Annotated in this window: 90 protein-coding genes and 1 tRNA gene; 35 read left to right on the top strand and 56 right to left on the bottom strand. The window is 49.2% G+C overall.

The window, feature by feature from the left end; all coding sequences use genetic code 11:
- Window positions 1-200: 200 nt before the first annotated feature.
- Window positions 201-1,253 carry an OmpA family protein gene (locus tag GC178_12045; GenBank protein ID MBI1288296.1) on the bottom strand — a complete coding sequence of 351 codons (1,053 nt, stop codon included), beginning with the start codon at window positions 1,251-1,253 and terminating at the stop codon, window positions 201-203.
- 152 nt (window positions 1,254-1,405) lie between these two features.
- Between GC178_12045 and GC178_12040 the strand changes: the two genes are divergently transcribed.
- On the top strand, window positions 1,406-2,116 hold the full coding sequence (locus tag GC178_12040; GenBank protein MBI1288295.1) for a hypothetical protein: 711 nt from the start codon (window positions 1,406-1,408) through the stop codon (window positions 2,114-2,116).
- A gap of 157 nt (window positions 2,117-2,273) precedes the next feature.
- Here the strand turns inward: GC178_12040 and GC178_12035 are convergent, their stop codons facing one another.
- From GC178_12035 to porU, 7 genes are all read right to left on the bottom strand, one after another.
- A complete protein-coding gene (locus GC178_12035; protein MBI1288294.1) occupies window positions 2,274-2,735 on the bottom strand; it encodes a hypothetical protein in 462 nt (153 codons plus the stop codon).
- Window positions 2,736-2,800: 65 nt separating this feature from the next.
- Window positions 2,801-4,072, bottom strand: a complete 1,272-nt coding sequence (locus GC178_12030; GenBank protein MBI1288293.1) for a pyruvate dehydrogenase complex dihydrolipoamide acetyltransferase — start codon at window positions 4,070-4,072, stop codon at window positions 2,801-2,803.
- Between the two features lie 4 nt (window positions 4,073-4,076).
- Window positions 4,077-5,072 (bottom strand): pyruvate dehydrogenase (acetyl-transferring) E1 component subunit alpha, encoded by a 996-nt coding sequence (gene pdhA, locus GC178_12025; GenBank protein MBI1288292.1) that lies wholly within the window; start codon window positions 5,070-5,072, stop codon window positions 4,077-4,079.
- A gap of 93 nt (window positions 5,073-5,165) precedes the next feature.
- Entirely contained in the window at window positions 5,166-5,654 is a 489-nt protein-coding gene (locus GC178_12020) for a cytidine deaminase (protein ID MBI1288291.1), read from the bottom strand.
- 21 nt (window positions 5,655-5,675) lie between these two features.
- Window positions 5,676-6,152, bottom strand: coding sequence for a 2-C-methyl-D-erythritol 2,4-cyclodiphosphate synthase (locus tag GC178_12015; protein MBI1288290.1), 477 nt, complete (start codon window positions 6,150-6,152; stop codon window positions 5,676-5,678).
- Window positions 6,152-7,447: a type IX secretion system outer membrane channel protein PorV gene (porV, locus tag GC178_12010; protein MBI1288289.1), complete on the bottom strand. Its 1,296-nt coding sequence runs from the start codon at window positions 7,445-7,447 to the stop codon at window positions 6,152-6,154. The genes GC178_12015 and porV overlap by 1 nt, the downstream gene beginning before the upstream one ends.
- A 49-nt stretch (window positions 7,448-7,496) precedes the next feature.
- Window positions 7,497-11,462, bottom strand: a complete 3,966-nt coding sequence (gene porU / locus GC178_12005) for a type IX secretion system sortase PorU (GenBank protein MBI1288288.1) — start codon at window positions 11,460-11,462, stop codon at window positions 7,497-7,499.
- Between the two features lie 179 nt (window positions 11,463-11,641).
- Here porU and GC178_12000 point away from each other — a divergent pair, with 179 nt between their 5' ends.
- The 3 genes from GC178_12000 (at window position 11,642) to murF (ending at window position 15,540) form a co-directional block, all read left to right on the top strand.
- Window positions 11,642-12,622 (top strand): type IX secretion system membrane protein PorP/SprF, encoded by a 981-nt coding sequence (locus GC178_12000; GenBank protein ID MBI1288287.1) that lies wholly within the window; start codon window positions 11,642-11,644, stop codon window positions 12,620-12,622.
- A 61-nt stretch (window positions 12,623-12,683) separates the two neighbouring features.
- Window positions 12,684-14,162, top strand: coding sequence for an SUMF1/EgtB/PvdO family nonheme iron enzyme (locus GC178_11995; GenBank protein MBI1288286.1), 1,479 nt, complete (start codon window positions 12,684-12,686; stop codon window positions 14,160-14,162).
- A gap of 64 nt (window positions 14,163-14,226) precedes the next feature.
- On the top strand, window positions 14,227-15,540 hold the full coding sequence (gene murF, locus GC178_11990) for a UDP-N-acetylmuramoyl-tripeptide--D-alanyl-D-alanine ligase (GenBank protein MBI1288285.1): 1,314 nt from the start codon (window positions 14,227-14,229) through the stop codon (window positions 15,538-15,540).
- Here the strand turns inward: murF and GC178_11985 are convergent.
- Window positions 15,537-16,679 (bottom strand): acyl-CoA dehydrogenase, encoded by a 1,143-nt coding sequence (locus tag GC178_11985; GenBank protein ID MBI1288284.1) that lies wholly within the window; start codon window positions 16,677-16,679, stop codon window positions 15,537-15,539. The genes murF and GC178_11985 overlap by 4 nt on opposite strands.
- 106 nt (window positions 16,680-16,785) lie before the next feature.
- Here GC178_11985 and GC178_11980 point away from each other — a divergent pair, with 106 nt between their 5' ends.
- The 8 genes from GC178_11980 to GC178_11945 all read left to right on the top strand — a co-directional run bounded on the left by GC178_11980 (window position 16,786) and on the right by GC178_11945 (window position 25,907).
- Window positions 16,786-17,859 carry an anhydro-N-acetylmuramic acid kinase gene (locus tag GC178_11980; GenBank protein MBI1288283.1) on the top strand — a complete coding sequence of 358 codons (1,074 nt, stop codon included), beginning with the start codon at window positions 16,786-16,788 and terminating at the stop codon, window positions 17,857-17,859.
- A 75-nt stretch (window positions 17,860-17,934) separates the two neighbouring features.
- The gene (locus GC178_11975; GenBank protein ID MBI1288282.1) at window positions 17,935-19,197 is read left to right on the top strand and encodes an amino acid dehydrogenase; all 1,263 of its coding nucleotides are present in this window, start codon (window positions 17,935-17,937) and stop codon (window positions 19,195-19,197) included.
- Between the two features lie 3 nt (window positions 19,198-19,200).
- On the top strand, window positions 19,201-20,499 hold the full coding sequence (locus GC178_11970; protein ID MBI1288281.1) for a sodium:proton antiporter: 1,299 nt from the start codon (window positions 19,201-19,203) through the stop codon (window positions 20,497-20,499).
- Between the two features lie 160 nt (window positions 20,500-20,659).
- Entirely contained in the window at window positions 20,660-21,895 is a 1,236-nt protein-coding gene (gene dcm, locus GC178_11965; GenBank protein MBI1288280.1) for a DNA (cytosine-5-)-methyltransferase, read from the top strand.
- A gap of 460 nt (window positions 21,896-22,355) precedes the next feature.
- On the top strand, window positions 22,356-23,033 hold the full coding sequence (locus tag GC178_11960; GenBank protein MBI1288279.1) for a MotA/TolQ/ExbB proton channel family protein: 678 nt from the start codon (window positions 22,356-22,358) through the stop codon (window positions 23,031-23,033).
- Between the two features lie 207 nt (window positions 23,034-23,240).
- Window positions 23,241-23,651, top strand: a complete 411-nt coding sequence (locus GC178_11955; protein MBI1288278.1) for a biopolymer transporter ExbD — start codon at window positions 23,241-23,243, stop codon at window positions 23,649-23,651.
- Window positions 23,651-24,496 carry an energy transducer TonB gene (locus tag GC178_11950; GenBank protein MBI1288277.1) on the top strand — a complete coding sequence of 282 codons (846 nt, stop codon included), beginning with the start codon at window positions 23,651-23,653 and terminating at the stop codon, window positions 24,494-24,496. The genes GC178_11955 and GC178_11950 overlap by 1 nt, the downstream gene beginning before the upstream one ends.
- Before the next feature lie 124 nt (window positions 24,497-24,620).
- Window positions 24,621-25,907, top strand: coding sequence for a bifunctional folylpolyglutamate synthase/dihydrofolate synthase (locus GC178_11945; protein ID MBI1288276.1), 1,287 nt, complete (start codon window positions 24,621-24,623; stop codon window positions 25,905-25,907).
- Between the two features lie 34 nt (window positions 25,908-25,941).
- On the opposite strand, the gene GC178_11940 is transcribed toward GC178_11945, so the two are convergent.
- The 8 genes from GC178_11940 to GC178_11905 form a co-directional block, all read right to left on the bottom strand.
- Window positions 25,942-26,019 (bottom strand) — tRNA-Val (locus GC178_11940).
- A gap of 57 nt (window positions 26,020-26,076) precedes the next feature.
- A complete protein-coding gene (locus GC178_11935; GenBank protein ID MBI1288275.1) occupies window positions 26,077-27,195 on the bottom strand; it encodes an ABC transporter permease subunit in 1,119 nt (372 codons plus the stop codon).
- Window positions 27,192-28,301, bottom strand: coding sequence for an ABC transporter permease subunit (locus GC178_11930; protein ID MBI1288274.1), 1,110 nt, complete (start codon window positions 28,299-28,301; stop codon window positions 27,192-27,194). Before GC178_11930 ends, GC178_11935 begins: the two co-directional genes overlap by 4 nt.
- Before the next feature lie 309 nt (window positions 28,302-28,610).
- Complete coding sequence (locus tag GC178_11925; protein ID MBI1288273.1) at window positions 28,611-29,348, bottom strand: ATP-binding cassette domain-containing protein; 738 nt, start codon at window positions 29,346-29,348, stop codon at window positions 28,611-28,613.
- Complete coding sequence (locus GC178_11920) at window positions 29,345-30,265, bottom strand: ATP-binding cassette domain-containing protein (GenBank protein MBI1288272.1); 921 nt, start codon at window positions 30,263-30,265, stop codon at window positions 29,345-29,347. The genes GC178_11925 and GC178_11920 overlap by 4 nt, the downstream gene beginning before the upstream one ends.
- A 121-nt stretch (window positions 30,266-30,386) precedes the next feature.
- The gene (locus tag GC178_11915; GenBank protein ID MBI1288271.1) at window positions 30,387-31,283 is read right to left on the bottom strand and encodes an HlyD family efflux transporter periplasmic adaptor subunit; all 897 of its coding nucleotides are present in this window, start codon (window positions 31,281-31,283) and stop codon (window positions 30,387-30,389) included.
- A 20-nt stretch (window positions 31,284-31,303) separates the two neighbouring features.
- Entirely contained in the window at window positions 31,304-32,581 is a 1,278-nt protein-coding gene (locus GC178_11910) for a hypothetical protein (protein ID MBI1288270.1), read from the bottom strand.
- Window positions 32,578-33,186 carry a TetR family transcriptional regulator gene (locus tag GC178_11905; protein MBI1288269.1) on the bottom strand — a complete coding sequence of 203 codons (609 nt, stop codon included), beginning with the start codon at window positions 33,184-33,186 and terminating at the stop codon, window positions 32,578-32,580. Before GC178_11905 ends, GC178_11910 begins: the two co-directional genes overlap by 4 nt.
- A 99-nt stretch (window positions 33,187-33,285) precedes the next feature.
- On the opposite strand from GC178_11905, the gene GC178_11900 reads away from it, so the two are divergent.
- From GC178_11900 to GC178_11850, 11 genes are all read left to right on the top strand, one after another.
- Window positions 33,286-34,104 (top strand): mechanosensitive ion channel, encoded by an 819-nt coding sequence (locus GC178_11900; GenBank protein ID MBI1288268.1) that lies wholly within the window; start codon window positions 33,286-33,288, stop codon window positions 34,102-34,104.
- 12 nt (window positions 34,105-34,116) lie between these two features.
- Window positions 34,117-34,938: a mechanosensitive ion channel gene (locus GC178_11895; protein MBI1288267.1), complete on the top strand. Its 822-nt coding sequence runs from the start codon at window positions 34,117-34,119 to the stop codon at window positions 34,936-34,938.
- 81 nt (window positions 34,939-35,019) lie between these two features.
- On the top strand, window positions 35,020-35,802 hold the full coding sequence (locus GC178_11890) for an SAM-dependent methyltransferase (GenBank protein ID MBI1288266.1): 783 nt from the start codon (window positions 35,020-35,022) through the stop codon (window positions 35,800-35,802).
- 17 nt (window positions 35,803-35,819) lie between these two features.
- Window positions 35,820-36,533 carry an ATP-binding cassette domain-containing protein gene (locus GC178_11885; GenBank protein ID MBI1288265.1) on the top strand — a complete coding sequence of 238 codons (714 nt, stop codon included), beginning with the start codon at window positions 35,820-35,822 and terminating at the stop codon, window positions 36,531-36,533.
- On the top strand, window positions 36,530-37,078 hold the full coding sequence (locus tag GC178_11880) for a cob(I)yrinic acid a,c-diamide adenosyltransferase (GenBank protein ID MBI1288264.1): 549 nt from the start codon (window positions 36,530-36,532) through the stop codon (window positions 37,076-37,078). Before GC178_11885 ends, GC178_11880 begins: the two co-directional genes overlap by 4 nt.
- 105 nt (window positions 37,079-37,183) lie before the next feature.
- Window positions 37,184-37,405, top strand: coding sequence for a DUF2795 domain-containing protein (locus GC178_11875; protein ID MBI1288263.1), 222 nt, complete (start codon window positions 37,184-37,186; stop codon window positions 37,403-37,405).
- 195 nt (window positions 37,406-37,600) lie between these two features.
- Complete coding sequence (gene secA / locus GC178_11870) at window positions 37,601-40,933, top strand: preprotein translocase subunit SecA (protein ID MBI1288262.1); 3,333 nt, start codon at window positions 37,601-37,603, stop codon at window positions 40,931-40,933.
- Window positions 40,934-40,976: 43 nt separating this feature from the next.
- Window positions 40,977-41,516, top strand: coding sequence for a DUF664 domain-containing protein (locus tag GC178_11865; protein ID MBI1288261.1), 540 nt, complete (start codon window positions 40,977-40,979; stop codon window positions 41,514-41,516).
- Between the two features lie 91 nt (window positions 41,517-41,607).
- Window positions 41,608-43,695 (top strand): peptidylprolyl isomerase, encoded by a 2,088-nt coding sequence (locus tag GC178_11860; GenBank protein MBI1288260.1) that lies wholly within the window; start codon window positions 41,608-41,610, stop codon window positions 43,693-43,695.
- 108 nt (window positions 43,696-43,803) lie between these two features.
- Entirely contained in the window at window positions 43,804-44,040 is a 237-nt protein-coding gene (locus tag GC178_11855; GenBank protein ID MBI1288259.1) for a hypothetical protein, read from the top strand.
- Window positions 44,037-44,324 (top strand): type II toxin-antitoxin system RelE/ParE family toxin, encoded by a 288-nt coding sequence (locus GC178_11850; protein ID MBI1288258.1) that lies wholly within the window; start codon window positions 44,037-44,039, stop codon window positions 44,322-44,324. The genes GC178_11855 and GC178_11850 overlap by 4 nt, the downstream gene beginning before the upstream one ends.
- Window position 44,325: 1 nt before the next feature.
- Here GC178_11850 and rodA read toward each other — a convergent pair whose 3' ends face one another.
- Genes rodA through purH form a run of 6 tightly spaced genes read right to left on the bottom strand, consistent with a single transcriptional unit; the run spans window position 44,326 to window position 51,385 of the window.
- Entirely contained in the window at window positions 44,326-45,591 is a 1,266-nt protein-coding gene (rodA, locus tag GC178_11845) for a rod shape-determining protein RodA (GenBank protein MBI1288257.1), read from the bottom strand.
- A complete protein-coding gene (gene mrdA / locus GC178_11840; GenBank protein ID MBI1288256.1) occupies window positions 45,588-47,420 on the bottom strand; it encodes a penicillin-binding protein 2 in 1,833 nt (610 codons plus the stop codon). Before mrdA ends, rodA begins: the two co-directional genes overlap by 4 nt.
- The gene (gene mreD, locus GC178_11835; protein ID MBI1288255.1) at window positions 47,420-47,938 is read right to left on the bottom strand and encodes a rod shape-determining protein MreD; all 519 of its coding nucleotides are present in this window, start codon (window positions 47,936-47,938) and stop codon (window positions 47,420-47,422) included. Before mreD ends, mrdA begins: the two co-directional genes overlap by 1 nt.
- Window positions 47,928-48,764, bottom strand: coding sequence for a rod shape-determining protein MreC (gene mreC, locus GC178_11830; GenBank protein MBI1288254.1), 837 nt, complete (start codon window positions 48,762-48,764; stop codon window positions 47,928-47,930). Before mreC ends, mreD begins: the two co-directional genes overlap by 11 nt.
- Before the next feature lie 25 nt (window positions 48,765-48,789).
- Window positions 48,790-49,815 carry an MreB/Mrl family cell shape determining protein gene (locus tag GC178_11825; protein ID MBI1288253.1) on the bottom strand — a complete coding sequence of 342 codons (1,026 nt, stop codon included), beginning with the start codon at window positions 49,813-49,815 and terminating at the stop codon, window positions 48,790-48,792.
- A 4-nt stretch (window positions 49,816-49,819) separates the two neighbouring features.
- Entirely contained in the window at window positions 49,820-51,385 is a 1,566-nt protein-coding gene (gene purH, locus GC178_11820; protein MBI1288252.1) for a bifunctional phosphoribosylaminoimidazolecarboxamide formyltransferase/IMP cyclohydrolase, read from the bottom strand.
- Between the two features lie 190 nt (window positions 51,386-51,575).
- Here purH and GC178_11815 point away from each other — a divergent pair, with 190 nt between their 5' ends.
- The 3 genes from GC178_11815 to GC178_11805 all read left to right on the top strand — a co-directional run bounded on the left by GC178_11815 (window position 51,576) and on the right by GC178_11805 (window position 54,565).
- Entirely contained in the window at window positions 51,576-52,820 is a 1,245-nt protein-coding gene (locus GC178_11815) for an FtsX-like permease family protein (GenBank protein ID MBI1288251.1), read from the top strand.
- A gap of 25 nt (window positions 52,821-52,845) precedes the next feature.
- Window positions 52,846-53,529 carry a methyltransferase domain-containing protein gene (locus GC178_11810; GenBank protein MBI1288250.1) on the top strand — a complete coding sequence of 228 codons (684 nt, stop codon included), beginning with the start codon at window positions 52,846-52,848 and terminating at the stop codon, window positions 53,527-53,529.
- Window positions 53,530-53,611: 82 nt separating this feature from the next.
- Entirely contained in the window at window positions 53,612-54,565 is a 954-nt protein-coding gene (locus GC178_11805) for an alpha/beta fold hydrolase (GenBank protein MBI1288249.1), read from the top strand.
- On the opposite strand, the gene mfd is transcribed toward GC178_11805, so the two are convergent.
- The 3 genes from mfd to GC178_11790 form a co-directional block, all read right to left on the bottom strand.
- Window positions 54,477-57,872, bottom strand: a complete 3,396-nt coding sequence (mfd, locus tag GC178_11800; GenBank protein ID MBI1288248.1) for a transcription-repair coupling factor — start codon at window positions 57,870-57,872, stop codon at window positions 54,477-54,479. The two genes, GC178_11805 and mfd, sit on opposite strands and share 89 nt — an antisense overlap.
- Window positions 57,873-57,889: 17 nt before the next feature.
- On the bottom strand, window positions 57,890-58,903 hold the full coding sequence (locus GC178_11795) for a class 1 fructose-bisphosphatase (protein ID MBI1288247.1): 1,014 nt from the start codon (window positions 58,901-58,903) through the stop codon (window positions 57,890-57,892).
- Window positions 58,904-58,976: 73 nt separating this feature from the next.
- Entirely contained in the window at window positions 58,977-59,591 is a 615-nt protein-coding gene (locus tag GC178_11790; GenBank protein MBI1288246.1) for a hypothetical protein, read from the bottom strand.
- A 139-nt stretch (window positions 59,592-59,730) separates the two neighbouring features.
- Here GC178_11790 and GC178_11785 point away from each other — a divergent pair, with 139 nt between their 5' ends.
- A complete protein-coding gene (locus GC178_11785) occupies window positions 59,731-60,213 on the top strand; it encodes a GNAT family N-acetyltransferase (GenBank protein MBI1288245.1) in 483 nt (160 codons plus the stop codon).
- Window positions 60,214-60,215: 2 nt separating this feature from the next.
- Window positions 60,216-61,472 carry an aspartate kinase gene (locus GC178_11780; GenBank protein ID MBI1288244.1) on the top strand — a complete coding sequence of 419 codons (1,257 nt, stop codon included), beginning with the start codon at window positions 60,216-60,218 and terminating at the stop codon, window positions 61,470-61,472.
- Here the strand turns inward: GC178_11780 and GC178_11775 are convergent, their stop codons facing one another.
- The 12 genes from GC178_11775 to GC178_11720 all read right to left on the bottom strand — a co-directional run bounded on the left by GC178_11775 (window position 61,473) and on the right by GC178_11720 (window position 73,032).
- Window positions 61,473-62,420 carry a hypothetical protein gene (locus GC178_11775; protein MBI1288243.1) on the bottom strand — a complete coding sequence of 316 codons (948 nt, stop codon included), beginning with the start codon at window positions 62,418-62,420 and terminating at the stop codon, window positions 61,473-61,475.
- Window positions 62,421-62,449: 29 nt separating this feature from the next.
- Window positions 62,450-63,811, bottom strand: a complete 1,362-nt coding sequence (gene mgtE, locus GC178_11770; protein ID MBI1288242.1) for a magnesium transporter — start codon at window positions 63,809-63,811, stop codon at window positions 62,450-62,452.
- Between the two features lie 41 nt (window positions 63,812-63,852).
- Window positions 63,853-64,614, bottom strand: coding sequence for a 16S rRNA (adenine(1518)-N(6)/adenine(1519)-N(6))-dimethyltransferase RsmA (gene rsmA, locus GC178_11765; protein ID MBI1288241.1), 762 nt, complete (start codon window positions 64,612-64,614; stop codon window positions 63,853-63,855).
- A 146-nt stretch (window positions 64,615-64,760) separates the two neighbouring features.
- Window positions 64,761-65,069 carry a DUF4286 family protein gene (locus GC178_11760; protein ID MBI1288240.1) on the bottom strand — a complete coding sequence of 103 codons (309 nt, stop codon included), beginning with the start codon at window positions 65,067-65,069 and terminating at the stop codon, window positions 64,761-64,763.
- Between the two features lie 44 nt (window positions 65,070-65,113).
- Window positions 65,114-65,494 (bottom strand): hypothetical protein, encoded by a 381-nt coding sequence (locus GC178_11755; protein ID MBI1288239.1) that lies wholly within the window; start codon window positions 65,492-65,494, stop codon window positions 65,114-65,116.
- A 148-nt stretch (window positions 65,495-65,642) separates the two neighbouring features.
- On the bottom strand, window positions 65,643-67,529 hold the full coding sequence (locus tag GC178_11750; GenBank protein MBI1288238.1) for a tetratricopeptide repeat protein: 1,887 nt from the start codon (window positions 67,527-67,529) through the stop codon (window positions 65,643-65,645).
- Window positions 67,510-68,145: a hypothetical protein gene (locus GC178_11745; protein ID MBI1288237.1), complete on the bottom strand. Its 636-nt coding sequence runs from the start codon at window positions 68,143-68,145 to the stop codon at window positions 67,510-67,512. Before GC178_11745 ends, GC178_11750 begins: the two co-directional genes overlap by 20 nt.
- Complete coding sequence (serS, locus tag GC178_11740) at window positions 68,142-69,413, bottom strand: serine--tRNA ligase (GenBank protein MBI1288236.1); 1,272 nt, start codon at window positions 69,411-69,413, stop codon at window positions 68,142-68,144. The genes GC178_11745 and serS overlap by 4 nt, the downstream gene beginning before the upstream one ends.
- Window positions 69,414-69,617: 204 nt before the next feature.
- Complete coding sequence (locus GC178_11735; GenBank protein MBI1288235.1) at window positions 69,618-69,875, bottom strand: 50S ribosomal protein L27; 258 nt, start codon at window positions 69,873-69,875, stop codon at window positions 69,618-69,620.
- Window positions 69,876-69,906: 31 nt separating this feature from the next.
- Window positions 69,907-70,308: a 50S ribosomal protein L21 gene (gene rplU / locus GC178_11730; protein MBI1288234.1), complete on the bottom strand. Its 402-nt coding sequence runs from the start codon at window positions 70,306-70,308 to the stop codon at window positions 69,907-69,909.
- A gap of 90 nt (window positions 70,309-70,398) precedes the next feature.
- Window positions 70,399-72,099, bottom strand: coding sequence for a T9SS type A sorting domain-containing protein (locus GC178_11725; protein ID MBI1288233.1), 1,701 nt, complete (start codon window positions 72,097-72,099; stop codon window positions 70,399-70,401).
- Window positions 72,100-72,162: 63 nt separating this feature from the next.
- Complete coding sequence (locus GC178_11720) at window positions 72,163-73,032, bottom strand: EamA family transporter (protein MBI1288232.1); 870 nt, start codon at window positions 73,030-73,032, stop codon at window positions 72,163-72,165.
- Between the two features lie 82 nt (window positions 73,033-73,114).
- Between GC178_11720 and GC178_11715 the strand changes: the two genes are divergently transcribed.
- The 4 genes from GC178_11715 to GC178_11700 all read left to right on the top strand — a co-directional run bounded on the left by GC178_11715 (window position 73,115) and on the right by GC178_11700 (window position 75,931).
- Window positions 73,115-73,333, top strand: coding sequence for a hypothetical protein (locus GC178_11715; protein ID MBI1288231.1), 219 nt, complete (start codon window positions 73,115-73,117; stop codon window positions 73,331-73,333).
- Window positions 73,334-73,359: 26 nt separating this feature from the next.
- Entirely contained in the window at window positions 73,360-73,785 is a 426-nt protein-coding gene (locus GC178_11710; protein ID MBI1288230.1) for a hypothetical protein, read from the top strand.
- Window positions 73,786-73,843: 58 nt separating this feature from the next.
- Window positions 73,844-75,274: an aldehyde dehydrogenase family protein gene (locus GC178_11705; GenBank protein ID MBI1288229.1), complete on the top strand. Its 1,431-nt coding sequence runs from the start codon at window positions 73,844-73,846 to the stop codon at window positions 75,272-75,274.
- Between the two features lie 234 nt (window positions 75,275-75,508).
- The gene (locus tag GC178_11700) at window positions 75,509-75,931 is read left to right on the top strand and encodes a hypothetical protein (GenBank protein MBI1288228.1); all 423 of its coding nucleotides are present in this window, start codon (window positions 75,509-75,511) and stop codon (window positions 75,929-75,931) included.
- A gap of 7 nt (window positions 75,932-75,938) precedes the next feature.
- Here GC178_11700 and GC178_11695 read toward each other — a convergent pair whose 3' ends face one another.
- From GC178_11695 to rbfA, 4 genes are all read right to left on the bottom strand, one after another.
- Window positions 75,939-76,241: a hypothetical protein gene (locus GC178_11695; protein MBI1288227.1), complete on the bottom strand. Its 303-nt coding sequence runs from the start codon at window positions 76,239-76,241 to the stop codon at window positions 75,939-75,941.
- The gene (locus GC178_11690; GenBank protein ID MBI1288226.1) at window positions 76,238-76,450 is read right to left on the bottom strand and encodes a hypothetical protein; all 213 of its coding nucleotides are present in this window, start codon (window positions 76,448-76,450) and stop codon (window positions 76,238-76,240) included. Before GC178_11690 ends, GC178_11695 begins: the two co-directional genes overlap by 4 nt.
- Window positions 76,451-76,566: 116 nt before the next feature.
- Window positions 76,567-77,802, bottom strand: coding sequence for an FtsX-like permease family protein (locus tag GC178_11685; protein MBI1288225.1), 1,236 nt, complete (start codon window positions 77,800-77,802; stop codon window positions 76,567-76,569).
- A 114-nt stretch (window positions 77,803-77,916) separates the two neighbouring features.
- A complete protein-coding gene (gene rbfA, locus GC178_11680) occupies window positions 77,917-78,255 on the bottom strand; it encodes a 30S ribosome-binding factor RbfA (GenBank protein ID MBI1288224.1) in 339 nt (112 codons plus the stop codon).
- 110 nt (window positions 78,256-78,365) lie between these two features.
- Between rbfA and GC178_11675 the strand changes: the two genes are divergently transcribed.
- Window positions 78,366-80,207 (top strand): ATP-binding cassette domain-containing protein, encoded by a 1,842-nt coding sequence (locus tag GC178_11675; protein ID MBI1288223.1) that lies wholly within the window; start codon window positions 78,366-78,368, stop codon window positions 80,205-80,207.
- Here GC178_11675 and GC178_11670 read toward each other — a convergent pair.
- From GC178_11670 to erpA, 10 genes are all read right to left on the bottom strand, one after another.
- The gene (locus GC178_11670; protein ID MBI1288222.1) at window positions 80,204-80,704 is read right to left on the bottom strand and encodes a DUF2480 family protein; all 501 of its coding nucleotides are present in this window, start codon (window positions 80,702-80,704) and stop codon (window positions 80,204-80,206) included. The two genes, GC178_11675 and GC178_11670, sit on opposite strands and share 4 nt — an antisense overlap.
- A 340-nt stretch (window positions 80,705-81,044) precedes the next feature.
- Window positions 81,045-81,371: a DUF59 domain-containing protein gene (locus GC178_11665; GenBank protein ID MBI1288221.1), complete on the bottom strand. Its 327-nt coding sequence runs from the start codon at window positions 81,369-81,371 to the stop codon at window positions 81,045-81,047.
- On the bottom strand, window positions 81,368-81,811 hold the full coding sequence (locus GC178_11660; protein MBI1288220.1) for a SufE family protein: 444 nt from the start codon (window positions 81,809-81,811) through the stop codon (window positions 81,368-81,370). The genes GC178_11665 and GC178_11660 overlap by 4 nt, the downstream gene beginning before the upstream one ends.
- A 9-nt stretch (window positions 81,812-81,820) precedes the next feature.
- Window positions 81,821-82,117: a type II toxin-antitoxin system RelE/ParE family toxin gene (locus GC178_11655; GenBank protein ID MBI1288219.1), complete on the bottom strand. Its 297-nt coding sequence runs from the start codon at window positions 82,115-82,117 to the stop codon at window positions 81,821-81,823.
- Window positions 82,099-82,332, bottom strand: a complete 234-nt coding sequence (locus GC178_11650; protein MBI1288218.1) for a hypothetical protein — start codon at window positions 82,330-82,332, stop codon at window positions 82,099-82,101. The genes GC178_11655 and GC178_11650 overlap by 19 nt, the downstream gene beginning before the upstream one ends.
- A gap of 38 nt (window positions 82,333-82,370) precedes the next feature.
- Window positions 82,371-83,597, bottom strand: a complete 1,227-nt coding sequence (gene sufS, locus GC178_11645) for a SufS family cysteine desulfurase (protein MBI1288217.1) — start codon at window positions 83,595-83,597, stop codon at window positions 82,371-82,373.
- A complete protein-coding gene (gene sufD, locus GC178_11640; protein MBI1288216.1) occupies window positions 83,594-84,811 on the bottom strand; it encodes a Fe-S cluster assembly protein SufD in 1,218 nt (405 codons plus the stop codon). Before sufD ends, sufS begins: the two co-directional genes overlap by 4 nt.
- Entirely contained in the window at window positions 84,778-85,542 is a 765-nt protein-coding gene (gene sufC, locus GC178_11635; GenBank protein ID MBI1288215.1) for a Fe-S cluster assembly ATPase SufC, read from the bottom strand. The genes sufD and sufC overlap by 34 nt, the downstream gene beginning before the upstream one ends.
- A gap of 108 nt (window positions 85,543-85,650) precedes the next feature.
- On the bottom strand, window positions 85,651-87,111 hold the full coding sequence (gene sufB, locus GC178_11630; GenBank protein MBI1288214.1) for a Fe-S cluster assembly protein SufB: 1,461 nt from the start codon (window positions 87,109-87,111) through the stop codon (window positions 85,651-85,653).
- Window positions 87,112-87,146: 35 nt separating this feature from the next.
- Window positions 87,147-87,476 carry an iron-sulfur cluster insertion protein ErpA gene (erpA, locus tag GC178_11625; GenBank protein MBI1288213.1) on the bottom strand — a complete coding sequence of 110 codons (330 nt, stop codon included), beginning with the start codon at window positions 87,474-87,476 and terminating at the stop codon, window positions 87,147-87,149.
- Window positions 87,477-87,606: 130 nt separating this feature from the next.
- Between erpA and GC178_11620 the strand changes: the two genes are divergently transcribed.
- Window positions 87,607-89,673 carry a T9SS type A sorting domain-containing protein gene (locus GC178_11620; protein MBI1288212.1) on the top strand — a complete coding sequence of 689 codons (2,067 nt, stop codon included), beginning with the start codon at window positions 87,607-87,609 and terminating at the stop codon, window positions 89,671-89,673.
- A 76-nt stretch (window positions 89,674-89,749) separates the two neighbouring features.
- Here the strand turns inward: GC178_11620 and GC178_11615 are convergent, their stop codons facing one another.
- The 3 genes from GC178_11615 to GC178_11605 form a co-directional block, all read right to left on the bottom strand.
- Window positions 89,750-90,649, bottom strand: a complete 900-nt coding sequence (locus tag GC178_11615; GenBank protein MBI1288211.1) for an SUMF1/EgtB/PvdO family nonheme iron enzyme — start codon at window positions 90,647-90,649, stop codon at window positions 89,750-89,752.
- Window positions 90,646-91,860, bottom strand: a complete 1,215-nt coding sequence (locus tag GC178_11610; protein MBI1288210.1) for a hypothetical protein — start codon at window positions 91,858-91,860, stop codon at window positions 90,646-90,648. The genes GC178_11615 and GC178_11610 overlap by 4 nt, the downstream gene beginning before the upstream one ends.
- A 92-nt stretch (window positions 91,861-91,952) precedes the next feature.
- Complete coding sequence (locus GC178_11605; GenBank protein ID MBI1288209.1) at window positions 91,953-92,825, bottom strand: YicC family protein; 873 nt, start codon at window positions 92,823-92,825, stop codon at window positions 91,953-91,955.
- A 91-nt stretch (window positions 92,826-92,916) separates the two neighbouring features.
- On the opposite strand from GC178_11605, the gene rnhA reads away from it, so the two are divergent.
- Complete coding sequence (gene rnhA / locus GC178_11600; GenBank protein ID MBI1288208.1) at window positions 92,917-93,402, top strand: ribonuclease HI; 486 nt, start codon at window positions 92,917-92,919, stop codon at window positions 93,400-93,402.
- Window positions 93,403-93,457: 55 nt separating this feature from the next.
- Here the strand turns inward: rnhA and GC178_11595 are convergent.
- Window positions 93,458-109,859 (bottom strand): HYR domain-containing protein (locus GC178_11595; GenBank protein ID MBI1288207.1); only part of this gene is annotated, 16,402 nt, incomplete at its 5' end.

The following is a 109,859-nucleotide window of genomic DNA, read 5'->3' as shown; positions in this document are numbered from 1 at the left end:
TATAACAGGAAGAGACCACACCTGAGCCTGAATATGAAAACACCTAACTTCATACACCAAAGAACCCTGCCCGATATCGGGCAGGTTCTTCCAAAAATCAACAGTAAAAACCTGTCAACTTATTTTAGGACGACTCAAAACAGCAAATTCTCAGGTGCCCTGTTTCAGGTTTTTGTAGGTTACGCCTTTCGCAAGCTTCGCTAATTCTGCTCCAAAATCTGGAACAGTTCGTTCAGTTTAGGCGTGATGATGATTTCCGTCCTGCGGTTCTTGGCGCGAGCCTCTTTTGTGTCAGCAGGGTCAAGCGGCATGTATTCTGAACGGCCTGCGGCTGTGAGTTGCTGCGGATCGATCTCGCTATTCTCGGTAAGGATCTTCACAATGGACGTGGCTCGTTTTACCGAAAGATCCCAGTTATCGGTCACGTTTCCGTTACCGCCATACGGAACGTTATCTGTGTGGCCTTCTACGAGAATGCCCACATCGGGCTGTGTCTGAAGCACTTTCCCAAGTTTCATCAGCGCCTCTTTTCCTTTGGCATCCACCACCCAACTGCCCGATTTGAATAACAACTGCTCTTCAAGCGAAACGTAAACTTTACCGTTCTTCTGCTCCACGGTCAAACCTTGATCCTGAAAGCCCAAAAGCGCATTGGTGATCTTGTTTTTGAGAGCCGTTACTGCGCTGTCTTTTCGCGCAAGCACACTTTCCAACTCATTGATGCGCTGACCGCGTGCCATGAGTTGTACACGTTTGTCCTCCAATTCTTGGCGCGATCGATCCAACTCCTGACGTATGTTGTCCAGATTTCCTTCCTTTTTCATCAGCGTGAGTTCCAACTCGCGAAGCTCATCCTCGCGTGCGAGAATGTCGTTTCGGGCATCCTGCAACTCACGCGTCAGCTTCTTTACATCGGCCGCGTTTCCTTCGCGAAGCTTGCCCATCTGCTCCAGCAGGTCGTTGTAATTGGCGTTGATCTTTTTGTTTTCGGCCTTTGCCTTTTTCAGTTCGGCCGCAAGCGAAGTGGTGTCTTCCTTCAGTTGCTTCAGCTGCGTTTCGTACTTGGCAACCTTGTCATTCAGGTCGGTCTCAATGGCTTTCAGGTCGATGTTCTCTGCCTTAAGGCGTGCTCGCTCTTCTTCGGCCATGGCGCGTGCCGCCACTTCTTCCTTGTACCGCTTTTCGGCCACGCACGAGGAAAGGACGATGGCCAAGATCAGAAAATGGAAAATGCTTTTTGCAGAACAGTACATGGTCGGTTGTTTGAACTTCAAAATTACCCGCGCAAGAGCCGAATTGAGTTGGAATGGTGGCGTATCATCAACACGAACATGTTAATTTCGGGAGGCAACATTCGTCAACGAATTGTCGTTTTATCGTTAAACTGGTTCTAAATTTTGGTGAGATGGCGAAGCTGAGCAAAGACTGGCTGTTTGAGAAGCACATCAACCTGGAATACAAGTCGTATGTGCTGCTGGCATATCTGCAAGATGTGTGCAATGCATTTGAGGTGAACCGACTTTACCCGCATTTGGCGGAACTGGTGGCGCACTACAATGCGCTGGTGAACATCAAGGCAGAACACGAACGTTTGGAACATCATTTCCCGAAGGAGTTGAAATCCATCCGACCCAATTTCCAATTGGAGTATGAGAAGATGGGAAGACCCGAAACGCTGGATGAGATCGTGGAGATTATCGACTATGCCATTCCGTTGTTGGAAAAGCACGTGAAGAACGGACAGGCCATTTATGAGGAGATCGAAAAAACCGTTCATGTCCGCTCGGTCGGGTTGTTGCCGCTGCACACAGATGAGGGTTATCTGCTGGTGATGAACGGCAACGAACCTCAAACGCAGATCTACAACTTCAGCATTACCATTTTCGAGAACCCGCGTGGGAAGTACCGTGCCATTCACACTTCGTTCTTTGCCGATTACCGGAGAACGCTTTCCAACACTCCTGAACAGATAAAACTGGAACTGATCCGAAGCAATCGCAAACTGCCCAACCCTGTAACGCTGACCGTTGAAAGCGAACAGGTGCTTCCTTTTGCCGAAACACTTCTGCCGATCGCCAAGCGTTCGGTTGTGAGGTATTTGGGTAGCACTTCATAGGTTCTGTCTAAAAATACTGCGGCCCCGCTTTCGCAGAGCCGCAGCCAAACCAAATGAAAAATCCACTACCAGAACCGTAGTTCCGAAAGCTTATACCGAAAGTAGTCCGTTATGTTTCAGGCAATTGCCAATTTGATCTAAAATCTCTTAACGGTTCTCACCAAGAAACGTCAAAAAATCCTTCTGTAACAGACCGTGTTTCGGTTTGGCTGTCGTTGGAAGCGGTGAGCTCGAACGTGCCCGTTATGCGCTTGCCTGTCAGATCCAAGGAAGTGACATTCAGTGTTCCTGGATTATTTCCATTTGAACGGAACTGATCGCCTCCGTTATTGCTCCATCGCCACGTATTCGAAGCATTCAAAGGAATGGTGCCAAGGCTATCAACCACGATGTCCAGTTTCATCTCGCCATAAAGGTCATTGTTCAACGGATTGGCCACCCGTGTTGCCTGTATGTAAAAGTTGTTTCCGCCCGAAACGGTTACTTCGATGAGTTCTTTTGTGGCGATAAACTCCTTGCCATCAATCTTACAGTGAAACGGAGAATCGTCAAATTTTTCCTTCTTGCAGCCAGAGAAGGTCAAAGCTGCCATCAGAAATACAGATAGAGTTGCTTTCATGATAAATGAATTGGTTGAAGTACAAACCAACTCAATCACGAAAACGTAGGCTTACGTTGATCTACCTAAATTGAGTACGAACCCAAAAGCAGTACGGGATTTTCCATCAGCTTTTTGAACGTCTGAAGGAATCTGGAACCTGTCGCTCCATCAACCACGCGGTGATCGCACGAAAGTGTCACTTTCATCACGTTTCCAGGCACGATCTGGCCATTCTTCACAACGGGAACTTCCTCAATGCCGCCAACGGCCATAATACAACTATCAGGCGGATTGATAATAGCCGTGAATTCATCAATACCGAACATGCCCAGATTGGAAACGGTGAACGTGTTTCCTTCCCAATCTTTCGGTTGAAGTTTTTTATCGTTGGCACGAAGGACAAAATCCTTCACTTCGCTGGAGATCTCGGTCAATCGTTTGGTATCTGCAAAACGCACCACGGGAACCAGTAATCCTTCTGGAACCGCCACGGCCACACCAACATGCACATGGCTGTTGTAGCGAATGAAATCGCCCATCCAGGCCGCATTTACCTGCGGATGCTGCTTGAGCGCCACCGCACAGGCTTTGATCACAAGGTCGTTGAAAGAAATTTTGGAAGACGAAACGCTATTGATGGAATCGCGCGCATCGATCATCGCGTCCATATCAATCTTCATGGTGAGGTAGAAGTGAGGCGCGGTGAACTTGCTTTCGGCCAGTCTGCGGGCAATGGTCTTGCGCATTTGCGAAATTTCCACATCGCGATGGCTTTCCACGGCATTGGCCGCAAATGGTCCGTGGTTGGTAAATGCCTCCACATCGCGTTTCACAATTCTTCCACCATCTCCCGAACCCGGGATCCGATTGATATCGTAACCTTTTTCCTCGGCAAGCCTTTTTGCCAACGGAGAAGCTTTCAATCGGCCATTTGCAGAAGGCTGTGAAACGGCAACCGTTGAAGCGACTGCTGCAACCGCTGGTTTCGGTTCCGGTTTTTCCTCCACTTTGGTTTCGGCTGGTTGAGGTTCTGGTTTCTTGTCCTCCGCTGGTTCTTCTTTTTTAGCCTCCGTCTTTTTCGCTCCTTCTTCTTTCAGAATGGCTTTGATGTCCTCGCCTTCTTCGCCAATAATGGCCAGAATGGAATCAACAGGTGCTGCCTTTCCTTTCTCCACACCAATGTGAAGCAATACGCCATCGTAAAACGATTCGAATTCCATCGTGGCCTTATCCGATTCGATCTCTGCCAGAATCTCACCCGAACTCACTTTATCTCCCACTTTCTTATGCCACTCGGCCACCACGCCTTCGGTCATGGTGTCGCTCAACTTGGGCATTCTGATCACTTCTGCCATCGCTCTAATCTTTTATGAAAGGATAATCGGCCTGCGTATAAACGTCTTCGTATAACTCGTTTGCATCAGGAAATGGCGATTCCTCGCTGAACTTGACGCACTCGTCCACTTCCGCTTTTACCCGTTCTTGAATCGCTTCCAGTTCCTCGTCCGAAGCGTATTTGTTCTTGATGATGATGTCAAGCACCTGCTGGATCGGATCCTGTTTCTTGTATTCCTCCACTTCTTCCTTGGTACGATACTTTGCTGGATCGGACATGGAGTGACCCTTGTAGCGGTAGGTCTTCATTTCCAGCAGCGTTGGCCCTTCGCCTTTACGGGCGCGGTCGGCCGCTTTTTTCACGGCTTCGTAAACTGCTTCTACGTCCATACCGTTCACATGCTCGCTGGGCATTTCGTAGCCATGGCCGAGGATGTAAAGGTCTTTCACGTTCGAAGTACGCTCTACCGAGGTTCCCATCGCGTAGTTGTTGTTCTCGATAATAAAAATGACGGGAAGTTTCCACGTCATGGCCATGTTCAGGGCTTCATGAAACGCACCTTGTCGCACCGCACCATCGCCCATGAATGTGAGGGTAACGTTCTTATTTCCACGATACTTGTCTGCGAACGCGATTCCCGCACCGAGCGGAATCTGGCCTCCCACAATTCCATGGCCTCCGAAGAAATTATTCTCCTTGCTGAACATGTGCATGGAGCCGCCTTTGCCTTTCACAATGCCCGTTTTCTTTCCAAAGAGTTCTGCCATTACTTCTTTGGCAGGAACGCCCAAAGCAATAGGATGTACGTGATCGCGGTAGGCTGTGATCACTTTATCGCCTTTTTCCATGGCCTCGCGGCTTCCCGCAAGCACGGCCTCTTGGCCAATGTAGAGGTGGCAGAATCCGCGGATCTTCTGCTGGATGTAAAGCTGCCCCGCCTTTTCCTCAAACTTGCGCCAAAGCAGCATTTCCTCGTACCAGTTCAGGTACATTTCCTTACCAAATTTCTTCTTTGCCATGAACTACCCTTTATCCAAATGTAGAAGTCGGAGTTAAAGGTAAGCGGGCATTTTCGACATTCCAATCGGTAACCGAAATGATGCGGAAGTTGTTCAGGAATTCTTCAAGTAGTCGGCCTCGAACCCGAACGGAAGCAGTGATGCCGCATCTTCAAAGATCCAAACCTTATCTGACTGACTTGCAAGGATAAGTCGGATGGGTGACTGCTGTTTGTGCTGATATTCCATGATTACTTGACGGCAGTTTCCGCATGGGGAAAGAGGATTGACAATCGCACTTTTAGCAGTGTTCACTGTGATTGCCATTGTTTCTATCCGCTCATTCGGGTAGTTGGTTGATGCCGAGAAAATGGCAACCCGCTCAGCACACAGACCCGATGGATAGGCCACATTTTCCTGATTGGTGCCAAGAACGGTTGTGCCGCTTTCCAATCGGAGCGCAGCGCCCACATAAAATTGCGAATAAGGCGCGTAGGCGTTCTTTGACGCGTCCTCCGCCAGCTTCAGAAGCTCTGCATCAGCAGCATTCAGCTCCGACCTTGTAAGTGAGATTCCTTTTATGACCAGTTTGAACTCTTCCATCTCTGTTTAAGAAGCAAGGTATTACTTCTGAATGAGAACCGTGGCAAAGGCGGCAACGCCTTCCTGTCTGCCAACAAAACCGATCTTTTCAGATGTGGTGGCTTTGATGGAAACTGCGTCTTCGTCCACCTTCAAGATCTTTGCAAGAATCGCTTTCATGTCATCAATATGCGGATTGACCTTCGGTTTTTCGAGTACCACCGTTGAGTCCACATTTCCTACCGAGTAGCCTTTTTCTTCCAGCAGTTTCACTACATCGCGGAGCAGAATTTTGCTGTCGATGTTCTTGTAATCAGAAGATGTGTCTGGGAAATGAAAACCGATGTCGCGTAGATTGGCGGCACCGAGCAGTGCATCACAGATTACATGAATCAGCACATCAGCATCTGAATGACCGACTGCACCAAGTTCAGATGGAATCAACTTTCCTCCCAGCCAAAGTTCTTCGCCTTTGGCCAATTGGTGCACATCGTAGCCGAAACCGACTCTAATGGTCATTATTCTGGCTTTTCGTCCCGCTCCTTGTTCTGTTTCCGGAAGGCCTCGAAGTCGAATGTGAGTGTGAAACGCAATGTATTCTGAAGAGGGTTCTGCTGCTTGGTCGGAATCAAGTAGGCAAAATCCAACCCGAATACATTGTATCGGATTCCGGCTCCCACGGTAAAGAACTGCCTGTTTCCTTTGGTCCAGTTCTCGTAGAAATATCCGGCACGGATGGCGAACAATTTATTGTACCAATACTCCATACCTACCGCCATATTGATCTCACGAAGCTCTTCTGCGCTTCCTCCAGGTGCATCGGCAAACGACTGGAACATGCCTGCTGGCACGCTTACATTCGGGTTTTTTCCCGCTATGATGTTTCCATAATTCGGATTGGCGTTTGCCGGATTCCCGATCTGCCCGATGGAGTCTCCCGGAGGCAGCGAGCCATCGATGTATGGGTTATTGTCGATTTTCGGTGGTGTTGGCACCATCAGTTTGTTGATGTCGTAGAACACACCGATCGTGTTTCGGTCATCGATCCAATACTTGAATCCGACACCGAAACGGAAGTTGATGGGAAGGAAATCTTCCTGTGCCGTCTGCGTGTAACGCATTTTCGATCCGATATTGGAGATGTTCAAACCAGCGGTGATCTGCGTTTTCTTGCCAGCGATCTTCACTCGCTCTGTTTTGTAGGTGAACGAAATATCCGCAGCACCTGCCATTCCGGGACGCGTGTTGGCACCGCCAACGTTGATGCCTCCTGTAAGGTTTGAGTAGATATAACGCAGGGAGATTCCTCCTGAGAATTCCTTCGAAAGTTTTCTGGCGTAACTCAGGTCAATGGCAAACTCGTTCGGGTTGAAGTTTCCGATGGTATTCCCATTATTATCGGTGAATGTGATATTGCCGAGAGAGAAATAGCGCAACGAACCGGAAAGCGTCTGCATGCCTTTCTTACCGATCTTGCCATATCCTGAAAGGTATGCCAAGTTGATATCCGGCACCAAGGCACGCAACCAAGGCGTATAAGACAGGGAAAATCCCATCTTGTTGTCAATGAATGCCATTTTGGACGGGTTCCAATGAATAGAAGCACCATCTGGATCTGTGGCTGCACCAACTTCGCCCATGGCACCAGAACGGGCATCCGGGGCGATCATTAGAAATGGCACTGCCGTGGTGATCGTATTGAGCTGCAGGTCTCCGTTCTTACCGCTACCCGACTGAAATGTCTGGGCTTTTGCGTTTACTGCAAACAGCGCGAAGAGGGAAAAAATCGCGGCTGCTGTTCGGAATTTCAACATCCTTTCTTTTTTGAGGGCTGCAAATATAGCCATGTTGTGTTTTAATCAATCAATTGAGGATGACCAACCGCTCGATCTGCTCGGCATGCTGTCCATCTGGTGTTGTTACTTTTAAATTATACAGGTACACGCCACGACCGATCTTCTGACCGTAATCGTCCAAGCCGTCCCATTCAATCGGGTCGTTTCTAAATCCACTTGAAAGCACAGTTTCACTTATCGTTTTCACCAGTTTGCCCGAAACCGTGAAGATCTGCACTTGCACGTCCAAACTGTTGCAAGGCTGATTGTGCTCAAACATGAACGAGGTTCTCGTTGTAAACGGATTCGGATAGTTGAGCACGTGTTCCAGAGCAAGATCGGCCGATTTGGCCACCACGAATTCCGTGTAGGCATCCGAACTGTTGTTGTAAACGTCCCACACCTTCAGTTTCAGATTGTGCGTTCCTTCGCTCAGGTTGCTGAACGGATAAACCACTTTTCCGCTTTGATAACTATCCAGATCGGATTGGTAAAAATCATTCAGGTTCAGGGTCGAAGTAGTATTGTCATCCAGCACAGCTGTGATGTCATGTCCGATTCCGTTTCCTACCGTGTTGATCCCGTTCGTGTCAGATACAACCGCATAAAGTGACGGGTTCTCATCGGTTGTTCCGCCATAGGCGAAGCTTTCGTTGTTCATATATAAACGCACCGTTGGGCCAACGCCATCAACAACAGCACTATCGTTCGAACCACCGATAACGAATTCTTCATAATAACCGTTGGCGTTGGTATTGTTGCCTTCTGCGTAATAGCTGATGCGGCCAAAATCGTAGTTGTACGAAATGTCTCGCGGCACCACGAAGGAGAAGGAGAAATTACCATCTGTAACGCTTGCTTTACCTTTATATATAAGGTTCTTCTGTACCGTAAACTGTCGAACGTTGGAAGCCGGGTCGTTGGCCAATGTGCTTACCACGGAGGCCTTGTCGAACACGGTCGGATAGACCACTCCGTTGAACTCTGGCATCGGTTGTCCGTTTCTGTTTTGCATTGTACCGGTCACAGTAACGAGCTGAAGCGCATTTATTGTATCGGTCACAGAATTTATATCATCTCCGTTAATGGTCAGGGTTTCCACCTTATGCAATGGAAAGGAAAGCCGCTGCGCAGGATCGCCCATCAGCGAGAAGTTCCGGTTGTTGACCGAGCCACCGCTGGCCACCTTCGTCATCCGGATCACATCGCCCATGGTCGGTGGTCCCCATTGCTGTTCCACCAAAAGGTTGAGGTAGAAATTCTTGTTCAACGTAAAATTGGGAGCCGAATACACCAAGCGCGATGTAGTGAAAAGCGCAATTCCGCCTCCATTCGGATTCAGGAGAACCCACTCACCTGCGGATATCCGTTCCGGATCGTCATAGCGTGTGAACTCGCAAGTGGCCGTTACAAAAACGGGAAGGTTATCGATGTTCGTCCATCCGGTAATGTCCGAAACGCCAAGTACCCGCTCGTGTGCCCAACCGAGTTCTCCACCATGTCCGGTATAATTAAGGATGAGCGCTCCGCGCTGAACTGCCGTGTTGATGGCCGTTGTCACCTCAGGATAACGTTGGCCACCTGGTGTCGATTCCTCCACGTAAGCATCAAAATAGATCTTGGTGAGATTATACTCAGGATACATCGTATCGACCATGGTTGCCAGCTGATCTGCCTGATTGATGTGCATGTTGCTGTCTTCATCATCCGCAATGAAAACGATGCGATTGCGCCAATCTGGCGTGTTGGTGGTACCGTTGGTTCCGTCACAGCAGTTCGCGTTTGTGTTGACCGATGCAATTAATAGTTCATCATACCTATATATCTTATCTACAATGGCGCGCGCATCATCCAGCGTTCTGGCCACAAACCGGCCCACGCCTATGTCCAAAGCATCATTTGCAGATGAGGTCCACTCACCTTCATCGGGGTCAAGCAGGCCATAATAATCGTCAGATGCATAACTGATGGTGGGTGTCAACGATTCGGGCGATTCGTAAGTAGGAACGTAATTGGTGTTGTCGGCCAGAATGTCCTTGTAGTCATACGATGCATCACCAAAAAGAAGCAGGTAACGGGGAAGGTCTTCCCATGAATTGCTCCTATCATAGAACATTTTCACGAAGTCGCGGATGGCCGAGACATCTTGTGCACCTGAAGAAAACTCATTGAAGACCTGTTCGGGAGTGACGATATGCACCGACAATGGACTTGTTTCGCTCTGCTGATGAAAATCGGCCAATCGCTGTGCCTCGCTCAAAAAATCAGGGTGCGATATAATGATCATATTGGCCTGATCAAGTCCATGCAAGTTCTGATTCGGAACCGATCCGACCAATTCTGGTGTTAAAAAGCTGTTGCCATTAAAGGCCACAAACTGTCGTAGCGAATCCGTCTCCACTTTAAAACTTGCCACACTTCCTTGCAAACTCATATCTCTTCTCGAAACATTGGTAGGATCGGTCACTTCCCAAATCTTCAACGCGCCATTTGCATTCGAGATTTTGAAATCTGTGATGTTTCCAACTCCGACCGTTTCCAGGTTTCGGAATGCCATCTGTCCTCCTGCCATCGAAAGATTCCGTTTCAGAATGATCTCAATGTAATCCAACCAGCCTACCGCACTGGCATTACCTGCTTTATAATAGGTGATGTTAACATTTGTATTTCCCGAGGAAAATGAAACGGGTACGCAATCCCTACCGGGTATGGCGACCGAATCATACCCTCCATTCACTCTGCTCAGCGTATGTTGCGAAACAACGCTGGTCCCATTGACTTTCACAGAATAGGCTGTTCCGGAAGTAGATGATTGCCCGATGAAACGCACAGAAAGATAACCTTGCTCGTTGGTCACATTCGAAAAACCGAAGTCGAATGCGTATGAAGTTTGGATGTCGAATTCTTCACCATACCAATCACGACCAGATTTGAGGAGATTGACATTATCCGTTTCGTGGAACTGATAATCCGTAAATGTTGTGGCCGTATTGGTAGCAGATCCAGAAGCCTGTACTACGGTTTCCACGCGTCTTCCCATACCTCGGTCTACCGTAATGAAGTAATACGCCTTATCTGAATAGGCATTGAATATATGGCGGAACTTGCCACAGCTTGTAGTGTCTTCAACCCAAGTGTGCGGTCCTTTCGCATAGAAAATAATGTAATCGCCTTGGTCAAAGCTTCCATCCGCCTCACCCACAACTTCAATGGCATTCTGCTGCAGGTCATCATGTCTGAAAATGTCATTCGGCTGAGGAAGCATTCCGCCTCCATTACCATATATATTGATACGTCTTGGATCGATGGAATTCACGTCCATTCCCAACGTCTGAAGGTCATCGTATGTAATGCGGTAGATCCCGTCCTGCGAAACACCCAGTTTATACCAGTTTCCGACCGCAAGCACAGAAGATGAAGCATAATCATGCGTGGCGGTTAATTTCCTTGCTGCAAGCGGTTTTGGGCTGGTGTTCAACTTGTAGGAGACCACCTTTTCAATTTGCCCTGTTTGAGGGTTCTTTCTTAAAGGTATGAACGACACCCGCGAGTACGATTGCTTGCGCTCGGTGTAATCATCAACCTTAACTGAGATGGCAGAAGGAACCGAAAGTCCTTCCAACGCTTTCATCTCATCCATGCTCACAGACTCAAAAACCAAGTTTGAAAGCGTAGCGGTTACAGTTGCTTGGCGTGATGACCGAATATTATTGACCACATACGGAAGGGATGTATCATCTAAATAAATGGCCCCCTCAAACATCAAGTAATGACGAGTGGAACCATCATATTTCACTTCAGTTACAGGATCGGTCCAATTGATGGCTTCACCATCAGCAATTCGGCCAACAGCGGCCTGTCGTTTGTCGATCTGCCTCACCTGACCAAAAGTTACAATCGAGCAAAGGACACCTATACCTATTAATGCGAGCGTTTTTTTCATTCGGGCAGAAACGATTTTATTCGGTTTGGACAGCATAAAAGCCGAAATCATAATAATATTGCCTGTCAATTCGTTAAAGCCTCAAACTTAACGCAAGATCAGGAAACAGCGGCTGAACGAACGGGGTTCAAAAATATTGCAGAAAAACAATCATTTTGATCGACTTTGTTGCTGGCAAATCCAAACTAAATTTATTCGTATTATTGTCCTTTAAATTTCAAAAAACCAGAATGCTGAAGCGGTTTTTCGTTGCCTTCGTGTTGGTATTTGTAGGGACTTGGTCGGTCAATGAAGCAATAGCTCAGGATCCTCAGTTTACGCAGTTCTACGCCAATCCCATCTATTTGAACCCTGCTTTTGCCGGTTCTAAAAGATGTCCGCGCGTCATTATGAACTACCGTAACCAATGGCCAGCTATTTCCGGGACCTTCGTCACCTACAGTGCGTCTTTCGATATGGATGTGAATGCCCTTCATGGGGGTCTTGCGGGACACTTTATGGCAGACCGCGCTGGAGAAGGGACGTTAAATAGTTTTCAGGGAAGCCTTATTTATGCATATCGCATGAATATTTCCCGAAAATTCTCTCTGAGGATCGGGGCTCAGGCTACAGTCATGCAACGTAGCATCAACTGGAACAAGTTGACCTTCGGTGATATGATCGATCCGCGTTATGGGTTTGTTTACCCAACGCAAGAGGTTCAACCAAATACGAACAAAATTTTTGCAGATTTCTCGGCCGGTATCATCGGTTACACCGAGAATTTCTTCATCGGGTTTTCGGCAAACCACTTGACGCAGCCCGATGAAGGTTTTGCAGGTTACAGCAAGCTTCCGGTGAAGTTTACTGGCCATGCGGGTTACACATTTTACTTCGGTAGAAGACGGGAGCAGGATAAGAAGTGGGCATTCTCTCCGAACATCCTCTATCAGCACCAGCAGGATTTCCAGCAGATCAATTATGGTTTCTACTTGGCGAAGAGCTTTATGGTGGGAGGTATCTGGTTTCGTCAGAGTTTCAACAATCCTGATGCATTCATTGTACTCATCGGATTCCAGCAAGGAGCGTTCAAGTTCGGTTACAGTTATGACGTAACTGTATCGTCCCTGACGAACAATACCGCTGGATCTCACGAATTTTCGCTCGGATTGCAGTTCGGCTGTAAGAAACCGAAGAAGAAATTCAGAGCCATCGACTGCCCATCGTTCTGATACAATAACGTAACCAAGAGTTCGTTTTTACGTTTATAGCACGTTTCGAAACACAAGAATCATGAAGACAATTAAGTTCAACAGTCTCAAATTCATAGGCGTTTTTGCGCTGGCTTCCCTGTTTTTGGGTGCTTGCCAAAAAGACCGTTCCAACACAACAGGTTGGAATGTGAACGACCCGAAAAATGGCGGTTTTGAAGTAGCACCTTGGGAGGGTCAGGAAACTGGTCCCGGCCTCGTGTTCATCGAAGGTGGTACATTCACCATGGGCCGCGTGGAGCAGGATGTCCGTTACGATTGGGACAACATTCCAAGAAGGGCCACGGTTTCTTCCTTCTATATGGATGAGACAGAAGTAACGAACGTTGATTACCGTGAATATCTGTACTGGTTGACACGCGTTTTCTATGCGAGTTACCCAGAAGTTTATAAGCGCGCGCTTCCTGATACACTTGTTTGGAGAAGCAAGCTTGGTTTCAACGAACCTTATGTTGAGTTGTATTTGCGTCATCCTGCTTACAACTATTACCCTGTAGTTGGTGTAAACTGGTTGCAAGCGAATGATTACTGTGCTTGGAGAACGGACCGTGTGAACGAGATGATCATGATCCGTGAGGGAATCCTCAGAACGAACCCGAATCAGGTGGATGAGGACAACTTCAACACGGATGCATATTTGGCAGGACAGTACGAAGGTCTTGTCCGTTCCGATCTGTTGGACCTTGATCCGAACAAAGACACACGTAAGGTGCGTATTGAGGACGGTATCATGCTTCCTCGCTACCGACTCCCAACAGAAGCAGAGTGGGAATTTGCGGCCCTTGGGCTTATCGGAAACACCGTTTTCGAGCGTGTGACCGAAAGACGTCTTTATCCTTGGAATGGCGCGTACATGCGAAATGCTGACGATCGCTACAAGGGTGAAATGATGGCCAACTTCAAGCGTGGAAAAGGTGATAACATGGGTGCTGCGGGTTACTTGAATGACCGTGCCAACATTCCAACCGATGTCATGTCTTACTGGCCAAACGATTACGGTCTTTACTGCATGGCAGGAAACGTGAATGAGTGGGTGAAAGACGTTTACCGTCCGTTGAGTATGGAAGATGATGACGACTTCAACATGTTCCGTGGTAACGTTTTCAAAACGCAACTCCGTGAGGAAGAAGGCGAGATCGCAGAGAAGGACAGTCTTGGTCGCATCATTTGGAGAGACGTGACCGAAGAAGAGAACACCCAGCGTAGAAACTACAAGAAGGCTGACAACATCAACTTCTTGGATGGCGATTATGCATCATCGATCTTCTACTCAAACGATGAGTACAACACAGGTGGTACCAAGGCTGACAAGCGTATGTATGAGTGGGGCGCAACCTCGCTTATCAACGATGAAGCGCATGTTTACAAAGGAGGTTCTTGGAAAGACCGCGCTTACTGGCTGGTTCCTGGAACAAGACGTTTCTTGGATGCCAAACAATCAACTGATGATATCGGCTTCCGATGCGCCATGCACAGAGTCGGTTCTCAGACAATGGACTAACGATATTTCATAACTCACACAAAAGCCCGAACCATAACTGGTTCGGGCTTTTTATTTTTCACCCATGGAAATTTCCGAACTACACCATTTATATAAGGAACATCCGGTCATTTCAACGGACAGCCGTAAAATCACCGAAGGGTGCATCTATTTCGCGTTGAAGGGAGAAACGTTTGATGGAAATGCTTTCGCTGTGGACAGTTTGCAAAAGGGCGCAGCTTATGCGGTGGTTGACGATGCTTACCTGCCAGATGTCAAAGGCCTCATCAAAGTTCAGAACGGACTGAAGACCCTACAAGACCTATCCTCTTACCATCGACATCAATTCGATATTCCCGTTATCGGAATTACAGGTTCAAATGGCAAAACCACCACAAAGGAATTGATGCATTCGGTATTGAGTCAAAAGTTCAGCGTGCTGGCGACTGCGGGGAATTTCAATAATCACATCGGAGTGCCACTTACGTTATTTCGTTTAAGGCCTGAGCATGAAATTGCCATTATTGAAATGGGCGCCAGCAAGCAAGGCGACATCAAAGAACTGTGTGACATTGCCGATCCGAACTATGCGCTCATCACCAACATTGGGAAGGCACATTTGGAAACAATGGGTGGTTTGGAAGGTGTGCTGAAGACCAAAACGGAACTGTTCGACCACATTAGAAAGCATGGTGGCAAACTGCTGGTGCACAGTTGCGATAAACTGTTGATGCAGAATGCCAGCAAAGATGCCTCATTCCTGTACGGAGCATTGCCAACAGATGATGTTCAAGGTCAGATTGTACGCGATGGAAACCTTGTCTCTGTGCAATGGAAACGAAAGGTGAATGAAGGAACATTGGATGATGCGCCAGTTGTTAAAACCAACCTTACTGGAACTTACAACCTTCCAAATATAATGGCGGCTGTTGCGACTGGAATCGTTTTCGGTCTGACCGATGAAGAAATAGCCAGAGGCATTTCCAGCTACGAGCCTTCGAACAACCGTTCGGAGGTTCGAAAAAAAGGAAGCAATACATTCATACTTGACGCCTACAATGCCAACCCGAGCAGTATGGAAGTGGCCATCAACAATTTAGTTGGTTCGGAAGGTGAGAACCATTCGGTGATTTTGGGCGAAATGCTTGAAGTTGGTCCGACAAGCGAAGAAGAGCATCGCAACATCTGCGAACGCTTGACTTCATTGAAGTTGAAAACAGTCTGTCTGGTCGGAAAGGAATTCAATCAGTTCAAAAACGATTTTCCATTCCATTTCTTCGAAAATGTAGATCTATTGAACGAATGGTTGAAAGACCATCCGTTTGATAACGAAACCGTCCTAATCAAAGGTTCGCGAGGAAATAAACTGGAAAAAGCAGCGGAACTGCTTCTTGCTTAGTCTTTCGTAACAGCTCTTGAAATCACAATCTTCTGAACCTCAGAAGTTCCTTCGTAGATCTGCGTGATCTTTGCATCGCGCATCAAACGCTCAACGTGGTATTCTTTCACGTAGCCGTAACCACCATGAACCTGAACTGCCTCAATGGTGGTTTCCATCGCCACTTTAGAAGCGTAGAGTTTTGCCATAGAACTTGAAAGGTCGTAGTTCAAACCTTGGTCTTTCTGCCAAGCTGATTTATAGATTAACATCCTCGCGGCTTCAATCTCGGTGGCCATATCTGCCAACTTGAACTGAATGGCCTGATGCTGATTGATGGTCTTCCCGAACGCTTTGCGCTCTTTTGAATACGCCAATGCCAGCTCATACGCACCTTGCGCAATTCCAAGTGCCTGTGCAGCAATACCGATTCGTCCACCCGAAAGTGTCATCATGGCGAATTTGAACCCGAAGCCGTCTTCACCGATTCTGTTTTCCTTCGGCACTTTCACATCTTGAAACATCAACGAGTGCGTGTCAGAAGCACGGATTCCGAGTTTATCCTCTTTCGGTCCAACCGTAAATCCTTCCATTCCCTTTTCTACGATAAGAACGTTGATTCCTCGGTGACCTTTGTCCGCATCCGTCTGCGCGATCACCAAGTAAGTTGAAGCATTTCCACCGTTTGTGATCCAGTTCTTGGTGCCGTTCAATAGATAATGGTCGCCCATATCAATGGCCGTGGTGCGCTGCGAAGTTGCATCTGAACCAGCCTCTGGCTCAGAAAGCGCAAATGCTCCAAGTTTTTGGCCTGTCGCCAACGGAACGAGATATTTCTGTTTCTGCTCTTCGGTCCCGTATTTCTCCAATCCCCAATTCACCAACGAGTTGCAAACACTCATACAGACCGAAGCCGAATTGTCGATCTTCGAAAGCTCCTCCATGGCCAACACATACGAAATGGTGTCCATGCCGCTGCCGCCATACTTCGGGTCAACCATCAAACCAAGGAAACCGAGTTCGCCCATTTTTTTCACCTGCTCGTGCGGGAATTCCATCTTCGCATCGCGCTCAATAACACCTGGCAACAGTTCGCTCTGCGCAAAATCGCGAGCGGCCTTCTGTATCATCAATTGCTCTTCTGTCAACTCAAATTTCATCTCAGATCTGCTTTGGTGAGCGGCAAATGTAATTTATTGAAGTTATATGCATTGGCCACGGATGCACAGATTTTCTCAGATTTGACGCAGAATAAGAATCGGTAAAATGAAACTCAGTCGCATCACAGCTATTGGAATCATGTCGGGTACATCGCTTGACGGCCTCGATCTATGTTTGGCTGAGTTCGATTTCGATGGAAAATGGGGTTTCAGAATCATCCACGCTGATTGCGTGAATTACAATGAACATTGGCGAAAGAAACTCGCCACGGCACATAATCTGTCTGATGAAGAACTGCGACAATTGCATGTTGAGTTTGGCCAATTCATTGGAGAAAATGTGAACTCATTTCTGCAAAAGAATCAACTGGCAAAACCGGAACTTGTTTGCTCGCACGGCCACACGGTTTTTCATCAGCCTGAAAACGTAATCACCGTTCAAATTGGTGATGGACGAATCATTGCTGACATTACAGGAATTACCTGCGTAAATGATTTCCGTTCACTGGATGTTTCGTTGGGCGGACAAGGCGCGCCACTCGTTCCAGTTGGAGATGAATTGCTCTTTTCTGAATTTGATGCGTGCCTGAATTTGGGCGGTTTTTCCAACATCAGTTTTAAGGAAGATGGCGAAAGACGTGCATTCGACATTTGCCCTGTGAATATCGTTCTGAATGAACTGGCAAACCGACTTGGCCATCCGTTTGACCACAACGGAGAACTCGCCCGATCAGGAAAACTGAACGAAGCACTTCTTGACCGACTGAACAGTCTCGACCTCTATAAAGAGGATATCCGTCCATCGTTAGCGCGCGAATGGGTTGAAACTGTCGTCACCCCACTCTTAAAGGAATCCAGTCTAACTGAAGTGGATCTGATGCGAACATTTGTGGAACATGTCGCGATTCAGATCGCTCGCGTGGTTGAAAGAAAGGCACCAGGCGGAAGGGTTCTGGTAACTGGCGGTGGCGCGTACAACTCATTCTTGATGGAAAGAATGAACGCCTACTGTTTGGCCGATCTCATCATCCCCGACAAGCAGACCATTGAGTTTAAGGAAGCGTTGATCTTCGCTTTCTTGGGCGTTCTTCGAGTAAATGATGAGACAAATGTGCTTCGTTCCGTGACGGGCGCTTCGCGCGATTCGTGTTCGGGAACCGTTTATCAACCAACAATTTAAGGGTCATTTTTACTGACAATTGCAGGATTGATTTTCTCTTACATTTGCGCGGAATTTTGAGCGTACCCACGCACCTTGAAAGAGCTTCTTAGAAAATACGAGGAGACCGACCCCGAGATCATTTTTGAATGGAATGACCGCGAGACCGAAGCACGCGGATGGGTTGTCATCAACTCGCTGCGTGGTGGAGCTGCAGGTGGCGGCACGCGCATGCGGAAAGGGCTCGATAAGAACGAGGTTGTTTCGTTGGCCAAGACCATGGAGATCAAGTTCACGGTGAGTGGACCTGCCATCGGTGGTGCCAAATCTGGTATCGATTTCGACCCAAGCGACCCGCGCAAAAAAGGCGTTCTGGAACGGTGGTACAAAGCCGTTTCACCCATTCTAAAGAACTACTACGGAACGGGTGGAGACATGAATGTGGATGAGATCCATGAAGTGATTCCGATCACAGAGAGTTTCGGCATCTGGCATCCACAGGAAGGCATTGTGAACGGGCATTTCAATCCTACCGAAGCAGAGAAGATCCGTAAGATCGGGCAGCTGCGAAATGGTGTTTCCAAGGTTTTGGAAGACCCGAATTACTGTCCTGATGGACCCACGAAATACCGCGTGGCGGATATGATCACTGGTTTCGGTGTGAGCGAATCTGTGAAGCACTTCTACTCCATTTTCCGCAACGAATCGTTGGAGGGAAAGCGCGTGATCGTGCAGGGTTGGGGAAATGTTGCATCGGCCGCGGCCATGGAATTGGCACATGCTGGTGCGCGCATCGTTGGAGTCATTGACAAGGATGGTGGCCTGATCAGCGAATCGGGCTTCGGGTTGGAAGAGGTCAAGAATCTCTTCATCAACCATAAAAAAGGCAATAAACTGGAAGTTGATAGCATGCTGAGTTTCGATGAGGTGAACAGCCGCATTTGGGACGTGAATGCCGATGTTTTCATTCCAGCAGCAGCTTCGCGATTGGTAACTGCCGACCAGCTGAACCGCCTTGTAAAGGCGGGTCTGAAAACCATTTCGAGCGGAGCCAATGTTCCGTTTGCGGATAAGGAGATCTTCTACGGCCCGATCATGAGTCAGGCAGATGATCAACTGAGCCTCATCCCCGATTTTATTGCCAACTGCGGTATGGCGCGGGCGTTTGCATTCCTGATGACCTACGAAGACAAGGATCTGACGGACGATGCCATCTTCAGCGATACATCGAAAACCATTTACAAGGCACTTAAAAAGGTGCACGAAAAGAATTCATCACTCCTTAACGTGAGCAATACTGCCTTTCAGTTGGCGCTGGAGGAGTTGCTCGAACATCATCCACAACAAGAAATACACTAACCAATGGAAATCGTTCTTACCGCAATTTTTGTTCTCGGCTATCTGGCCATTACACTCGAACACTCGCTTAAAGTTGACAAGCTCATCCCGGCACTGAGCATGATGGCACTGCTTTGGGCGGTGATAGCGTTGGCGCACGTTCCCGTTTTTGAAATCGAAGATGGCCTTGTACCTGTTCACATGGACGATATGCTGTTGCACCATCTTGCCAAAACAGCCGAAATCCTGGTGTTCCTGATGGGTGCCATGACCATTGTTGAGATCACCGACCACTTTAACGGTTTCGGTGCCATCAAGCAATTTGTGAAGACGAAAAAGAAGACCACGCTGCTGTGGATCATGGGAATCCTTTCGTTCGTGCTTTCTGCAGTGATCGACAACCTTACAGCGACTATCGTACTCGTAACCATCCTTAAGAAACTCGTTGACAAACAGGAAGACCGCATGTGGTACGCAGGTCTTATCATCATCGGTGCGAATGCTGGAGGTGCTTGGTCACCTATTGGCGATGTGACCACCACCATGCTCTGGATCGGCAACAAGGTGACGAGTGCCAAACTGATCGAGCATCTGTTGTTGCCATCATTCCTATGCATGGCGGTTCCAACGTTCATCGCCACGCTGCTTCCTGTTTTCAAAGGCGATTTGCAAGTTCCAGAATCGGATGCCGATGAAAAACCAGCTGACCTTAGCATGTTGCTTTTGGGATTGGGCGCCATTGTATTTGTTCCGGTCTTCAAAACGATTACACACCTGCCTCCTTACATTGGCATGATGCTCGGACTGGCCGTTGTTGCCACGGTTGCAGAAATCAGAAGTCATTTGGCCTTTACCATGTCTGACGCTGTGACGCACCACAGCCCGGTTCACAAGTCGCTTTCACGCATCGAAATGCCAAGTATCCTTTTCTTCCTCGGTATTCTGATGGCGGTGGCTGCGCTGGAAAGTGCAGGAATGATCTTCGAACTTGGTGAGAGTGTGCGAAACGCTATTCCAGACGACATTTTCGTAGTGCTCCTTGGAGTTGGTTCGGCCATTATCGATAACGTTCCGTTGGTAGCTGCCAGCATGGGAATGTTCCAGTTGCCAACGGATCACCACATTTGGCATTTCATTGCCTTCTCAGCAGGGACAGGCGGAAGTATGCTCATCATCGGTTCTGCTGCGGGCGTTGTGGCCATGGGAATGGAGCGCATCAGCTTCGTATGGTATCTGAAAAAGATCGCGTGGATGGCCGCTGTCGGGTTCTTGGTAGGCTGTGGTGTTTTCATGCTACTGGTTGATTTCCTTTTCGGAGTCTGACCTCCCCAACCCCTCCTTTTCGGGAGGGGAATATTCTTCACATTAAGCTCTCAATATCCCACCAATTCTCCCCCTTGAAAGGGGGAGTGGCCGAAGGCCGAGGGGGTCAAACTGAATCAACCATTTTGATCCAATTTAATGGCAACATATCTTTGGTGCGATGAGCATCAGGGTTGTTGAGCTTTTTGCGGGTGTTGGTGGTTTCCGATTGGGATTGGAACAGGCCAGTTCCGAATTCAATGTGGTTTGGAGCAACCAATGGGAACCGAGCACCAAAAAGCAACATGCCAGTTTGGTTTACGAAAGCCGTTGGCCGAATGCCAATCACACAAATGCCAACATTGAGGAGATCGTTGAACACGATTTTGAGCAGATTCCAGACCATGACCTTTTGGTCGGAGGATTTCCATGCCAGGATTATTCGGTAGCAACAACACTAAGAAACTCAAAAGGATTGCGAGGTAAGAAAGGTGTGCTTTGGTGGAGTATTGAAGCCATTTTGCGCAGGAAAGGAAGTGATTGTCCGAAGTATTTGATGCTTGAAAACGTGGATCGCCTGTTGATTTCGCCCAAATCGCAACGTGGTCGTGATTTTGCCATTATGCTTTCATCATTGAATGCGTTGGGTTATGCGGTTGAATGGCGTGTGATCAATGCCGCTGAATACGGAATGCCGCAGCGAAGAAGACGGATTTTCATCCTTGGCTATCACCGTTCGACTGAAATTTACAAGCAGATAAAAGCCGCCAAAACCGAATGGTTGACCAAAACTGGAGTGGTTGCAACTGAATTTCCTGTGAAAGAAACCTCGCAGAAACCGTTTTCGGATAAACTTGAATCTGACCTGACAACGATTTCTGATGAGTTCAATAAAGACGGAAAACTATCTCCGTTTCAGAATACGGGTTTAATGATTGATGGTCAGTTTTGGACGCTGAAAACTGAAAGCGATTATAAAGGAGAAGAAAAGGTTCTGGAAGAAGTTCTTGTTCCGAATTCTGAAGTTCCGAAGGAGTTTTTCATCAGTAAGGCTGAACTGAAAAGTTGGGAGTTCCAGAAAGGTGCCAAGAAGATTGAGCGTACCAACAGCAGCGGCCACACCTATTCGTATGCGGAAGGTGGAATGAACTTCCCTGACCTGTTAAATAAACCATCTCGCACCATCATTACAGGCGAAGGCGGCAAAACGCCATCACGGTTTAAACATGTGGTACTGAAAGACGGCAAATACCGCAGACTTGTACCAAAAGAGTTGGAGCGACTCAATATGTTCCCAGACGACCACACCAAACTGGAAGGAATTACTGACCAAAAGCGCGCATTCTTTATGGGAAATGCGCTGGTTGTTGGAATTGTGGAGAGGCTTGGGCGTCAACTGGCAGCGCGGATTAGTTAATGTCATTCCGAGCGGAGCTTGCGTAGCCGAGGAATCTATTTCCAAGACATGAGATTTCTCCACTCCCTTCGGTCGGTCGAAATGACAGCCGCGGTTCGCTTGCGTTAAGGATTACGGGCAACGCCCGTGAGGTGCTTCGCAGTTGCAGCGGCATCCTTTTTTGTCTTTCACAAAAAAGATACAGGGGAAAGCCCGACCGCGCTATTGTAGGCTTCGTGAGCCTCAGCCTACGGTCACGCGCGGGAACGCCCTGATCAATTATGTCTCAATTTTGAAAAATGCGCGTGCTGAAAGGCCCGATTTCGTACTTGGATTGCATACTAAAGCTAACATGTCGGTGTTTATAAATGGAAATCGGGTCAACCAAGCCAGCATGCATCTTTGATACTTTCGGTACGAGCACACTTTACCTCAACTTTTAATCTTGACACACATGAATCTGTTGTTCATAACCACAGCAATGGCGCAAGGAACCGTAGAAGTTCCAGAACAGGCGGGAGAAGAAAAAACGCTATCGATACTGGAGCTGATGACCTCTGGCGGATTGGGCGGCCAGATAATTATGCTTGCGCTGCTCGTGCTGAGCGTAATTGCCATCTACATTTTTGTGGAACGATTCCTCACCATTCGCAAGGCGGGAGAAGAGGACGCTACCTTTATGAGCGCGCTGAAAGACAGCATTAGCAAGAGCGATCTTTCTACCGCCAAAGCGCTTTGCATTAAGACGGATAGCCCTGTTGCGCGTATGCTCGAAAAAGGGATTTCACGTATTGGCCGACCGCTGCACGACATTACGGAAGCCGTTGAAAACGTGGGCAAACTGGAAACCTACAAATTGGAGAAGAACCTGGCCACGTTGGCTACCATTTCGGGTGCCGCGCCAATGATCGGTTTCCTTGGAACGGTTATCGGGATGATCCTCGCTTTCCACGAAATGGCAAATGCTGGCGGACAGGTGAATGTGGAAATGCTGGCAGGCGGTATTTACACGGCCATGACAACCACGGTTGCGGGTCTTGTAGTGGGAATTATGGCGTACTTGGGTTACAACATCCTTGTGGCCAAGGTGGAGAAAGTGGTTTTCAAGATGGAAGCGCGCTCTACTGAGTTCATCGACCTGCTGCACGAGCCAGCATGATCAATTCTTCATTATTTATGATAGTTCGTCTTTTATGTATAAGCAACATGAAATAGCCACAGAGACTCAGAAGGCACTGAGGTTTTCACAGAAAAAACACCATGTTTTCTCTGAAGAATCTGTGAAAATCTGTGTTTCTGTGGCCAAAAAAATGTCTTTGCAACAGTCGCTCTTAGATAATGACCAACAGAATCAATAAATAGAAAAATGGGATTGCGAACAAGAAATAAGGTCGATCCAACGTTCAACATGTCGTCCATGACTGACATCGTGTTCCTGTTGCTGATATTCTTCATGCTTACTTCCACACTGGTTACCACCAACGCGTTGGACCTCGTGCTGCCAAGCAGCAAATCGAAGTCGGTGAAGAAGCAGACCATCTCTGTTTCAATCAACAAATCGTTGGTTCACAAGGTGGATAATGAAACCGTTAGTCCTGAATCTATGGAATACGTGATCAAACAACATCTAAAGGATGCCATGGCGAAAAATGAGGCTTCAGAGCCTGTGATTGTTTTGGGTGTTGAGAAAGGTGTTCCGATCGAGTACGCGGTGAAAGTGATGGACATTGCTTACCAGAACCAATACAAGATCGTCCTGGCCACAAAACCAGAGTAATGACCGATCAGGAAAAGAAAAATAAACGCAAGGGACTGATCACGTCCTTGACCATTCACGCGTTGCTGCTGCTGGCATTCGCGTTTTTGGGCATGACGTACGTATATCCACCACCCGAAGAAGGCATGATGATCAACTTCGGAAATACGGAAACGGGTTTGGGAACGGTTGAAAGCGACCCTGCCCCACCAAGCGAAACGGTTGAAGAAGTGGTGGAAGAGGTGGTTCAGCCGCAATCGGTTGCTGAAACTTCGGAACCACAGGTTGAAGAAGAAGTAGTAACCCAGGAAAGCGAAGAGGCCATTGCCTTGCGCAAGCAGAAAGAAGCGCAGGAACGTGCAGAAGCTGAAAAGCGAAAATTGGAGGAGCAAAAGCGCATCGCGGAAGAACAGAAACGTGCCGAGGAAGAGCGCATCCGTCAAGAGCAAATCGCCAAAAGCAAAGCGTTGTTTGAGAAAGCGCAGGCTGGAAAAGGAACTGGCGGTGGCGAAGGCAACACGAAGCCTGGCGGTAATCAGGGAAGTTTGGATGGAACACCTGGCGCACCGCACGGCTTGGGTGGAAGCGGCAACGGCATGTCATTCAGTTTGGGTGGAAGAAGCATGGTCTCGGCACCAAAGATCACCGATACCTCGCAGAAAGAAGGAAAGGTTGTGGTGGAGATCATAGTAGATAAATACGGCAAAGTGGTGAAGGCTACGCCAGGCGCTCGCGGTTCTACAACCACCGACCGCCACTTGGAGAAACTGGCTACCGAAGCCGCCTATAACACGAAGTTCAATTCCAATCCTGATGCGCCTATTCAGCAGGTTGGCACCATGACCTTTGTATTCATTTTGGAGTGATGATTTTCTTTTCTGTCATTCCGAGCGAATCCTCCTCAGGCGGAGAAGTCGAGGAATCTAAGTCCGCATGTCTAAAGATTTCTCCGCTCGTTCCTCGGTCGAAATGACGCTATATTGACAGGCCGTGAACTACCAAGAGACACTCAACTACCTGTTCAGCCAACTGCCAATGTACCAGCGGCAAGGTGCACCAGCTTTCAAGAAAGACCTCACCAACACGCTCGCGCTTTGCGAACTGTTGGATAATCCGCAGCAGAAGTTCAAAAGCATTCACGTAGCGGGAACGAATGGAAAAGGTTCGGTTAGCCACATGCTGGCCTCAGTTTTCCAAGCTGCTGGCTACAGAGTCGGATTGTATACTTCGCCTCACTTAAAGGATTTCCGCGAGCGGATAAAGATCAATGGCGAGATGATCTCAGAGCAATCGGTCATTGATTTTGTAGAGAAATACAAAGCCGATTTTGAACGAATCAAACCTTCTTTTTTCGAGATGACCGTTGCTTTGGCTTTCGACCATTTTGCTAAGAATGAGGTTGATATTGCCATTATCGAGGTCGGTTTGGGCGGAAGACTGGACAGCACGAATGTCATCACGCCCGAACTTTCCGTCATTACCAATATTGGATACGATCATCAGCAGTTCTTAGGCGAAACACTGCCCGAAATAGCTGGAGAAAAAGCAGGAATCATTAAACCGAATGTTCCCGTTGTAATTGGAGAATTCCAACAGGAAGTTGCCGAAGTTTTCGAAGGAAAAGCACGACAAACCAATAGCCGTTTGCGTTTCGCGAACCGCGAATGGGAAATACGCAAACAGATTTTGGAAGACGACCAACTCGAAATGCACTTGCGCCACTATGACGGAATGGAATTGGAAGTTGTCAGCGAGCTTTCTGGTCCGCATCAAGCCAAGAATCTTATTACAGCACTTGAAGTAGTAAGAACACTTTCCGATGCTGGTTGGAACGTGACAAGAGAGCATTTCAAAAAAGGAATTAACTCCGTTGTAAAGCAAACTGGTCTTCGCGGTCGTTGGCAGGTTTTGCAGCGCAATCCGTTGGTCATTGCCGACACCGCACACAACAGAGAGGGTTTGGAACCCAATCTCAAGCGCCTACTCTCAAATCGAAAACCCGATCAACTCCATTTTGTGTGGGGAATGGTGAACGACAAGGACGTTTCGAAAACCCTCGTAATGCTACCAAAAGAAGCAACCTATTATTTCTGCAAACCAGATGTGCCGCGCGGTTTAGATGTGGTCATTCTATCCGAAAAAGCAACCGAACTCGGATTGAAGCACACCTCCTACTCTACCGTTCAAGAAGCGTTGGAATCTGCAAAATCTAAAGCCAAAACAGAAGACATTATTTACGTTGGCGGAAGTACGTTTGTGGTGGCCGAGGTGGTTTGAAACAAAAAAGCCGTTCAATATGAACGGCTTTCTCTGGTGGGAAATGAGGGATTCGAACCCCCGACCCCCTCGGTGTAAACGAGGTGCTCTGAACCAACTGAGCTAATTTCCCGAATTCGGGGCTGCAAATGTAAATAAGCTTTTGGATTGTACAAGCAGAAAAATTTCGTCAACCACTCGTCTTGCGATAGCTTCTCACAGCAAGCAAGTTGTAGGCCACGGCAAAACCGCACATCACCATAAAATGATGTTGGATATCGGAGAACGTGCTGGCTTTGAGCATCACCATCCGCATCACTTCCACGAAGTACTTGATCGGGTTGAAGAGGTTGAAGATCTTCGCCCATTCTGGGATGCTGTCAACGGGTGTGAACAGGCCGCTGAGCAGCAGGAAGATCACCAAGAAGAACCACGTAACGAACATGGCCTGTTGTTGTGTTTCGGTAATGGTGCTGATGAGAATGCCGATACCGAGAATGGCAATCAGGTAGATGGCAAGGAAGGCGTAAAGCGTTAGCACGCTTCCTGCGGTTGTGATTCCGAACAAAAGGTAGGCGATTACCAACCCGAAACTCATTACGAACATGCCGATGATCCAGAACGGAATGATCTTTCCAAGAATGAATTCAAACTTGGTGATAGGCGTGACGTTGAGCTGCTCGATGGTACCCATTTCGCGTTCGCGGATGATGTTGATGCTGCTGAGAAAAGCCGTGAGCATCGTTACCAGAATGGCCAGAATGCCGGGCACCATAAACACTTTGTAATTCAGATCGCTGTTGTACCAGTACGATTCTCGGATGTCAACTGTAAGCGGTGCGATTCCCGCAGGGAGCGAAATGTTCTTGAAACGGTCAGCATTGAACGCATTGATCACTTGCATGCTATAATTGCTGGCAATTCCTGCTTTCTGGTTGTTCACCGCGTTGAGTAGCAGTTGCACCTTCACAGGCTGCATATCGCTCAGGTCGGCATCAAGGTCTTTCGGAACGCAAAGGATCATGTCCGTTTCGTCCTTCTCGAGTTCAAGCATCGCTTCTTCCGCATTCGAAAAACTCCCAACAAGACTGAAATAACCAGACGAAGTGAACTTGTTGATGAGCCGTTGCGAAGTGACACTTTTGTCAAGATCGACAATCGCCATGTTGACATTCTTCACTTCAAAATCGGCTGCGTAGCTCAGCACAATTAGCTGCACGATCGGCATCAGAAACAGCAGCGGGATCATCACCTTGTTCCGACTGATCTGGCGGAATTCCTTGCGGATGATATGTGGCAGCGCACTCATCCGTTCAATCTTGGTTTGACGCTTTTTGTGGCGGCCACGGCCAGAAACAGCATGATGAATGTGAGCACGGCCACGGGTTTCCAGATCACATTCATGCCCGAACCTTTGATCATCAGCCCTTTGATAAGCATGATGAACCACTTGGCAGGAATGATATTGGATACCACTTGAAGCACCAGCGGCATGTTCTCAATCGGGAAAATGAAGCCGCTGAGGAGGATGGTCGGAAGTAACAGCCCCATCATGGAAGCGAACATGGCCACCATCTGCGAATTGGCGCGCGATGAAATGAAAATTCCCAAAGCCAGCGCGGTAAGGCTGAACAGTAGACAACTACCTATCAACAGCGCCACCGAACCGTTCATCGGCATATCGAAAACGATAATTCCGAGCGAAACGATGATCATCGCGTTGGTGAAACTGAGCAGCCAATAAGGCGTGACCTTTCCGAAAATGATGTGCCACGAATGCAGCGGTGAAACCAATAAAAGTTCCATCGTTCCGAGTTCCTTTTCACGGGCGATGGTGAGAGAGGTCATCATCGCACCGACCAGCAGCAGAATCAATCCCATCACACCTGGAACGAACATGTAAACCGCTTTCAGTTCGGGATTGAAGATCATACGCGGAATGGCCGAAACCAGCGGTGCTTCCTGAACAACGTTGGCGCGACCTTTTACATGTGTGAGAATGATGGCAGTGGCGTACGATGTGAGTACCTGCGCTTGGTTCGGGTCGCTGGCATCGCTGACAATCTTGATCTGTGGTTTTTCGCCATTCAGAAGGTCTTGCCCGAAATGCGCAGGAATGATAATTCCCAATCGCGCTCTGTTCTGGCGAAATGCATCTTCGATGCAATCCGTGTTCTCACACTCCGCCTCAATAAAGAACTGCTCTGAATTCTCGATGCGCTGCTGAAGCAATTCGCTCTCGTAATCGCCCGCCATGTCATAGATCGCCACGCCCGCATTTTCGACCTCATTGTTCAGCGCAAAACCGAAGATCAGAATTTGCGCAATAGGCATTCCGAACAGGATCAGCAGCGTGCGTTTGTCGCGCAGAATGTGCCGAAATTCTTTCTTCACGAAGGCGAGGTACTGCTTCATTTCAGTTTCCCGATGCGTTTTTCATTTCTCTATCCAATCCAAAATCCCCCGTCATCATTCTGTGCAAAGGAAAATGACCACCCCCAACCCCTCCTTTCAAGGAGGGGAGCAAACCCCACTGCCTTCGGCATCTCCCCAAAGGGGAGAGTGGATTCTCCGCTTCAACGTTAGAGTCCTGCACCAACTCTCCCCTTCGAAAGGGGGAGTGTCCGCCTGAGGCGGACGAGGGGGTCAATTTCTCTTTCATACGTCTTACAAACCTGCTCATTTTGTTTTCATCTGTCCCCTTCGGGGGATTTAGGGGGCTTTTCATTTCGTTGAGGTGCCGCGCGCCAGTTCTTGGAACACTGCATCCATACTTTCTGCGTTAAACGATTTTCGGAGGTTTTCGGGGCTATCAAGCGCTTCAATCACGCCATCGACCATGATGCTGACGCGGTCGCAATATTCGGCCTCATCCATGTAATGCGTGGTCACGAAAATGGTCACGCCATCGTGTGCCGCCTCATAGATCATGTCCCAGAATTGCCTGCGTGTGATCGGGTCCACACCACCTGTCGGCTCGTCCAAAAAGATGATGCTGGGCTGATGGAGTGTGGCCAGCGAAAAGCTCAGTTTCTGCTTCCAACCGAGTGGCAGCGAACCGACCAACGAGTTCATCTCATCACGCAGTTGCATCAGTCCGAGCATCATGTCCAGCCGCTCCATGATCACCTTGCATTTCAGACCGTAAACTCCTCCGTAAAACAGGAAATTCTCCTTCACGGTGAGGTCTTCGTACATACTGAATTTCTGGCTCATGTAGCCGATGTGCTGCTTCACTTTTTCGGTCTGCGTTGCGATGTCGAAACCCGAAACCGAGGCCTTTCCTGAGGTCGGTTCCAGCAGACCGCAGAGCATGCGCATGGCAGTTGTTTTGCCAGCTCCATTTGCACCGAGAAACCCAAAAATCTCTCCTTTGCTCACTTCGAACGAAACGGCATTCACCGCCACGAAATCACCGAATTTGCGTGTCAGGTTTTCCGCTATGATCACCTTCTCGCTCATGCCTCGGCCGTCTTTAGCAATTGCATGAAAACGTTCTCAATTCCTACTTGCGCATCCTTTGCCACGAGGTCGTCAAAGCCTTTGTCTCGGATGTCTTGCGCGATGGGTTTCCAATCGGTTTCGCCATCCGCCAATGTGGCGTTCAAGAACTCACCAAAGGCATAACAACTGGCCACTTTCGGATGGTTGCGAAGCGCCAAAAGCAATTCGTACATGTGCTGGCTTTTCATGGCCACCAGCGTTCCATGGAAGCTTTCGTTGATGCTTTCGGGCGATGCGATGCTGAGAATTTCGCCCTTTTGGATCATCGCGATGCGGTCACAAAGCGCGGCCTCGTCCATGTAAGGCGTACTCACCAGAATAGCGATTCCTTGATCCTTGAGGCGTTTCAGCATCTGCCAAAATTCCTTGCGGCTCACAGGATCCACGCCTGTGGTCGGCTCATCCAAAAAGAGCACTTCCGGTTTGTGAATGAGCGCGCAGCAAAGCGCGAGTTTCTGCTTCATGCCACCGCTCAGCTTGCCCGCAGGACGGGTTTTGAACGGTTCGAGTTGCACGTAAATGTCCTTCACCAATTCGTAATTGGCTTCGATGGTGGTTCCGAAAATGGTGGCGAAAAAATCAAGGTTTTCTTCAACCGTCAAATCCTGATAAAGCGAGAACCGACCTGGCATGTAACCGATACGATTGCGAATCTCGCGGAAGTCATCCATCACGTCCAAACCCATCACTTCGGCCTTGCCTTGGTCGGCCAAAAGAAGCGTTGTAAGAATGCGATACAGCGTGCTTTTTCCTGCCCCGTCCGGACCAATAAGCCCGAACAGTTCACCCTGCTGCACCTCAAAACTGATGTCCTTCAGTGCTTGTACGTTTCCGTACGATTTGCTCAGGTTCTGTATGGAAATGGCGGGTTTCAAAATTTATGCTCTTAAAGACATTTTATGGCCACAGATGCACGGATTAACGCAGATTTCGACACAGATTATTTTATCCTTTTTCATCTGAGAAAATCTGTGAATCTGTGGCTAATTCATGTTGTCAATTGCCGAATTCTACTTCCGCAGGCATACCGATTTTCAGGCTTCCATCATTCGGCACATCAATTTTCATGGCGTAAACCTGCGTTGTTCTTTCATCACGGGTTTGGATGATCTTGGGCGTGAATTCCGCCTCGCTACTGATCCACGTCACGGTTCCTTCCGAAGATTTCATGGTGCCATCAGAAGCATCGGTGTTCACCGTCACTTTATCGCCAATTTTCACCTGACTGAGCATGTCTTCGCTCACGTAAGCGCGCAAGGTCAATGGATCGAGCGAGGCAATTTTGTACAATGGCCTTCCCTGCATCGTGAGTTCGCTGGCCTTGGCAAGTGTTGTAAGCACTGTTCCGTTTATCGGATTGTAGATGTAGGATTTTCGAAGTTGATCTTCGATCTGCATCAATTGGAAACGCATCGGGTCGATTTCGGCCAACATTCCCTGCGTTTGTGTTCCGAGCGTGGAAGCGGTGGCCAAACGCTGCTTCATGGTTACGTCCAGTTCGGCTTTGAGGTCGTCCAATTGTTTGGATGGAGCGGCATTTGCTTCGACCAACTTGCCAATGCGGATGATCTCCGTGTTGAGCTTTTCCATCCGCTGGTCGAAAACGGCCAATTGAGCGGCTTCGTTAGGAAGTTTCTTTCGCACGGCCGCAATGCTTGCTTGTACCTGCATTTTCTTCAGGTAAAGCTGCGTGGTATCGACAACAGCCACGAGGTCGCTCGCTTTTAACGTTTGTCCTTCTTCGACATTGAAAACCAAGAGTTTGCCGCTGGTTTCGGCACTTACGGTCAACTCATCAGTTTCGAAATTCCCATAGGCATCGGCCTTGTCGCCATTGCCCATGCAGCCCGCCAGCAGACCCAAAAGGGAAAACATCAGAAATGCGTTTTTCATCGGAATTGTTGTTTTGTGGTTCATTTCAATACGCCTGTTTCGAATTGCAGCATGATCTGGTTCTGGTAAAGGCTCACCTGATCGACACTTCGTGTGAGTTCGGCCAGTTGCTCGGCCAGAACTTCATCCAGATAATCCATCGAAGTGATCACACCTTCTTCAACTTGTACTTCCGCGTTTTCACGGATCTGTGAACGCAGGCTGTACATTTTCTCGTCCCACTCCAGCGCTTTGGTCAGCTTCTCACTTTCGCTACGCATCCGCGCGATCTTGCTTTCAACCTCCACTTCCTTTTGGCTCTGTTGTTCCTCCATCAAGCGACTGCTTAATCGCAGATTTTTCCTTTCGAGCGAGGTTTTTCCCCAATCCCAAATGTTCCATGTAGCCTTTAGACCGACCATTCCAAAAGGACTCAGATCCTTTTTGAAGAAATTGTAAGGATTGGGCGAGCCGTAACCTGCTTGGCCGAACACATTGATACGTGGCAACCGCTTTGCTTTCAGGAGTTTTTCAGTCGCCATCAACCCTTTCTGTTTGGTACTGATCAGTTGCAGTTCGAGGTTGTCCGCGTAAGCGTAATCGATGGCTGTTTGAATGACGGGAACTTCCAACTCGCGGCCTTTTGTTTCAATTCCTGTGAGCAGTTGCAACACTTCCATGCCGCTTTCGCGTGCGCTTTCCAGTTCCAATTGTTTCTTCTCCTGACCGAGAATTTCACTTTGCAATTTGAGCAGGTCGTTCTGCTGCGCAACCCCATTTTCGAGGGCCGCTTCCAACACGCCTTCGCGCTCTGACATCAGCGTCAGCGTTTTGGAAATGATATTCAGTTGATCATCCACCAACAGCATCTGGAAGTAGAGTTGCGCCACTTGCTTTTTGTACTCCGAAAGGCCTACTTCCAACACTTTCAGCGAAACTTCGTTCTGTGCCTTTTCGGCCACTTTCTGCGCTCCCGAAACACCCGCATCGAACACGGGCTGGTACAATTCCAAATAGCCTCGGTACTGGAATTTTGGAATATCCAGCGATGGAACGCCAGGAAACGAGAACGGCAACTCAGGCACATTCGATTGATAGGAAGCCTGTCCGTTGGCGGTGACCATCGGCAGGTAACTGCGGTTGTAGGTTTTCAACTTGTTGTCGAGAATTTCCGCCATGATCGGCTGCTGCCGAAGCAACGGCATGTGCTGTTCGGCACTGTCCAAACAGGCGTACAGGTTCAATTTCTGCGCTTGCAGCTGACCGGAAAAAGCCAATAGCAAGAATAGAATTGCGATGGAAAAATGTCGTTTCATCATCCTTCGTTTTGCGGTTTTAACATGCCGAGAAACCACTGCGGCACCAGTTGTTTGCGCTGCTCCATCATCATTGTATAGGTTTCGGAATCCATTCCCGTGCCTGCCATGACGATCGGCCTTCCAATGAATGGGAAAACGGTCATGGAAATGAGGTTCATGAACAGGTGGACGGGATGCATCCCGTCTGGACAACGTTGCGCCAATTCCTGAAAGAACTTGGCCTCTTTAATTATCTGTTCGATACCTAATCGTTCCGCCATCTCTTCTGGATGGTTCCTTATTTCGCTCAACATGAAAATGGGCAGGTCGGGGCGTTTTTTCAGCAGTTCGGTGTAGTTGCTTACGAACAGTTCGACCTTCTCCTCAAACGTGTGACCATCGTTCATCAGCACGTGAAGCTGCCCGATAAAACCCTGCACCGTTTCGAGCATGATCGTTTTGAACAGCTCCTCCTTGCTGCGGAAATAATAGTTGACCAACGCGAGGTTGACCCCTGCGGATGAGGCAATATCTCTTGTGGTGGTCCTTCCGAAACCCTTCTCCAAAAAAAGCGTGCTTGCTGCTTGCTTGATCTTATTGGCCGTATCGAGGTCTTTTTCACTCATTGCGCCAGCAAAGGTGTGTTAATCATTTGATTTAAACAAATGTTTAAATCAAATTTTTCATTTTTAGTTCCTTTGGAAGCAGAATCAAAATCACACACGATGAAAGAACTATTTGGAGATAACGGAACAGATTGGGAAGGATTGGCAATGGAATACGGTCAGAAACTGGGAATGGGAATTCTGATTCTGGTTGTAGGTCTTTGGATCGCTGGCATGATCAGCAACATGGTGAAGAAGCTGATGGAGAAAAGAAACCTTGACCCAGCACTACAGAGCTTTTTGGGAAGCATGGTCAGCATTACGCTGAAAGTTCTCGTGGTCATCAGCGCATTGGGAACGTTAGGAATTGAAATGACCTCTTTTGTGGCCGTTCTTGGTGCAGCAGGTCTTGCCGTGGGCATGGCATTGAGTGGAACACTTCAGAATTTCGCGGGAGGCGTGATGATCCTCATTTTCAAACCGTTCAAGGTCGGAGACTTCATCGAAGCTCAGGGACACGCTGGTTCTGTCAAGGAAATCCAGATATTCAATACAATATTGAAAACGGGCGACAACAAAACCATCATCATTCCTAACGGAGGATTGTCAACGAGCAGCATGGTGAATTATTCTACGGAAGCGCGCAGAAGGGTTGACTGGGTTGTTGGCATCGGTTACGGAGATGATTGCGATAAGGCCAAAGAGGTGATCATGGGAATGCTGAATGACGACAGCAGAATTCTGAAAGATCCCGCACCATTTATTGCTGTGAAGGAATTGGCCGACAGCTCCGTGAATTTTGTGGTTCGAGGTTGGGTTGAGTCTGGGGATTACTGGGGCGTTTTCTTCGATCTGAACGAGCGCGTTTACAAGGAATTCGATAAGCACGGATTGAACATTCCTTTCCCGCAGATGGATGTGCACGTTCACAATAACTAAGTCTCAGAAACGATGGATACCGCTCAACTCGAACAGTTTACCAATCACGCTGCAGAGCTGACCTTAGAATACGCACCAAAATTGGTACTGGCACTTGTGGTGCTGGTCATTGGCATGTGGGTCATCAACCGATTTATTGGCGTTCTCGGAAACATCCTGAACAGACGGCATATTGATGTAAGCCTACAACCGTTCCTTAAAAGCCTTGTAGGGATCGGGCTGAAAGTGATGCTGTTGATCAGCGTGGCAAGCATGGTGGGCATTGAAACCACCTCGTTTGTCGCGGTCATCGGTGCTGCTGGGCTGGCGGTTGGATTGGCGTTGCAAGGAACCTTGGCCAATTTCGCTGGAGGTGTGCTCATTCTCATTTTCAAACCGTACAAAGTGGGCGACCTCATTGAAACCCAAGGGCATTTGGGCGTGGTGAAGGAGATTCAGATTTTCGTGACGGTGCTGAACACGCCAGACAGCAAAACGGTGATCGTGCCGAACGGAGCCATCAGCAACGGGAACATCACCAACTACACCACAAAAGGGGTTATCCGCGTTGATCTGGTGATGGGAATCTCCTACGAATCCAATATCAAGCAAGCACGCGAAGTTTTACTGAAAGTGATGCAGGAACATCCGAAAGTGCTGAAAGAACCTGCACCGTTTGTCGGTGTTTTGGAGTTGGCAGATAGTTCGGTGAACTTGGCCGTTCGGCCGCACTGCGACCCCGCTCATTACTGGGATGTGTACTTTGATGTTTACGAAGCTGGAAAAGAGGCGTTGGATGCTGCCAACATCACCATTCCGTTCCCGCAAGTGGATGTGCACATGCCGAAAGGCTGACACGAAAAGTCTTTGAAAAGAACAGCCTGATGACATTTGCATTGGGCTGTTTTGTTTCACGAGGTCAGTTACCTTCGCCCAATGTCTTATCTGTGGCGCGCCAAACAATACGCGAAATATCTTTCGAAAGCCAAGAACCGCCACGGCATCCACTCGCCATTTGTGTATCAGCTTTTGGACGAGGTGATCTATGATGAAACTAAGTTTGCTGAATACCAAAAGGTTGAGAAAATCCGAAAGGAGTTACTGAACCAAACCGATGAGATTGAAATAACAGATCTGGGAGCAGGTTCAACGGTCAATCCATCGAAACGAAGAAAGGTGGCCGACATTGCCAGGAATTCCGCCAAAGGCGGGAAATGGGGTGAGTTGCTTTTCCGTTTGGCGAAGCATTTCCAACCCGAAACCATGATCGAGTTGGGAACTTCACTCGGAATCGGCAGTCTCTACCAATCGCTTGGCAACCCGAACGGAAACCTGACCACATTTGAGGGTTGCCCGAATACGGCTGCCATTGCCAGCGAACAGTTCGCGAAAGCAAATGTGAACCCGACCATCATCGAAGGAAACTTTGATGATACGCTTCAACCATTTCTCGATTCCATCGAAAAACTGGATTGGGCATTTATTGATGGCAATCACCAGAAAGAACCGACCATCCGCTATTTTGAGCAATGCTTGGAAAAATGCCACAACGATTCGGTGTTGCTTTTCGATGACATTTATTGGAGCAAAGGCATGGCCGAAGCTTGGCAGAACATCAAGGCCGATGAGCGTGTTACTGTGTCGCTTGACCTGTTTCAAGTTGGCATTGTTTTCCTCAGAAAACAGCAACCGAAACAGGATTTCATCATCAGGTATTGATTGTAACTTAGCCACGCATGAAAGACGTCATCCGCACCGAGCATATTGCCAAAGTCTATGTAATGGGAACTGAACAGGTTCACGCCTTGCGTGATATTTCCATTACCATCAAAGAAGGGGAATACGTGGCGCTGATGGGCCCATCAGGTTCGGGAAAATCCACGCTGATGAACATGATCGGCTGTTTGGACACACCGACCAGCGGACAGTATTTTCTGGACGGACAGGACGTGAGCCGCATGACCGACAATCAGTTGGCCGAAGTGCGCAACAAGAAAATCGGGTTCGTTTTTCAGACGTTCAACCTTCTGCCCCGCTCCACTGCCTTGGATAACGTGACGCTTCCGTTGGTGTATGCGGGTATGGGAAGTTCGGACCGAAAAGTGCGTGGCGAACAGGTTTTGAATCAGGTTGGTTTGGGAGATAGAATGAGCCACCGACCGAACGAACTTTCTGGTGGTCAGCGACAACGGGTTGCTGTTGCAAGAGCGTTGGTCAACAATCCTGCGTTGATCTTGGCCGATGAGCCGACAGGAAACCTCGATTCGAAAACTTCCATCGAGATCATGGGGCTTTTTGAAGAGATCCATCGGAACGGAAATACCATTGTGGTGGTAACCCACGAAGAGGACATTGCGCAACACGCGCATCGCATCATCCGACTGAAAGATGGTCTGGTGGAATCGGATGAGATCAACAATGACGTGCAAACCGTGTTGCAATCGGCATGAAAGTTTACACAAAAACAGGCGATGATGGCACCACGGGACTTTTCGGTGGCGCGCGCGTTCCCAAGCACCACATTCGTATCGAGAGCTATGGAACGGTTGATGAACTGAACTCTTACATCGGCTTGGTTCGCCATCGGAAGATCGACCCGAAAGCGGAAACCATTCTGGGCGAAGTGCAGGATCGTTTGTTCACCATCGGTTCCATTCTCGCATCCGACCCAAGCAAATCGAATCTCAAAACGCCCGATCTGAACGAATCGGACATCGAACTCCTCGAAAAGGAAATGGACCGAATGAACGAAGAGCTTCCCGAAATGCGTTCGTTCGTGCTTCCAGTCGGAAATGACACGGTCAGTTTCTGCCACATTGCGCGGTGCGTTTGTCGCAGAGCCGAACGTCTTGTGGTGCTTCTCAACGAAAAAGAGCCCATCAATCCGTTGGTTGTAAAATATCTGAACCGACTTTCCGATTATCTATTTGTGCTAAGTCGGAAGATCACGCAAGATGACAAGCTCACCGAAATTCCTTGGAAGCCGCGTCAGTAAAGGATTTCAGGCGTTTTCGGAAAAATTTCGACCACCCTTTCACGTCTTGCTTAAATTTTTAGCTTTGCGCAAAATCAAACTGCGAACCATCTAACTCAGAAAAGCATGTATTGGACCCTTGAATTAGCATCACGTCTGGAAGACGCACCTTGGCCAGCTACCAAGGACGAGCTGATCGACTTCGCCATGCGTTCGGGAGCACCGATGGAAGTGGTTGAGAACCTTCAGGAAATTGAGGATGACGGTGAGGTTTTCGAGAGCATCGAAGACATTTGGCCAGATTATCCGACCAAAGATGACTTCTTCTTTAACGAAGACGAATACTGAGCGATCAGCAACACACAGCAAGAGCGGTTTCCGATCGGAGCCGCTCTTTTTGTTTACGCCTGTAACGTCATATTTCTAACTGCTTCCGAGGTAAAAAAGGCTTAATTTCGCCCGCCCGCATGACAGGTTGTCCGAATACCATCAACGGAACAGTTGTTGACAACCCAAGTGCCTCTCAAACGGAATTCAATCATAATGATCAATCTCATTAACAACTTGGCCAAGAAGTTCTTCGGAACCAAGGCCGATAAGGATATTCAGGAAATCCAACCTATTGTGGATCAGGTGAACCAAGCGTTCGCTGGCCTCCAAAACCTGACAGACGATCAGCTTCGTGCCAAAACAGCCGAGTTCAAAAAGAAGATCGCAGATCACTTGGCGCAAGAGCAGAAGCAGATAGATGAACTCACCGCACGGGCCGAAACTCCAGACACGGATGTAGAGGAAAAGGAGCGCATTTACGATGAGATCGACAAGATCGAGGAATCAACCAAAGACAAGGTTGAGGAAGTGCTGATGGAGATTCTTCCTGAAGCATTTGCCGTGGTGAAAGAAACCGCGCGCAGATGGAAAGAGAAAGGTTCGCTCACTGTTTCGGCCACCGAAATGGACCGCGACCTTGCAGCTACCAAAGGTTATGTGACGATCGATGGCGACAAGGCCACATTCCCGAAATCGTGGACTGCTGGTGGTGCCGAGATCACATGGGACATGTTGCATTACGATGTGCAGTTGGTTGGTGGTGTGGCGCTTCACCAAGGCAAAATTGCCGAGATGGCAACGGGTGAGGGTAAAACGTTGGTGGCCACGCTTCCTGTTTACCTGAATGCGCTTGCGGGACGTGGTGTGCATGTGGTAACCGTAAACGATTATCTCGCCAAGCGTGACTCTGAATGGATGGGGCCGCTATACGAATTCCACGGACTGAAAGTGGATTGCATCGACAAGCACCAACCGAACTCACCCGAAAGACGTGCGGCCTACAATGCCGACATCACCTTCGGGACAAACAACGAATTCGGCTTCGATTATCTGCGCGACAACATGGCGCGTGAAGCGGGTGATCTTGTTCAGCGCAAGCACAATTACGCCATTGTAGATGAGGTTGACTCGGTTTTCATCGATGATGCTCGAACGCCACTTATCATTTCAGGTCCGGTTCCGAAAGGCGACCAGCACGAGTTTGATGAGTTGAAGCCAAAGGTTGAGAAACTCATCAACGTTCAGAAAACGCTTTTCAATACGCAATTGGCCGATGCCAAAAAGCTGATCGCTGCTGGAAATGACGGCTACAAGGAAGGCGAAGGCGGTATGGCACTTTTGCGCTGCCATCGTGCGTTGCCGAAGAACAAGGCGCTGATCAAGTTCTTGAGTGAACCTGGCGTGAAGCAGATTCTCCAAAAAACGGAGAACTACTACATGCAGGATCAGAACAAGGAAATGCACAAGGTGGATGCAGAGTTGTTCTTCGTCATTGATGAGAAGAACAACACCATCGAACTCACCGAAAAAGGTCTGGAACTCATTACCCGCAACATGGAGGATGATCAGTTCTTCGTGCTGACGGATGTCGGTTCGGGCATTGCCGAGATCGAGAAAATGGAAATCTCCGATCAGGAGAAAGCCAAAAAGAAAGACGAGTTGATGCGCGATTTCGCCATCAAGAGCGCGCGTGTTCACTCCATGAACCAATTGTTCAAAGCCTACACCCTTTTCGAAAAAGATGTGGAATACGTGGTGCTTGACAATAAGGTGAAGATCGTGGATGAGCAGACAGGCCGTATCATGGACGGAAGACGCTACTCGGACGGACTTCACCAAGCCATCGAGGCCAAGGAAAACCTGAAGGTAGAAGCGGCCACGCAAACGTGGGCAACCGTTACGTTGCAGAACTACTTCCGTATGTACAGCAAGCTTTCGGGTATGACGGGTACGGCCGAAACCGAGGCAAAAGAGCTTTGGGACATCTACAAGTTGGATGTGATGGTAATTCCGACCAACCGTCCGATTGCACGTGAAGACAAAGACGACCTTGTTTACAAAACGGCCCGTGAGAAGTACAATGCGGTGATCGATGAGATCGTGAACCTCACAGGACAAGGGCGACCTGTTCTGGTAGGTACAACTTCGGTAGAGATCTCAGAGCTGTTGAGCCGCATGCTCAAAATGAAGAAGATCAACCACAGCGTTCTGAACGCGAAGTTGCATGCGCAGGAAGCTGATGTCGTAGCGAATGCCGGTAAGCCGGGCGCGGTGACCATCGCTACCAACATGGCCGGTCGTGGTACCGACATCAAACTCGGACCTGGCGTGAAAGAGGCAGGCGGTTTGGCCATCATTGGTACCGAGCGTCACGAAAGCCGAAGAGTGGACCGCCAGTTGCGTGGTCGTGCGGGTCGTCAGGGAGATCCGGGTTCTTCGCAGTTCTATGTTTCGTTGGAAGACAACCTGATGCGTCTTTTCGGTTCAGACCGAATAGCGAAGCTGATGGACCGAATGGGTTACGAGGAAGGCGAAGTCATCCAGCACGGCATGGTTTCCAAATCCATTGAGCGTGCACAGAAGAAAGTGGAGGAGAACAACTACGGCATCCGTAAGCGATTGCTGGAGTACGATGACGTGATGAACGCGCAGCGCGAGGTGATCTACAAGCGCAGAAGACACGCGTTGCAAGGCGAGCGTCTATCGGTCGATGTGCTGAACATGATTCATGACACGGCCGCCACGTTGGTCGAGGAATTCCACGAAATGAAGGATTACGAAGGCTTCAAACTGGAAGTGATCCGTGTGTTCTCGTCCGAATCTCCAGTGACGGAAGAAGAATTCAATTCTTTGAAGATCGATGACCTCATTCATAAATCGGTGCACAACCTGATCGAAGGTTACAAGCGCAAAAAGGCAAGCATTGCCGAACGCGCGTTCCCAGTTATCGCGAATGTGTTCGAAACGCAGGGCGACAAGTTCAAGAACATCGTTATTCCATTCACGGATGGCATCAAAAGCATGAACGTGGTGGTGAATCTTCAGAAAACGTACGAACTGCAAGGCTCCAACCTTCCGTTGGCGTTCGAGAAGAACATCATTCTGGCCATCATCGATGACCAATGGAAAGAGCACCTGCGCGAGATGGATGAACTGAAAACCTCCGTGCAGAATGCTTCTTACGAGCAGAAAGACCCGCTGTTGATCTACAAGTTCGAGAGTTTCAATCTTTTCCAGAAAATGCTGGACAGAATGAACCGCGAGGTGATCTCGTTCCTGTTCAAAGGTGATCTTCCGAATGCCGAGAACACCCGCGTTCGCGAAGCGCAAGAGAAAAAAGAACGCGTCACGGCTTCCCGTCCAGAATTGGCCGCACAGCGTCAAGCTGCTCCCGCGCCTGCACAAAATGGCGGACAGCAGCAACCGTTGCCAACCCAGCCGCAGAGCAAACCTGAGCCTGTAACGGTTGGTGAGAAGATCGGTCGGAACGACCCTTGCCCATGCGGAAGCGGTAAGAAGTACAAGCAGTGTCACGGGAAGGCATAAAGCCCCCTAAGTCCCCCAAAGGAGGATAGCAAAACATCGGGACATGATGAAAACATCAAACGGCAGTAGCCTCCCCTCGGGGGAGGTTGAAGGGGTTGGGAAGGTTCTCGCACAGACCATGGACGAAACGCGCAACCTGACGCGTTTCTACCTCAGCAAACTGAAGGGCGAAGACATGCATCGTCAATTTGAGGTGAACGGTTTTACCACCAACAGCCCATTTTGGATCATGGCGCATATTTGCTGGGCAGAAAATATGTTGCTGCTCCAATGCATGGGTCACAAAGGCATGGATATTCCTTGGTTGAACGATTACAAAATCGGCATGACCAAAGGCTCCAAACCGACCAACGAACCTACTTTGGAAGAAGTGCTTGCCGCCATGAAGGAGATTCACGCAGTTGCGTTGGAGAACCTCTCCAACATGAGTGATGCTGAATTGGACGAGGAAAGTGCGATCATTCTTCCATTCAGCGAGGATAAACGAAAGCGTATTGTGGCCATGCATGCCATCCGCCATGAGGGAACGCATCTTGGGCAACTTTCGCTTATTGCCAAAATGTATGGCAAGCAGACGGTGTGACAACATCGCTTTCCAAGCACAAAATCGGCATGTTTCAATTTAGATGTACATAACGTATATTCGCGACCCTAATTTTTAACGGTAATTACAGATGGTAATTGGTAAAATCCGCGAGAACTCAACATTGATTCTCATTCTTATTGGCGGTGCCATGCTTGCATTCGTGTTGCAGGATCTTTTCAGCTCAAGTAGTTTCATCCTGAACGGTTCGCCAACAGAGGTCGGTGAAATTGCAGGTGTTGCGGTTGACGGACGAACTTTTCAGGACCGTGTCGACCAGACCGTAGAGAACTACAAGACGCAGACGGGACAGAGCAGCATTGATAACGCCACAACTGAACAGCTTCGCGACCAGACCTGGAATCAGATGGTGCGCGAAATTGTGATGGACGAGGAGTTGGATGCCGTTGGCGTTCGCGTAAGCAAGGAAGAACTCTACGACATGGTTCAGGGAAATAACCCGCATCCGCAAGTGGTGCAGGCGTTCACCAACCCGCAGACGGGGCAGTTTGACCGTGCACAAGTGCTGAACTTCTTGAAGCGAATGGAACAGGATGAGGACATCAAGAAACGATGGATCGCCTTCGAGAAGGACATCGCGAAGCTTCGCAGAACAGAGAAATACAACAACCTTATTAAAAAAGGTCTGTATGTGACAACTGCTGAGGCGGAGGCTGATTTTATGGCGAAAAATCGTCCAGCCACCATCAAATATGTACTGAAGCGCTACAACAGCATTCCAGATACGACAGTTCAAGTATCTGACGCTGACATCAAGGAATACTATAACCAGAACAAATCGAAGTACGAGCAGGACGCTTCGCGCGATGTCGATTTTGTTGCCTTCCGAGTCGATCCATCCAAGGATGATTTCGAGAAAATGAAGGTTTGGGCCGATAACTTGAAGCCTGAATTTGAAAGCACAGATAACGATACGCTTTTCGTGAACCGCGAATCTGATGTTCGTTTCAATGCCCGTTGGTTACCGAAAGGCGAATTGGGCGGTGCCATCGATTCCATCATGTTCGCTGCTGAAAAAGGATTCGTTTACGGACCATATTTGGAGAATCAGACCTACCGCATGGCCAAGCTGATCGGTATCAAAATGGCCCCAGATTCGGTGAAGGCACGTCACATTCTTATCCGCCCAGAGACATTGGGGAGCGTTGAGAAAGCCAAAAACGTAGCAGATAGCCTGATGAAATTGATCGAGGGTGGTGCTAATTTCGCACAGCTTGCCCGTACCAATTCCGAAGACCCTGGTTCGGGTGCCGAAGGTGGCGACCTTGGCTGGTTCATGGAAGGCCAAATGGTTCCTTCTTTCAATAATGCCTGTTTCGATGGAAAGAAAGGTGACCTCGTCATTGTCCGCTCGCAGTTCGGCTTCCACATCATCGAGGTTCTCGACCAAAAAGGAAATACTGAAAAGCGTGCTGTTGCATTTGTTGACCGCAAGGTGGAAGCAAGCACCAAAACCTTCCAGATCGTTTACGGTCAGGCTGAGGAATTCCAGCGTAGCGTTACTTCTGTTGCATCGTTCGATCAGGAAGTTGCCAACCGAGGTTTGAACAAGCGTATTGCCAGCAACCTGAAAGAGAACGATCGTACCATTGCTGGGCTGGAAAGTCCTCGTGAGTTGATCCGTTGGGCATTCAATGCCGAGAAAGGCGATGTAAGCGAAGTGAAAGAACTGGGCAACACATTCGTGGTGGGCGTACTGACCGCAATCCGCGAAGAAGGCTACTCGACCATTGATGAGATCCATGACGAATTGGAAGCGGGTGCCATCAAGGATAAGAAGGCTGCGAAGTTCGTAGAGGAGTTTGAAGCGGCCAGAGCTGGCGATATTCAAACTGTTGCCAATAACATGAATCTTCCAGTTGAAGTGAAGGAGAACATTCTTTTCTCATCCACGGCCATTCCAGGTTTGGGACGTGAGCCAGCGCTTATTGGAACCGTTGGTGGATTGGAATCTGGCGATCTTTCGAAGCCTGTAAAAGGTGAGCAAGGCGTGTATGTGGTGTATGTTGAAAATCGTGCAGCTGCACCGAGCAATCCAAGTTTCGCAGGAAGCAGCCGCATGTTGAACGGTTCACTGGCGCAGCGTGTCGACTTCGAAGTATTCGATGCGCTGAAAGAGAAGGCAGACATTGTGGACCATCGTTCGAAGTTCTTCTAAGAACAATCAAATTTGATCATTCGAAAGCCCCGTCAGGAATCTGGCGGGGCTTTCTATTATTGCTCCCCGACCTAATAACCCTCAATATGAAATACTTATCTTTGATAGATGAGAATTATCTTGGATATAGACAGTAACAACAAAGAAGCCTTAGCCTTGCTTGCATATATCCGCTCTCTCCAATTTGTGCATATCACCGAAGAAGAGTTTTCCGACCTTTCCAATGAACAACGACAGGCCATTGATAAGGGTATTGAAAGCTTGAAAAATGGTGGGCTTACACAACAGGAAGTTATGGAATCGACACGGCTGCGATTTCCACATTTGTTTGAAAAGCGCGCGTGATCATTTGGTCTCCAGAGGCTGCTACCGACTACCAGTCGAACATTGAGTTTCTACTTATTAGATGGACAGAAAGGGAAGCGGCTCACTTCATAGCAGTTACAAATGAGATTTTGAACCTTATTGAGAACAATCCTCATGCGTTCAGATCTGTCGGCTACAAGCAAGTTCGGGCAGCGGTCATTCTTCCCCAAATAACCCTTTTCTATAGAGTGGAAGAAAACGGAGCTATCGAACTGATTCGATTTTGGAACAATTATCAAAACCCCCAAAAGTTAAAGTTCTGAACTACCTGAGTTGCTGCAATCGGTAGCCATCCAGTTTCACGAAAACGAACAGCAGCAGCGTGAAACCAAGTAGCGAAGAACCACCATAACTGAAGAACGGTAGCGGAATGCCGATCACAGGCATCAACCCGATGGTCATTCCAACATTTATCAGAAAGTGAAACAGCAGGATGCTGGCCACGCAGTAACCATAGATCCGCGTAAATGCAGACCGCTGACGTTCAGAAATGTACAGGATTCGAAGAATAAGCGCGGTGAATAATGCAATGACCACGAAGGTGCCAAGAAAGCCCCACTCCTCGCCTACCGTGCAGAAAATGAAATCGGTGGTCTGCTCAGGAACGAAGTCATATTTGGTCTGCGTTCCCTGTAAGAATCCTTTCCCTGCAAAACCTCCCGAGCCGATGGCGATCTTACTCTGATTTACGTTGTAACCCGCGCCTTTCGGGTCGTCTTCCTTTCCTAAAAGAACGTTTATCCGCACCTGTTGATGCGGCTCCAGCACTTCATTGAAAATGTAATCCACACTGTAAACAAAACCCATCAGCACCACCAGAATTCCACCGATGGAAAGTGCCAAACGCCACGTCTTTTTCCGCTGGAGGAAGAAATAAATCAGCGCCACCACTCCCAGAATGATGAGCATGGCAAGCGGGGTGAACAGCAGCGCAAAAATGAACAGTACAGCCATGGCCAACCCGAACAGAAGGATGTTGCCAGACAGTCCTTCGCGGTAAAGCACCAACGCGAACGCCCCAAAAACCAAGGCCGAACCCGTGTCGTTCTGAAGCAGGATCAACCCTGCGGGAATGGCAAGGATCAACCCCGCGACAAGTTTGGTCCTGAGGTCTTCCATCCGAATATTGAGTGTGCTGAGATAATACGCCAATGCCATGGCCGTGGCACTCTTCGCAAACTCAGACGGTTGCAGCTTGAACGGGCCGATGTCGATCCACGAGCGCGCTCCTGCCACATCGCGGGCGGTGACCAACACCACCAGCAACAGCAGAATATTCAGAATGTAGATGGGAACAGAGAACGTTGAGTAGAACTTCCCATCTATCAGCATAATGACAAGCGCCACAAAAATGGACAGCCCGATCCAAATGAGCTGTTTACCGTAGCGCTGCGTGGTATCGAGAATGCTCTGATGTTCCTCATTGAAAACGGCCGCGTAAATATTGAGCCAACCCATGAAAACCAGCAGCAGATACAGAATCACAATGACCCAGTCGATGCCATGAAATATGCCCTGCTCGCGCCTCATTGCGTCTTCTTTTTCGGGTGAATGAGATCGGCCTCCAAAATCGGCTTTTCGAGATTCGGACGCATGATGGTGTCCAACAGGTATTTCTCCACCATCAGACTGGCGATCGGAGCGCCATATTTGCTTCCTCCGCCTCCGTTCTCAACAAACACGGCCAATGCAATTTTGGGATCCTCTTTAGGCGCAAAGCAGATGAAAATGGAATGATCCTCTCCGTGCGGATTCTGCGCGGTCCCCGTCTTGCCGCACATCACAATGCTGTCATGCCGCGAGCGATAGCCCGTTCCGCCTTGCTGAAAAACCATTTCCATCCCATCCACCACAGGTGTAAAATATGGTCGGTCAATGGTTGTCATGTGCTTTTCGGTGAAACGATTGGAGATCGGTTCGCCATCGATCGCCTTCACCAAATGGGGCGGATAATAGAACCCGCGATTGGCGATGGCCGCGGTCATATTGGCCAATTGCAAAGGCGTTGTTCCCATCTCGCCCTGACCAATGGCCAAGGAAATGATGGTCAGCGATTTCCAGCGGTTCTCTCCGTAGTATTTATCATAGTAGGCTTTGGTTGGAACAATTCCCGAATACTCCACAGGAAGATCGGTATTGAATTTCTGACCAAGACCGAAACTGATCACATGATTCCGCCATATCTCAAATCCTTCCCACGGCTTGCCCGTGTGATCGATGATGTTGCGGAAAACATTGCCGTAATAGGCGTTGCACGAGTGCTGAATAGATTCCCGCAGATTGAGCGGTGAACGGTGATCATGGCAACCCATGCGGAAATTGCCCGAAACATACCCACGCGGACACCGATAGGTAGTGTTCTCATTGAGCACACCCACCTGCTGCCCGATCAGTGCGTTGATCAACTTGAACGTGGAACCAGGCGGATTCTGTTCGCTCATCAACGCACGGTTGAAAAGCGGCTTCAGCGTGTCATGCTGAAGAATCACGTAATTATCAGAACGAACACGACCGACCAGCAGATTCGGGTCGAAACTCGGTGCGCTCACCAACGCCAATATCTCGCCCGTAGCAGGTTCGAGTGCCACGATGGCTCCCGTCTTGTTCTGCATCAACTTCTCTCCATACGCCTGAAGCTCCGCATCAATACTTGAGGTGAGCGTTTTACCCGCCACCGCCACGGTATCGTATTTCCCTTCCTTGTAACTTCCCTTCGGGCGATTGAACACATCGACCATGATGACCTTCACGCCTTTTTTCCCGCGCAATTCCTCCTCGTAGGCCTTCTCCAAACCGCTGATGCCCACGTAATCGCCTTGCTTGTAATACGGGTTCTTTTCCAAAAATCCTTGACTCGCCTCGCCCACATACCCCAACAGATGCGCTGCAATGGGCGATGGATACTTTCTCAGCGTCCGTTTCTGCACGAAAAACCCTCGGAAACGATAGATCTTCTCCTGCAATTCGGCATAGGTCACCGCAGAGATCTGCTTCTCAAAAACACTCGGTTTGCGGTACGAATACGCCTTGGCTTTACTCAACCGTTTGGCAAACTGCTCCTTGGTTATTCCCAAAATGTTGCAGATGGCAGCCGTGTCAATATCCACCGCTTGCCGCGGGATGACCATCAGATCGTAAGCCGCCTCATTGTACACCAGCAAACGGCCATCGCGGTCGTAAATAAGGCCGCGGGCGGGATATTCGGTCTGGTAACGGATGACGTTATTCTCTGCCGAAAGGCGATACGATTCGTCAATGACCTGAATGTAGAACAGTCGCAGCAGGAACGTGACCGCCACCAGCAGCACAATGCCCATTACCACGTACATGCGGTCTGTATGCTTAGACTGGAACGCCATTACCTCCGTTTGTTACTTCCCACAAAAAGATACTCGGCCAAGAGGATGAAGAACAGCGTGAGCAATGAGCTGAGCACGGTTTTGAGCAGCGTGTGGAAGAATTCGGAGAAACGGAACACTTCGAGGTAGAACAGCACGGTATGGTGCAACAGCACCAGCAGCACCGCGTACGGAATGAACCACGTGAGGCCGAACACTTTGAGGTGCGGAACGGCTGCCATTTCGTAGCCTTCGCGGGGCGACTGCGCCTTGAGATACAGCGGCCTGTAGAACGCGATGAGCGTGGTGGCCGCGGCATGAATTCCACCCGTGTCGGAAAACACATCTACCGACAGGCCAAGCAGGAAGCCGACCAACAGCAGCTGTATTCGTCCCATGGAAATGGGCAGAACCAGAATGAGGTAGATGTACGGAAACGGGTTGACGTAGCCGCCCAGATTCAGGTTATTGAAAATGAGTACCTGAAGCAGCACCAGCAGCACAAATTGCCACGCATATTTCAACGCATCACTCGTCATCCGTCTGCGATTCTGTTTCCAGCTGCGTCTGCTCCAAACGCATCAGATTGTTCACTACATACACCACTTCCACCGATTGCATATCGGTGAACAACTCTACTTCAATGGAATGAAAATTATCGCCATCCTTCACCTCAAAACTGCGCACTTTACCAATCGGAATTCCACTTGGAAACATGGAAGAATAGCCAGATGTTTCCACCAGCATGCCTTCGGCCATCGGCACATGGTTCGGAATATCCATGAGCTGCGCCATCTGCGGATCGCGGCCATCCCACGTAAGTGAACCGATGTAGCCTTCATCCGCCAACTTGGCACTGATACTGGAACGCTTGTTCAATACCGAAATGACCGATGCGAAATTCTTCGAAACATCCTTCACAATTCCCACAATTCCATTGGATGAAATGACGGCCATTTCGGGCTCCACACCTTGAAGCAGCCCACGATTGATGGTGAGGTAATTGCTCCTGCGGTCGGTGGTGCTGTTGATGACCTTGGCGGGAATGTACGTGTAATGCTGTCTTCGGATGGAATCGACCACATCCACATGTTTTTCTGAGTACGTGTATTGCGACTGCTGAAGCAATGAGCGCAACGCAGCGTTTTCCAAGGCCAGTTCCTGATTGACCGTTTTCAGGTGGAAATACTCGGAAATGCCGTTGTTCAGTTCATACACGCGCCCCACCATCTGGTTGCTGGAACTGAGCATGCTACCGCGATGGAAATTGTTGTTCCGCACAATGAGTGCGAAGCTCAGAAGTTCAAGCAAAAGGAAGAGGAAGAACACATGATTCCTGTAAATGAAAAGCAGGATGTTCCTCATGATTCATCCATAGTAAGCGGCCGACCTATCGCATCAGGAATGGGAATCGGTCGATGTTTTTAAGTGCAATACCAGTTCCACGGGCCACCGCACGCAACGGGTCTTCGGCAATGTGAACTGGAAGTTTTGTTTTCTGCGAAATACGCTTGTCGAGGCCACGAAGCATGGAACCTCCACCTGCGAGATAAAGCCCCGTTCGGTAAATATCTGCCGAAAGCTCTGGTGGCGTCATCTCCAAGTTGTTCAGAATGGCCGTTTCAATCTTGGTGATCGATTTATCCAGCGCATGCGCCACTTCCTGATAGGAAACCGTGATCTCTTTCGGAATACCCGTCATGAGGTCGCGACCATGAACCGCGTAGTCTGCTGGCGGATTGTCCAACTCGGTCAAAGCCGAACCGACCTCGATCTTGATCCGTTCTGCGGAACGCTCGCCAATGAGAATGTTGTGCTGTCTACGCATATAATCCTCAATATCAGCGGTAAAATCATCTCCCGCTACGCGGATGGAACGGTCGCAAACGATACCGCCAAGCGCAATAACTGCGATCTCCGATGTACCACCACCGATATCGATGATCATGTTGCCCATCGGTTCTTCCACATCGATTCCGATACCAATTGCAGCAGCCATCGGTTCTTGAATGAGACGAACGTCTTTCGCGCCAGCATGTTCTGCCGAGTCACGCACCGCACGCTTCTCCACTTCCGTAATTCCCGAAGGAATACAGATCACCATTCGGATCTGTGGCGGCATGAAGTGTCTTCGACCTGGGTTAATCATCTGGATCATTCCTTTGATCATCTGCTCAGCCGCCTCGAAATCAGCGATCACACCGTCCTTCAATGGACGGATGGTCTCGATGTTCTTGTGGGTTTTGCCGTGCATCTGTTGGGCCTTCTTGCCAATGGCAACGATCTTACCCGTTTGGATGTCTTTGGCAACGATGGACGGTTCGTCAACCACCACCTTATCATTGTGAATGATAAGCGTGTTGGCCGTGCCAAGGTCAATGGCAATTTCCTGTCTGAAATAGTCGAACAGCCCCATTCGCTCAGTGTTTAAAGTGTCTGACTCCTGTAACTACCATGGCCATCCCATTATTGTTGCAGTAGTCTATCGATTCGTTGTCTTTGATGGAACCGCCTGGCTGCACCACCGTATCAATCCCTTCGCCATGCGCGATCTCTACGCAATCTGGAAATGGGAAAAACGCATCCGAAGCCATAACCGCACCTTTCAGGTCGAAGTTAAAAGACTTTGCCTTAGTAATGGCGAATTTCAATGCATCTACTCGTGAGGTCATACCGCAACCGCTTGCCAACAATTGTTTGTTCTTTGCAAGAACGATAGTATTTGACTTTGTATGCTTCACCAATTTGTTAGCAAATACTAAATCTTCGTATTCTGCCTCGGTCGGCTTCACATTCGTCACAGGATTCATATCCGAAGCGGTCTGCGTGCTGAGGTCCTTATCCTGCTCAATAACTCCATTCAGCAGTGAGCGGAACTGTCGTTTTGGGAATTCGCATGGTTTCTGAACCAGAATCACGCGGTTCTTTTTCTGTTTGAGGATTTCGAGAGCTTCAGCGCTGTAAGATGGCGCGATCACCACTTCGAAAAACAGGCTGTTCATTTCGGTGGCCGTTTCCGCATCCACTTCCACATTGGTGATGAGAATACCACCGAAAGCTGAGATCGGATCACCCGCCAACGCGTCTTTCCAAGCGTCTACCAACTTCGGGCGACTGGCCAACCCGCAAGCATTATTGTGCTTCAGAATGGCGAAAGTAGCCCCCTCTGACTCCCCCAAAGGGGGAGAACCTCCCTCCCCATTGGGGAGGGGCGGGGTGGGGCTGAAATCTGCAATAAGATTCACCGCAGCATCAATGTCCAACAGGTTATTGTAGCTGAGTTCCTTCCCATTCAATTGGTCGAACAGCGCAGAAATATCTCCATGGAAAAATCCTTGCTGATGCGGGTTTTCTCCGTAACGAAGAACCTTCGTTCCGTCTTCCTGATGCGCGAATCCGCCACCCGCGAAATAAGTGTGAATGGCCGTGTCGTAATGCGATGAAACAGCAAAGGCAGCGGTTGCAAAACTCTTGCGCTGCTCAAGTGTTGTTGCCGCGCCTTCGGCAAGAATTTCCGCCAAAGCGGCATATTCGTTCTTAGACGGAACGATGACAACATCCTTGAAATTCTTGGCCGCAGCGCGGATCAATGAAATTCCACCTATATCGATCTTCTCAATAATGGCCTGCTCATCCGCTCCGCTGGCAACGGTATCCTCAAACGGATAAAGATCCACGATCACAAGGTCGATCTCTGGAATCTCATATTCCTCCAACTGCAACAGGTCGCTTTGCTCTTCCCTTCTACCCAAAATTCCTCCGAACACTTTCGGATGCAAGGTTTTCACTCTTCCGCCCAAAATGGATGGATACGAGGTCAGGTCTTCCACTTTCAGAACAGTTGCACCCAACTCCTCCAAATAGGTCTGTGTTCCGCCTGTGGAGTAGATGTTCACTCCATGCTTTACAAGTTGCTTAACGATCGGCTCCAAACCTTCTTTGTGGAACACCGAAATGAGGGCATTTTTAATGGTCTTACTCGCCACTTTCTTCAATTAACGATTAGAAAAACAATGATGCTGGAAAACCGTTTCCCTGTATGTTTGAAAATCCAATAAAATCAAGGGTTTCAGGAACTTTTTCCAAGCACGGCAAAGGTAGCCTTTTGAAGTACAATAAGGTTACCTTTGCCATGCTGACCAATCGCTTTTCCGCCCAAGTTTTCAACAGCGCATGATCATATTCCTAAAACTATTTTCCGAAAGCATTAAGATGGCTTGGAATGCGCTTGTCTCGAACAAGCTGCGAACCATCCTTTCGCTGCTGGGCATCACCATCGGAATCATGGCCATCATTCTGGTTTTCACGTTTGTGGACTCGATGGAGAAGAACATCCGCGATAATGTTCAATCGCTGGGCGACAATACGGTTTACATTCAGAAATGGCCGTGGGCAACGGGAACCGATTTTGAGTGGTGGAAATATTGGCAACGGCCAGATGCCGACCTGAACGATTTCAAGGAAGTGCAACGGAGAAGCGATGCAGCCGAATCGGTTGTTTTCATGGCCTCGAAAAACAAAAGCGTGGAACACGAATCAACGGTAGTTGAGAACGTGAGCGTGGTTGCTGTAACGCACGATTACGACAAGATCAAATCATTCGATATTGTTTCGGGGCGCTACCTGACCCTGATGGAATCGAATACGGGAAAGAACGTTTGCATCATCGGTATGGCGGTGGCGCAGGGGCTTTTCGGTGACCGCAATCCTGTGGGTGAAACAGTAAAGGTTTTCAAACGGAAACTGACCGTTATCGGTGTTTTTGGTGTGGAAGGCGAAAGCGTTTTCGGCAATTCGGTGGACAACCAGTTGCTGATGCCGATCAACTTCGCGCGTCAGGTGATGCGCATTGAATCGCGCGGTTCCAACCCGCTCGTCATGGTAAAAGGAAAACCAGGCGTTTCCACAGCAGAGTTGAAAGATGAGCTGCGCGGCATCATGCGCAGCGTACGCAGGTTGAAACCACGTGCGGATGACAACTTTGCTCTGAACGAGATCAGCGTACTTTCCAATTCGCTCGAAAGTCTTTTTACCATCTTGAACATCGCTGGAACCATCATCGGAGGGTTTTCCATTCTGGTGGGAGGTTTCGGCATTGCCAATATCATGTTCGTATCGGTGAAGGAACGGACACATCTTATCGGCATCGAAAAATCGCTGGGTGCCAAGAACTGGTTCATTATGATGGAATTTCTTTCAGAAGCCGTTTTCCTGTGCCTGATGGGTGGCGGAGTTGGTCTTTTCATGGCTGGACTGCTAAGCGGAATCGCCTCTTATGCATTTGATGTGACCATGTACCTGACGATGAAAAACATGATGTTGGGAATTACCATATCGGTTACCATCGGATTGGTAGCGGGCATCATTCCAGCATTCCTCGCATCGCGACTTAGCCCTGTAGAAGCCATCCGAAGCAAATGATGATATTTTTGTTGAAATTCTGAGCATGGAGGCAACAGGCAAATTCTCGTGGAACCGACCGATCACATCTTACACCAGGTTTCACCAGTTCTTCAACAAGTTCATCACTCCGTGGATTCTGAATAAGAAGTTCTTCGTTCCGAAAAAACTGACCGAAGGCAAGGAATACCTGCAAGTTGGTTGTGGCTACAATGTTTATGATGATTTCATCAACACCGATATTGAGTGGAAACCGAACGTGATCCCGTGGGATATTTCCACCATCAAACAGGACAATTACCCGATTGCGAGCAACTCGCTACAGGGAATTTACACCGAACATTGCTTGGAACACATTCCATTTCAATCCACCAAAGACAACCTGCGGGAATTCTATCGCATATTGAAACCTGGCGGAACATTACGCATCGCTGTTCCTGACGGAGAACTGTTCATCGACCTCTACAACAAACATCGCCAAGGCGAGAAAGTGAAGATCCCGTGTCCAGACGACCGACCTGAACCAACCCCAATGATCAGCATCAACCGCATCGCGCGCAGTCACGGGCACTTGTTCATGTACGATTTCGAAACGTTTAAATACTTGCTTGAAGAGGTTGGTTTCAAGGATGTGAAAAAGGAAACGTTCCGTAGTGGTCGCGACCCGAAACTGCTGGTCGACAGCGAGCTCAGAGAAGACGAATCGCTCTACGTGGAAGCCACCAAGTAGCTGGTCGAATTTTCTCAGATTTTCATCCAGTTGTCAAATCGTTTGCCGTTAAAACCCGTGTGGTGTTTATCTTGTTGCCATGATTGAGATGCTCCGCACGCCTGATGAGCGTTTTTATGGCTTGCCTGGTTATCCGTACGACCCGCATTACGTGGAAATTAATGGAGGCCGATTTCATTATTTGGATGAAGGCCAAGGCGAGGTTATCCTTTGTCTGCACGGGCATCCGACCTGGAGTTACTCTTATCGGAAATTAATTCCCCTCCTGAAGAAAAACTATCGTGTCATTGCTCCAGACCTGTTCGGTTTCGGACGCTCCGACAAGTTCACGCGGCAAAAGGACTATTCCTTTTACATGCACTACCGCACATTGATCCGATTCATCGAAAAAACAGAACTTAAGGACATTACGTTGGTGGTTCAGGATTGGGGTGGACTGCTGGGGCTAAGTGTTCTCGGCAAATACCCTGAACTGTTCAAACGGGTGGTTTTTATGAATACCTCGGTTCCTATCGGTGAAGAGCGTGTTTCTCTCAAGTTCCGTTTGTGGCGGTTATTTGCACGGCTCTATCCGAATTTTCCTGTTCGAAATGTGATAAAATGGGGTACGTACCGAACCCCACAATTGCAGGCTTTGGGAGGTTACGAAGCACCTTTTCCTGATGAAAAGTACAAGGCCGCCTTGCGAATAACACCCAGTTTGGTGCCAACAGGCTCATCTGACGATGGCGTACGCCAATTGAAACGTGCCCGCAAAGTGCTTTCCGCTTGGGACAAACCTGCCATTGTCATGTTCTCCGACAGCGACCACGTGAACCGTGGAGCCGACAAGTGGTTCCGAGAGAATGTTCCGACCGTGAAAAATGAGCCTGAGATCATCATTGAGCGCGCGGGTCACTTTCTTACCGAAGACCGCGGCAAGGAAATTGCCGACCACATCCACGATTTTATTGTACGCTCGAATGCTCGGGAACGTGGAGGAACGGTTGAGCTACCTCTGGCGACAAAGAAGTCAAAAGACCGAGAGCGGTACTGATGCTGCGAACGTTTTCGAACGTCAACATCAACTTGTCATTCTTTTGGCGCATTACCACTTTTTGAGGGTTGTTCTTCACAAAATCAAGCACCCGCGTAAACTCAGAACCTTGGTAGTAACCACTTTCGGGGTCGGAAACGAAATAGCAGACCAAGCGGTCGTTCTTCAGAATGAGTTTCTCAAACCCGATGGCTTTCGCGATCCATCGCAAGCGGATGGTCTCGATCAACTGCTGACCTTGCTTCGGAATGGTTCCGAAACGGTCCTTCAACCGCGTTTCAAAGTCAGCCAATTGTTGCGCATTCTCGGTATCATCCAACTCACGATAAAGCGCCAAACGCTCAGCAATGCTGTTCACGTACGAATCGGGCAATAGAATCTCCAGATCCGTATCGATCTGACAATCCTGAACAAACGCACGCGGCTTCTCGTCTTTGAACAGTTCCTTGAACTCGGTTTCCTTCAATTCCTGAACGGCCTCATCCAAAATCTTGTGGTACATCTCAATGCCAATATCGCTGATGAAACCGCTTTGCTCTGCACCCAGCAGGTTTCCAGCTCCGCGAATGTCAAGATCGCGCATGGCGATATTGAATCCACTTCCGAGGTCGGAGAATTCCGAGATCGCTTTCAGACGCTTCTTCGCCTCTGGCGTGAGCATGGTCATCGGTGGCGCCAACAGATAGCAGAACGCTTTCTTGTTGGAACGTCCAACGCGCCCGCGCATCTGATGCAGATCGCTCAGCCCGAAATGGTTGGCGTTATTGATGATGATGGTGTTTGCGTTCGAAATATCCAGTCCGCTCTCGATGATGGTGGTGGCCACAAGCACATCATATTCGCCATCCATGAAACGCATCATGGTGTCTTCCAACTTGGCGGGTTCCATCTGCCCGTGGCCGATGCAAACACGCACATCTGGGCAAAGCCGCCCGATCATTCCAGCCACTTCCTTAATGTTCTCCACGCGGTTGTTCACGAAGAACACCTGTCCGCCACGGCTCACTTCATACATCACCGCATCGCGGATGAGTTCTTCGTTGAAGGTGTGCAACTCCGTGATGACAGGATAGCGATTCGGTGGTGGTGTATTGATGACGGAAAGGTCGCGCGCGCCCATTAATGAGAACTGCAGCGTTCGTGGAATGGGCGTTGCGGTGAGGGTGAGCGTATCCACATTCACCTTCATTTTCTTGAGCTTGTCCTTCACCGCCACACCGAACTTCTGTTCCTCATCAATAATGAGCAGTCCAAGGTCCTTGAACTTCACATCCTTGCCTACAATTCTGTGTGTGCCAACGAGAATATCTACTTGGCCTTCGGCCAGTTTTTTCAGCGTATCGGTCTGCTGTTTGCGGGTTTTAAAGCGGTTGATGTAATCGACCGTGCATGGGAATTCCTTCAAACGTTCGCGAAAAGTGCGCGCATGCTGCAACGCTAAAATGGTGGTCGGAACGAGGACAGCCACCTGCTTTCCATCGGCCACAGCTTTAAATGCTGCGCGAATGGCCACTTCCGTTTTCCCGAATCCGACATCTCCGCAAATGAGGCGGTCCATCGGGTATTCCTTCTCCATATCGGCCTTGAGCGCGGCCGTTGCTTTCTCCTGATCAGGCGTGTCCTCATAAATGAACGAAGCCTCCAGCTCGGTCTGCAAATACGTATCCGGAGCAAAGGCAAAACCCTTTTGCGCTCTGCGCTGCGCATAGAGTTTTATTAGGTCTTTCGCAATGTCTTTGACCTGCTTCTTGGTCTTCGCCTTCAGGTTTTTCCAAGCAGGCGAACCGAGCTTGTTGACCTTCGGCTCATCTCCTTCCTTACCCGAATATTTGCTGATGCGATGCAGCGAATGAATGCTGACATACAGAATATCGTTGTCGCGATAGACCAAACGGATGGTCTCCTGCAATTTGCCGTTCACATCGATCTTCTCCAGCCCCGCGAATTTGCCTACTCCATGGTCGATGTGCGTTACATAATCGCCTGGATTCAGACCTGAAAGCTCCTTCAGCGTAAGTGCCTGTTTACCGCGTTTGTAACCTTCGCGCAAGCGGAAACGATGGTAACGCTCAAATATCTGGTGATCGGTGAAGCACGCCAATTTCAGTTCGTGGTTGACAAACCCTTGATGGACTGAAATGAGCATGGACGTGAAGAACGGTTTCTCCACACGCACGCCAGACGGCAACGGAAGGTCTTCGAAAATCGAATGCAAACGCTCCACCTGTCCGGGATTATCCACCAGAAGAACATTCCTATAACCATTCTTCTTGTTGTCGATAAGAATCTGTTGCAGCAGCTTGAAATCCTTGTTCACCGCAGGTTGTGGCGCCATATCGAACACAACTTCGGTGGAATTACGGTAATAGTTCCTCGGACCGAACTCCACCACACGATAAGCGTCCAAGGTGCTCAGAATCTCTTCCGAACTCACGTATTTCTCTTCCGGTTTACTGCGCCCAACCGTACTGTTCAGTTGCAGATAGGCCGATTTTGCTTCCTTCAATTCCACATCCACACTCAGCTTCAACTCCTCAATATCTTCCGACCAAACGGTGGTTTTTGAAGAGAGAAACTCGAAGAAGGAGACGCGCTCAGAAAGCAGCACTTCGTCCTGAACGTTGGGAACAATGGTTGCTTTTCGAAGTGATTTTACCGACAGCTGTTCGGCTGGATCGAACGCGCGAATGCTATCCACCTCATCACCAAAAAGTTCGATTCTGTACGGCAATTCCTGCGCAAACGAGAACACGTCCACAATGCCTCCACGAATAGCGAACTGACCTGGTTCGTATACCTGATCAACACGCTCGAAGTGGTATTCGTGCAGCATTTCGTTGAAGAAATCGAGGTCGAGGTCTTCGCCAACGCCAACCGAGAATGTGCTCTTACGCAGCACTTTCTTTGAAATGACCTTCTCTGCCAACGCCTTAGAATAGGTGACAATGACCTGTTGCGAAGTACTCGCCTGGAGCGCATTCAGCACTTCACCGCGTTGGATGACATTGCTATTGTCTGTCTCTTCCAACTCGTACGCACGTCTGTACGACATCGGATAAAAAAGCACCTTCTTTTTACCAACGAGCTGTTCAAGGTCGCTTAGGAAATAGGCGGCCTCTTCCCTATCCGTCAGCACAAAAATGTGATGATCGGAGGTCTTTTTGATGACCTCTGCAGCTACAAAAGCGTGGCCCGAACCCGCAGTTCCGCGCATGCGAACTTTGGCGGCATCGCTTTTCACGGCCGCTGTCAGTTCTGCTATTTTGCTTGACGAGTCGAATAGCCCGACAAGCTCTTCCTTGGTCATTTACGCTTGGGTTTCCGCTATTCTGGTGAATGCTCGGCCATGAACTCCATCGCCTTTTTCACCATGTTTTCCGAACCCACAAAAAGTGGTGTTCGTTGATGCAATGAGGTCGGTTGAATATCGAGAATGCGCTTGTGTCCGTTTGTGGCAATTCCGCCTGCTTGTTCGATCAGAAATGCCATCGGGTTTGCCTCGTACAACAGACGCAATTTGCCGTTTGGCGATGACGTGGTTGTAGGATAGATGTACACGCCACCTTTGATGAGGTTTCTATGGAAATCTGCCACCAACGAACCGATGTAACGAGAAGTGTACGGTCTGTTTGTTGCGGGATCTTCCACTTGGCAGTACTTGATGTATCTCTTCACTCCTTCAGGGAAATGAACATAGTTCCCTTCGTTAATGCTGTAGATCTTTCCGTCTTTCGGAATCTTCATGTTCGGGTGCGACAGGAAGAACGCCCCGATGGATGGATCGAGTGTGAAGCCGTTCACGCCATTGCCTGTGGTGTACACCATCATGGTGCTGGATCCGTAGATCACATAACCGGCAGCCACTTGCTCGGTCCCTTTCTGCATGAAATCTTCAAATGTGGCCGGACCCGATTCTGACTTTCTTCGATAAATCGAGAAAATGGTTCCGATGGAAACGTTCACATCAATGTTCGAAGAACCGTCCAGCGGATCGATGGCCACAACATATTGCCCATCTACCGAATACCCTGAATTGAACTCGATGACGCCTTCGTTCTCCTCCGATGCCAATCCGCAAACTTCACCACGGTCCTTCAACGCCCGGATGAACTCGTCATTGGCATAAACGTCCAATTTCTTCTGCGCTTCGCCTTGCACATTCTCAGCACCCGCATCACCGAGGATCTCCTCCATCAATCCTGCTTTGTTCACTTCGCGGTTTACCACGCGCGCGGCCAGACCGATGGCACTCAGCAATCGCGACAGTTCGCCTTTGGCATATTTGAAATCATCCTGTTTCTCTACAATGAACTCACCAAGCGACTTTCCCTTATACATTTTATTCTCTCGAATTATCTGAAAATGAAAGACCTGCATGAAGCAGGCCTTATGAATCTTTATTTTATCTCGGTTAGAGCTTCATGATATAAGCCAACTTGAAGAAGCGTCTGTCTGGAGCTACGGTTGTACCCGCATCCACATTGACGTAGAAACCTGGTACAGCTGCCGTTCCTGGATTCTCAGCTGAACTTGCCACCGAAATGATAAACTTGTCTGTAAGGTCTGGCGTTCCGTTGGCTCCGTTGCAAAGTGCCCATCCGGAAGGAATGGAAGCTATAGTACCCGACCACATGATAATGCCTCCGGTAGGTACATTACTGTTACTGTTCTGCGTTCCAATGGTAAGTTCAACCCACTGACCTGACACGGGTGGTGATTGAACTGGCGTGTCCCATTTATAGTACATGAACTTTCCAAGATCCGTATCAAAAACCAAGAGACCATTGGGCAGGTTTCCATTGTAATCCGAGTACATCTGATTCCTCAGAACAGTATTGGCAAATGGAAGTCGGATTCCCTTGGACGGATTACCGGACAACTGACCATTCTCGTTATTGACATCCAAAATTGCAGCAGGATGCGGGGTTGTCGTACCTATACCCACGTTATCGGTCTGTGCAAAAAGTTGGTTCAGACTGAAGACGGAAACAGCCATCATCAACATTCTCAGTCTCTTGAAATTCATCATAATTGAGTCTATTGGTTGGGTCGAAAAAGAACGTTTTGAGGTCGCTTTTTTGGACGGTTAAAGATAGGTTTCTTTTTAAAACGCCATCCGCCTCGCGAGCCATCTTCTACAAAGCATCAATCCCTACTTTTGCCGAATGATCTCTGCGGAATCCATTACCATTCGGAAAGGGCGGAAAGAAGACGTTCCGGCCGTTTTCAAACTCATCAAGGAACTGGCCTTGTACGAGAAAGCACCAGAACAGGTGACGCTCACATTGGATGAGTTGGAAAATGATGGCTTTGGGGAGAATGCGATCTACGGATTGTTTGTAGCGGAAGCAGAAAATGGAATCGTGGGCATTGCTCTTTTCTACGAGAAATACTCCACGTGGACGGGTCGTTGCGTCTTCTTGGAAGACATCATCGTCACCGAAAATCAGCGCGGAAAAGGAATTGGTCATGAGCTTTTTGAAGCGGTGGTCGGAGTAGCAAAGGAGCGGAACTCTGCACGGATGGAATGGCAGGTTTTGGATTGGAATGAACCCGCCATCAACTTTTACAGGAAATACAACGCCACGCTTGATGGCGAATGGCTGAACGGGAAACTGACCCGCGAACAGATCCGGAAATTCAAATAAGTATGAAGGTTTTCAAATTCGGTGGAGCTTCGGTGAAGGATGCTCCGAGTGTACGCAACGTGCATCAGATCATTTCCCGTTTCAACGACCAACCGTTGGTGGTGGTGATTTCTGCCATGGGCAAAACCACCAACAAATTGGAGGCGCTTGTAAACGCATATTACGACAAGCAACCGACCGAGCCACTTTTGGAAGACCTGAGAACCTGCCATGGCGATATTGCGCGTGAACTTTTTGGTGATGCGGTCGGACCCGTTCTGAGCGACATCGACAACACATTGGTTGAGGTGGAATGGGCGTTGGACGACCCCGAAGGTTTGGACCGTCATTTTCAGTACGACCAGATCGTTTCGATTGGCGAAATGCTCTCGACCAAGATCATTTCGGCTTACCTGAAACACATGGGGCTGGCCAATTCGTGGGTTGATGCGCGCGATCTTATCCGTACCGACAACAACTATCAGGATGCCAAGATCGAGTGGGAAAGCACGGAGCAGATGACCAATGCGCGAATCGGTGAAGCCATGAAAGATGCTTCGGTCGTCATCACGCAAGGTTTTATTGGCGGAACAAGCGAGAACTTCACCACTACGTTGGGTCGCGAGGGTTCTGACTTCACCGCGGCCATTCTGGCGTATTGCCTGAAGGCGGAAAGTGTGACCATTTGGAAGGACGTTCCCGGTGTGTTGAATGCCGACCCGAAATACTACGACAACACGGTTCTCATTCCAGAGATGTCCTTTTTCGATGCGATGGAGTTGGCCTATTTCGGAACCAGTGTTATCCACCCGAAAACCATAAAACCGCTACAGAACGCAAATATTCCACTGTATGTGAGATCATTTGTTGACCCTGATGCGCCTGGAACAGTGGTTTCGAACAAGGAGAATCTGAAGATCATTCCTTCGTTCATTGTGAAACCGAACCAAGTGTTGGTCTCCATCACCCCGAAAGACTATTCCTTCGTGACCGAGGTGCATTTCACAAACATCTACACGGTTCTCAGTGACATCCGAATGAAAGCGAACTGTGCACAGAATTCAGCCGTCAATTTCTCGTTCAGCACCAATAACGACCCAGTAAAACTGAAAGCATTACAGGAGCGATTGAGAGACGAATATGAGGTTGACCTGATCGAAGATGCGGAACTCGTTACCATCCGCTACTATGATGACGAGACCATTGCCCGAACGACCCAAGGAATGAATGTGCTGCTCGATCATCGAACCGCCACTTCAGCGCAGTTGGTGGTGAAGTAATCAATGAACAGGCGAAAACGCAGTCTGGATCTTATCTGCCAGCACATGCGCCAACTTGGCGTTGCTTTCCTGCGTCCAACCTGCAACGTGCGGTGTAAGGATTACTTTGGGTGAGTCGATGAGGTATTGAAGAGACGCTGGAATTTCCTCATTCTCAATCTGTTCGAAATTGAATTTCTCGTATTCCAACACATCCAAACAGGCTCCGAGCACTTTGCCGCTTTCAATGGCACGGACCAACGCATCGGTATCTACCACCGAACCACGCGAAGTGTTGATGAGATAAATGGGATAGTTCAGTTTCTCGAAGAATGTATCGTTGATCATGTGGTGCGTTTCATCCGTCAGCGGCACGTGAAGCGAAACCACTTCTGCCTCCTGAATGATGCTTTCCATGTTGGTCTCGATCACCAGATCGTCTGAAAAACCCTTCTTGAATTTATCGTGCGCGTACATCAGCACACCGAAACCTGCCAAGCGTTTGGCAAACGCCATTCCTGTGTTTCCGTAGCCGATGATTCCGACCGTTCTGCCAAGCAACTCCACTCCACGGTTCTCCTCGCGCAGCCAAAGACCTTTACGAACTTCTCTATCGGCAGTATTCATCTTATTGAAAAGTGCAAGCAGCATGCCTATCGCGTGTTCTGCCACCGCATCGCGATTGCCTTCAGGCGCGTTGAAGCATTGAATGCCCAACATCTTCGCATGTTCCACATCAATGTTCTCCATTCCTGCGCCCGAGCGCGCAATGAAACGGAGGTTTTTGGCAGCATCCAAAAGTTCTTTATCCAGTTTGATGCGGCTGCGGATGACAACGCCTTCATAGTTGGAAATGCGTTCCAACACTTCCTGCCGTGTCAGCTTAGAGCCATCCTCGCATTCATAATCCATGCGCGTGAGGTGAGAGGCCAAATGTTCGTGAACCGTATCGAGAAAGAGGACGCGCATCAGAGGCCGAAATTAGAACTTACCGCGCATCAAAGAAAGGTCATTCCATACATCACACGGGCAATCAGGAAATAGAAGAACAGCCCGATAATGTCGTTGGTAGTGGTAATGAACGGCCCTGTGGCCAAAGCGGGGTCAATTTTCATTCTGTGCAACGTGAGCGGTATGAACGTACCGAATGCCGCAGCAAACAGAATAACGGTCAAAAGTGACGCACCAATGGTCAAGCTCAGCGCCAACGGATAATGGAAAACCATGCTGTAAACGAGCAAAACAGCGGCACAGGCCACACCATTCAGCAGACCGACCATCAGCTCTTTCAGAATCCGCTTGATCATACTGTCCTTGCTCAACGTGTTGTTGGCCAAACCTTGCACGATCAATGCAGAGGACTGAATGCCCACGTTTCCGCCCATGGCGACAACCAGCGGAATGAAAAATGCCATCTGCGGATTGACCTGCAATTCATCCTCATAATTGGAAATGACCATCGAGCCGATGATTCCACCGAACATGGCCACAAGCAGCCAAGGCAAACGCGCGCGACTGATGACCCACACGTTATCGGTGGTTTCGATGTTCTCCGAAATACCCGAAAGCATCTGGTAATCCTTCGAGGTTTCTTCACGCACCACATCCATTACGTCATCCACGGTAATACGGCCTAAAAGTCTTTTTTGTTCATCCACGACAGGAACAACAACAAGGTCATATTTCTCCATGAATTTGGCCACATCTTCGGCCTTCATGTTCGCATCTACCGAGAGGATGCTGTCTTTGTAAATGTCTTTGATGAGTGCGCGAGTAGAACTCAGAAGCATCTTCTTGAGCGAAACAATTCCCATCAACATACCATTGTCATCCACCACGTAAACGGTGAAGACCTGATCCACATCTTCGGCCTGTTTGCGCATTTCGCGCACGCATTGCACCACGGGCCAATTGATGTTTACCTTGATAAGCTCCTTGGCCATGATACCACCGGCCGAGTCCTCATCATACGCGAGGAGATCGGCAATGTCGCTGGCCTGCTCCGAATCATCAACGTGTGAGAGAACTTCTTCCTGTCGATCTTCAGGAAGCTCCGCGATAAGGTCGGCCGCATCATCGGTGTCAAGTTGATCGACATACTCAGCGATCTCGTAATCGGAAAGAGATGCAAGAAACCGCTCCCGAACGTCCTCATCCAATTCCATGAGCACTTCCGACCCGAGCTCATCTTCCAGCAATTTGAAAATGAACTGCGCTTCTTGGAGGTTGACCTCGTCAAGAATTTCGGCTATGTCGGCTGGGTATAGTTCTCCTACTTTGGCAGAAACGGTGTCTCTGTCAAACCTTGCAATGTCCTCTTTGAGTATCTCGAGGAATTCGTTCGTCAGCTGGAACTGCATTGCTCAAAGGCGTAGGTATTCGTTCAACTTAGCTCGCGCGATCAGTCGGCCAAACACTTCGTGATCTGAACAAAATCTTCAACAGAAAGGCGCTCGGCCCGCAATGTCAGAAGATGCTCATCTGGAGCGGCCGCAAAAGTAAGGGATCTGAACGCATTCCTCAAGGTCTTGCGCCTTTGATTGAACGCGGTCTTCACCACCATCTTGAATTTCGCCTCATCGCAATCCAATTTTTCGGTAGCGTTCCGCTTGAGGCGGATAACAGCCGAATTGACTTTTGGCGGAGGCAAAAACACGCCCGGTGGAACGGTGAAAAGATATTCCACATCGTAATATGCTTGGATGAGTACGCTTAGAATTCCGTAGGTTTTAGAACCGGGCGGTGCCACAATTCGGTCTGCTACTTCCTTCTGGATCATTCCCACAACTTCAGGAACGTGGTTTCGATTGTCTAAAACCTTGAAGAAAATCTGCGATGAGATGTTATACGGAAAGTTGCCGATGATACACAACGGTTCCTGCGTGATCGATTTCAGGTCAAGCGCAAGAAAGTCGCCCTCTATTAGATTTGGTATCAGTTTCGGGTAGTGCTGATGGAGATAAACCACCGATTCGGTGTCCATTTCCACCGCATGCACATCAAGGTCTTTTTCCAAAAGGAATTGCGTGAGAACACCTGTTCCCGGACCGACCTCCAACACGCTTTTATAGCCACCGAAACCCGTTAGCGCATCGGCAATCTTGGCCGCGATGTTCTGGTCCTTTAGAAAATGCTGACCGAGGTGTTTCTTGGCTCTGACCAATGGTTACGAAACGTTAGTTCAACGGAGTTAATTACGAATTGATGCGAACTTAGCAAAGCGTTTTCATCGAACAAAGTGAGATAATATGAGGAATTATGGAACCGCAAAGGGGATAAGTTGCCGCAAAAAGTCCCCCTTTGGGGGAATCAGGGGGTTTCTACCGTTTCGAGCAAGGTTCTGAAAGCCACAAACTTTCCTTCAAATTTCTTGGTATGATCGGCCTGAAGTCGCGCAGCATGGTCTCGTTGATATTCTTCCAGATCATCCATGTTCTTACACAGATATTGAATGGAATACGTGATTCCGCCCTGATCGTCCACCAATACCCGCGCAAACCGGTTCTCCAGAAAATAACCTGTTGCCATCACATCAGGAATGTGCACATCGCGCATCCATTTCACCCATTCGTCATGCGCTGCGTGGTCAATATTTACGGTTACGTTGTAGATGATCATTGGGAAAATTGAAATAGGAAAAACGGAAACGTGAAAAACGGGAATTAGTCTTTAACGAATATGTAAATGATCTCACGACCGCCCGTTGGGCTTCCTCCTGAGTAAATGTTTCCTGAAGAAGCTACCGCGAATGTAGAACTGGTGGAGCTTTCAAGTTCATAACCTTCTTTGATAAGTTCTGTGAAAACCTCAATAACCTTTTGATTGTCTGACATAATCGCTTCGTTCATACCAGTATCCAAGTATCGTTGCTCAAGCTCAATGACCTTTCCAGATTCACCTGGTTTGCTTACAATTAATCTTTGCTCGGAAGTTTTCTTAATTCCAAGCCAGTTGATATGACGGACAATGGCTACAGACTTTTCTTGAGCGAACACACCAGAAAAACAAATTGTGGCAAGAATTGTAAAAAGCAGCTTTTTCATGGGAAAATAGTTTTGTAGTTAGTCTTCCGAAAATAGAGGTTTTGCACGGACGCTCAGCGTTAGGGATGGAAGCGACATCCTTTTTTGCCTAAGCAAAAAAGATACAGCGAACAGCCCGACCATGCCATCCGCGTGGAAACGCCCAAACTCAATTCAGCAAATCGCCACGCAAACTTCGGTAGCGCTTTCTGGCCTCAACGGTGTAAAGGCTTCCCGGATAATGGAGAAGCAGTTCCTGATAGTACTCCATTGCCTTGGATGTATCATTCAGTCGCGTTTCATAGAGTTGAGCCATGCGGTACACGGCATCGTCTGCCAACAGATCGGTCGGGTATTGCTCCCAGACCTTGTGGTAGTTTTCCTGCGCCAACTGATAATCGCCTTCCTTCTCGGCTATCTGCGCGCGTTTAAATAGAATATCATCTTGTAAACTGTGGCCAGGATAGAATTCCTCGATGCTATCCAACGCCATTTTCGCGCTATCGAGCTTGTTCTGATAAAGCAGCAGGTCGGCACGGGCAAATGTGCTTAGAGCCCCGTAGGTCGTGTCCATGTACGAGTTGTCCTGTATTAGCATGGCGAGATAAAGCGCATCGTTGGCAATGAAATCGCTGGTAGCAGCTTTTAGCACATTGAGCTGTGCCTGCGCCCAATCGAACTGGCCCGTATAATACGCCAACTTGGCATTTTTGAGTTTGGCCATACGGCCGATGTCGCTGGTCTTGAACATCTTTTCTGCCTGCGAATAAAGCAGCGTGGTTTCCCAAACCTCACCCGTAAAAAGCAGCGCATCCGCCAGTTGAATCTTGGCATTGGCAAGGTCTTCCTTGTTGATTCCAGGAAGTTCGATCACCTCATACAGCAGATCGATGCCTTTCTGCGTATCGTGCATGTAAAAGGTGTAGAGCTCCGCCAGATTCATCATCATCTGCGCCACATTTCCATTGCGACCGAATTCTTCCAACGTACTCAGGAACGTCTTTTCCAATTCGGCCAATTCCTGTTCTGTGTAATCACCACCCGAGATCGCCTTCTCGTAAAGTGTGTTCACGAGGTCTTTCTTGCAGCTGAGGTAATAGTAGTTGTCGCGACCTTTTTTGATGACGTATTCGTACGCTTCAATGGCAATATCATAAGCTTCATTGGCACGACAGATGTGCGCGAAATGAACCACGCGAGAACCATCCTCGCGATTGCGTCTGTCCAGTGCTTTGGCCTGCGCAAATGCCTGTCGGAACTTCTTCTGCTGTTCGAAATGCCAGATAAGCAGCTCGGGAAAAATGTCGCGTTGCGGCTGCCGCTGAATTCTCGCGATCACGGCTTCCTCAAAATACTCTTGCTTGGTGCCTGTCTGATCAGCCGCAAAAATGTCCAAAAGGTCGGTGCGCACTTTTGTGATCTGCGATTCGTCCTCGGCCAGCGCATCCAAATACTCCTCCACCGCCAAATCGAATTTTCCTAAACGGTTGTACGCGTTCGCCAACTCGAAATGATACCCGTAAAGTCCGTTCAGCAACTTACGGCCCTTCTCGTACGTGCGAACCACATATTCCAACTCGTTCTTATCCACGAACGCTTCGGCCAACGCATCAATTTGTCGTTGAAAAGGTGGCAATTCCTGAATAGCTTTCATATAAGCCTGTTCTGCCGCTTTTTCATCTCCAGCCGCTTTGTGCACATAGCCCAACTGAACGTACAGCACAGGGTTTGCCTCCCGTTTGATGCGCTTCTCCACCGTCTTTTCTGCCTCCGAGAAGTTCTCCAACTTCAGCAGACAGTCGATGTAATACTGAAAGAAGAACTCATCGCCATAGCGTTTGAACAGTTTCTGGTAATAAACCTCTGCTTTTTCGTACTCCCCGTTCTTGAAGTATTGCGCGGCCAACTGTTCGTCCGTGTCGGTCTGGGCAGATAGTTGGGTTGAGAAAGAAAAAATGAGAAGTAGCAGAAAGAACGACCTCCCCCACCCCCTCCTTTCCAGGAGGGGAGCTCGTAGCTTCCGTAACCTTTCAACCTTATCTCTTATCAACTTCATTAACGGTATTCGGTAACGCGATTATGAAACGGTCTATTTCGTCTTTTAGTTCAGCGTAGGTTTTGAAACATCCGTTCAACTCGGCAACTACTTGTTCCGCACCATCATTCAGGCTTTCCACATACAGGAATTCCTGCTCAATATAGCTGTTTACGCTGTCCTTGCTGGCACGACCTTCCTTCAGATCCGTTTTCAAATTATAGAGCTGATTCCGTGACTGAAGAACCTCGGCATCGATCAACTCCTTTCTATCAAGGCAACTTTGAAGATGTTCGTTCAGGGAACAGAAATCGACCAAACGCTGCGCTTGATCCATTTCGAGGGTATCGGTCAGTTCGTTCTGAATCTTCTGACACTTCTCGGCAACATCTTTTCTGTACTGCTTGATCAATCTGGCATCGATCTGTTCCGAAACATTCTCCACATTGGACAGCACGCCTATTAGGCTGTCGGTTGCGGCTATTTCAGCCGTGAAATCCGTTCGGCAACTTCCGAACATCAGCAATGTCATTCCGATCGACCACGCTTTGGCGTGGGAGCAGAGGAATCTAAGCCAATCGGGCAAAGATGTCTCGGCTACGGAAACTCCGCTCGACATGACATTCAAAAATCTCATTCGATCCGTTCGAAACCTGTGTACCTGTGTAGCACTTCTGGAATGTTGATTCCGTTGTCAGTCTGATTGTTTTCCAAGAGTGCAGCCATAATTCGAGGCAATGCCAAGGCGCTTCCATTCAGCGTGTGTACCAATTGTGGTTTGTCGTTTCCGCTTCGGTAACGGCACTTCAATCGGTTCGCTTGGAAGGTCTCGAAGTTTGAAATGGAACTCACCTCCAACCAACGGTCCTGGCCGCCAGACCAAACTTCCATATCGAACGTCAGCGCAGATGTAAATCCAAGGTCACCACCACACAAACGAAGCACGCGATAATGCAAACCAAGTTTGTCGAGCAACCCTTGCACATGCGCCACCATCGTTTCAAGCACATCATAACTGGTGCTTGGCTCCACGATCTGAACAATTTCAACCTTATCGAACTGATGCAAACGGTTCAGACCTTTCACATCCTTTCCGTAAGAACCGGCCTCTCTACGGAAACAGGGAGAATAGGCCGTGAGTTTTTTCGGAAGTTCATCCGAAGTTAGAATAACATCTCTGAAAATGTTTGTCAGCGGCACTTCCGCAGTTGGAATCATATAAAGATCATCCAACTGCATGTGGTACATCTGACCTTCCTTATCTGGCAACTGTCCAGTGCCGTAACCGGATGCTTCGTTCACCACAAACGGTGGAATGAACTCCGTGTAACCAGCCGCGCGGGCCTCATCCAAGAAGAAGTTGATCAATGCTCGCTGAAGTTGCGCGCCTTTACCGACATACAGAGGAAATCCAGCACCTGTGATCTTCGCGCCAAGTTCGAAGTCGATCAGGTTGTACTTCTTCACCAGATCCCAGTGAGGTTCAACCTCTCCAGCAAATTCTGGTTTTGTACCATGCGTGGAAACAACCTCATTGTCTGTATCCGACTTTCCTTTCGGTACACTCGCATGTGGCAAATTGGGTAAGTGATACAACAGCTCATTGAGCTCATTCTGCACTTCGTGCATAGCGTTCTGCAGCTCAGATGCACGTTCTTTCAGTTCGCCTGCTTTGGCCTTTGCAGCATTGGCCTCGTCTGCTTTTCCCTGCTTGAAAAGTCCACCGATTTCTTTCGCCAACTGATTGGATTCAGCCAATGTGCTATCCAACTCCGTTTGCGTAGCTCTTCGCTTGTTGTCCAGAGAAATGACACTGTCGATCGCTTCGGTGGCATCAAAACCCCTAACCGCCAAACGGGCGATCACTTCCTCTCTATTCTCGTTGATGTAATGTGTCTGTAGCATAATGCTCGTAAAGGTCTTTAATCTTTAATGAAATGAAGTAGCCACAGATGCACAGATTTTCTCAGATTTCTCGGAAATACTCATCTGTGAAATAATCCGTGTGAATCTGTGCATCTGTGGCGATAAAATGTTCATCGACTTTCGGAAACAAAAAATCCCTTGAACCGAAGCACAAGGGATTCCTGTATAATGCGTTTCGGCTCCTTAGCTTGCAGGAACTACCGATACGAAAGAACGATTGTCTTTTCTTTTTCTGAACTCAACAGTACCATCGGTCAAAGCGAAAAGCGTATGATCTTTACCGATACCTACATTCTCACCTGGGTGATGCTGAGTACCGCGCTGACGCACGATGATGTTTCCTGCAACAGCAGCCTGACCTCCGAAGATCTTCACTCCGAGTCTTTTACTTTCTGATTCACGTCCGTTTTTGGAACTACCGGCTCCTTTTTTGTGTGCCATGGTTGTCTGCTTTTATTCGGATTATTAATTCTTATTCTTCTGATTTGGCCTCAGTTGCTGGAGCCTCCTCTTTTTTCTCAGCCTTTGGCGCAGCTTCTTTCTTCTCAGCTTTTGCAGCACCTTTTGCAGAAATTCCTTCGATTACCAACTCTGTCAATGACTGACGGTGACCGTTCAATTTCTGGTATCCTTTTCTTCTTTTCTTCTTGAATACCTGAACCTTATCGTCTTTCACATGAGCAACGATTTTGGCTGTAACAGTAGCTCCAGCAACAGTTGGTGCTCCAACAGATACTTTTCCACCGTCTTCCAAAAGAAGAACCTTGTCGAAGGTCACTTTAGAACCTTCTTTTCCTTCAACGCGGTGAGCGTAAACTTTTGAGTCTTTCTCAACCTTGAACTGCTGACCAGCTATATCAACGACTGCGTACATCTTGAACAGAATTGTGTTTATCTCCCTAAAATGGGGCTGCAAATTTAGAAAAAGAAGTAATGCTTACAACGCTTGTGCAGAATAATTTGCTCAACGGCCGATATGCAGCAATCTATCAGAGTAAACCTTACCGTTCACCAGTAGTTGTACCAGATACAATCCGTTCGGATCTGAACCAGTCGCAGCATCGAACGTGAAGTTGGCCTGACCAGCGGTCATCGAACCTGCATAAAGCTGCTTCACCTGCTGTCCAAGGCTGTTGAACACGTTCAGTTGCACATCAGCACGCTCATCCAAACTGAACCGGATGTTTGAGGTCCCGTTGGTCGGGTTCGGGTAAATCGTCATGAAGGAAGCATCCCCTTTCTTAACGTCAGCAATTCCCTCCGGATTTACCGGAGCCGTTGGAATTGGTTCTCTCGTATATTGTATGAACGCCAACATCATTTCATCGGAGGTTGTAAGACCGAATGTAATGAACGGTGCCGGTTCGTTCGCATTTCCGGGAATGCGGTACTTGGCCACTTGAATCAATCCATCTTTCTCTGCCACCGGAATCAACTCTCCATAGACTTTATCCAAATACAGGTTGGCCGGATGTTCCCAATCATAATACCCTGCATTGAAGTCGTAAGTGGTGTTGTAAAACCCTTCATACAACTGCTCGCCTTGGCTTCCGTCAGGATTTCGCTTGTAGATGTCGTAATCCGTTCCATACTTGTGGGTATGTGATGACAAGAACCAGATGTAAATGGAATCTGTTGAACTCGGACCGAATGTCGCAGTGTTCGGGAAAGTGACCTCTGTTCCCGAATTCGGAATAAAGATGCTGAGATTGATCAACAGTTCGCTGTGCATCTCAATCAGATCGGGCGAGTTATTGTCCGTTAGGAAATTGACATACGATTCAGCAGCAAGCACAGAATCGCCATTGTAAGCATAGTTGATGAGATGCAGGTTCAGATCCAATACAGAATTTTCATGGATCGGATAGCCCGTTCCCGGAGGTAGGATCGTGCTGTCCGGATCAACCCAACCAACCATGTATTTCGCATCCTGAAACGCATTCTGTACCGTAACTGGACGAAGCCCTTCCGCAATCGTGCTGTCTGTTCCAGGATCGAATTGGAACAACAGGAAGTGATGCGACTCATCATTGAACATTACATCATAGCGAATCACGTTCTCAACGTTCTCATTGAACAGCTTTTCTTTTTTGTAGAACTCCACTTCTTCTCCCGGATCCAAGAAGAAAGGCCCCATGTGCAACTGAAAACCTTCTCCAGGTGCTGGTGGTTCAGGTCTTGGAACACGTGCTTTTCCGAGGCCATGGTAGTAGTTGTACAACGTAGCAGGACTTACCACGTGTCCGGTCTCTGGGGCTCCATGCAAAATCCACTGTCTGATCAACTCCACTTCTTCTTTTTCGAGTGGGCTTCCACCATCAGGCATCGGATTTCCTTCAGAAACATCCATTCCAAACTGATCATCCCAATCTGTGTATGCACACTTATACAGAATGAAACTATTGTGCGGATAACCTGGATCGACCAGTTTATATCCCTTTGCAGCAGCGGCCGGATTGACCGGGGTCACACCCACCAAAGCATCCATCAAAGCAGTTCCGCTTCCACTCAGATCCAACCCCGCACTCGGATTGGCCCCGCTATGGCACCCGGTTGTGCAGTTGCCCTGAAAAATGGCACTTACCTGCTGTAGAGTTGTTGATTGGGAAAATGCAATTGTTGGTAATAACGCCACCAACAGGGCAGAAAGTAATTGTTTCTTCATCACTTATGTTCCTGGAACTATTGACATAAGCCCCAAAGATAGTATGCAAGCCGAACATTTTTGTCATTTAACTGGCTTTTGGACCAAATACACGCCTAACAGAATGATGAGTACTCCGAACAGTTGGTAGAAGTGTATGTTTTCCCCATCTATCACGCCCCACATTACGGCAAATACGGGTACGACATACGTGACCATGGAAGCGAAAAGCGGCCCTCCTGTTTGAATAAGCGTATTGAAAAGCAGCACGGCAAACGAAGTTCCGACAACGGAAAGAACGGTAATGGCCGAGAACGAAACTGGAAACAACTCAGCATCCATTTTCCCGAAAAAATCGGTGAACGACAGGTAAACCAAACACATCGGACCGATCCAAAGAAAAGCCGCTGAAGTAATGAGCGTTGAAGGCATCTTGGGCAGAAACCGTTTTATCATGTTCAGATTGAAAGCATAACACGCACTGGCGATGACCACAAGAACGGCTTCCCAACGAAGGCCTCCGATTCCTTCTGGACCAATGATCAGGATCAAAGCCCCGACCAGACCGACCAACAGCCCAATCACTTGCCTTGTCCACGTTTTAACTTTGAAAAGCAGAACCCCGAAAACGAGCGTGAAAATGGGAACGAGCGAATTGAGCATTCCCACAGGTGCGCTGTCCATGGTTTTCTGCGCGGTAGCGAACAGAATGGCAGGAATTCCGTTGCCGAGCAGCCCAACACTTAGCAGCACCAACCATTCCTGTGGCTTTATCTCGCGGAAACGCGGAACAAGAAATGGCATCGTGACCAGCCAGGCCAAGCTCATGCGGAGTGCCGCTACCTCATTCGGTGCAAAAAGGAGCAACCCTTTCTTCATCAGAATGAACGAACTGCCCCAGATGAATCCGATCAGTAAAAGGAGAAGCCAACTACGGAGCGTGGTGGTTTGCATGCGGCAAAGAAAGTGACAGACAGGGCAATTGTGACCGAGGTCATGAACATTCGGCCTCGGTTAATTGTAACTTTGACGCGAAATGAAATCAACAGCATTATTGGAGGTAGAAGGAATGAGCTGCGGTCATTGTGTGAACGCGGTCAAGAACCTTATCAACGAAGTGGAGGGCGTGGAAACAGCCGAGGTCGATCTGGCCTCGAAGACGGCAACCGTTTCCTTTGAAGCAGATTCAACCTCCACACAAGCAATAATTGACAATATCAATAGTTCAGAAATCTATAAAGCAACACCAAAATGAAAACTCAAATTCTCTCGATAGCGATCATGGCATCAGCAGCGATTTTCATGGGCTGCGGACAAGCAGGAACGGAAGCGTCTCATGAAGAAGAAACGGCCGTTGAAATGATGAAAGTGGAAGATATGCAGACCCCTACGCACTTGGCCGTGAAAATTGACGGCATGATGTGTCCGAGCGGCTGTGCCGCAGCCATCCAAAGCGAGTGCAGCAAACTGGCCGGAATGGGCGAGAGCACCGTCAACTTTGATGAAGGAAAAGGCTACTTCACCTTCGATGCAAGCAAATTGACACAGGCAGATGTGATCAGCTGCATTGAGAAGACCAACGGTGGCGACCATTACACAGTAACCATCGTAGAAGAAGGAGAATCTGTTGAACCTGAATCTGAGGAAGCTGGGGATGAAGTGGAAGCGTTCCGCGTGGTAAAACACGAGGACGAAGCTCACTCGTAAGAACAGACAATGTGAAATTGAAAAAACAGAAAAGGTCGCTGCGAAGCGGCCTTTTTTAATTTCGGACATTATGAAAGAATACCCATTATCGGTCGCAGGCAAAGAGGTGGTCACGGAGAATCACCTGAACGTGCTCGACCCATACAACAACGATATTGTTGCCAAAACCTACTTGGCAGGAAAAGAGGAGCTGGAATTGGCCATCAAAGCCGCTCAAGCGGTACAAAAAGAGCTTTGGGCACTTCCTACGCACGTTCGCGCGAATGCATTGGAGCAGATCTCGGACGAACTGCATGAGCGAAGAGTTGAGTTGGCCAAACTGCTTGCAGCGGAATGCGCCAAACCAATGAAGTACGCACAAGGCGAAATTGATCGCGCAGTGCAGACCTTCAAAATTGCAAGCGAGGAAGCCAAACGATTACCAAGCGAAGTGATACAATTGGACACCACTCCTGCAGGCGAGAACCGCGAAGGCATTGTCAAGTATTTTCCTGTTGGTTTGGTGGCAGGAATCGCGCCTTTCAACTTCCCGATCAACTTGGTGGCGCACAAGATCGCCCCAGCCATTGCTGCGGGCTGTCCCATTATTCTGAAACCCGCCTCTTCCACTCCACTTTCTTCGTTGGAGCTGGTGCGGATCATTGAAAAAACGGCTCTGCCGAAAGGCTCGGTCACGGTGCTGCCGATGAACCGCGAATCGGGCAGTCAGTTGGTGACGGATGAGCGTTTCAAACTGCTCACGTTTACGGGTTCGCCCGAAGTGGGCTGGGAAATGAAAGCACAGGCGGGCAAAAAACGCGTAGTGCTGGAACTGGGCGGAAATGCGGGAGTCATCATCTCCGAAGGAACAGACCTGGATAAGGCATTACCGCGATTGCTGGTCGGAGCGTTTGCGTACTCAGGACAAGTGTGCATTCATGCGCAGCGGTTCTATGTGCACCGTTCGCTGTTCGATGCATTCTGCGAGAAGATGAAAGCGGGAGCCGAGCAACTGAAATGGGGCGACCCATTGAATGCTGAAACAGACATCTCTGCCATGATAGATGAAGCCAACACGCACCGCATGGCCGAATGGCTGAAGGAGGCTACCGATGCGGGAGCCAAGGTAGTTTCGGGCGGATTTGAGAAGGACGGCATCTTCGCGCCCACCATCCTCACGAACGTGAAAAACGAACTGCGCGTTTGCTCGGAAGAGGTTTTCGGCCCCATCATTACCGTTGAGGCGTTTGATGAATTCGAACAGGCCATCGACATGCTGAATAACACGCGGTTCGGATTGCAGGCGGGTGTTTACACCGATAGCATTACCGAAATGAACCTGGCGTTTGAGCGCATTGAATGTGGAGGCGTTATCATAAATGATGTACCGACCTTCCGAGTGGATCAGATGCCGTACGGTGGCATCAAAGACAGCGGCTTTGGCCGCGAAGGATTGAAATACGCCATCTTGGACATGATGGAGCCACGCATTCTGGTGAAGCCGAAATAGCCGTTCAATTCCCAGATCCCGTCAGATAATTATGCTTAAAGCATACTGATCTATGTTTTAAAGTTTGTCTTCTATGTATTAGGCTAAGAACTCTATGCATAGAACATAGATAGGTATGTATTATACATAGATATGTTACCTTTAACCATAGTAATCTATCTATTCTACATAGATATCTATCTTTAAAGCATAGATTTCTATGTTCTAACCATACCTAACTGACACATTTACGCCATGGTGTACAGACGAAAGAAAGAACCGCCTACCTGGAAAACGCGCAACGCCATACCCGAAGGGTTCAATACAGCCCCTATTATTAGAAGCGCCATGCAGAAGACACGCGTCACGCAGGCAGAGATAGCCCGCAGAACGGGCCGAAATCCCAACACGGTAAAAGGGCTGCGCAGGCGCAGAAGCATACAGGCCAGCATTCTGCACGAACTCAGCATTGCCATCGGTGTAGACCTTTTTCGGCCGTTGAGCGACAACTTACCGGAGGAGATAAGGGCCAACCCTGAAAAGGACCGTTTTGAAGCGATGGAAGCCGAAAAACTCAGATTGGAACAGCAGATCGCGGATCTGAAAACCCAACTGGCCGATCAGCGCGAGACCAATGCCTATCTTAAAAAGGCGCTTGACGTGGCGGCCAAGGGGTAGCAGCGCATCAACCTTTGGGTCTTTTCCAATTTTCTGTACTCAATGAGGTGTGGAATACTGCATGTACTACAACCAGTCTCTCATCTTCCATTACAGAAAAGTGTACCATGAAAGGGAACTTCTTCAGCGGCAGACACCTTACTGTTTCGTAACGGTTTTGGAAGAAGGGGTTGAACTCCAATGCGACCAAAAACTCATTGAGCTCTGCCTCAAATTTTTCGCCCAGACCAATCGATTGCTCATCATAATAGTCAACTGCATCTTGAACATCCTGCAACGCAGTTGGGAGGATAATGATCTCAAAACTCACTTCTTCTTGAACGTGATCTGCTTACGCGCCTCTTTCCAAGGAATGGCGTTCTCAGGGTTCTTTTCATATTCGGCCATTCGCTCCCGAACGATGTTCTTCTGCCACTCAGGAATCTCCATTTCCTGCTCCACCTCCAGACCAAGGTTGGCAATGAGCTCCATGATGAACTCGTACTTCTCTTCAGGAACTTTCAAAATGACCTCGCGCATGATGTTGGATTTGCTATCTCAAAGTTAGGGAATCTGGTTCAGTAGCTGATGATGGAATGAGTCACGTCTCTACCGAACAGCAGGGTCGTCAACTTTTTGAAAGTTGACGACCCTGGTCACTCCTGCACGATCCGCAGTGCCTCTACAGGTCGGATGACCTTCCGAACTGGTAGCCACGCAGCAAGCAAGCCGATGGTTCCGACCACGAGGAAGACGTAGAGTACATCCAGCGGCTGAACATCAACAGGATATGCCTGCACAATATAATTTCCGCCTCCATTGAGTTTTACCAACTCAAACTGGATCTGCACGAAACAGACCAGCAATCCGAGCAGTAGTCCGCCCACTGCACCGATCATGGAAATGAACACACCTTCCAGCACAAAAATGCGCTGGATGAGCTGCTCGCTGGCACCCATGCTGCGCAAGATGTTGATGTCTTTTTTCTTTTCGAGGATAAGCATGGTGAGTGAGCCGATCACGTTAAAAATGGAGATCATGAGAATAAACGACAGGATCATGAAAACCGCCCATTTCTCACTCTTCATGATCTTGTATAGGATCTCGTTCTGCTGAAAGCGGTCTTTCACCACATACTTATCACCCAATTTTTCCTGTAGTGCTTCACGAACCGATTCCATATCGGCATCTGAGTTCAGCGCCAATTCAATCGATGAAACACGCCCTTCGTGATCCAACAATTCCCGCGCAAATCGGATGGGCGTGATCACGTAACTCAGATCAAAATCCTGCTGAATGGAGAACACACCCGTTGCGTAAATGTGCTTCACATTGAATGCCTTTGTCGGGTCGATGGTGGCACGTGTTCCTCGTTTTGGCACATACACTTCAAGCGAGTTGATGGGGTCATTCACATTCACACCCAAATGATACGCCACGCCCGCACCAATGATGGCCGAAGGCGCTCCGTTCACGTGCATGGCCGCATCGCCTTTCACCACCATGCTGTCAATGTCGGTGAGTTCTTGGAAATTGTCCGAAACGCCCTTCACACGGGCGAAATACTGCTTATCGCGATAGCGGATGAGGCAGCTTTCTTCCAGCGTTTCCACGTAGCCTTTTACGCCTGGTGTGGCAAGGATCTCATCCAACGGAATGGAAGTCAACTCCATGGTTTTCCCTTCCGCAGGTTTGATGACAACGGGAGCTTCGAACACATTATAAAGCGAGATCACCAGTCCTTCGAACCCGTTGAAAACTGAAAGCACAATGACCATGGCAGCCGTGACCACGGCAACACCGGCCACCGAAATACCCGAAACGATGTTGATCGCGTTGTGCGATTTCTTCGAAAAGAGGTAGCGTCTGGCTATGTGAACGGGAAGGTTCAAGGGTTACGAATTACGAATCTTTTACGAATATGACGAATGTGGTTACACCAACCCACACAACCTGACAGAACTGGATTCGCATATTCGTATTTTTTCATTCGTAATTAGTAACCCTTAATCGCCTTTCAGGAGTTGATCGATGCGCTCAATGTGATCCAACGAATCATCCAAATAGAAAATGAGTTCGGGCGCCACACGCAGTTCGTTGCGTTCGTGCGCCAGGTATTTACGCACTTCCCAAGCCCGTTCCTTGATCAGGTTGAGAACCACCTGCTTATCGGGCACAGCGAAAATGCTGAGGAAAACCTTCGCCACGCCAAGATCAGGACTGACGCGTACCTGTGTCACAGTTATCATTCCGCCTTTGGCGTAAAGGCCAACATTCCGTTGAAAATACGTGCCCAACTCACGTTGGATCACCCTCGAAACCTTCTTCTGTCGTGTGCTTTCCATCCTCGCAAAGGTAGGCATGATGAAACTCCAAATCGGAAATTTGAAAATTCGAAACTGAGCTAACGGCCAATTGCTAAAGGCTTGAAGCTTTCTAAAGGTATATTTGCCGTATGCAGAGCTACTGGAGCATTATTGCGCTTCTGAAAAATTACAAGGGTCAGGTGCTGACCGTGGTCCTGTTCAATATCCTCTCGGTCATCTTCTCGCTGTTCTCGCTTACAATGGTGGTTCCGTTACTTGGTGTGCTGTTCGGTATTCAACCCATCGTTACCGAAAAGCCGACATTCGCGTTCAACCCGAACCATCTCATCGACCTGTTCTATTATGAGGTGAGCAAGCTCATTTTGAACGATGCGGGTGAGATAACGACCGAAGGGCAAATGCATGCGCTGGTGTTCATCTGCGCATTTGTCATCATCACCTTCTTCCTCAAAAACCTGTTCCGATACTTGGCGCTTTACTTCAGCGCACCGCTGAAGAACGGTGTGGTCCGCGATATTCGAAATCGTCTGTATCATAAGGTGTTGAATCTGCCGATCGCCTACTTCTCGGAGGAGAAAAAAGGAGACATCATTGCCAAGATGACGGGCGATGTTCAGGAAGTGGAAACATCCATCATGAGTTCGGTTGAGGTGGTTTTCAAGGAGCCGTTCACCATCATTTTCTTCCTCGGAACATTGGTGGTTTGGAGTCCTCAACTTACGATTTTCGTGCTTATCCTGCTTCCAGTTACTGGACTCGTTATTGGTCGTGTGGGCAAAAGTTTGAAGCGTTCCTCCAAGAAAGTACAGAACCAGATGGGTGTGTTGGTCTCGTCCATGCTGGAGACACTTTCAGGATTGCGCATCATCAAGGCGTTCAACGCGATTGACACTTCGTATGAGAAATTCCAAGCGGAGAACGAGGATTACCTGCGCCAAAAGGTGAAGATGATCCGAAAGCAGTATCTGGCCAGCCCGCTGAGCGAGGTTCTCGGAACCATTGTCATGGTGATGGTGATTTATCGCGGTGGCTCGCTTGTCCTGAATGGAGATGGCCTCACGGCCGATCTTTTCATCGGTTATATTGTTGTTTTCTCGCAGCTCATTCAGCCCTCCAAAGCACTCACATCTTCCATCTATATGATCCAGAAAGGGATGGCTGCCGCAGAAAGAATCGACACGGTCCTGAACGCTTCGGAGACCATCCGTGAAAAGCCGAATGCCATTGGGTTGGAGAAATTCGAGAAAGAGATCGAGTTCAGGAATGTGAGCTTCTCTTACGAGAATGGCGTGAATGTGCTGAAGAACATCAACCTGACGGTGAAACGAGGTCGGACCGTTGCGTTCGTTGGTCCTTCGGGTGCTGGCAAGACTACGTTGGTTGACCTGCTTCCTCGATTCTACGACCCGACTGAAGGTTCGGTTTTCATCGATGGTATTGACATCCGCGATGCAAAGGCATGGGATCTGCGCGCCAAGTTGGGAATCGTGACTCAGGAGGCGATTCTCTTCAATGATACTGTCTTCAACAACATCGCTTTCGGGCTGAAAGGCATCACCGAAGAAGAAGTGATGAACGCGGCCAAAGTGGCCAACGCGCATGATTTCATTTCGCAGATGGATAAAGGTTATCACACCAACATTGGTGAAGATGGCGGCAAGCTTTCGGGCGGACAGCGACAACGCATAAGCATTGCAAGAGCCATTCTCCACAACCCACCGATTCTGATCTTGGATGAGGCAACCTCTGCGCTTGATGCCGAAAGCGAGAAACTGGTTCAGGACGCGCTTTTCAAACTAATGGAAAACCGTACATCGCTGGTGATCGCCCACCGTCTTTCAACCATTCAGTTTGCAGATGAGATCATTGTGATCGATGACGGGAAGATCATCGAGCGTGGTAACCACTTGGGACTGATCGCCCACAACGGGGTTTACAAGAAACTCTACGAAATGCAGGCGTTCGTCTAACGCTTAAAAAGCGGCACCGTACTGCAAGCCTCTCCATACATCACGCTTTTTGCAACGGGTGTGAGTTTGGAAACAAACTCCACGAAAGCCGAGGTTGGAACAGGATACTTGCTACAACCTTTCACAATTACGCGTTCGTCTTGGAATTGAGATAGATTGAGGTTTGAAAGTGCTTCTTGGTAAAGCACGGTTTCCAAGGTTTCGGAAGTTCCCATGACCACTCGTTTTGCAACAGGTTGAAGGTAAGTTGCAGCCAACATGCAAGCCCATTGCGGAACAATGGCATCTGCCGTGCATTCAATATTCACAAATGCATCCTGGTACTCACTCCAATCGAATTCTTTGAGTTGCTGTCGGTAGTCTTTCTCTCGGAGAATAAGTCCTTCAAATAGGAAATCTTTCAGGTCGAAAGTTTTGCGAGGACCGACTTGGTAAAGGTCTTCCAAGTTGAACGTGATGAGACCGCTTTCGGCAACCTTGTTTCTGATCGGTTCCATGGTCAGTTCAACAAAGATTTGAAACCAGAAACGACATACATGAGCGCAGTAACTGCTGCAACTGGAATCAGCAAATACAAAATATTCATCGAAACAACCGTTGGGGCCGCAGCGAGAAATGCATCCATTTCCATTGTATTGCACAGAAATACGCCAAATTGTGCCAAGGCCAAGTAGTACACAAATCCAACTATTAGGATAACAGTGGAGGCGAGTAGTTGAACCTTCGAGGACTGAAAATCAGCTTTACGTTTTTTATAATATCTGTACAATAAGAAAAGTATTGGCAACGCTGTTATCAGCCCATAAATGACACACCCTATTGCTTTGTCATCAACCATTACATAAAGCCAAGTTCAAGCAAAGCTGCTTCGCTCATCATGTCCTTGTCCCAAGGTGGGTCGAAGGTGAGTTCTACCTTGCCTTGCGTAACGCCTTTCACGCCACGGACTTTTTCTTCCACTTCGAGCGGCAAACTCTCGGCAACTGGGCAGCTTGGCGAAGTCAACGTCATCAGCACATCGGCCTTTCCATCAGCATCTACTTTCACTTCGTAGATCAACCCCAACTCGTAAATATCCACTGGAATTTCCGGGTCGTAAACCGTGCGCAACACATCAATGATGCGCTCTTCCAGTTGCTTCACTTCATCGTACGAAAGGCTCATGACGGGTTGTTCAGTTGGGTTTTGAATGCCAGCGCGTACAGCTTCATCTGCTTCACCATGCTCACTAATCCGTTCGAACGTGTTGGCGACAAATGCTCCTTCAATCCGATCTGGTCGATGAAGGTCATGTCGGCATTCACAATATCATCTGGTTTTTCGCCAGAAAGCACCCGGATAAGCAGGTTAATTATGCCTTTGGTGATGATGGCATCGCTATCGGCTGTGAAAATCACTTTGCTATTTTCCAGCTTGGCATGAAGCCAAACGCGGCTCTGACAGCCTTTGATCAGCAAGTCGTCCGTTTTCAGACTTTCCTCTATCAGTGGCAGTTCCTTCCCAAGTCCGATGATGTGCTCGTACTTGTCCATCCAATCATCAAAAAGCGAAAACTCCTCGATGATCTCCTGTTCTTTCTCCTCTATCGTTGTCAATGCTATCATTTTCAAAATTCAGACCGGTCGTGTTTCAGGGTCGCGTCTCTCATCCCAAACAGATAGGATGTGAATGATGTTCTCAGATATGTGGTAAGTAATCGCATACGTTCGTACAATCGCGTATCGAACATCTTCAATTTCCGTGGTCTTTCCAATTGAAGGATATTTTCCGATCTGTTCTCCCATTTCATCGAACTCATCAAGCAGTTTCTCAGAGTATGTGGGAGAACCATTCCGTTCAATCCAATAATCAAGAATGTTCTGGACATCGAACTTAGCCTCACCCGTCCAGATCACTTCTTTTTCAACCATTCTCGCAAATCCTCAATCGTTTCCTCATGCGAGCATACCTCTCCGTTCCTCATCTGCTCCAGTCCACGCATTACACGGGCGCGCTGCTCTGGTGTGAACTTGACCACTTCATCTTCAGCGGCTTTAAGCATCTCATAGACCGCTTCAAGCAACTTAGGGTCATCGGTCTTTTCCAACCGTTCCTTTATTCTTGTTTTGAGTTGTACTGCTGTCATGGCTTCTGATTTTATACTTAAAGATACCGAAGTCCGCTTTAAAACATTCTTTTAACACGCTCTATTCCTTCAACAAGTCGGATGACTTCTTGTTTCGTGTTGTACACCGCAAATGACGCGCGTACGGTTCCTGGCACTTCAAAAAAGGTCATGACGGGCTGCGTGCAATGATGTCCCGTTCGCAACGCAAGACCCAGTTTATCCAAGATCACACCCGTGTCGTACGGATGAATGCCATCCAATACAAACGAAACCAAACCCGCACGTTCTTTGGCCGTGCCGATGAACCGCAAACCTTTGATGTCGCGCAATTGACTAGTGGCAAATCGTGACAGTTCAGCTTCGTGTTGCATGATAAAATCGTAACCGATACTGTTGATGAAATCGATGGCCGCGCCCAATCCAATTCCGCCTGCAATATTGGGCGTTCCCGCCTCGAATTTGTGCGGAAGGTCGTTGTAGATCGTCTTCTCGAACGTCACATTCTTGATCATATCGCCACCACCCTGATAAGGCGCCATATCGTTCAGCAATTCTTCCTTGCCGTAGAGAATTCCGACACCTGTCGGGCCATACATTTTGTGTGATGAAAAGACGTAGAAATCGCAATCCAATTCTCGAACATCCACTGGCGTGTGGTGAATGGCCTGCGCACCATCAATCAACACAGGAATGTTCTGCGCATGCGCAATATCGATCATCTTTTTGATCGGGTTGATGGTGCCCAAAGAGTTGGAAACATGCACCAACGAAATGAGCTCGGTTTTCGGTCCGATCAACCGCTCGTATTCCTCCAGATCGAGTTCACCTTCCTTGCTGATCGGCACCACTTTAAGGTGTGCGCCTTTCCGCTCGCAAAGCATTTGCCACGGCACGATATTACTGTGGTGCTCCATGGCGGTGATAAGAATTTCATCGCCTTTTCTAACAAGGTTTTCTCCAAACGAACTGGCCACCAAGTTGATGCCGCCCGTGGTTCCTGAAGTGAAAATGATCTCGTGGTCGTGCTCGGCATTGATGAATTTCTGCACCTTTTTACGTACGTCCTCGTAGGCCGAAGTCGCCTCTTGGCTCAGCGTATGCACACCACGGTGAATGTTGCTGTTCTCGTGCTCGTAATAGTGGGTGATTGCATCAATGACCGACTGCGGTTTCTGTGAAGTTGCCCCGTTGTCGAAGTAGATCAGCGGCTTGCCGTTGACCTCTCTTTGTAGAATTGGGAACTGCGCCCGTATGCTTTCAATATCCACCAGCGTCTCGCTCATGCTCGCATTTCTTTCAGCTTCGCCTGAATTTTCTGTTCGAGAATATTACGCAATTCTTCGCTCGAAACGCTGTTCAAAACCTCGCCCGCGAAGGCCGTCAGTAGCAAAGCTGTTGCCCCGAACTCATCCAAACCTCTGGCGCGAAGGTAAAATACCGCGTCCTCATCCAACTGACCCGTGGTACTTCCATGCGAGCAACGCACGTCATCGGCATAGATCTCCAACTCAGGCTTCGAGTTCATAGTAGCATCATCGGTCAGCAGAATATTGTTGTTCTGCTGGTAGCCGTTCGTCTTCTGCGCATCAGGATGCACGAACACTTTTCCGTTGAACACACCCGTACTCTTTCCACCCAAAATGCCACGGTAGGTTTCGTTGCTATCGCAATGCGGCACGAGGTGATCCACTAACGTGTGATTATCGAACAATTCCCTGCCTTTCAGCATGTAGAAACCGTTCAGATGCGTTTCTGCGTTTTCGCCTTGCAGGCGGATGTTAAGGTTATTGCGAAGCAATTTTCCGCTCAACTGGAATGTGTTGGTGGTGAAATTCGCATCGCGTTGACAGAAAACCTCCGTAGTGTTCACCAAGTTTCCTTCGGTAATCTCCTGAACAATATTGAATTCAAGCTGAGAATTCTGCCCAACGAAGATCTCAGTCACATGATTGTGCAGCGATTTCTCCGAAGCATTCGAGCCCGTAAAATGCAGTTGGCATTTCAGCGAAGCGTTGTCTTCCAACTCGATCAGTAACCGCGTTGCCGCGAAGTTGTTTCCAGCATACTCAATCGCTTGGTTCAGGATCAATTCATCCGAAACCTGCATTCCCTTCTTCACGCGAACCACCAACACTTTCTCGAAAAGCGCGGTGTTCAAAGCCGCATGTGCTTCTTTGGTGTGAATGCCCGTGAAACCTGGCTGTCTGCCCTCTGGCATTGATGCCATCAATCGCGCCTCCACACCATCAACGGAATTGAAACTCACATCCTTGGCAGAAACCAACTCCAAACCGTTATCAAACAACCGCTTGATGTTGGTGTATTTCCAATCCTCGTGCTTCTTGGATGGAATACCGTTTTCGGCCAGAAACGCTTCGGCTTCTTGCGCTAAAACGCACTCTGCATCGGCAGCTTTCGCCCCTGAAATCAACTCAGATAAAATCGATGTTGTCATCGCTTCGCTCATGCTTCTGCCGCTACTTCGTCCTTGATCCAATCGTAGCCTTTTTCTTCCAACTCAAGCGCCAATTCCTTTGTGCCCGAACGTACAATTCTGCCGTTGTACAACACATGAACAAAATCAGGTACGATGTAATCTAAAAGTCTTTGATAGTGCGTAATGACGATGAAAGCGTTGTTCTTCGATTTGAGCTTGTTCACACCGTTTGCAACGATACGAAGTGCGTCAATATCGAGGCCGCTGTCCGTTTCATCCAAGATGGCCAACTTCGGTTCGAGCATCGCCATTTGGAAGATCTCGTTTCGCTTCTTCTCACCGCCCGAAAAACCTTCGTTTACCGAACGGCCAGCCAAGTTTCCACTCAACTCGACCAATTCCTTTTTCTGCTTCATGTAAGCGAGAAAGTCTTTGGCTTCGAATGGCTCAAGACCACGGTGCTTTCTGATCTCTGCCACCGCAGATTTCATGAAATTCACGTTGCTCACGCCAGGAATTTCCACAGGATACTGGAATGCCAAGAACAGCCCTTCGCGAGCACGCTCTTCTGGCTCCATGTCCAACAGGTCTTTCCCATCAAACTCGACTTCGCCATCGGTTACTTCGTAGCTCTCATTTCCTGCGAGAACGGAAGCCAACGTGCTCTTTCCAGAACCGTTGGGTCCCATAATGGCATGCACTTCACCTGGATTTACTTCCAAGTTGAACCCTTTGAGGATGTCCTTCTCCTCTACACGGGCTTTCAGGTTTTTGATACTCAGTAAACTCATTTTTCTTCTTTTACCACAGAGGACACAAAGGGAATTTCACAGAGTTCACAGAGATTTTCTCCGTGTTCTTTGTGCATTCTCCGTGAACTCTGTGGTTAATTATCATTTTTATCCAACGCTGCCTTCCAAGGAGACCGACAGCAGTTTTTGCGCTTCCACGGCAAACTCCATCGGTAACTTGTTCAACACTTCTTTACAATATCCATTCACGATGAGGCCGATGGCCTGCTCGGTGTCCAAACCACGCTGATTACAGTAGAAAATCTGGTCTTCGCCCACCTTGCTTGTGGTGGCTTCGTGCTCCACTTTTGCGGTCTTATTTCCGCATTCGATGTACGGGAACGTATGCGCCCCGCTCGTGTCGCTCAGTAGCAGCGAATCGCATTGCGAGAAGTTGCGCGCATTGGTCGCGTTCTTCCCAATTCGCACCAATCCGCGGTACGAGTTGTTGCTCTTCCCTGCCGAAATTCCTTTACTGATGACCGTGCTCTTGGTATTCTTTCCCAAGTGGATCATTTTGGTTCCCGTATCTGCCTGCTGGTAGTTGTTCGTCACGGCCACGGAGTAGAATTCTCCGATGGTGTTATCACCTTTCAGGATCGTTGACGGATATTTCCAAGTAACGGCACTACCCGTTTCCACCTGCGTCCAAGAAATCTTCGCGTAATCGCCCGCACATATGCCACGCTTCGTTACGAAGTTGTAGATGCCGCCTTTTCCGTTCTTATCGCCTGGGAACCAGTTCTGAACAGTTGAATACTTGATCTCCGCACCTTTCAATGCCACCAGTTCCACAACCGCTGCATGTAGCTGATTTTCATCGCGCTGCGGTGCAGTGCAACCTTCCAGATAACTTACGTAGCTATCCTCATCTGCAATGACCAGTGTTCGCTCGAACTGCCCTGTGTTCATCGCATTGATGCGGAAGTATGTGGAAAGTTCCATCGGGCAACGCACGCCTTTCGGGATGTAGCAGAACGAACCGTCTGAGAATACGGCCGAATTGAGTGTTGCGTAATAGTTGTCCGTGTACGGAACCACACTTCCGAGGTACTTTTTCACCAAATCGGGATGGTTCTGAACTGCTTCGCTGAACGAGCAAAAAATGATGCCTTTTTCGCGCAGCGTTTCCTGAAAAGTGGTCTTCACCGACACACTATCGAACACGGCATCAACCGCCACATTCGAACCTGCCACATTCAACAATCGTTTCTGCTCTTCGAGCGAAATTCCCAGCTTTTCGAATGTGGCAAGCAGTTCCTCGTCCACTTCATCCAAACTGCCGATCTCTGGCTTTTTCTTCGGTGCCGAGTAATAGATAATGTCCTGAAAATCGATCTTCGGATACTTGACATGCGCCCAAGTCGGCTCTTCCATCGTCAACCAATAGCGGAACGCTTTCAATCGCCATTCGGTCAGCCACTTGGGCTCATTCTTCTTGGTGGAAATTGCACGAACGATCTCCTCGTTGAGCCCTTTCGGAAGCTGATCGGCCTCAATGTCGATGCTCCAACCGTACTCGTATTCCTTCTCGGTGAATTCCTTCAGTAACGTGTTCTGCTCTGCCATCTTTTTGATAATTAGCTAATTAGCAAATGTGCTAATTAAACCGCGAAGCTCTCACCACAGCCACAGGTTCTGCTGGCATTCGGGTTATTGAAAACGAAGCCTTTTCCGTTCAATCCGCCCGAATAATCCAACTCGGTTCCGATGAGGTATAGGAAGCTTTTCTTATCAACCACTACCTTGATTCCGTTGTTCTCAAACACCTTATCGTCCTCTTTCAGGTCGGTGTCGAAGGTCAGTTCGTACGAAAGTCCCGAACAACCACCGCCTTTCACACCCACACGAATAAATGCCTCCATGGGGTTTTTACCATCTTCTTCCATCAGGCTTACCGCCTTCTTTTTTGCGCTTTCTGAAACTGTTATCATGCCTATCGACCTAACATTTTCTATTTAGAATGGTTCTAAATAGAGCGTGAATTTCACGGCAAAAATACCTCAATCGAGGTAGGCCACCAAGCTTTTGGTCGATTTGTTTGGAATAATTCTAAATAAGGTCATGCATTTGTCAAACCAATGTCAAACACCTGCTTTCTATGCATGCATTGTTTCCATTACATTCGGGCAACATTTACTTCACACCATGTTCAAACACATCATCATTCCGTTTTTTGCGGTCGCAACGATCGTAGCCGTATCAACTCAAATGGCCAATGGACAAACATTTGAAGACCGTAGGCAACAATACATCGACAGCGCTCTGACCAATTTCAATGGCGATGCCATTACAATTCAGGCCTACGAAGGTGTAACGGTCGACCAAGGGGAACTGGACAGTATCTATTCGGCATTACAAACACGTTCAACCAGCGATTTCACCATTGTTAAACTGATTCGCGTGATGATGCTTAGCAACGGAGCGTACGATTCGCAGATCATCCCGCCATTGAATTCTGTCCCATATTGGATCAATTACGAAGACACCGTCCGGAACTATTGGTCGGAGAACCACATGATCATGTGGATGAGTTCCGATTGGATCATGCACGAGTACACAGGACGCCCGGCCGATGCCACATTGGAAGCGCGGTTGAAGCATTACCTGCAACTGAAGATCGATTACGGATTCTACGAATTCTTCTCCTCCACTTACAGTCCATACTGTCTGAGCGGACTGCTGAACCTGGCCGATTTTGCGCAGGATCCACAGATAAAAGACATGGCCACACAGGCCAGCAAAAAGTTGCTGAAGGAGATCCTGATGCTTGCGAACGACCAAGGTTCCTTCTTTCCGGCCGCTGGCCGAAACTACGTCAGCAAGTATGAGAATCCGTTTGGGCAAAACCACAACAGCCTCATCTATTTACTTACAGGTCTCGGGCCCGCACCTTCAAACGCTTCGCACGCAGGCGGATTCTTGGCAACCAGTTCTATCGACTTTTCAGACATCACCGATTCATGGGTTGCAAATCTTGATACGATCATGTCGGTCGGCCACACGCTGGAGGAAGGATTTGTGATCAACCAGTCGATGAGTTCCGTTGATAAAACGGTTTTCCAATGGAGTTCGGGAGCCTACTTTCACCCAGAAGTGATCACGCAAACGGTGACGCTTTTGGAGGATTCAAATCTGTGGAATCAGGTGGATTTTTCCATTTTACAACCGCTGTCCGGCTTCCCTCTTCAACAGTACCCCAGCATTGCGGAAGGACTGAGTGCTGCTTCGAAAAGCACGGTGATCTGTGGTGAAGATGTGGCGGTTTTCAAGAACCAAAGCGTTACGCTATCTTCTATTCAGGATTTTTGGAAAGGGAAGGTCGGGTACCAGGAATGGCCCGTTGTGGCCAACGTTGGCGTGACCGCTGTTTTCAGTGCTTCTGGCCCGGTGACCGCTGATTGGAAAGATCACGACCATGACCACGCAAGCATGCACCTACCGTATGTGGAACAGTCGCATAACGTAGCACTCGTCATGTATCGGCCTGAACCTGTTTCTCCGATTCTTCCTTTTCAGGGAACGGATGTTGCGTTACATTGGCCAGACACAGCTTTCAGCGAAATTGTGGAAGATGGTCTATGGCTCATTGGCAAACAGGACGACAATTATGTGGCTGCCAGAAGAAGTTGCATTGGCGAGATAAACGGACATCGGGCATGCCCGACAAATGGCGGACAAACGTGGGTCTTTGTGGTAGGAAACGATGCGATGTACAGCAGTTTCAGCAATTTCCAAAATCTGGTCTCGCAGTCGCAATATGAAGAAACATGGACCACCGATGCAAATGGCGATTCGACCTACTACGCCAGCATCCAGTTCGACACCATTTCCATTGATTACACTTGGGGGCCGTTGGTACATACTGGAATTGAGGAAGCGACCCAAAACGAATCATTCCGTATGTGGCCGAACCCAGCCACGGAAACACTTACCATCGATCTTAGTGAGTTTGAAAAATCAGTTGCTATTTCTGTGGTGAACAACCTTGGACAGGTGGTTTACTCCAAAAACGTTGCTACCGTTCAGAACCAGTTCACATTACCTGTATCTGACTGGAGCCATGGCATTTACTCGGTCACCGTTCGGGATGAGAAGAAAGTGGCTACACAGCGGTTGGTGAAGCAGTAGCTTTTTTAACCACAGAGGACACAGAGATTTCTTTGTGTCCTTTGTGAAAACCTTCGTGTTCTCTGTGGTTGAACAATCAGAGTTCCATTACCAAACGGAAACCACCGTTGCCACGGTTATGATGCCAATGGTCGGTATTTCGATACCAGCGCAAACAGTAATCTGGCCCGCTCATCCATGATGCACCTCTGGATACCCGCAATTTTGCTTTTTCCGTGTTCACGGGATTGTCTTTCGGGCTGCGCTGATAGAACTTCCTGTCATACCAATCTTGGCAGAGTTCCCAAGCGTTTCCGTTCATGTCGTACAGTCCGAGTTCATTAGGTTTCAGCAGACCAACCTCATGTTGCTGATCGTTTCCATTTTCTTTGAGCCAAGCGACCTCTTCAATGTTGTTGCTTCCGCTGTAGCGATAACCTTTGGTCTGTTTGCCGCCTTGCGCTGCGTATTCCCATTCGGCCTCGGTCGGTAATCGGAATTTCTTTCCTGTGAGTTGATTCAGCTTCGCGAGAAAGTCCATCAATTGTTCCCAGCTCATATCGTTCAACGGGCATTTCATGCATGGAATTTCACTCGGATTGTAGCCCATTACAGCAATCCATTGTTCCTGCGTCAATTCAAATTTCCCGATGTAGAAATCGTTGAGACTGACCTCGTGGGCTGGTCGGGCATCGCGTTTGCCCTCATCACTTCCCATGACGAATGTGCCGCCTTCCACGAAGACCAATTCCAATGAAACCGTGTCGTTGAGTTGAATGGTTTCCGTTTGCGCGGATGCAGTAAAAATGAAAAAGGAGAAAAGGAAAAAAGTAGGCACACAGAGCCGCAGAGAAACAAAGAGATTTTCCTTCGGAAAAGAAATGGCCACAGAGACACAGAATGCGCAGAAATGACACAGAAAATCTTGTTTTTCATCTGTGAAAACCTCTGTGGAAATCTGTGTTTCTGTGGCTAAAAAATGTCTTTTCAAAATCATCTCAGGCCATTTTCAATTTCGTAGCGCATACCGAACTGAATGAACATGGCCAACCCGAACGGGCGGCCTTTCTGAACGCCTCGTTTCAAGTAATAGTCCTTATCGCCAATGCAGGTTCCTGTGCAAACGTTGGTGCAAATGAGACCATCACCACGCGGTTCCAGCGAGTATTGACGCAACCCATTGTAAGCCAATTCTGTACTTCTCACAAATCGCTTGTCATCCACAATTCCGAGTTTGAGCGCGGTGATCATCCCATACGCGAACATGGCTGTGCAGGAGCTCTCAATCCAGTTTTCGGGATCGTCTTTCCGAACTGGGAGCTGAAACCAATGTCCCGTTTTCTCGTCCTGCAATTCTGGAAGATGTTCAAGCATTTCTTTCAAGTAACCTGCCATCTCTTCCCACATCGGGTTTTCGCGTGGAATGAGCTCCAACGCATCCGAAAGTGTGACGTAGATCCAACCGTTTCCGCGCCCCCAGATCTCACCACTTACTCGCGTTGAGTCGTTCGGCCAACCCATCTGACCGCAGAAATAAGGTAATCCATCCTTGTCATTGGCATCCCAACCATGGCACCACATTCCCCATTTCTTGTCCAGCAATTTTTCGCGGTGAAGTCGCAACTGCAACGCAAATTCATTCAGGTATTTCTCATCGCCCGTGGCGCGATACATCGCCAACATGAACTGCCCGATCATAAAAACAGTGTCATCCCAAAGTTCCAACGTGGTGGGTAAATGAGAAACAGCACCTTCGGGCGTTCTGCGAACCTGCATGTACTGTTCGTAGATCTTGTCGCACTTGGCTTTGTAGAAATCATCGCCCGTTTTCTCGTACAGAAATGCCATTCCGAGACCAGAAGCAACACCGTTGGGGGTTTTGCCGTTGGCACGTGCTTTCGTCCGTTGCATGGCGGTTTCGATGTAATCGAAATACATCTGTTTCTCCAGTGAATCGGCCTGGTCGTAGCGCTTGACCATGGTGTTCAGAAAAGCGGCATGCTGCCACGACCACACGTATTTGGAAGCTGGCAAATACGTTTGCATGGAGAAGGTTTCCACACTATCGACCCAAGTTTGGGCGATGCCCAAATGCGAGAAAAGGAAAAATGAGAAAAGGAAAAATGTGCGAGTCATCGAGTTTGCGCACTTGTTACTCCCACAGAAGGGATGCTTGCTCAAATTCTTGAAGTAAACTGCAATCTCCATTGTCGATTTCCAGCTCAGCAGCTTTTATCAGTTCGTGGAGCTCAGCGATCGTCAAAGGTTCTAATTCTACATCCATGATTCACAGACTAAATTCAAAGCACATTCAGCACTTGCTCTTTGATCTTTTCGAGCTCGTCTTTCATCTGAACCACGATGCGTTGAATTTCTGCGTGATTGGCTTTGGAACCAAGCGTGTTGATCTCACGACCCATTTCCTGTGCAATGAAGCCGAGTTTGCGGCCTGCAGCCTCATCGGAATTCATGGTCTCCTCGAAATATTTGAGATGCGAAGTGAGACGAACCTTTTCTTCAGTCACATCAAATTTCTCGATGTAGTACATCAGTTCCGACTCCAAACGGCTTTCGTCCAACGTCACTTTCTCCTTGAGTTCCTCAAAGCGGTCCATCATGCGCTGACGCACGGTTTCGATGCGCTCACCTTCGAACTGTTCCACCTGAGTCATCAGCGTTCTGATGTTATTCAGTCGGTCGGTCAGGTCCAATCTCAATTCTTGCCCTTCGGTTGAACGGAATTCCTGAAAACGTTTCACGGCTTCCATCAGTACGCTAATGGCAAGGTCAATCTCTTCCTGCTCCTTCTCCTTTCTTTCCGATTGAAGCACTTCTGGCAACTTCAGCACATTCGCCAAAAGCGAACTCTGATCCAACCCTTGCTTGACGGCAGCACCTTTCAACATTTCTGCGTAGCGGTCGAACAACTCCTGATTGACTGAAAGCAACTTATCCTCACTCACGCCTTCTGCGTAAACCGCGATATCCACCTTGCCTCGGACCAACTCGGACGCAAGGTTTTTGCGCAATTCCATTTCCTGATCGCGGAGCGCGGAATTGAGCCTCAGATTGAGGTCGAGTTGTTTGCTATTTACCGAGCGGACCTCGGCCGTGTACGTAGTATGCTTATAATTGCCCTGCGCCTTGCCGAAGCCTGTCATTGATAGGATCATGGTGCGAAGTTAGTTATTGGTTATTGAGTTATTGGTTATTCGTTACCCCGCTCAATCACGAATAACTGTATAACAAATAACGAATAACTGTTTGGAAAACGCTCCGATAGTGATCTACACCGATGGTTCGGCCTTGGGAAATCCAGGTCCAGGCGGTTACGGAATCGTGCTTTCTTTCAAGAACCAGTACAAGGAGGTTTCGCAGGGCTATCGCCTGACGACCAATAATCGCATGGAGCTGCTGGCCATCATCGTGGCGTTGGAAATGCTGAAGGTCTCCGACCGCGAGGTGATCATCTATTCCGACAGCAAATACGTGATCGATAGCGTGACCAAAGGTTGGGTTTTCGGTTGGGTGAAGAAGGGTTTCAAAGGCAAGAAGAACGCTGATCTGTGGAAACGTTTTCTGCAGATCTATCCGAAGAATAAGGTCAGATTCCAGTGGGTAAAGGGCCACGCGAATATTCCTGGAAACGAGCGCTGCGATAAACTGGCGGTTGCAGCGTCAAACGACAAGAAAAACCACTTGGTGGATGAAGGCTATGAGGCCGAAAACACCGAAAGCGGACTTTTCTGAAGGAAAAAGCCCGCTAAGTAATCTCAGCGGGCTTTCCATTTTCAATCCCCTTTTCTTAGTAGAGTACCATGACAGAACCCGTGTTGCTCACGCCACCCTTTTGGTGTTCCTGTCCTTCCCAAACCTTACCGTCAATGAATACCGCGTTCACCTTCCAGACGTATGCGCCCATCGGAACGGTTGCGCCTCTGTAGGTTCCATCCCAACTCTCGGCAGGGCTGCCACCATTGAGGGCCGTGCTTTCCCAAAGCTGGTTGCCCCATTTATCGAACACCCAAACATGGTATTCTGCCAGACCGCTTCCTTTGGGTAGGAACACGCCCGCTTCGCCAGGTTGTCCGATTCCCATCGCGTTCGGCACGTACAACGTGGTCTTCAGTTCCACATTCACGTAGTGAACGGCCGTGTCGGCACAGCTAAATTCGTTGATGGCAGTAAGCGTCACGAAGTAACCACCGTAGCTTGGATAATCGTACGTTGGTTGGTAATCATCGGTCTGAACTCCGTTGCCGAAATCCCAGTTGTAAAGCGTTGCACCCGTTGAGTTGTTCACAAACTCGTACTCGTTTCCAGGTTCTGGGTAAGAGGTTGAGTTGGCTGTGAAATCCGCGATCGGTGACGGGTAGGCCGAAACGCCTGCCGCCAACGTGAGCGTGTCGGAACATCCGCCTGGCGCGGTCACGATCAAACTCACTTCGTAATCTCCAGGAATGTTATACGCATGTATCGGATTCGAAATGTTCGATGTCGTTCCATCTCCGAAATTCCAGTCATACTCCAATCCAGTACTGCTGGTATTGTTGAAGTTGACCACCAATGGCGCACAACCCTGCGCATTGTCCAAGTTGAAGCCCACAACGGGCACGTCATCGATCACCACGGTGGAAGAGGTCGTGTCGGAGCAACCTGCACCTGAAGACGCGATCAGCGTTACGGTATACGTTCCAGGGTTGCCGTAAGTAGTGGTCGGATTCTCATCCGAAGAGAACTGACCGTTGCCGAACAGCCACTCATATCCCGTTGCTCCTGTACTGGTGTTGGTAAAGTTGATGTCGGTTGGAAGCACGCAAGGCTGAGCCGCAGACGAACTGAATGCCGCCACGGGAACCTCCGCAATATCCACCGTTACGCTTGCTGGAGATGCTGGACATCCGCTCTGATCGAACACTTCTACCGTGTAGGTTGTCACCGCACTCGGACTCACCACATGCGATGCTCCGAAGCCAAGACCGTTGTCCCACGAGTAAGAGTAGTTGCCTGCGCCACCTGTTGCCGAAGCTGTGATGGTAACTCCGCTTCCTGGACAAACGGCCGTATCGGAAGTGACCGAAACAATGATCTCATCTGGTTGTGTGATCTGGATGGAATCGGAGTAAGAACAACCGTTTGCATCCGTAGCGATGAACGTGTACCATCCGGCCGAAAGGTTCGTTGCCGTTTCTCCGACCTGCGAAATGGCCGGCCAAGCGTAGCTGTAAGGAGGCGTTCCGCCCTGAACCTGTACCGTGGCCTCTCCATCGTTTCCACCAAAACAGCTGACCATGTTGGTCGAGTGTTGGATCCATTCGAGCGTGTCCGGCTCGGTTACCGTTGCGCTCAAGCTGTCCAGACAGCCGTTGGCATCGGTCACATAAACGGTGTGCGTTCCAGCGCCAAGGTTGTGCGCCACGTATCCAGATTCGCCATTGCTCCACATCACGTTGTACGGAACGGTTCCGCCAGCCACATCAACCTGAATCTGACCATTGGTGTAACCGTTGCAGGTCACGTTGTAAATGGTGTCCCAAGCGATGGTCACAGCCGTTGGTTCGGTGATGGTGAAGAGCAGCGTGGTATCGCAGCCGCCTGCATCGGTAACCGTTACGAAATGCTGTCCAGCGGCCAATCCTGTTGCCAACGAATCGGTATCATTATTTGACCAGAGATACGTGTAAGGTGCAGTTCCGCCAGAAACTGTTACAAGGGCCGAACCATCGTCCGAACCGTTGCAGCTCACCTCCGTTTGCACATCTATTTGCGCTTCGATGGAACTTGGCTGACCGACAATCACATTCATCGACCAAGTACAACCATGATCGTCCGTTACCTGCACTTCGTAAACACCCGAAGAAAGGTCCGTAACTGTGGCTCCACCTGTGTTCAGGTCTGGCCAGAAGTAATCGTATGGCGCAGTTCCACCCGTTGCCTCAACTGTAATGGCACCATCTGTTGATCCGCTACAGGTCGCATCGATCACGGTATCGACCACCATCGTCAACAACGGAGGTTCGTTCACCACTACCGAAAGTGTATCGGTGCAACCGTGCGCATCGGTCACTTCGAGCAGATACGTTCCAGCGGAAACACCATTCAGATCCTGCGTGGTCGAATCGTTCGACCAATCGTAGGTGTAAGGTGCGGTTCCACCGATCACATCCACATCGATAATGCCGTTGCTCTCTCCGAAGCAGATCACATCAGAAACCGTGTTTGTGAACGATTCCAGCTCGTTCGGCTGGGTCATCACCAGCATAATGGAATCCTGACAACCGTTCAGGTCGGTAGCGGTCACGATCAACGTGCCCGGTGCCAGATTGCTTGCCGTTGGCCCTGTCTGTCCATCAGACCAACCGAACACGTAGGTTGGAACGCCACCTGTGGCTTCAACCGTAAATGCGCCATCCTGCGCTCCGTTGCAACTGATAACGGTGGTATCGATGGGTGAGACCACCAGCGAATCGGGTTGCGTCAGGGTTACGCTGTCGGTAAGCGTACAACCATTGGCATCGGTAATTGTCACAATGTAGGTTCCAGCCTCCAAGCTGTCCAGATCTTCAGTTGTGGCCGAAGTGTTCCACAGATACGAATACGGCTGTGTTCCATCGTTCACCGTCAGGTCGATGTTTCCATCGGCAAGGCCGTTACATGAGACCTGATAGCCGTTGTAATCGGAAGTCGCAATGGACGAAGACATTCCTGTAGGTTCCACAAGTGTGATGGATCCAGTGCTTGAACATCCATTCGCATCCGTTACCGTATAGATGTAAGTTCCGGCCATCAGACTGTCAATGTCCTCGGTCGTTTCTCCGTTGCTCCAGCTCACGCTGTATGGTGTGGCTCCGCCAGAAATGGTCAGATCGATAGAACCGTCTGCCGCTCCCGCGCACGAAATGTTCACTCCGTTGTAATCGCTCACAAGCGAATCTACCGCCAAGGCATCTGGCGCCACAAGTGTAATGCTGTCCGTGTAGAAACATCCGATGGCATCGGTAACCACCACCGTATAGGTTCCAGCCTCAAGTCCTGTCAGGTCTTCATCTGTTGATGTGAATCCGTTCGGGCCTGTCCAAGCATAATCGTAGCTCAAGCAATCCTGACCACCGACCACATTGATGTTAATGGCACCATCTGCCGCTCCGTTGCATGAAACATTGGCACCACCGATGTACTGCGGAGAAGTGAGGCTATCGGTTGCCAACTGATCAGGTGCGGTAAGCGTTACTGTTCCGACAACGGTGGTTCCGTTGGCATCGGTTACGGTTACGCCATACAATCCTGCTGCAAGTCCTGTTGCGGTCTGCGTGGTCTGGCCGTCCGTCCACAGGTATGTGTAAGGCAAACATCCGCCCGAAACATTGGCCGTGGCCACGCCATCTGGCGAAACGCTACAGCCCAAGTTGTAACCGCATGGCCCTTCGGGCGAAGTAACGTTGACCACCACGGGCGAAGGCTGAATGGTCACATCGAACGAGCAGATGGTACTGTTGCTCGATTCATCCGTGGCCGTGTAGGTCACGGTTGTGGTACCAACAGGGAAGTTGTCGCCTGGGGCGAAATCACTTGTAAGTGTCGGTGTACAGTTGTCCTGCGCAGTTGGCTCTGTCCAGAATACAGGAGGCTCGCAGTTGGAGCTGTCTGGCACGATCAGCGTGTCGTTCGGACAACCGATGATAACTGGAGCGAGTGTATCGAGAACGGTGATCTCCGCTGCGCAGAAATCAGTGTTACCGTTCACATCGACCACGGTCAGGTTGATGATGTTGGAGCCAAGATCGGCACACGTGAATGTGTTTTGCGCAATGAACATGGAGTCGATGGCGCAGTAATCGAACGAGCCATCATTGACCTCTCCGGCTGAGACATTCACCGTTCCGTTGCCATCAAGTGTCACGGTCAGATCCTGACAGTTCGCGGTCGGATTCACATTATCCTCAATGGTTACAGTTGCCGAACAGGTTGATGTGTTTCCGTTGTTGTCCGAAACGGTCAGCACAACGGTGTTTGCTCCCACATTCGAGCAATCGAAACTGGTCACATCAGCAGTAAAACCGAGTATTCCACAGGCGTCATTCGAACCATTGTCTATCTCCTCGGCCACGATCATCGCGTTTCCAGCCGTATCAAGTTGCACTGTAATGTCTTGGCAAACGGCCACAGGGCTGATCGTATCAAGCACCGTTACGGTGGCGTTGCAACTGCTCACATTGCCGTTCACGTCTTCCACCGTCAGCACAACTGGGTTAGCTCCAACACCCGAGCATGTGAAATCGTTCGGTGTCACATACATGGTGTCGATGGCGCAATTGTCGCTGCTTCCAGCATCAACATCTGCTGGCGCGATGCTCACATCTCCCTGCGCATCGAGGTAAACCGTCAGGTTTTGGCAGAGCGCAACTGGCGGAATATTCTCTTCCACGATCACCTGCGCGGTGCAGCTTGAACTGTTTCCGTTCACATCGGTCACGGTCAATGTCACCGTGTTCGAACCGACCTCCGAACAATCGAACGTGTCCTGATCCAAGGCCAAGTTGTCGATGGCGCAGTTGTCACTTGAGTTCAGATCAACATCTTCTGGCGCGATGGTCACCGTTCCGTTGGCACCGATCTGCACAACGACAGGTGTACATGAGGCAACTGGTGCAATCGTGTCCTGAACCGTGATGTTCGCGGTACAAGTTGAAGCGTTTCCATTCACATCGGTCACGGTAAGCACCACTTGAACAACACCGACATCCGAACAATCAAAGTTTCTATCGTCCAGCACCATGCTCAGAATTCCACAGTTATCGAACGAACCGTTATCCACTTGAATGGCCGTGATGCTGGCGTCACCTGCCGCATTTACCTGTGTGATCAGATCCTGACAGATAGCCGTTGGGCTGATCGTATCCAGCACTTCCACATTTGAAGTACAGGTGCTTGCATTGCCGTTGTTGTCAACCACGGTCAGCGTAACGGTATTGTTGCCCACATTCGAACAATCGAAATCATACTGATTCACGAAAACGGTATCTACACCGCAGTTGGCGTTGCTTCCTGCGTTGATATCCGAGGGATCGATCGAGGCGTTGCCTCCCGCATCCAAGTAAATGGTAATGTCCTGACAGTTGGCGTTCGGGTTGATGTTGTCCTCCACCGTTACCGTTGCCTGGCACGTGCTCTGGTTACCGTTCACATCCACTACTGTGAGTGTGACCGTATTCGCGCCCACTTGGCTGCAATCGAAAATGGTCTGATCCACACTCAATGCATCGATGCCACAGTTGTCGGTGCTGCCGCCATCGACATCAGCTGCAACAATATTTGCTGTTCCAGTTGCATCCAATTGGATGGTGATGTCCTGACAGACCGTAACGGGCGAGATCGTATCGAACACGCGAACAATGGCCTGACAAACATCAAAGTTGCCGTAGTTGTCGGTCACGGTAAGCGTAACCGGGTTCACACCAATGTCCGAGCAATCGAACTGGTACACATTCAGCGTCATCGTGTCGATGCCACACGCATCCGTAGAACCATTGTCAATGTCCTCAGCAGCGATCGTCACTTGGCCGTTCGCATCCAAGTAAACCGAGAGATTCTGGCAGATCACATTCGGATCCACTTCGTCCACCACATTCGCGTTAGCGGAACAGGTAGAAACATTTCCGTTCACATCCGTCACGGTCAGTTCAACCGCGTTCGGGCCGATGTTCGAGCAATCGAAGTTGTTCACATCAATGGAGAGCGATTGAATACCGCAGTTGTCAAACGAACCGTCATCAATATCTCCCGCTGCGATCACAGCCGTTCCATTTCCTGTCAACTGAACCGTGATGTCGGTGCAGACCGCTGTTGGCGCGATCGTATCCTGCGCGGTAACCGTGGCCACACACGTACTGATGTTTCCGTTCACATCATAAACGGTCAGCACAATGGAGTTGGTGCCGATGTTATTGCAGTTCAGCGATGTCGGAAGCACCGCAAGGCTGTCAATTCCACAGTTGTCAGAAGAACCATTGTCCACCAGCACAGGCGTGATCTGCGATTCGCCATTCGCATCCAACTGAACCGTTACATTGGCACACGCAGCGGTCGGGTTGGTGTTGTCCTCCACCGTCACGGTCGCATCGCAGGTAGAAACGTTGCCGTTCACATCCGTTACCGTTACGGTCACCGTGTTCTGACCTACGGTCGAGCAATCCAATGTGGTGTTCAACTGACCGCTATCCACGGTTACCGAAGCCACATCGCAGTTGTCTGAAGAACCGCCATCCAGATCAGCAGCATCGATCACGATATTTCCAGCAGCGGTCAGATCAACCGTAATGTTCTGGCAAACAGCCGTTGGATTGATGGTGTCCAGAACCGTGACCGTTGCCGTACAGGTCGAAACATTTCCCGTACTGTCTGTGGCGGTCAGCGTGACCGTGTTCGCACCGATGTTCGAGCAATCCAATGCATTCGGAGAAACATCCAGCGATGAAAGCCCGCAGCTTGCGTTCGAACCTCCGTTCACATCGGCTGCCGCAATGCTGATGTTGCCCGTTCCATCCAAGTAAACCGTAATGTTCTGACAAGAAACCGTTGGTTCCACGTTATTCTCAATCGTCACTTGTGCATCGCAGGTAGAAACGTTGCCGTTGGCATCGGTTGCGGTCAACGTCACCGTGTGCGTTCCCACATCCGAGCAAGACCATTGCGTACTGGTCGCATCAATATCGAAGGTGACGGAACCACAGTTGTCGGTTGTTCCACCATCCAACTCAACCGCAGTAAGAACCACCGTTCCCGTAGCATCCAATTCAATAGTTATATCCTGACAGACGATTGTCGGATTGATGGTGTCCTCAACGGTGACCGTAGCATCGCAAGTAGAAGCGTTGCCGTTCACATCAGTTACTGTAAGCGTAACTGTGTTGGTTCCGACCGTTGTACAATCAAAATCTTGAGTTGTGTTGCCGTTGTCGATTTCGAGCGAAGCAATGCCGCAATTGTCTGAAGAACCTCCGTCAATATCCGCTGATGCGATGGTCAACTGTCCGTTGGCGTCCAACTGAACCGTGATGTTCTGGCAGATTGCGCTTGGTGAAACGGTATCTTGAACAGTAACTGTCGCATCGCAGGTTGAAGTGTTGCCGTTCACATCTGTTACTGTGAGCGTTACTGTATTTGCGCCAACGCTGGTGCAATCAAAATCCTGAGTGGTGTTTCCGTTGTCGATTTCCAGCGAAGCGATACCGCAATTGTCATTCGAACCTCCGTCAATGTCTGCTGACGCGATGGTCAACTGTCCGTTGGCATCCAACTGGACGGTGATGTTCTGACAAACGGCCGTTGGTGAAACCGTGTCCTGAACCGTAACGGTCGCGTCACAGGTTGAAACGTTTCCGTTCACGTCTGTTACTGTGAGTGTGACCGTGTTCGCGCCAACGCTGGTGCAATCGAAATCCTGAGTCGTGTTGCCGTTGTCAATTTCCAGCGAAGCGATGCCGCAATTGTCATTGCTACCGCCATCAATGTCTGCTGACGCGATGGTCAACTGTCCGTTGGCATCCAACTGGACCGTGATGTTCTGGCAGATTGCGCTTGGTGAGATGGTGTCTTCCACAGTCACAATCGCATCACAAGAAGAAACGTTACCGTTCACATCCGTTACCGTCAGCGTTACCGTATTTGCACCAACGCTGTTGCAATCAAAGTCCTGAGACGTATTTCCGTTGTCAATTTCCAATGAAGCGATGCCGCAGTTGTCCGAAGAACCGCCATCAACGTCTGCAGAAGTGATGGTCAACTGACCAGCCGCATCCAACTGGACCGTGATGTTCTGACAAGCGGCTGTTGGTGAAATCGTATCGAGAACGGTAACCGTAGCATCACACGTTGAAACATTGCCGCTGTTGTCAACTGCTGTCAGCGTAACCGTGTTTGCGCCCACATTCGAGCAATCGAACGCATTCGGAGAAACCGTCAACGTATCGAGACCGCAACTTGCGTTGGAGCCTCCGTTCACATCATCAGCAAGGATAGAAATGTTGCCCGTTCCATCAAGATACACCGTAATGTCCTGGCAGAACACGTTCGGAGCCACATTATTCTCAACCGTCACCGTTGAACTGCACGTTGAAACGTTTCCATTCACATCGGTTACCGTCAAGGTCACAGGATTGTCACCTTCTTCCGCACACGTAAACGCGTTCGGAGAAACGACCATCGAAGCAATGGCGCAGTTGTCCGAGCTTCCATTGTCCACATCGGTTGCTGAGATGGTGGCGTTTCCAGTTGCATCCAACTGAATGGTAATGTCTTGGCACAAGGCGATCGGGGAAGCCGTATCCTGAACCGTGACCGTTGCCGTGCAAGTGGCGGTGTTCGTGTTCACATCGGTTACCGTCAGCGTTACGGTATTCGCGCCCACTTCAGCGCAAGTGAATGCATCTTGGCTCACCGCGAGGTTGTCGATACCGCAGTTGTCGGTTGAACCACCGTCCACATCCGCAGCTACGATGGAAGCGTTTCCAGCTCCATCCAGATAAACCGTGATGTTCTGACAAATGGCCGTTGGATCCACGTTATCTTCAATCGTCACATCTGCCGAGCAGGTTGAAATGTTTCCGTTCTGATCGGTTACCGTCAACGTGACCGTGTTCACACCCACATTCGAGCAATCGAAATCGTTCACATCAGAAGTGAAAGTGAGATCCGCTGGCTGACCACAGTTGTCTGAAGTTCCGCCATCGAGATCCACACCTGTAATGGTGGCTTGGCCATTCGCATCCAACTGAACCGTGATGTTCTGACAAACGATGGTCGGAGTGACCGTATCCTGAACTGTAACGGTCGCATCGCAGGTTGAGATGTTTCCGTTCACATCTGTTACGGTCAACGTAACCGTGTTGGTTCCGATGCTGGAACAATCGAAATTCTGAGACGTGTTGCCGTTGTCGATTTCCAGCGAAGCGATGCCGCAATTGTCTGAAGAACCTCCATCAATATCCGCTGACGCGATGGTCAACTGTCCAGCCGCATCCAACTGAACCGTAATGTTCTGACAAACGGCTGACGGTGAAATCGTGTCCTGAACCGTAACGGTCGCATCGCAGGTTGAAACGTTTCCGTTCACGTCAGTAACCGTGAGCGTGACCGTGTTCGTGCCAGCGCTATTGCAATCGAAATCCTGAGACGTGTTGCCGTTGTCAATTTCCAGCGAAGCGATGCCGCAATTGTCTGAAGAACCTCCGTCAATATCCGCTGAAGCGATGGTCAACTGTCCAGCCGCATCGAGTTGAACGGTGATATTCTGACAGACGGCCGCTGGTGAAATCGTGTCCTGAACTGTAACGGTCGCATCGCAAGTAGAAACGTTGCCGTTCACATCCGTTACCGTGAGCGTGACCGTATTGGCGCCAACGCTGTTGCAATCGAAATCCTGAGATGTGTTGCCGTTGTCGATTTCCAGCGAAGCGATACCGCAATTGTCTGAAGAACCTCCGTCAATGTCTGCTGACGCGATGGTCAACTGTCCAGCCGCATCGAGTTGAACCGTAATATTCTGGCAGACCGCGCTTGGTGAAACCGTATCCTGAACCGTAACGGTCGCATCACAGGTAGAAACGTTGCCGTTCACATCGGTCACCGTCAGCGTAACCGTATTGGCACCAACATTCGTGCAATCAAAGTCTTGCGAAGTGTTTCCGTTATCAATCTCCAGCGAAGCGATGCCGCAATTGTCTGAAGAACCTCCGTCAATATCCGCTGACGCGATGGTCAACTGACCTACACCATCAAGTTGAACCGTGATATTCTCACAAACGGCTGTTGGTGAAATTGTATCCTGAATCGTCACCGTGGCATCGCAAGTAGAAACGTTGCCGTTCACATCCGTTACGGTAAGCGTGACCGTATTTGCACCAACATTCGTGCAATCAAAGTCTTGTGAAGTATTGCCGCCATCGATTGTCAATGATGCAATCGAGCAGTTATCGAAAGAACCTCCATCAATGTCTGCAGATGCGATGGTCAACTGTCCAGCCGCATCGAGTTGAACCGTGATGTTCTGGCAGGCAGCGGTCGGATCGATATTATCCTGAACCGTTACCGTGGCCGTGCAGTTGTCGGTGTTGCCGTTCACATCGGTCACGGTCAATGTAACCGTGTTGGCGCCTACGTTCGAACAATCGAACGTGCTTGGGTTCACATCCAGCGAAGCCACCGCGCAGTTGTCGGTACTGTTGTTATCGATCTGCGAAGCGGTAATTGAAGCATCGCCATTGGCATCCAACTGAACCGTAATGTTCTGGCAGATGGCATTCGGATTCACGTTATCCTCCACCGTAACGGTAGATGTACAAGTTGACACGTTTCCGTTGTTGTCGGTCACGGTCAATTCCACCGTATTTGCGCCAACAACTGAGCAGTTGAACGTATTCACATCCAGCACCAATGAGGCGATTCCGCAGGCATCGTTCGACCCATTGTTCACCTGCGATGGAACGATGGAAGCGTTTCCAGCAGCATCTACCTGAACGGTGATGTTCTGACAGATCGCGTTCGGACTTACCGTGTCGAGAACAGTAACGGTTGCGTTGCACGAAGCCACATTCGCGTTCACATCGGTCACAGTTAGCGTAACTGGGTTTGCTCCTACTCCCGAACAGGTGAATGAGTTCGGAGAAACGACCATGCTGGCAATGGCGCAATTGTCGCTGCTTCCGTTGTCAATGTCGGCTGGCGTGATGGCAGCGTTGCCAGCAGCATCCAAATAGATCGTAATGTTCTGACAGAGCGCGTTTGGAGCTTCATTGTCCTGAACGGTCACATCAGCCGTACAGGTTGAACTGTTTCCGTTCTCATCGGTGGCGGTCAGCGTTACCGAGTTCACACCCACATTCGAGCAATCGAATGCGCCAGGCGTTACATCCAGCGTCAGCGTGCTTCCAACCGTGCTACAGTTGTCGGCAGTTCCATTGTCGATGTCAGCTCCTGTAATGGAAATGTTGCCCGTTGCATCCAACTGAACGGTAATGTTCTGACAGACGATGGTCGGGTCGATGGTGTCTTCAACCGTTACGGTCGCATCGCATGTTGAACTGTTTCCATTCGCGTCAGTAACCGTGAGCGTAACCGTGTTAGCGCCAACTTCGGCACAGCCAAATGCTGTCGGTGTGGCGCTCAACGAAGCAACCGCACAATTATCGGTCGAACCTCCGTCAACGTCAGCAGCCGTAATGGAAGCGTTTCCGCTCGCATCCAACTGAACGGTCACGTTCTGACAAACGGCCGTTGGCGAAATGGTGTCGAGAACGGTAACCGTTGCGGTACACATGGAAACGTTTCCGCTGTTGTCTGTTCCCGTTAGGGTAACCGTGTTGGCTCCGACCTCCGCACACGTGAAAGCGCTTGGATCAACCGTCAACGAAGCAATTCCGCAGGCTGCGTTACTTCCGCCATCCACATCCGAAGCGGTGATGGAAGTCGTTCCCGCTCCATCGAGATAAACCGTGATATTCTGACAGGAAACTGTTGGCGTAACGTTGTTCTCAACCGTTACCGTGGCGTCACAGGTTGAAACGTTGCCGTTCACATCCGTTACGGTCAGCGTAACCGTGTTGGCACCTTCCTCCGCACACGTGAAACTGTTGGGAGAAACCGTCATGTTGTCGATGGCGCAGTTGTCGAAACTTCCTCCGTCAACATCTGCTGGCGCGATAGAAGCATTGCCCGTTCCATCCAACTGAACCGTAATATTCTGGCAGACCGCAACTGGATTGACCGTATCCTGAATGGTAACCGTTGAAGCACAGGTCGAAGTATTTCCGTTCTGATCTTCAACCGTCAGCGTGACGATGTTCACACCCACGTTTGAGCAATCGAACGAAGAAGGCGAAACGATGGTCGGAGTGACCGAACCACAGGCATCGGTACTTCCATTATCAACCATAACTGGTGTGATGATGGCGTTTCCAGAAGCATCCAACTGAACCGTAATATCCTGACAAACGGCACTTGGCAGCACATTATCCTGCACATCCACTTGCGCGGTGCATGTGGCCGTGTTTCCAGCAACATCTTCCACGGTCAATGTAACCGTGTTGAATCCTACCTCCGCACATGTAAATGTGTTCGGGTCGAGGGTGATGTCAACGATGGCACAATTGTCGAAACTTCCATTGTCCACATCGCCTGGCGCAACGGTCACGTTTCCAGTCGGGTCGAGCTCCGCCACGATGTCCATGCAGACAGGCGTTGGCGCAATCGTGTCTTCCACCGTAACCGTGGCGTTGCACGTAGAAACGTTGCCGTTCACATCGGTCACGGTCAGCGTTACCACATTGGCTCCAAGGTCGTTGCAATCAAACGCATCGTTATTGATGGAAAGGTTGGCGATGCCACAGTTGTCGGTTGAACCGCCATCCACATCGGCCGCCACGATCGTCACATCGCCATTCGCATCGGTGTAAACCGTGATGTTCTGACAAACGACCGTTGGATCCACGTTATCCTGAATCGTCACATCGGCCGTACAGGTTGAGGTGTTTCCGTTGGCATCCGTAACCGTCAGCGTTACCGTATTCACACCCACATTCGAGCAATCAAATGCCCCTTGCGAAACATCCAGCGAAGCCACACCGCAATTGTCAGTGCTGCCTCCGTCCACATCCGCACCCGTGATGGTTGCGTTCCCAGAAGCATCGAGCTGAACCGTGATATTCTGACAGACGGCTGTTGCATCGATCGTGTCCTGAACAGTAACATTGGCCGTACAGGTTGAAACGTTGCTGTTCACATCTGTTACGGTCAACGTTACGGTATTAACACCCACGTTCGAGCAATCGAAATCGAGGCTTGATGCTCCGCCATCCAACGTGATGGAAGCAATGCCGCAGTTGTCGGTGCTGCCGTTGTCAATATCTATGGTTGAGATGGATGCATTCCCCGTGGCATCCAATTGAACGGTGATGTCCTGACAGACAGCCGCTGGATCGACCGTGTCTTGAATCGTAACGGTCGCATCGCAAGTTGAAGCGTTTCCGTTCACATCCGTTACGGTAAGTGTAATGGTGTTTGTGCCTACGTTGGAGCAATCGAAATTCTGCGAAGCGTTACCGCCATCGATCGTTACTGAAGCGACTCCGCAAGCGTCTGTTGAACCGCCATCGATATCCGTTGCCAGAACGGTCAGGTTGCCTGTTCCATCCAACTGAACCGTGATGTTCTGACAAACGGCTGTTGGATCCACGTTATCTTCAATGGTCACCGTGGCATCGCAGGTTGAAACGTTGCCATTCACATCCGTTACCGTGAGTGTGATGGTGTTCGTGCCAACGCTCGCACAATCAAAATCCTGACTTGCATTGCCGCCATCTATCGTTACCGAAGCGATGCCACAGTTGTCTGCGGAGCCACCATCAATATCCAACGATTGCAAGGTCAATTGTCCATTGGCATCCAGCTGAACCGTAATGTTCTGGCATACTGCCGATGGATCGATCGTGTCCTGAACGGTGACGGTTGCATCACACGTTGAGATGTTTCCGTTCACGTCCGTTACCGTGAGTGTAACCGTATTCGCGCCCACTTGCGAGCAATCGAAATCCTGAGAGGTGTTTCCGCCATTGATCGTAAGCGAAGCAATGCCGCAATTGTCTGAAGAACCTCCATCAATCTCTGCTGACGCGATGGTCAGGTTTCCTGTGGCATCCAATTGAACGGTGATATTCTGACAAACAGCGGAAGGATCGACCGTGTCCTGAACGGTTACGATGGCATCGCAGGTTGAAACGTTGCTGTTCACATCGGTCACGGTCAGCGTAACCGTGTTGGCACCCACATTCGAGCAATTAAAATTCTGCGAAATGTTTCCGCCATCGATGGTCAATGAAGCGATTCCACAATTGTCTGAAGAACCGCCATCAACATCTGCTGACGTGATGGTCAAACTTCCAGCACCATCCAATTGAACAGTAATATTCTGGCAAACGGCATCAGGCGAAATGGTGTCGAGCACCGTTACCGTAGAAGTACAGGTTGAAACGTTTCCACTGTTGTCGGTTCCCGTGAGCGTGACCGTGTTGGCACCGACATTGGCACATGTAAATGCGTCCTGATCGATGGTCAACGAAGCGATTCCGCAGGCTGCGTTACTTCCGCCATCCACATCTGCCGCTACGATGGAAACGTTGCCCGTGGCATCGAGGTAAACCGTAATGTCCTGACAGGCCACGGTTGGAATGATGTTGTTCTCAACGGTCACATCAGCCGTACAAGTTGAAACGTTTCCGTTGACATCGGTTACCGTAAGTGTTACCGTGTTTGCACCTTCGTCCGAACAATCGAAATTCAATGTGCTTGCTCCGCCATCCAGTGTGATGGACGCGATACCGCAGTTGTCCGTGCTTGAATTGTCAATATCGGTGGTGGTAATGGAGGCGTTGCCTGAGGCATCGAGTTGAATCGTAATGTCCTGGCAAACGGCTGTTGGATCGATGGTGTCCTGAACGGTCACATCAGCCGTACAGGTCGAAACGTTGCTGTTCACGTCAGTGACAGTCAATGTCACCGTGTTCGTTCCAACATTCGAGCAATCGAAATCAATGCTTGATGCTCCGCCATCCAAGGTGATGGAAGCGATGCCGCAATTGTCTGCGCTGGAATTGTCAATGTCAGTCGTTGAAATGGAAGCATTTCCTGAGGCATCAAGTTGAATTGTAATGTCCTGACAGATGGCCGTTGGATCGATGGTATCCTGAACCGTGACATCTGCCGTACAGGTGGAAACGTTACTGTTCACATCCGTCACGGTCAGCGTTACGGTTTGCACACCCACATCCGAACAATCGAAGTTGAGCGTGGATGCCCCGCCATCCAACGTGATGGAAGCGATGCCGCAGTTGTCTGTGCTGGAATTGTCAATGTCCGTGGTTGAAATGGACGCATTTCCAGAAGCATCGAGTTGAATCGTAATGTCCTGACAGATAGCCGTTGGATCGATGGTGTCCTGAACGGTGACGGTTGCATCACACGTTGAGACGTTTCCATTTACATCCGCTACCGTGAGCGTGACCGTGTTCGCACCAACATTCGTACAATCAAAATCCTGCGAAGTGTTTCCGCCATCAATTGTAAGCGAAGCAATGGAACAGTTGTCGGTTGAACCACCATCAATATCTGCTGACGCGATGGTCAGGTTCCCTGAAGCATCCAGTTGCACCGTGATGTTCTGACAAACGGCAGAAGGATCAACATTATCCTCCACAGTAACCGTGGCGGAACAGGTTGATGTGTTTCCGTTCACGTCCGTAACGGTAAGTGTAACCGAGTTGGAACCGACCTCGGCACAGGTAAATGCATTTGGAGAAACGGGCATGGAAGCCACCGCGCAGTTATCAGAACTTCCGTTGTCGATGTCTGTGGCCGAAATGGTTGCATTGCCCGTGGCATCCAACTGAACGGTGAAATTCTGGCAAAGAGCGGTTGGACTGGTGGTATCAGCCACCGTTACGGTAGCCGTACAGTTGTCGGTATTGTTGCTCGGATCGGTCGCGGTCAGCGTGACCGTGTTCGTACCTGTGCTTGAGCAGTCGAACGAAAGGGGCGTGGCAGAAAGGCTCACCGAACAGTTGTCGCTTGAACCATTGTCGACATCGCTTGCCACGATCGAGGCACTTCCTGTTCCGTCCAAATAAACGCTGATGTTCTGGCAGATCGCTGTCGGGCTGACCGTATCAAGCACCGTCACAGTTGACGTGCAGTTATCGGTGTTGCTGCTCGGGTCGGTGGCAGTTAGCGTGACCGTGTTCGTGCCTGTGCTTGAACAGTCGAACGAAAGGGGCGTGGCCGATAGGCTCACCGAACAGTTGTCGCTTGAACCGTTGTCGACATCGCTTGCCACGATAGAGGCACTTCCCGCTCCGTCCAAGTAAACGGTGATGTTCTGGCAGATCGCTGTCGGGCTGACCGTATCAAGCACCGTAACTGTGGAGGTACAGTTGTCGGTGTTGCTGCTCGGGTCGGTGGCAGTTAGCGTGACCGTGTTCGTACCTGTGCTTGAACAGTCGAACGAAAGGGGCGTGGCCGATAGGCTCACCGAACAGTTGTCGCTTGAACCATTATCGACATCTGATGCCACGATGGTGGCACTTCCGGCTCCATCCAAATAAACGCTGATGTTCTGGCAGATTGCGGTCGGACTCACCGTATCAAGCACCGTAACCGTTGAC

It is taken from the genome of Flavobacteriales bacterium (genome assembly GCA_016124845.1).
In the GTDB taxonomy this organism is placed as follows: domain Bacteria; phylum Bacteroidota; class Bacteroidia; order UBA10329; family UBA10329; genus UBA10329.
This window is presented reverse-complemented; position numbering and strand designations above follow the sequence as displayed.

Coding starts and splice junctions, on each gene's coding strand:
- GC178_12030 (MBI1288293.1), bottom strand. CDS start 4,072: ATGGCAGAAGTGATCAGAATGCCCAAGTTGAGCGACACCATGACCGAA.
- GC178_12045 (MBI1288296.1), bottom strand. CDS start 1,253: ATGTACTGTTCTGCAAAAAGCATTTTCCATTTTCTGATCTTGGCCATC.
- GC178_11955 (MBI1288278.1), top strand. CDS start 23,241: ATGGGATTGCGAACAAGAAATAAGGTCGATCCAACGTTCAACATGTCG.
- GC178_11885 (MBI1288265.1), top strand. CDS start 35,820: ATGAAAGACGTCATCCGCACCGAGCATATTGCCAAAGTCTATGTAATG.
- GC178_11950 (MBI1288277.1), top strand. CDS start 23,651: ATGACCGATCAGGAAAAGAAAAATAAACGCAAGGGACTGATCACGTCC.
- mrdA (MBI1288256.1), bottom strand. CDS start 47,420: ATGGCGTTCCAGTCTAAGCATACAGACCGCATGTACGTGGTAATGGGC.
- GC178_11735 (MBI1288235.1), bottom strand. CDS start 69,875: ATGGCACACAAAAAAGGAGCCGGTAGTTCCAAAAACGGACGTGAATCA.
- GC178_11775 (MBI1288243.1), bottom strand. CDS start 62,420: ATGCGCGTCCTCTTTCTCGATACGGTTCACGAACATTTGGCCTCTCAC.
- GC178_11795 (MBI1288247.1), bottom strand. CDS start 58,903: ATGTATAAGGGAAAGTCGCTTGGTGAGTTCATTGTAGAGAAACAGGAT.
- GC178_11755 (MBI1288239.1), bottom strand. CDS start 65,494: ATGAAAAAGCTGCTTTTTACAATTCTTGCCACAATTTGTTTTTCTGGT.
- GC178_11860 (MBI1288260.1), top strand. CDS start 41,608: ATGGTAATTGGTAAAATCCGCGAGAACTCAACATTGATTCTCATTCTT.
- mreD (MBI1288255.1), bottom strand. CDS start 47,938: ATGACGAGTGATGCGTTGAAATATGCGTGGCAATTTGTGCTGCTGGTG.
- GC178_11670 (MBI1288222.1), bottom strand. CDS start 80,704: ATGGAACCGATCAGAAACAAGGTTGCCGAAAGCGGTCTCATCACGTTC.
- GC178_11665 (MBI1288221.1), bottom strand. CDS start 81,371: ATGAGCCTTTCGTACGATGAAGTGAAGCAACTGGAAGAGCGCATCATT.
- rodA (MBI1288257.1), bottom strand. CDS start 45,591: ATGAGGCGCGAGCAGGGCATATTTCATGGCATCGACTGGGTCATTGTG.
- GC178_11995 (MBI1288286.1), top strand. CDS start 12,684: ATGAAGACAATTAAGTTCAACAGTCTCAAATTCATAGGCGTTTTTGCG.
- GC178_11960 (MBI1288279.1), top strand. CDS start 22,356: ATGGCGCAAGGAACCGTAGAAGTTCCAGAACAGGCGGGAGAAGAAAAA.
- GC178_11880 (MBI1288264.1), top strand. CDS start 36,530: ATGAAAGTTTACACAAAAACAGGCGATGATGGCACCACGGGACTTTTC.
- murF (MBI1288285.1), top strand. CDS start 14,227: ATGGAAATTTCCGAACTACACCATTTATATAAGGAACATCCGGTCATT.
- GC178_12015 (MBI1288290.1), bottom strand. CDS start 6,152: ATGACCATTAGAGTCGGTTTCGGCTACGATGTGCACCAATTGGCCAAA.
- GC178_11910 (MBI1288270.1), bottom strand. CDS start 32,581: ATGATGAAACGACATTTTTCCATCGCAATTCTATTCTTGCTATTGGCT.
- GC178_11605 (MBI1288209.1), bottom strand. CDS start 92,825: ATGATCCTATCAATGACAGGCTTCGGCAAGGCGCAGGGCAATTATAAG.
- GC178_11655 (MBI1288219.1), bottom strand. CDS start 82,117: ATGGTTGAAAAAGAAGTGATCTGGACGGGTGAGGCTAAGTTCGATGTC.
- GC178_11810 (MBI1288250.1), top strand. CDS start 52,846: ATGGAGGCAACAGGCAAATTCTCGTGGAACCGACCGATCACATCTTAC.
- mfd (MBI1288248.1), bottom strand. CDS start 57,872: ATGACCAAGGAAGAGCTTGTCGGGCTATTCGACTCGTCAAGCAAAATA.
- GC178_11710 (MBI1288230.1), top strand. CDS start 73,360: ATGGCATCAGCAGCGATTTTCATGGGCTGCGGACAAGCAGGAACGGAA.
- porU (MBI1288288.1), bottom strand. CDS start 11,462: ATGATTTCGGCTTTTATGCTGTCCAAACCGAATAAAATCGTTTCTGCC.
- GC178_11715 (MBI1288231.1), top strand. CDS start 73,115: ATGAAATCAACAGCATTATTGGAGGTAGAAGGAATGAGCTGCGGTCAT.
- erpA (MBI1288213.1), bottom strand. CDS start 87,476: ATGATAACAGTTTCAGAAAGCGCAAAAAAGAAGGCGGTAAGCCTGATG.
- mgtE (MBI1288242.1), bottom strand. CDS start 63,811: ATGCAGTTCCAGCTGACGAACGAATTCCTCGAGATACTCAAAGAGGAC.
- GC178_11675 (MBI1288223.1), top strand. CDS start 78,366: ATGCAGAGCTACTGGAGCATTATTGCGCTTCTGAAAAATTACAAGGGT.
- GC178_11745 (MBI1288237.1), bottom strand. CDS start 68,145: ATGAGATTTTTGAATGTCATGTCGAGCGGAGTTTCCGTAGCCGAGACA.
- GC178_11720 (MBI1288232.1), bottom strand. CDS start 73,032: ATGCAAACCACCACGCTCCGTAGTTGGCTTCTCCTTTTACTGATCGGA.
- GC178_11985 (MBI1288284.1), bottom strand. CDS start 16,679: ATGAAATTTGAGTTGACAGAAGAGCAATTGATGATACAGAAGGCCGCT.
- GC178_11700 (MBI1288228.1), top strand. CDS start 75,509: ATGGTGTACAGACGAAAGAAAGAACCGCCTACCTGGAAAACGCGCAAC.
- serS (MBI1288236.1), bottom strand. CDS start 69,413: ATGCTACAGACACATTACATCAACGAGAATAGAGAGGAAGTGATCGCC.
- porV (MBI1288289.1), bottom strand. CDS start 7,447: ATGTTGAAATTCCGAACAGCAGCCGCGATTTTTTCCCTCTTCGCGCTG.
- mreC (MBI1288254.1), bottom strand. CDS start 48,764: ATGAGGAACATCCTGCTTTTCATTTACAGGAATCATGTGTTCTTCCTC.
- GC178_11890 (MBI1288266.1), top strand. CDS start 35,020: ATGTCTTATCTGTGGCGCGCCAAACAATACGCGAAATATCTTTCGAAA.
- GC178_11970 (MBI1288281.1), top strand. CDS start 19,201: ATGGAAATCGTTCTTACCGCAATTTTTGTTCTCGGCTATCTGGCCATT.
- sufB (MBI1288214.1), bottom strand. CDS start 87,111: ATGGCAGAGCAGAACACGTTACTGAAGGAATTCACCGAGAAGGAATAC.
- GC178_11905 (MBI1288269.1), bottom strand. CDS start 33,186: ATGAGTGAAAAAGACCTCGATACGGCCAATAAGATCAAGCAAGCAGCA.
- GC178_12020 (MBI1288291.1), bottom strand. CDS start 5,654: ATGGAAGAGTTCAAACTGGTCATAAAAGGAATCTCACTTACAAGGTCG.
- GC178_11895 (MBI1288267.1), top strand. CDS start 34,117: ATGGATACCGCTCAACTCGAACAGTTTACCAATCACGCTGCAGAGCTG.
- GC178_11825 (MBI1288253.1), bottom strand. CDS start 49,815: ATGGGGCTGTTCGACTATTTCAGACAGGAAATTGCCATTGACCTTGGC.
- GC178_11930 (MBI1288274.1), bottom strand. CDS start 28,301: ATGAAGCAGTACCTCGCCTTCGTGAAGAAAGAATTTCGGCACATTCTG.
- GC178_11925 (MBI1288273.1), bottom strand. CDS start 29,348: ATGAGCGAGAAGGTGATCATAGCGGAAAACCTGACACGCAAATTCGGT.
- GC178_11935 (MBI1288275.1), bottom strand. CDS start 27,195: ATGAGTGCGCTGCCACATATCATCCGCAAGGAATTCCGCCAGATCAGT.
- GC178_11620 (MBI1288212.1), top strand. CDS start 87,607: ATGCATTTGTCAAACCAATGTCAAACACCTGCTTTCTATGCATGCATT.
- sufS (MBI1288217.1), bottom strand. CDS start 83,597: ATGAGCGAGACGCTGGTGGATATTGAAAGCATACGGGCGCAGTTCCCA.
- sufC (MBI1288215.1), bottom strand. CDS start 85,542: ATGAGTTTACTGAGTATCAAAAACCTGAAAGCCCGTGTAGAGGAGAAG.
- GC178_11610 (MBI1288210.1), bottom strand. CDS start 91,860: ATGGAGATTGCAGTTTACTTCAAGAATTTGAGCAAGCATCCCTTCTGT.
- GC178_11915 (MBI1288271.1), bottom strand. CDS start 31,283: ATGAAAAACGCATTTCTGATGTTTTCCCTTTTGGGTCTGCTGGCGGGC.
- GC178_11690 (MBI1288226.1), bottom strand. CDS start 76,450: ATGCGCGAGGTCATTTTGAAAGTTCCTGAAGAGAAGTACGAGTTCATC.
- GC178_11785 (MBI1288245.1), top strand. CDS start 59,731: ATGATCTCTGCGGAATCCATTACCATTCGGAAAGGGCGGAAAGAAGAC.
- rbfA (MBI1288224.1), bottom strand. CDS start 78,255: ATGGAAAGCACACGACAGAAGAAGGTTTCGAGGGTGATCCAACGTGAG.
- rplU (MBI1288234.1), bottom strand. CDS start 70,308: ATGTACGCAGTCGTTGATATAGCTGGTCAGCAGTTCAAGGTTGAGAAA.
- GC178_11875 (MBI1288263.1), top strand. CDS start 37,184: ATGTATTGGACCCTTGAATTAGCATCACGTCTGGAAGACGCACCTTGG.
- GC178_11780 (MBI1288244.1), top strand. CDS start 60,216: ATGAAGGTTTTCAAATTCGGTGGAGCTTCGGTGAAGGATGCTCCGAGT.
- GC178_11855 (MBI1288259.1), top strand. CDS start 43,804: ATGAGAATTATCTTGGATATAGACAGTAACAACAAAGAAGCCTTAGCC.
- GC178_11865 (MBI1288261.1), top strand. CDS start 40,977: ATGATGAAAACATCAAACGGCAGTAGCCTCCCCTCGGGGGAGGTTGAA.
- GC178_12000 (MBI1288287.1), top strand. CDS start 11,642: ATGCTGAAGCGGTTTTTCGTTGCCTTCGTGTTGGTATTTGTAGGGACT.
- pdhA (MBI1288292.1), bottom strand. CDS start 5,072: ATGGCAAAGAAGAAATTTGGTAAGGAAATGTACCTGAACTGGTACGAG.
- GC178_11725 (MBI1288233.1), bottom strand. CDS start 72,099: ATGAAGAAACAATTACTTTCTGCCCTGTTGGTGGCGTTATTACCAACA.
- GC178_11615 (MBI1288211.1), bottom strand. CDS start 90,649: ATGATTTTGAAAAGACATTTTTTAGCCACAGAAACACAGATTTCCACA.
- GC178_12040 (MBI1288295.1), top strand. CDS start 1,406: ATGGCGAAGCTGAGCAAAGACTGGCTGTTTGAGAAGCACATCAACCTG.
- GC178_11760 (MBI1288240.1), bottom strand. CDS start 65,069: ATGATCATCTACAACGTAACCGTAAATATTGACCACGCAGCGCATGAC.
- GC178_12035 (MBI1288294.1), bottom strand. CDS start 2,735: ATGAAAGCAACTCTATCTGTATTTCTGATGGCAGCTTTGACCTTCTCT.
- GC178_11650 (MBI1288218.1), bottom strand. CDS start 82,332: ATGACAGCAGTACAACTCAAAACAAGAATAAAGGAACGGTTGGAAAAG.
- GC178_11900 (MBI1288268.1), top strand. CDS start 33,286: ATGAAAGAACTATTTGGAGATAACGGAACAGATTGGGAAGGATTGGCA.
- GC178_11750 (MBI1288238.1), bottom strand. CDS start 67,529: ATGAAGTTGATAAGAGATAAGGTTGAAAGGTTACGGAAGCTACGAGCT.
- GC178_11660 (MBI1288220.1), bottom strand. CDS start 81,811: ATGATAGCATTGACAACGATAGAGGAGAAAGAACAGGAGATCATCGAG.
- secA (MBI1288262.1), top strand. CDS start 37,601: ATGATCAATCTCATTAACAACTTGGCCAAGAAGTTCTTCGGAACCAAG.
- GC178_11790 (MBI1288246.1), bottom strand. CDS start 59,591: ATGAATTTCAAGAGACTGAGAATGTTGATGATGGCTGTTTCCGTCTTC.
- GC178_11980 (MBI1288283.1), top strand. CDS start 16,786: ATGAAACTCAGTCGCATCACAGCTATTGGAATCATGTCGGGTACATCG.
- dcm (MBI1288280.1), top strand. CDS start 20,660: ATGAGCATCAGGGTTGTTGAGCTTTTTGCGGGTGTTGGTGGTTTCCGA.